The organism is Pseudooctadecabacter sp., from assembly GCF_965657175.1.
In the GTDB taxonomy this organism is placed as follows: Bacteria; Pseudomonadota; Alphaproteobacteria; order Rhodobacterales; family Rhodobacteraceae; genus Octadecabacter.
Genome location: NZ_CBFHNH010000006.1, coordinates 1 through 113,956, shown reverse-complemented (window position 1 = coordinate 113,956; position 113,956 = coordinate 1). Strand labels below are relative to the sequence as shown.

The window sequence follows — 113,956 nt, the reverse complement described above, 5'->3', positions numbered from 1 at the left end:
GGGTCGGACTCTACGCCGATAAGCGGCGCGGCGCGTTGGCCTTCCATTCGGACAGATAGGACTGGCGGATCATCTCATGCAGGGCAGCCTGCACGGGATCGTCTTTGGCCTGCATATACAGCACGATCTGGGTTTTGCCCGGATCAGGCAGGCCCGCATCGCCGGGCAGCAGATCGGTCTGTTCAGGCAATGATCCTTTGATGATCGCATTGACCGCCAGATCGGCACTGACGACGGCCTCGACCGCACTGTCGGCGGCCGATTCGAGGGTCATGGACCACTCAAAGTTCGCATCGTCCAGCCGTTTCAAAACCCCCGACCGGAAGATGCAATTCGAACAAAAGGCCACCGGAAGGGGCCGCTGTTTGTAGGCCACACCACCGCGGGCGCCGACCCAGACCAGAGGCAAGGTCACAAGCGCCTCGCCATCTTCGCCGGGGCTGCTTTCGGTAGTCAGGATCGCGTCCAATTCGCCGCGCGCGAACATCTCACGCAGGGTTTTGGTCGGCTGAGAGACCAGCTTGATCTGCATTCGCGGAAAATCGGCGGCGAACTGACGCAACACCGGCGGGATATAGGGGTAGATGATGTCATGGGGCACGCCCAGCGAAATCTCGCCCTCATAGTCTTGTGACGTCAGACGCTGCAGCGCCTCATCATTCAGTGCCAACATCCGGCGCGCATAACTGAGCAGTTGTTCGCCCTGCGGTGTGACCCCGATCTGGCGGCTGGAGCGGTCCAGCAAATCAAGCCCCAGCGCCTCTTCCAATCGTTTGAGCTGCATGGACACCGCTGATTGCGTCAGGTTCAGCACCCCCGCCGCCCGCGTGACGCCGCCTGAGTCCGCCACCGCCACAAAGGACCGAAGGGCAGTCACATCCAAATTTCTAGCCATATCACAAATCCTGATGATTAAGACGTCAAACATTCATTTCCATTATGTCACCGGATACTGGATATATCAACACATGGAATGATATTTGAAAATCGCATCACGAAAGGAAATGAAAATGGCTGTTTTCTCAACCTATATTTTGGCGACCGGATCCCGCAACGTCCAACGGGTCACGCTGCGCCGCCGTTTGGCTCTCAGTGTCACCGTCTGGATGGAACGTCGCGCACTGCGGGGTTTGGATGCCGGTCGCCTTGCAGATTTGGGCCTGACCCAAGCGCAAGCGGAGGCCGAGGCAGGTCGGCCGTTGTGGGATTTACCCTCGGATCGGGTATTTTCACACCGATCGTGACAATACTGACAATTTGACGCGGAAAACCGGATGCCTCGCGTCCGGTTTTCCTTGAATTGCAGTTCCGTCATGCCAATATCTAGCCCGAGGGGTTCGGAAGCCACCGCACCCGACGTAATTCACGTTCAACCTTGGAGGGAATTCATGGCTGACTACAGAAACCCGCAGATGACCGCCGGTCTCGGCGCGCGCACTGCGCAAATTGATGAGGGCCTGCGCGCCCATATGAACAAGGTCTATGGCCTGATGTCGGGCGGTTTGTTCCTGACGTTCATCGCCGCATGGGCCATCGGCACGATGACCGTGTCCGCGACCCCAACAGAATATGCCTTGGGGTCTGGCCGCTATCTGACCGATCTGGGTGCTACCCTGTACCTGAGCCCGCTGAAGTGGGTGATCATGTTCCTGCCGCTGGTGATGGTCTTTGCCTTTGGCGCAATGATCAACCGCATTTCGGCCGCAGGCGCGAACCTGTTTTTCTACGTGTTTGCCGCCGCGATGGGCGTGTCGATTTCGTGGATTTTCGTGGCCTTCACGGGCACATCCATCGCGCAGGTGTTCTTGATCACATCTATCGCCTTCGCCGGCCTGTCCCTGTGGGGCTACACCACGAAGCGTGACATCTCCGGTTGGGGCAGCTTCCTGATCATGGGTGTTATCGGCCTGATTGTGGCCTCTGTGGTGAACATCTGGTTGCAGTCCGATGCCTTGGGCTGGGCCGTGTCCGTCATCGGCCTGCTGATCTTTGCGGGTCTGACCGCCTACGACACCCAGCGCATCAAGAACGAATATGTGGCCCACGCGGCCCACGGTGATCAGGAGTGGTTGGACAAATCGGCGATCATGGGATCGTTGAGCCTCTACATCAACTTCATCAACATGTTCATGTTCCTGCTGCAGTTCTTGGGCAGCCGCGAATAGCGGACATCACAGTCGAACCAGATCAGGGTCGCCATCGGGCGGCCCTTTTCTTTGGCCGGTGCATTTGGGGATGGGATGATCGAATGGGCTGCGCCCATCCGATCCGAGCGCGCGCGATGCGCGCGCCCCTTTTTTAGGTATTTTTGAACCAGAGAAGCCTAGAGGAGGCGCTCCATCTCTACGGCGGGAAAGTCGATGCCGCGACCAAGGGGGACCGTTACGTCTTTGAGGGGTTCAAACCCCATGACGCGGTAAAAGGACACGGCGGTGCGGGTTGACAGGCAGCGCAGGGGGCGCAGGCCTAGGGTCTGGGCTGCGGCGATGATGTGATCCATCAGCGCCCGCCCCACGCCGCGCCGCGTGGCTGTCGCATCCGTGACCACATGGCGGATATGACCCACCCCGCGTGTGATCGCGCCGGAGCCGAGGGCTGCAAGCGTCCAGCCACCGGCCCCCAGCAGGGCGCCGTGCTGGTCTTCGACCAGATAGTAGGTTCCGCAGGTCACGAGCGCCGGCTGGGCGCGGCTGGTCTTGGGCAGGGCGAGCACCAGCACCGATGGCGCATAGTCGGGTTTGAGAAGTCGCGGATAGGACCGCGCCAGCAGTGCGTTCACCGACGTGATGTCAGCCGAAGTGGTTGGTCTGATCTGAAACATATCCCGTCCCCCAAACGAAAACGGGCCACCCGACAAGGTGACCCGTTTGAAATCCAAATGTCGGGCTGGCCGACGTGGCAGATGATCTTACTTGATCTTGCCTTCTTTGTATTCCACGTGCTTGCGCACAACGGGGTCGTACTTCCGTACAACCATCTTTTCCGTCATGGTACGTGCGTTTTTCTTGGTCACATAAAAGTGGCCTGTGCCTGCGGTGGAGTTCAGGCGGATTTTGATCGTGGTTGGCTTCGCCATGTCATCTCTCCGGTGTCGCGGGCGACGGTGCGCGCGCGTGTGAATTCATATGAAGTCCGCCTTCTACGGGGTTTCCGCCTCGAGTCAACCGCCCAAATGGTGATTTCCCGCCCAAGGTCCCTGCCTTGCCCGATCCCGCCTGTGCCCCATATCGCATCCCATGTTTATCCTGTCGGAATATTTCGGGCTGTCCACCCGGTCGATCTTTTATTTGATCCTTGGGCTCGCCCTTATGGCGTTGACCCTACAGCCGCTCTGGAACCGCTATCGCATCATCAACGTGCCGCTGTTGTTTGTGGGATTGGGCGCGATTTTGGGGGGTGTGGGCCTGCCGGTACTGAACCCGCTGAGCAACGATCTGTCCGCAAAAATTGTCGAACATATCTCTGAGTTGATTGTACTGATCTCACTGGCGGGTGCAGGTCTTGCGATTGATACCCGTGAGAGCTTTCGCAACTGGCAGGCCACGATCCGCCTTTTGGCCATCGCCATGCCGTTGACGATCCTTGGGGTGGCCTTGTTGGGGATCTGGGTTGCGGGGCTTCCGCTGGCCTCCGCCTTGTTGCTGGCCGCCGTATTGGCCCCCACGGACCCTGTTTTGGCGCGGTCTGTGCAGGTCAGCCCCCCGGGGCAGGACGCAAGCCCGTTGGAGGTATCGCTGACGGCAGAGGCGGGCTTGAACGACGGGCTGGCGTTCCCCTTTGTGTATCTGGCACTTGCCGTGGTTGCGGCTTCTGGTGCGGGCTGGTCGGAGTGGGGTTGGACATGGTTGGGGTATGATTTCATCTACCGAGTGGTGGCCGGTTACGCGGTGGGTTGGGGCTGCGGGATGGTGATTTCCAAGCTGCTGCACAGCCGGTACGGGGACGCCAGCCTAGGCGCATGGAACGCGCTGATTGTGGTTCTGGCATCGACCTTTACGGCCTATGGCGCCGCTGAAGCGGTGTCGGGGTACGGGTTTCTTGCTGTTTTCGCAGCGGCGCGTGCGGGGCGCTATTACGGGGACCGGCAAGACGGGCTTTATGCCAAGTTCGTGCACCGCGATGCCGATCAGCTTGAGAATGTACTATTGGTGATTTTGCTGGTCTGGTTCGGGATGTTTTTGACCAACGGGCTGATGGCAAATGTGGCGTGGACCGACATTGCGATAGCTGCTGCCATCTTGCTGGTGGTGCGCCCCTTGGGGGGACTGGTGGCGTTGGTCGGGTTGGAATGTGAGGACATGTCACGCTTCAAGGTCGCGTTTTTCGGGATTCGCGGCATGGGCACCGTGTTCTACATCGCCTACGCGCAAAACCACGCGGAATTCCAAGACATCGACGCGATCTGGCGCATCTGCGCGGTGACGATTTTGATGTCGATGCTGGTGCATGGCTTTGCCGCGAATTTCGTATTGCCCAAGGGGGGCCCCGACGAAGATGGCGATACGGACGATGCGGAGGTCCATCCCTATCACGAACGGGCGGAGGCTGAGGCGGGGCAGAACGACAGCGCTGCATGACCCTGCCCACCCGTCGCCACGAACATCGCATCGGGGCGACGTAAGCGCGCCTTAAGTCCTGAGTGGGCGTCACGTCGCTGCGCTGCATGACCCTGCCCACCCGTCGCTTCGAACCGACGTTAGGGACGACGCGGAGGATCTATAAGCCGGATTTTGTTCCTTGGGGGCCGTGACCCCCAATTCGATGACCATTCATCTCAAGCGACAGTTGCCTGCCGCCCTCTAGCTGCCAACCCGGACCTGCTCGGATCAAGGCGATCCTGGGTTGCCCCGCGCGGTCCCTATTTGGCATTGCTCCCAGTGGGGCTTGCCGTGCCAGCGATGTTGCCATCGCCGCGGTGGGCTCTTACCCCACCGTTTCACCCTTACCCTGCGGAGCAGGGCGGTCTGTTTTCTGTGGCGCTGTCCGTCAAACACAACGGAATTCTCCGCTGCAATTGCCCGGGAATTACCCGGCACCGTGCCCTGATGGAGTCCGGACTTTCCTATGGGTTGCCCCATCGGCCATCCAATCCTCCGCGTCAGGAATGGGCCTAAGAGGTCGGCGGGGCTTTCGCAATACCAAACCGCGCGGCCAGATCAGCGGCCAAGGCGCAATCGACAGCATCCAGCGGCCCGGTGTGCCCCGGTCTATGGCGCAGGCGGAACGCAGACAGCAGCGTGTCAAAATCCACCTGAGCCGTATATCCGGCCCGTGCCGCATCGGCGCGAAAGGCGTCCTCGGTTGGCGCGGCAGCGCCGGTCGGGGACGCAGCGATGGCGCACCCACGGCGCACCAGACGCGCCCAGTCAAACCGTGGGCCGGGGTCAATCTTGCGCCCCGGGGCCAGATCGGAATGGGCGATCACGCGGTGCGCGGGGATGTTCCAGCGCGCCATGATGCCCCCCATCAAATCCTCAAGCGCGTCCATCAAGGGGGCTGCAAAGGGCGATGCGCCGTCATTGGACAGCTCAATCCCGATGGAATGTGAATTGACGTCCGTGACATCCCCCCAGCGCCCAGCCCCTGCGTGCCACGCACGTTGGTCTTCATCGACCAGACCGACGACCTCACCTTGCGGAGAAATGATGTAATGGGCCGACACCTCGGCCTCAGGGTTACACAGCCAGTCCCGCGCGCGGGTCCAATCGGCCATGGCCGTGTAGTGCAAAACAATCAGATCAGGTACCGCGCCCCCGCGACGTGGCCCGAAGTTGGGCGACAGCGCCACGCGAAGCCCTAGTTGCCGGAGGCCAGCGTGCGGAACGGCTGTGGGTCCCACCCGCAGGCAAAGCCATCCCCATCGGGATCAAGCCCGCGCCGGTCACGCTGCGGTCCACCGCGCGCGATGAAATCGCGCTGCGCTTCGTCTGGCGTCCGGTACTTGGCACAGTTGCGCGCAAAGCGGCCAGCGGCGTTGAACCCTGCGCGGTCAAAGACGCTTTCACCCAGATTATTGGGCGCTTGGAGGGCATATTGCACGATATTGGGGCCGATGTTGCCGTTGCGGTCAGGCAGAGCTGTGGCCTCGATCAACTGATAGGCTGCGGCCTGACGCGCGCGGCGTTCCGCATCGCTTTCAATGCTTTCGCGCGATGCCACGGCCCCGAAATCCTGCTCATCCGAGATATCGGCGTTGGACGCCAGCGGCGTTTGCGATGTGGCAGCCACAGGCGCGCCGGATGCACTGCCAGACACACCGCCTGAGGCTCGCGCGCCAATCCCCGCCGCCGCCAGATCAGAGGAGTTCACCCCCGCTGCACCAGACACGGGCGTTGGCGCCCCCGGTGTCGCAATCGCGCCGTTGGGCTGCAAGGTGGGGCCCACCTCACCGCGCAACTGCGCTTCGCGGCGGGCGCGTTCCAGCTCAAATTCGGCAAAGTCATTGAACCCGACACCTTGTCCGCTGTCGGGCACTTCGGCTGCACATGCGGCCAGCACAAAGGCGCTGACGCCCAAAATCGCAAGTCTTTTCATGGCTTTGCTCTGCCTATCCGTCTGAAATATCGCTCGTTAAAGGCCTGTTTACCACCAACGCGCGGGTTTTGCTACAAAGCCTGCGGCCTGTTCCAGCGCATAGGCTGTATTCAGGAGATCGCCCTCTTCCCACGGGCGGCCAATCAGTTGCAGGCCCAGCGGCAGGCCTGCCGCATCCACACCCGCAGGCACCGCAATGCCCGGCAGTCCGGCGAGGTTCACTGTCACCGTAAACACGTCGTTAAGGTACATCTGGACCGGATCATCGAACTTTTGACCCAGCGCAAAGGCCGCAGACGGTGTGGCGGGCGTCAGGATCGCGTCGACCCCATCGGCGAACACAGCCTCAAAATCCTGCTTGATCAGCGTGCGGACCTTGCGGGCGCGGTTGTAATAGGCGTCATAGAAACCCGCGGACAGCACATAGGTGCCGATCATCACGCGGCGCTGGACCTCAGACCCGAAGCCTTCGGCGCGGGTCTTTTCATACATTTCGGTGATGCCATCGCCGGCGGCCAGACCTGCGCGGTGGCCAAAGCGCACGCCGTCATAGCGCGCCAAGTTGGACGACGCCTCAGCTGGGGCGATCACGTAATAGGCAGGCAGCGCGTATTTGGTGTGCGGCAGGGTGATATCGACGATTTTAGCGCCTGCATCGCGCAGCATGGCGGTGCCATCTTCCCAGAGCTTTTCAATCTCGGCAGGCATCCCCTCCATCCGGTATTCTTTCGGGATACCGATGGTTTTGCCGCGAATGTCACCGGTCAAGGCGGCTTCGAAATCGGGCACGGCCAGATCGGCGGAGGTGCTGTCTTTGGGGTCGTGGCCGCACATGGCGCGCAGCATGATCGCCGCGTCGCGCACGTCTTTGGTCATCGGCCCAGCCTGATCCAAGGACGACGCAAAGGCCACGATGCCCCAACGGGACACACGGCCATAGGTCGGTTTGATACCGGTAATGCCGGTGAAAGCCGCAGGCTGGCGGATCGACCCGCCTGTGTCGGTGCCCGTGGCGCCCAGACACAAATCAGCCGCCACAGCAGAGGCGGAGCCGCCCGACGACCCACCCGGTGTGAGCGCGGCATCGCCCGCTTTCCACGGGTTCACAGCGTTGCCGTAGACAGAGGTTTCGTTGGACGAGCCCATGGCGAATTCATCCATGTTGAGCTTGCCCAACATCACAGCGCCCTGATCAAACAGCTGTGTCGTCACGGTCGATTCGTATTCCGGTTTGAACCCGTCCAGAATGCGCGATGCGGCCTGCGATGCCACACCCTTGGTGCAGAACAAATCCTTGATGCCGAGTGGAATCCCGTTGAGGTCCCCGCCGTCTTTGCGTGCATCCGCCGACCTAGCCTGTTCCAACGCGACCTCGGGCGTTTTGTGCACGAAAGCCCCCAAAGCATCGGCGGCGTCGATTTCGGCCAGACAAGCCTCGGTCAGTTCCACGGACGTCACGTCGCCCTTTTTCAGGGCATCCCGCGCGGCGGCGATGGTCAGTTTGGAGAGTTCAGACATTATTCAACCACCTTCGGAACAGCAAAGAACCCTTCACGGGCATCGGGGGCGTTTTTGAGGACCGCCTGCGGCTGATCCCCATCGGTCACGACATCCTCACGCCGTTTCAGGCGCTGGGGCGTCACGGATGTCATCGGCTCCACCCCGTCAACATCGACTTCATTCAGCTGTTCGATGAACCCAAGGATCGCGCTGAATTCATTGGCCAATTCGGGCAGATCAGCCTCTTCGACCTTGATGCGGGCCAGTTTGGCCACGCGGCGGGCCGTTTCCGTGTCAATGGACATGGGATTCTCCGTTCAAACGTTTGGACAGGGCTTTACGCCGAAGCGGGGGGCGCTTCAACCGTGTGGCGACGGTAAACCTCGATCATCCAGGCCAGCATAATCCCGTTGAGGATATGCCAGAACATGTGGGTGCCCACGGGAAAGGCATCGCACAGCGGCATATCCAGACTGCGCAGGGTGATCGACAAAGACAGGATCGCGGCCCCGATGACAAAACCACGCGCCGTTAGTGGCATCTGGCGGCGATACAGCGCGGCATAGGCCAGCAGCAATATCGGCACCGCCCAGTAGAAGTTCGAAATCCCGAAAAACGGCAGCGGGTCCAACGCCAGCGTGACGCCTGCCGCGTAGGGCAGAAAGCCCAAAACCCCGACCAGCGACGCCCAAATCGGCCAGCCCACCATGTGCCGGTTGACCACAAACAGATAGACGAAGATGAAAATACCAATGGGGGCGACATCGGCCAAGGACGCCCATGCCGTGGCGTGGGTGTGAAACAGGTAACTGCCCACCCCGATGGCAAAGAGCACCGCACACAGAACACGGCCCCAGAACAGATGCGCCACACGGGTCCACATTAAGATCGCGGCAATGATGAAGGACGCATTTGTCAGCGCGTTCAAAGGCTCGGACCAATAGGTAAAATCCGTGCGTTCGCAGTAGCCGTCGAATTGTTCAAACCAGTTCATGGGCAGCCTTCCTTTGGGCGTGTGGCAATTGTCATCTGGGGGTCAGGCACGTTTGTCCGCAAAGAAACGGATCAAAAGGCCGCGCGCTTCCCCCTCAGCCAAGCCTTCGAAAATCTCCGGCTTATGGTGGCATTGGGGATGGGAAAAAACCCGCGCGCCCTGTTCGACGCCGCCGGATTTGGGGTCTGATGCGCCGTAGTAAAGCCGCCCGATGCGCGCGTTCGAAATTGCGGCGGCGCACATGGGGCACGGTTCCAGCGTGACATAAAGGTCGTGACCGGTCAGCCGTTCCTGCCCCAAGGCCGCGCAGGCGGCACGGATCGCCAGAACCTCGGCATGGGCGGTGGGATCGTTGAGTTCACGGGTCCGGTTGCCGGTGGCGGCGATGACCTCGCCTTGCGGCGAAACCACCACCGCACCCACGGGCACTTCGCCACGGGTGGCGGCGGCGCGGGCCTCGGACAGGGCGCGGTCCATGTGGGTTTTGAATGTCATGCGTCTTATTGGCGGGGGATCGTTCCGTTTGGCAAGGGCCGGAGCCTCCGGCGGGCATATTTTTGAACCAAAGAAGCGGGGCGCGTGGCCATTGCACGCAGCTCTGCAAGGCTTTAGGCGCTTGGGGATGAGTGATGATATGAAAAAGACGCCCCCCGGCGACCGGATTGCCAAGGTTCTGGCGCGCGCCGGTGTGGCCAGCCGCCGTGAGGCCGAAAAGATTGTTGAGGCCGGACGGGTCAGTGTGAACGGCAAGGTCGTGCTGACGCCCGCGCTGAACGTGATCCCCAAGGACCGTATTCTGGTCGATGGCGCACCCCTGGCCGAGGCCGAGCCGCCGCGCATGTGGCTGTACCACAAACCTGCCGGTCTGGTGACAACCGAACGGGATGAACAGGGCCGCGATACGGTCTTCAATGCGCTTCCCAAGGACATGCCGCGGGTGATGTCTGTGGGACGGCTGGATTTGAATTCCGAAGGCCTGTTGGTGCTGACCAACGATGGTGAACTGAAACGGAAGATGGAACTGCCCGCCACCGGCTGGCTGCGCCGCTACCGCGTGCGGATCAAGGGATCGCTGTCAGAGGCCAAGCTGGACACGTTGCGCAAAGGCATCGAAGTGGACGGCATCCGCTATGCCCCCATGGATGTGACCTTTGACCGCCAACAGGGCGCCAATGCTTGGCTGACTGTGGGCCTGCGTGAAGGCAAGAACCGCGAAATCCGCCGCGTGATGGACGCGCAGGGTGTGACCGTGAACCGGCTGATCCGCATTTCATACGGGCCGTTCCAGCTGGGCCAGCTGAAGCAGGGCGAGGTTGAAGAAGTCAAACAGCGGATCGTCAAAGACCAGATGGGACTGCGTGAGACACCCAAACCCCAACGTGTGCGCAAAGCGCCCCCAAAAGGGAAACCAAAGCCCCGCCCACGGGTTAGGGGGAAAGAACCGCGTCCTTGACCCTTGCCGCAGGGCCGCGGGTTCTGCATGGTGCTTTTGGCCAAATGGGGATGGAAATTTGATCTGGTTGGGGATTTTTGCGCTGAACTTGGCTGTTTTAGCCGCTTTGCGGGGGGTGAACCCTCGTATTCGGCGCAGGCGGCGCATATGTATTGTGACATATCCGGGGCCGAACAGGACAGCACATGGCGCGCATATTGATCTTTTTGATCGCCTTGGCGGTCGTGATTGCCGTGATTATCGCCCTGCGACGCGCCGTCCAATTCGCCCAATCCAGCACTGAGGACCAGCACTTGCCCAAATCCGTCCAAACCCTGTCTTACGTATTGCTGATTGCCCTGATGTTCGGGGTCGTCACCGGTTGGTTGGGGGGGCTTTAGACTACGGCCAAGAAATTTGGCGGCAGGTTCAGCCCCGATGGTGCCGCGACCGGTGTGCGCGAAGAGGTTATCGACCAGCGCCGCGTGGATGCGGCAGGGGCCAAGGCGAACGTTCTGTTTTTGCCCGGCGTGCTGTTGGCGTTCTTGTCGCTGAACGAAGGCGCTGTCGGGCTGGCCATGGGGTTGGTGGGTGCTGCACTCTTGTCGCTGGCCGCATGGCTGACACGGGACGGCATGCGCGCGCAGGCGGCGTTTGATGCGCGCAAAGTCGCCCGCAAGCCCGCCCTGCCCCGCAAGATCATCGGTGCGGTTCTAACCGGTTGCGGGATCGCGCTGGCGTCGTTGATGAATGACGGATCGACCTTGGCAGCCCTTCTGTATGGCATCGTGGCCGGTGGCCTGCACATCACCGCCTTTGGCCTTGATCCCCTGCGCGACAAACGCATGGAGGGGATCGACACCTTTCAACAAGACCGCGTGGCCCGCGTCGTGGATGAGGCCGAGGCCCATCTTGCCTCTATGCGCGACCACATCGCGTCGGTCAAAGACCGCCATCTGGACAACCGCGTGGAGCAGTTTCAGGCCGCCGCCCGCCGCATGATCCGCACCGTCGAAGAAGACCCGCGCGATCTGACCGGCGCACGCAAATTCTTGGGCGTCTATCTGATGGGCGCGCGGGATGCGGCTGTGAAATTCGCGGATCTTTACAAACGCAAACGCGACGAAGAGGCGCGCGCCGATTTTGAGGCGCTCCTGACCGATCTTGAGCAGAATTTCGCCGCACGGACCGAGAAAATGTTGCTCGATGATCGAAGTGACATGGATATTGAAATCAAAGTGTTGCGGGACAGACTGCAACGAGAGGGCCTGTAGCCCAGGCCAATGAAGGGGGACATAAATGTCTGAAACTGTTGTGAAAAATATGCAAGCGGCGCAAACGCAGCTGGCAGAAGTCGAAAAGGTGACAGCCGTGGTGCTGCCAGAACCCAAGGGCGAATTGGTCCCGTTGGAACAGGCCGATGCGCCCACCAGCGCGGAAATCACGCGCCGGATGGCCGAACTGGACATGACCGACACCAACTCGATCATCTCTTTCGGGTCCGCCGCACAGGCCGAATTGCAGGAAATTTCCCAATCCATGCTGCAAGGCGTGCGCAACAAGGATGTGGGCCCTGCGGGCGACAGCCTGCGCCAGATCGTGACCACCATTCGCGGCTTCAACGTCAGCGAATTGGACGTGCGTCGCAAACGGTCGTGGTGGGAAAAACTACTGGGCCGCGCAGCACCAGCCGCAAAATTCGCCGCCCGGTTCGAAACCGTACAGGGCCAGATCGACAAGGTCACCGATGATCTGTTGCGCCATGAACATGTGCTTCTCAAAGACATCGAAAGCCTTGATGTTCTTTATGACAAAACGCTGAGCTTCTATGACGAACTGGGCCTTTACATCACCGCCGGTGAAGAAAAGCTGCGTGAGATGGACGAACAGGTCATCCCCGCCAAAGAGGCCGAGGTCGCCGCCGCCCCTGAGGATCAGGGCGTCATGAAAGCGCAGGAATTGCGCGACATTCGTGCGGCCCGCGACGATCTGGAACGCCGTGTCCACGACCTGAAACTGACCCGTCAGGTGACGATGCAATCCTTGCCGTCGATCCGTCTGGTGCAAGAAAATGACAAAAGCCTTGTGACGAAGATCAATTCGACCCTGATCAACACGGTGCCTTTGTGGGAAACGCAGCTGGCACAGGCTGTCACGATCCAACGCTCCGCCGAGGCGGCAAATGCCGTGCGCGACGCCAATGATCTGACCAATGAACTGCTGACCGCCAATGCCGAAAACCTGCGTCAGGCCAACAAGACCATCCGCACCGAGATGGAGCGCGGCGTCTTCGACATCGAAGCCATCAAGGCTGCCAATGCGGACCTGATCGGCACCATCGAGGAAAGCCTGCAGATCGCAGACGAAGGCAAGCGCAAGCGCGCCGAGGCCGAGAAGGAGCTGAAAACGATGGAGGCGGAGCTGAAATCCACCCTCGCCGCCGCCAAAGCCCGCACAACGGGCACTGGCGACACCATCGGCACGGCAACAGGGGCATAAGGCCCGCATGACGTGGACAGGCGGCATTTGGCGACGTGGTTTGGGCTTGGACGCCCTGCTGTCTCTGGCCGCCTGTGACACTGTGGGCGTGGACGACGGGATGGCCACATCCCCCACCCCGCCCACACGCCCCGACAAAGTCGAAGTGCCCTTTCAGGCGCCTGTAGATCTGGCGCCGTCAGACGCAAGCCGCGCCTTGGCCGTGCATTACCGCCGCGTTGAAAATGACCTGCTGGCGCGCGGTCTGCTGCGTACCGACGGCGGCGGGCCGGACACCACATTCACCGACACAATGCTGGCGCGCAACTTTGTCCGCATCGCATTGTTCGATGAATTTGTCGCCACAGATCAAGGGCTTGAGGCACGGCCCACCCTCAGCCGCCTGCGCCGCTGGGAACAGCCCGTACGGTTCACCATCGACTACGGTGCTACGATCCCCGAAGCCCAGCGCACCAAAGACAGCGCCGACATCCGCAACTACGTCAGCCGCCTTGCGCGTGTCACTGGTCATCCGATGTCTGTCACCGACACCAATCCGAATTTCCACGTTCTGATGCTGAACGAAGACGACCGGCTCGGCTACGGCGACCGCCTGCGCGCCCTTGTGCCGGGCATCGATGACAGGTCCGTGCGCGCCTTTCTGGACGTGCCCCGCGATACGCTGTGTCTGGTGCTGGCATTTTCGCGCGATGGCAGTTCTGACTACGATCAGGCCGTGGCGGTGATCCGCGGCGAACACCCCGACCTGATGCGGCTGGCCTGTATTCACGAAGAACTCGCCCAAGGCCTTGGCCTTGCCAACGACAGCCCCCGTGCGCGTCCCAGCATCTTTAACGACGACGAAGAATTCGGCTTGCTGACGACGCATGACGAATTGCTGTTGCAAATGCTCTATGATGACCGCCTGCAAACAGGGATGCGTGCCGCCGAAGCCGCCCCCATCGCGCGGGTCATTGCCTCCGAAATTATGAACTCCGGTCCCAGCTGACCACAAATGCCACAACGAAAGGACCGCCCCCATGGGAATTCTTGATTTTCTCGCCGGCCAATTCATCGACGTCATCCACTGGACCGACGACACTCGCGACACCATGGTGTGGCGGTTCGAACGTGAGGGCCATGAGATCAAATACGGCGCCAAACTGACCGTCCGCGAAGGTCAGGCGGCGGTGTTTGTGCACGAAGGCCAGCTGGCCGATGTGTTTACACCGGGGCTGTATATGTTGGAAACCAACAACATGCCGATCATGACGACGTTGCAGCACTGGGATCACGGGTTCAAATCCCCCTTCAAATCCGAGATTTACTACGTCAACACCACACGGTTCACCGACCTCAAATGGGGCACCAAAAACCCCATCATGCTGCGCGACCCCGAATTCGGCCCCACCCGCATCCGCGCCTTTGGCACCTACACGGTTAAGGTCACGGACCCGCGTCTGTTCCTGACCGAAAACGTCGGCACCGACGGCGAATTCACCATGGATGAAATCAGCTTTCAGGTCCGCAACATCATCGTGCAGGAATTCAGCCGCGTGATTGCGGCCTCCGGTATTCCCGTGCTCGATATGGCCGCCAACACCCGCGATCTGGGCAAACTGGTGGCCGGTGCCATTGCCGACACCGTGGCGCAATACGGCATCACGATCCCTGAATTCTATATCGAAAACATCTCGCTCCCGCCCGAAGTGGAAAAAGCCCTCGACACGCGGACTTCCCGTGGGCTGACCGGTGATCTGGACGCCCATATGAAATACGCCGCCGCCGAAGCCCTTCGTCAGGGCGGTGAAGCATCTGGTGCTATGGGTGTCGGCATGGGCGCTGGCATGGGCATGGCAATGGCGCAACAAATGGCCAACCCATGGGCGCGCGCCGCAGCCCCTGCTGCCCCGCCCCCACCGCCTGTGGAACACGTCTGGCACATTGCAGAGAACGGCGAAACCAAGGGCCCGTTCTCCAAAGCGCGCATGGGCCAGATGGCCGCTGCCGGTGAATTGACGCGCCAAACGCTGGTCTGGACCCAAGGCCAAGACGGATGGATGACAGCGGATGAGGTGCAGGAACTCGCGCAACTCTTCACCGTGATGCCCCCGCCCCCGCCCCCCGGCGCGTAAATGACAAAGGTCGTGGCTTTGGGGGCCAAAACCGTGGTCCCCATGCTGGATTTGGCCGTTCGGGACGATCAGGATCATCTGGTCGCCCCGAACGCCGTCACCTTGCCGCAGGCCCTGTTCGAAGGCGGCAGCGAGGTTTACGGCATCTACGACGGCAGCACGCCTGCGGGCCTTTTGGCGCTGATCGATTTCGCCCATGACGCCGTCAAACTGCAAACTCGAGAAACCCGCGACACCCTTTATATCTGGCGGCTGATGATTGACGCCAACCACCAAGGTCGCGGCCACGGACGCGCCGCCTTGGCCTTTGCTGCCGACCTGGCCCAGACACGCCGCCGCCGGCAAATCGCCCTCAGCGTGGTGCCCGATGCCGCCTCAGCGCTCCCCTTTTACGAAGCATCAGGTTTTGCCAAAACAGGCCGCAAAACTGACGGGGAGCTGGAATTGACCCGCCGCGTCCGATCCCCCGAAGACCGCCCGATCGCCTCCCCCGTTGCGGCCCTCGGCTCCGCCCGTTCTCGGCTGAAACCCTCTGCTAGAGGCTTTCCAAGACGCCATTCTGCGCCTGAGACGCCCCACTGGGGCCTCTCCGAGACGGCTCTGGGCTCCGCCCGTTCTCGGCTGAAACCTTCTGCTAAGGGCTTTCCAAGACGCCTCGAACTCTCTGGTTCAAAAATACCTTACTTCGACGCCCGAACCACACACGCCACCCTGCTTGAAAACGCCCCATCTCTGCCAACCAGCGGTTTTTCGCAGAAAAACCGCCCCCCGCCCGCAGCATGCGCCGACCGTCAGGTCGTCCCTTGCTCACCCCACATGCGACGCTAGATGTCTTTTATGACCCGCCGCCGCCTTCATATTGTCCTTCACTGGACCGTCTTCATGCTCATCTTGGCGATGGTCAAAGGCGGGACCTCTGCTGATTGGGTCCGCTGGGCCTTCGTCGTCAGTGTGGCGCTTTGGGTCGGGATTGCAGTGACCAAAGGGCTGATCGGGAAGGCCGGCCCGAAACTGGGGCCAAAAACCCGCGGCATCTACCCTTGGATGCACCGTGCGCTTTATGGTGTCCTCGTGCTATCAGCGCTGCTGAACGCCGCTGAACTCACGGGCCTGTTGTCCCCCGGCCCCGCTTGGACGTCGCTGTTGGTTCTGCTGGGCCTTGGCGCATTCCACGGGCTGTTCCAGTTCTGGCGGCACACGGCACTCTACGACAACGCGCTCCGCCTGATCACGCCGCGGTTTATGCACGGCATCTTGTGAAACTATCTACGCCGCACCCCCGTTTCTTTGCCATGCGCATCTTCATGCCCCACCGCCGAACTTTGCTGAAATGGCTCCATTGGGGGATCGTGCCCTTCTTTATCTGGTTCCTGTTTGCCGACCCCGACGCCCTTCGGCGCATGGGGCCTGCTGTGTTCCAGTTCCATTCGACCATGGGCCTGATTTTCGTGACCTTGGCGCTGATCTGGACGGCGTGGATGCTACGCTCCGGTCTGCACAGCCGCCCCGGCCCCAAATTGCAGGGCTGGGCGCGCGCGCTTCACCGCCCGCTCCATTTGACGATCATCTGGGGGCTGTTTGCGGTGGCCTCTGGCGGGCTTTTGCTGGGTCTGACGGCGTCCTTTCAGATGAAAGCAGGCGGAATTATTCCCATCGGCGTCCCGCTGAACAAACCGCAGGCCCACCACTGGATCGGCCTGCTGCACACCTATCAGTTTTACGCACTGGCCGGAGTTGTCCTCTTTCACGCGGGTTTTCACACATGGCGGCACCTGAAATTGCGCGATAATGCGCTGCGGATTATGGCGCCCAAGGTCTTTCACCGCTATTTGTAATCCATGGATACTTTCTCTGCCCCCGCCCCCACCGATGAACACCGTTTTCCCTGCGACAACTGCGGCGCAGATATGCGGTTTGATCCGGGCGAAAACCGCCTGATCTGCGATCACTGCGGCAACACGCAAGAGATCACCGAAGGCCCGTGGCGCGGCGGCACGTTGCGCGAACTCGATTTTCGCACGGCGGTCTCCGGCGATCTGGCCGAAGAAGAGATCGAGGAAACCCGCGTGTCGTCCTGCCCCAATTGCGGTGCGCAGGTGGAATTCGACGCCGATCTACACGCCACCGAATGTCCCTTTTGTGCGACCCCCGTGGTCACCGACACGGGCACCCACCGCCATATCAAGCCCAAAGGCCTGCTGCCCTTCGCCCTTGATGAAGGATCGGCGCGGGGCAAGATGACCGACTGGCTGGGCTCGCTTTGGTTTGCGCCCAATGGCCTGCAGGACTACGCCCGAAAGGGTCGCACGATGTCAGGCATCTACGTGCCCTATTGGACCTTCGATGCGGACACCAAAAGCGCCTATACAGGCGCGCGGGGCAAACATTATTACGAAACCCGCACCGTCATGCGTGACGGCAAACGCCAACAGGTGCGCGTCCGCAAAACCCGCTGGCGCAATGTGTCAGGCCGTGTGGCACGGTTCTTTGACGATGTGCTGGTGCTGGGGTCGACCTCTTTGCCCAAGCAATACACCGACGCGCTGGAACCTTGGGACCTGTCTGAGATGGAACCCTATCAGCCGGAATACCTCGCTGGATTTCGCGCCGAAGGCTATCAGGTGCAGCTTGAAGACGCCTTCGTCGAAGCCCGCGCCTATATGGACCGGATCATCCACCGCGACGTCAAATTCGACATCGGCGGCGATGACCAGAGGGTGAAATCTGTGGATACCCAGATCGGCACGCTGACTTTCAAACACGTGCTGCTGCCCGTCTGGATGGCCGCCTACAAATACCGTGGCAAAACCTACCGCTTTGTGGTGAACGGCCGCACGGGCCGTGTACAGGGCGAACGTCCCTATTCCGCCATGAAGATCGCCATCGCCGTGCTGGCAGGCCTGATCGTGGCGGGGATCATCGGGTTTGTTTTGGCCACCACTCAATGATACACCGACCGAAACTTTACGCGCGTTAAATATTGGAGACGGCGATGATTCTGACCTGCGGCGAAGCCCTGATTGACATGCTCCCCCGTGAAACCACCGAAGGTGAGGCCGCCTTCGCGCCCTATCCCGGCGGCGCGGTGTTCAACACCGCCATCGGCCTTGGCCGGTTGGGCGTGGATACGCAGTTCTTTTGTGGCATGTCGTCGGATTTTCTGGGCGACGTTCTGCGCGACGCCCTTGAGGCGTCGAAGGTCGATCACAGCCCGTCGCCCGCCATGGACGCGCCCTGCACGGTGGCTTTCGTGAAACTGGTGGACGGTCAGGCGACCTATGCATTCTACGATGAAAACTCCGCCATGCGCACAGTGCCTGGTGCGCCGGATGTGACCGCTGACGCGCTGTTTTTCGGAGGCATTTCATTGGTGGGGGATGGCTGCGGCGACATCTACGAGGCGATGATGCTGGACCAGTCGGCGGCCCGTGTGACCATGATCGACCCCAACGTGCGCCCGTCATTCATTCGCGATGAGGCCGCCTACCGCGCCCGCATCACCCGCATGATGGGGGCCGCCGATGTCATCAAACTAAGCGATGAGGACCTTCATTGGCTCGAAGGGGACGGCGATCTTGCGGCCCTTGCCCGTGGTCTCGTGGCCAAGGGGGCCAAGCTGGTCTGCATCACCGAAGGGGCCAAGGGCGTCACCGGTTATACCGCCGATCACACGGTCTTTGTGGCGGCTGAAAAGGCGCAGGTCGTGGACACCGTGGGGGCTGGTGACACGTTCAACGCGGGCCTTTTGGCGGGCCTTGATAGGGCGGGGTGTCTGACCAAAGCGCGCATCGCATCGCTGGGCGACGGGGAAATCCGCGACGCCCTGACTTTGGGCGTCAAAGCCGCCGCCATCACTGTCAGCCGCGCGGGTGCCAACCCGCCATGGTCCCACGAAATGGAAGCTGACGAAGTATGAGGGCGCTGATCCAGCGGGTGACGTCCGCTCAGGTTCATGTAGACGGCGAATTGGTTGGGGACTGCGGCGCAGGCGTGTTGATCCTGATCTGCGCCATGCAAGGCGATACCGACGATCTGCCCGCAAAACTCGCCGCTAAAATCGGCAAGCTGCGGATTTTCAAAGACGAAGAGGGCCGCATGAACCGGTCCCTTTCTGACATTGGCGGGCAGGCCCTTGTTGTCAGCCAGTTCACCTTGGCCGCCGACACCTCACGCGGCAACAGACCCGGCTTTTCGCAGGCCGCCCCGCCCGCAGAGGGTGAACGGCTGTACGAAGCCTTCGCTGCCGAAATGGCCCAGATCGTGCCGACCCAAACCGGCCGCTTTGGCGCCGACATGGCGGTGAGCCTGACCAACGATGGCCCCGTGACCATCTGGATGGACACCGACGCCTAGACAGGCTTTGGGCTCCGCCCGTTCTCGCCTGAAACCCTCCAGTGGAGGCGTCCCAAGACGGCTTGAATTCTCTGGTTTAAAAATACCTAAAATCCGACGTCAGCCGCGCAAGCGACCGGCCAGAAAGGTCACGCAAAACAGCGCCGCCGCCGCACAAATGATGGACGGCCCCGCCGGTGTTCCCAACTCCCGCGCCGCATAAAGCCCACTGATAGCCGCAACCACACCAATGGCCGTGGCCCAGACCGCCATGCCTTCGGGGCCACGGGCCACCAAACGCGCCGCCGCCGCCGGAATGATCAACATCGCGGTGATCAACAACGCCCCGACGACCTTGATCGACACGGCCACCACCGTGGCCACCAGCAGGGTCAGCATCAGCCTGTCCCGTGCGGGGTTCAAGCCTGCGGCATAGGCCAGATCGTTTGACAAAACCTCAGCCAGCAGGGCCTGCCACCGCCAGATCAGCAGCCCCACAACAACGGCTGCCCCGCCCCAAATGACCATCAGATCCGCCTTCGACACCACCAGAATGTCCCCAAACAAATAGGCATCCAGATCAATCCGCGCCTCGGGCATCAGCGACACGGCCACAAGGCCCATGGCCAGCGCGCTGTGGGACAACACGCCCAACAAACTGTCCGGCGAAATCACCTCCCCCGACAGGGTTGAGATCAAGACGCCCATGGCCAAGGCCACCACCAGCACCCCCAAGGGCACAGAAATTGAAAACGCCAGCGCCAGCGCCACCCCGAGGATCGCCGCATGGGCCGTTGCATCCCCGAAATAGGCCATGCGCCGCCAGACAACAAAACACCCCAGCGCCCCGCAGGCCAGCGCCGTGCCCACCGCGGCCAGAAGGGCGCGGATCATAAAATCATCAAGCAGGGTCATTATTCGGCAGGCTCATGGCTGTGGGAATGGTCGTGGTCATGCCCGTGGTGGCTGTGATCATGGTCATGACGGTAGAGCGCCAGCGCCCCCCCTGTGCCCGTCCCAAACAATTCGCGATAGGCAGGGGCCGCTGTCACGACATCGGGCGTGCCTTCGCAACAGATATGACCGTTGAGGCAAATGACCCGGTCGGTGGCCGACATCACCACGTGCAATTCATGGCTGACCATCACAACACCGCAGCCCAGTTCATCGCGCAACGCCTCGATCAGTTTGTAAAACGCAGCCGAGGCCGGCTGGTCCAGCCCTTGGGTCGGCTCATCCAGCACCAGAACCTGCGGATCATTCAGGATCGCGCGGGCCAGCAAGACCCGCTGGAATTGCCCGCCAGACAGGCCCGCCAAGGGCCGCGTCGCCAGATGCTCCACGCCCGTGCGCGCCAACGCGGCCTGCGCCTTGGCCCAGGACACACGTTTGGGCAGGTTCAAAAAGCGACGCACGCTGAGCGGCAGGGTCGGATCAACATGGAGCTTTTGCGGCACATAGCCGATCCGCAACCCCGGCGCGCGGGTGATAGTGCCGGTGTCGATGGGCACAGCCCCCACCAAGGCACGCAGCAACGTCGATTTGCCGGACCCGTTGGGCCCCACAATGGTGACAATCTCACCCGCATCCAGCGACATGGACACGCCGTAGACCGCATGGGTGGCCCCATGATGGACATCAATACCGCTCGCCTCGATCAAGGCCATCTCAGACCTCCTGACAGGCGGGGCATGTGCCCGTGGCCTCAACCACGGTGCGCTCAATCTGGAAACCGGCCGCTACGGCGGACGGCTGCAACGCATCCTGCGCCTCGCCCTCGGCCACGGTGCCGCACCTGTTGCAAATCAAAAACGCGGGGTCATGTTCGGCTCCCGGCGTCGCACAGGCCACAAAGGCATTGAGCCTTTCAATCCGGTGCGCCAGCCCAGCCTCCACCAGAAACGTCAGCGCGCGGTAGGCCACGGGAGGCTTTGACCCGAACCCATCCGCATCCAACCGCGCCAAGACATCATAAGCGCCCAAGGCTTCGTGGGCCTCCAGCAAAATCTCCAACGTGCGCCGCCGCACGGGTGTCAGGCGCAAAGACTGCGCCGCACAAGCCGCCTCCGCTGCGCTGAGGGCAGAGCGCACGCAATGGGCATGGTCATGGGCTTCAAAACTGGATGGGCGGGATGTCATGGTTTGCTCTTGTTATGTTATAACATATCTATTATGCCCTCGCAAACCCGAAGATACAAGGACCCCTCCCCATGCGCCTGCCCCTTTTGACGAGCCTTGCCTGCCTACCCCTGTCCGCCACTGCCGAAGTGCCCCAAGTGGTGACCGACATAGCCCCCATCCATTCGCTTGTGTCGCAGGTGATGGAAGGCCTAGGCAAGCCAGACGTCCTTGTGTCAGGTGGGGCATCGCCCCATGACTTCCAGTTCAGCTTCGATCAGGCGGACGCCGTGCAATCAGCCGATCTGGTGATCTGGGTCGGCCCCGCGCTGACCCCATGGCTGGATGAGGCTTTGGACACATTGGGCGGCGATGTTGACCTACTGGTCCTGCTGGAGGCCGAGGGCTGGCCGGCCCTGCCGCTGCGTGAAGACGCGGCCTTCGAAGACCATGACGATCATGGCCATGCCGAACATGACGAACATGATGAGGACCACAAGGACGAAGATCACGAGGGACATGATCATGACGATCATGCAGACCACGACGAACACTCCGACGCGCGCCTTGACCCCCACGCATGGCTCGACCCGCAGGTGGCACAGGCTTGGGTCACGCTGATCGCCACGCAATTGTCCGACCTCGACCCCGACAATGCCGCGACCTACGCCGCAAACGCCACCGCCGCTGTGGCGGACCTCGCAGCGCTTGAGACCGAAATCACCGCCCGTTTGGCCGCAGCCCCCGCAGGCGACATCATCGTGCCCCACGATGCCTATCAATACTTCGGCACTCGGTTTGACCGCCTCGCCGTGGCGTCCATCACCCTCGACGACGCCGCAGCCCCCGCACCCGACAAAATCGCAGACCTGCAAGCACGGATCGCCGAAGACAATATCGCATGTGTTCTGACCGACCCCCAAGCCCGCGCCGAATGGTCCGACCTGATCCGCGAAGGATCAGACGCACGCACGGCACTGGCGGACCCCATCGGCGACACATTCGACCTTGGCCCGCAACACTACCGCCAGACCCTCACCGCATTGGGGGAGGCCTACGCCACCTGCTTGGGCGGATGACGCCGCGCTAAAGGGCTTTGCCAAAGATGTGCAGCCTGTGCATCGGCGACGCTCCTGACTTTTCTGCCTGTGCAAGGCTCATGGGATTCACATCGGCAATCCACGTGTTGCCGATGTGCGTGTATCCGGCCGTGCGCGCACGCCCCATCACATGATTCAGAATGACCGGATTGATCCCGCGCCCCTGAAGATGCGGCATGATCCCTGCAAAGATCACAATCGCACGGGTATTGGTCATTCGGTGCCGCAAAAAATGCCACGGCGCGGTGATCCCGATCCGTGACCGGACACGACGCAAAAACGGGTTCAGATCGGGCACGCAAATGACACAGCCTGCAGGCTCGCCCTTGTGGTGCAGGACCGCGGAAATCCGGCGGTCCATGACCCATTTCATGTCCTTGGCCTGAAAATGAAACTCCTCGGCGCTGATTGGCACAAACATCGGGTTCTCCGCAAACGATGCATTCAGAATCTCGCGGGCTTCCTCAAGGCGCTGCGGCAAGACCGCCCGCGTGATGGGCGCAAAGGCAAAGTCGGGATCCTCCATGACCGCGCGATGTCTCGCCCCCAGCCGAACCGGCGGCGCCGACGGCAGATCGCGCACCTCCATCGTCGCCATGGGGAAAGTCGGCACATAGCCGTTCTGCGTCAAAAGCCGCGCGATATGGGGCGGCGACCAAACCTGATCCAGATAGGGTGCGTGATCAAAACCGTTCGTCACGACGCCAATCTGCTGCATCGCCGTCAGATTGAAATTCCCCGCAATCTCGGTCATGCCCCGCGCGCGGCACCAGTCCTCAGCCGCCTGCAACAAAGCCGCCGCCGCTTGGGGCTCATCCGCACAGTCAAAATACCCGAAATAGCCGCGCGCCAGCCCGTGCATCCGGTTAGATGCCCCGTGAATATGCGCCGTGATGCGCCCGACAACTCGCCCGTCCCGATGGGCCGTGAAATAGGTCAACGCCCCCTCACCCGCGCCTGACATCAAAGGGTTCGCATCCGATACAAACCGCCTCAGATCAGCCTTCAGCGGCGACACATAGGGGCTGCCTGCCCCATAGGCTGCAAACGGCGCCTCGAAAAAGGCCTCAAACTCACCTGATCGTATGTCTATCGTCATGACGCGGCCCACCTTCGGGCCATCATGACCCGTCTGGCCCATTGCATACACCAGCTTGCATCAAGGCGCATCGCCCCCGTTTCTCTGGTTCAAAAATACCTATAACGCCGCGCCCACGACACGCCCCGACAGCGCAAACCAGACACTACCGTCGCCCCACACGGCAATTTTTAGACTAAAAATTGCGCCCCGCCCGCCGCAGGCGCATGGCCCTTAAAAATCAGTCGGCGCGCCGCCTTCGGATTTCCGACGGGCGACAAAATCCTCCAACTCGGACCGGATCGCCGCATCCATCGGGGGGGCCTCAAATGTGTTGATGATGTCTTTGAACATGTGATGGGCGCGCTCTGCGGTCCATGTGGCGCCCGCAACGTCCCAAGCTTCGAAATTGCGCCAATCGGACACGAAGGGCGAATAAAACGCGTTCTCATAGCGGTCTTGGGTGTGCTGGATGCCAAAGAAATGCCCGTTCGGCCCGACTTCTTTGACCGCCTCAAGGGCGATGTCGGCGGGGCTGGTCGCGGTCACCTCAGGTTCCATATAGCGCTGGATCATCTGGATCACTTCGCAATCCATGATGAACTTTTCGGGCGATGCGATCAGCCCGCCTTCTAGCCAACCGGCGGCGTGATAGACCATGTTCGTGCCCGACTGCACCGACGCCCAAAGAGAATTCGATGTCTCCCACATGGCCTGCCCGTCGGGCACATTGGCCGCACAGACCCCCGACGACCGCATGGGCAACCCGTAAAACCGCGCCATCTGGCCCGTCATCTGCGTGGCGCGCATGTATTCTGGCGTGCCAAAGGCCGGCGCGCCGGACTTCATGTCGACGTTGCTGGTAAAGGTGCCGACCACGCAGGGCGCGCCGGGGCGGACGTATTGAAACAGCGCGATAGCGGACAAGGCCTCGGCGATGGACAGCGCCACAGCGCCCGACATGGTCACCGGTGCCATGGCACCGGCCAAGGTAAAGGGCGTGACCACCACCGCCTGCCCCCGCCGCACGCAGCGCAGACAGCCATCGATCATAGGCACATCGTGTTTGAGCGGCGAGGTGGAGTTGATGTTGGTATACATTCGAGGTTTGGCCTCAAATTCCTCATCCGACCAACCGCCCGCGATGCGGACCATCTCCATCACGTCTTCGACCCGTTCGCGGCCCAGCGAATAGGCGTGGCCGACCTTGTCCGTCAGGGTCATCTTGTCAAACACCACATCCAGATGGCGCACGCTGGCGTGCACGTCGACCGGTTCCACCGGATAGCCGCCTGCAAAATGGATGCAGTTGAAATATTGCGTCAGCTTCAGCAGGTTGGCGCATTGCTCTCGGTTGCCGGAGACTTTCTTGCCGATCTCAAGATCGAAATAATTGGGCGGGGAGGACACGTTGCCAAACAGGATATGCCCGCCGCCCAAGGTGATTTTTCGGTCGGGGTTGCGCGGCGTGATGTCGAACTGCGCGGGCGCCTGGCCGATCATTTCCATCACCCAATCGCGGCCCATTTTGACGTTGGTGCCGTCGACTTTGCAGCCCGCCTGCTTGAACAGGGCAATGGCCTCTTCGTTCAGGAATTCGATCCCGACCTCTTCAAGGATGCGCATGGCGCCATCGTGCACGGCCTCAACACCGGCCTGATCCAAAGGCTCCGTCGGGCGGTCGGTGTTCACGGGCAGCCGCCATGGCATCTGCGCAATACCTGCGGTTTGACGTTTGGCGGTGTTGGCGGCACGGCCACCGGATCTGCGACGACGGGGAGTGGGATCAGACATGGGGCGACCTTTCGTGTTGCCCCCAGACTGGCACCAAACACACCCGCCGCCACGCAAGCTGCGACATCTGATGTCGCAAACCGCGTCTTTGGCCTAGGACGCGTGCCCCAACCACGCCGGAAGATCGGCAATCGACGGCAAAACCACATCCGCGAAGGGGGCCAGATCGGCGCGGGTGGCGCCCCCCGTCAGGACCGCGACACAGGTCATCCCCGCCGCGCGTCCTGCGTCCAGATCATGGGTGCTGTCGCCCACCATGGCGACCTCGGCCGGATCAAGACCGGTTTCCGCACAAAACGCCAACAGCTGCCCGGGGGCGGGTTTGCCGCCATGGCCGCTGTCAAACCCTGCGATGAAATCGAATTTTTCGACCACGCCTGCGGCGGACAAATGCGCCCGCGCAGGGGCTTGTGCGTCGTTGGTCGCCACGCCAAGGCGCAATCCCGCCGCACGAAGGTTATCCAAAAACGGGATCAGCGGCGTGGCCTCGACCTGTGGGGCCTGCGCGGCCATCGCGCTCCAGCGGTCAAGCAAGGCGTCCAGATCGGTTTCCGCCACAAACGGCAGCGCGATCTGGGCAATTTCGCGGGCGGTGCTGGCGATCACCGGGCTTTCGGGATGAAATCTGTCCGTGTCCAGATCGAACCCCATGGCCGCCGCCAAAGGGGTCAGGCGCGCGGGATCACCGGCTGTTTCCGCCTCAAGAACGCGGCGCGCCCAAGCGGCCCATGTGGCATTGAAATCGAACAAGGTGCCGTCCTTGTCGAAGACGATTCCGCGCAGTGTCATGTCCAATGAACAGCCTCGGCCCCAGGTAATGCATAACGCGCCATTAGGGGTTCTTCATACTTTATGGTTTCCGCGTCGCAAAATGCCATCACCCAAGCGTCATCCATGGTGATAAATTCCAGCACCGAAGCAAGGAATGCGGGGCTGTTTGCAAGCCCCCTCAAATCCTCTGCGGCAGCACCCGAAGCCCCTAAAAACAAAGGCAAAAGGTCTTCGTTGGTGGACAACCAGATCAGGGCGGATACGGCGATCTGTTCGGCGCGTTCTGGGGACATGATTTATAATTACCGATGCGGAAAGGGTTTCTTAACCATTTAAGGATCAAACTGAGGTCAGGAGAGATTGGGGTAAAGCTCGGAAGGAAGCAAGAATGGCCGGCGATATTCTTATCATAGACTGTGTGGCGACAAACCGGATCGTCCTGAAGGTCAAACTGCTTGCCGCCCAGTACCGCGTGCGGCCCCGCGCCTCGGTTGAGGATGCGCGGGCTGAAATCGCGGCTTCCCTCCCCGATTTGGTCATCATGGACACCTGCAACAATGCCAAAGCGGCGCTGGAGTTTTGCCGCGCCCTGAAGGCCGATGACATCACCGCCCTTGTCCCCATCGTGGCCACGGGCGGTTTCGCGACCCCGATGGACCGTGTCAACGCGCTTGAGGCGGGGGCCGATGACGTGCTGACCAAACCCTTTGACGACCGAATTTTACAAGCCCGCATCAGAAGCCTGCTGCGGGCCCGCGACGCAAGGCAGGAACTGCGGATGCGCGAAGGCACACGGACAGCCCTTGGCTTTGCCGAGGCCAGCTGCGGCTTTGCCGCGCCCTCACAGATTGTGCTGGCCTCACCCCATGTGGATGCGCTGGAACTTAGCGGGCTTCAGTCGATGATGGAAAATGTGCAGGCCAATCCGGCCAGCATTCACCAGATCATCAGCGGCCATGTGCATCAGGTGAAAACCGACCTATTTGTGCTGGATTTCCGCGCCGGTTTGATGGACGACAGCGTGCTTTACCGGCTGCTGGCCGAATTGCGCAGCCAATCGGCCACGCGGCATGCGGGCATTCTGGTGCTGCTTCCCGAAGATGAACGTCACGCAGCAGCCATGGCGCTGGATCTGGGCGCGAATGATGTGGTTTTGTCAGACATCCATTTGGGCGAAATCCGCCACCGCTGCGCGGTCCTGTTGCAAGCCAAACATGAAGCTGACGCCCTGCGCCGCACGGTCGAAACAGGGCTGAGGGCAGCGATTACCGACCCGCTGACGGGGCTGTTCAACCGCCGCTATGCCCTGCCCCATCTGGCGCGCCTGTCCGAGGAAAGCCGGTTAAGCGAACGTCAGTTCGCCATCATGGTGCTCGATGTGGATCACTTCAAAAAGGTCAACGACACCTATGGGCACAAGGCGGGCGATGAAATCCTCAAACAGGTGGCGCGCCGCCTGCAGGACAACCTGCGCGCGGTGGACTTACTGGCTCGGATCGGGGGGGAAGAATTCCTCGTGGCCATTCCCAACAGTGACCTTGTTCATGCCCGCACAGCGGCAGAACGGCTGTGTCAGCTGATCCGCGCGACCCCGTTCTACATCACCGAAGGGTCGACCGTTGATCTGACCGTCTCCGTGGGCGTCAGCCTGAGCGGCGGACGCGACGCCGCCGATGTGGTCGAAGACCTCGGCGATCTGGTGAGTGCGGCGGACGGCGCGCTTTATGCGGCCAAATCCGCGGGCCGCAACAAGGTCAGCCTGTCAGCCGCCTGACCGTTGATCCGACGTCTCGCCCCGGTCGGGGCGGCCCGCACCGGGCCCACGACGCAGCTGGTTTTCCAGACGGTCGGCAAAGGCCTCTCTCTCCTCACGTGACATATCCTGAATTTGGGCGGCCACGGCCTCGATCACGGCGGCTTGCCCGGCCTGAAGGCGATCGCGCTGACGCATCAGGGCCGCGCGAAAGGCGGCCTCGTCAAAGGTGTCGGACCGGACGGTTTCAATCAGCACGGTCATGTCGGCGCGGATGTTGCGGCGGTCGGACGCGCGGAACGCGCCGCTGTCGCGCAGCGCGTCGCGCAGGGCCTCACGTCTGGGGCCATCCATGGCGCGGGTCAGCGGGCCTGCGGTCAAATCGAACCGTTGCAGCCCGCCTTTCGGGCCACCCGACAAGACCGCACCAGCCAGCACGCCCGCCACCAACAGGTTCAGCGCAAGCGAGGCCACCAACAGACGTTTCGTCCAGTTGCGGGGTTTGGGGGGGGTGTCCGACATGGTCTATCCTTCCAGTGCGCTCAGCAAATCGCCATCCAGAACCGGCACCTCAAAGGTGCCGCCCCAAAGGACGTCTGTGACGTTGGTCACGGCGTCAGGCGGCGCCACACCGATCCAAAGACCCGCGACCGTGGCCGCTGCCAAGCCGCTGAACGACGGCCAGCCGCCAATGGCATCCAACAGGCTGTCCCACAAACCGGGCTGCGGGGCGTCGTTGCGGGCCATAGGCCCGCCTGCGGCCAGAACGCTGTCCGCATCCATCATGATACGGTCCATCAACCCGTCTGACAGCGGGACATCTTCGGCGCGAATCTGCGCAAAGGTGCGGTCCAAAGTCGTGTCGTCATCCGGTGTCATCATCATACCCCAGTTCTGATTTGCGCCCTGACAGCTTTGCGATCAAGGCGCGCTTGCCCCGTGCGATCAGACTTTCGACCGTTCGCACGTTGGTGTCCATAATCTCGGCGATCTGTGGATTGCCAAGTTCTTCGAGATGCCGCAGCGCCACAGCCTGTGCCTGCCTCTCCGGCAGATCCGCCAGTGCCCCCTGCAGGGCAGCCATGCGCGCTTGGCCTTGCAAACCGTCGGCCGCCGACGGCGCGCCATCTTCAGGCTCCGCGATGGCATCAAGCGACACACCGCGTCCGGATTTGCGCAGCCGGTCTGTGCACAGGTTGGCCACCACGCGGTACAACCACGTCGTCACCTGCGCCCGTTCCGCCTGCCAATCGGGCGCAATTTTCCACAGGCGCATCATCGCCTCTTGCGCGACGTCTTCGGCCTCGGTCCGGTTGCCCAACATCCGGTAGGCCTGCCCCATGACCCGTGGTGTCAGCCGCTGCGTCAGCACCAGCGCCGCCTGGCGGTCGCCGGCGGCAAAGGCGGCCAGAAGGGACGCGTCGTCTGCGGTGGGTTGGGCCTGTGCCATTGTAAGGTGCAGTTATCCATGTCGTCCGTCCCCTCGCAAGGGGGTGGCATCGGGGGGCACTGTGGCAGCCCCCCGACATCTTGTCTTAGTTGTTGTCGCGGGAACGACGGTCTTGCATGCGCTCTTGTGCGGCTGCGAATTCCTCCGCGTTCAATGTGCCGTCTTCGTTGGCGTCGACGCGTTCGAACATCCGCTCAGGGTTGGCACCGCGACGCTCACCACGGTCACCGCGCGCCTCTTGGATTTCTTCCATCTGCAACAGACCGTCGCCGTTCGCATCGGCCTTCTCGATCTGTTTGGCGATGCGGTTGGCCATACGTTCCGCGCGGTCGCTGTCGGCACGCGCCAGCATTTCTTCAGCGCTCAGCGCGCCGTCACCGTTGGTGTCGGCCTCAGCAAAGCGGGCATCGGCGCGGGCAGCCATGTGGGCTTCGATTTCCGCCATGGTCACGCCGCCGTCCGCATTGGCGTCCAACTCTTCAAAAGTGGGCAGAGACATGCCGCGGCCACCCTCGCGGGCTTCCGCAGTGGCAGCAAGGGTCATACCGGCGGCGATGGCCGCGATCAAAAGGGAGGTCTTCATCAGGTTTATCCTTTGTCTTACTCGATCAACGCGGCCCGTCTTGGGCCGTCGATGTGCATAAAACGGACGCGGCATCTTTTTCCGTCGCACCGTGCCGAAAAAAATTTGCCGCGCCCCCCGCGACACTTTCGCCTCTGTTCTTTTGCGCCCCGAAGGCGCACCACCCCCCTATTGAGAAATCGTGCTGCCGAGGTCCCGATGACCGACACCAAGACAAATCCGATAGACGACCGTCCCACCAAACCCGCCATGCTGCGCGGGTTCCGTCAGCGGTGCCCCAATTGCGGCGAAGGAATGTTGTTTAAGGGCTACCTTAAGGTTGTGGACAGCTGCCCGGTGTGTTCCGAAGACCTGCACCATCACCGTGCAGATGACGGCCCCGCCTATCTGACGATTTTGATCGTGGCGCATGTTCTTGGCTTTCTGATGCATTTTGTCTGGGTGTATTTGCGCCCCGATCCTTTTGTAATGGCCACGGTGCTGACCATCTTCAGTGTTGCGCTGTCTCTCTATTTGCTGCCACGGTTGAAAGGCATGATTGTGGGCATCCAATGGGCCCGCCGGATGCATGGTTTCGGGCAGGCCGACTGACGCCCGATTAAGAAGGGGCGGTATTTTGGACCAGATCGATAAATCGGCCCTGCGGGATGCTGCGACCATCATAATTCTGCGCGACCGCGACACCAACCCGGCCATCTTGATGGGCCAACGCGGTGCTGCGGCGGCCTTCATGCCCAACAAATTCGTCTTTCCCGGTGGGGCGGTGGACGCAGGTGATGCGCAGATCGAACTGGCCCGTCCGCTCCCCGCTGATGTGGCCGCCCAACTGGCCGAAGACAGCGCGCTGGCGCCCGCGACCCTCGCCGTGGCCGCCATTCGTGAGGTTTGGGAAGAAACCGGGCAAATCCTTGGCACCCGCACCCCATGGCCTGACCCACCCGCCGACTGGCGCGATTTCGCAGCCGCCGGATACCGGCCTGATGCCGCAGCGCTCGAATTTGTGTTTCGCGCAGTCACCCCCAAAGGCCGCCCCCGCCGCTTTGATGCGCGGTTCTTTTTGGCCGACGCCACCGATCTGGCCAGCGACCCCGATGATTTCAGCCGCGCCGAGGATGAGTTGAGCCATCTGCATTGGGTCCCGTTGGCTGAGGCCCGCAAACTGGACCTGCCTTTCATCACTGAGGTCGTTCTGGCCGAAATCGCAGTCCGTCTGCGCGCGCCAGACGCGCCGCGGTCCGTTCCGTTTTTCCGCAACGACGATGAGGCTCATCTGGTCACGCGGCTGGGCGGCAAACGCCCCTTGGACGGCTAGATCGCCAAGATCAAGACCAGCACAGAGGCCGTCACCAAGGCCCCGCCCAGAATTTCACGCGGCGCGATCCGTTCCTTGAAAACAAAGACAGACAGCGCCAGTGACAGCAGTAACTCCACCTGCCCCAGTGCGTTAACATAGGCCACGTTCTGCAAGGTGAAGGCCACGAACCAGCAGGTCGATCCGATCATGCTGGTGATCCCGACCAACCCCGCGATCCGCCAAGCCCGCAGCACACGGGTGATCTCTCCCGGCTCGCGCAGGCGCATGTACAGGGCCATGGCGATGCTTTGGGCCGCTGTCACGCAGGCCAGTGTCAGCGTAGCGCGCAAAAACACATCGCCCCCGTCCAACGACAGCGACGCGCCACGATACCCCACACCAGAGCAGGCAAACAACACCCCCGATGCCAGCCCCAGCCCCACGGCGCGGTTGAAAATACGCCGCCGCCACGGCTGATCCGACGGACCCGGCGGGTCCGACAGGATCAATGTGCCGATCAGACCGACCACAATGGCCACCAGCCCCGCAAGCGCCACGCGGTCCCCCAGAACCAGCATCCCAACGCCCACAGACATCAGGACTTCCGTCTTTTTGAACGTGATCCCGACCGCGAAATTGCGGTGGCTGAACAGCGCCACCACACACATGGTCGCCAATATCTGTGACGCCCCACCAGCCAGCGCATAGGCCCAGAATACAGGCGGAATCGCGGGCAGCGTCTGGCCGGTCATCTGGGCGTAGATCAGAACCCCCACCGCCACCAAGGGCGCCGAATAGACGAAACGCGCAAAGGTGGCGCCTGCCGTGCTCAACACGCTGGCGTTCAGTTGCTTTTGCAGACCAAATCGCGCGGTTTGGGCCGTGGCGGCCAGAAGGGTGACGGGGATCCATGCGTCCATCCCCGTGTGATCCCCTATTTAACGCGCGCGCGCCAGAGCGGATGGGCCACCGGATCTTTGGCGCGCCAGAAATAGCGGCCGAAGACCTCGGCATAGGATGCAAAACGATACCCGTCATTGCGGCGCAGATAGTGGTCACGGTTCGCGCGATACAGGGCAGGCAAATCGTACCACGGCACCTTGGGGTGCATGTGGTGCACGACGTGCAGGTTGTTGTTCAGGAACAAAAAGGCCAGCGGGCCACGGTCTTCGACGATGACCGTGCGGGCGCGTGCCGCCACATGGGCGCGGTGTTCCAGATAGGTGCGGATGCGCAGCAGGGCGTGGCCCCCATAAGCCGCCACCCCGTAGGCCCACAGCGGTAACGGCGCCACCCAAACCACCGCGAGCACCAGCCCCGCCGCTGGCAGATGCGCAAGCCATCCGGCCAGAACCGCACGGTCCCCGCCCCGTGCGGCGCGCCAATCGCTCATCATCCACATCGCCTGCCCCAAAAGCGGCCCGATCAACAACCGCCCCGCCAGCCGGTTGTTGAACCGCAACACCGCTTGCATGGGGCGCGACAGGGATGCCCAAACGTCGGGGTCCAGATAGTTGCTTTCGGGATCATCATAGGGATCGGTCAGGGCCTCATCACGGTGATGGGCCAAATGGGTGGCGCGAAACCGCGCGTAGGGCACCGTCAGCGTCAAGGCCGGAAAGACCAAGCTTGCGTTGAGGGTTTGATGCGCGAAGGGATGGCCATGGACCACTTCGTGGGTCAGTGACCCGTGCAACGCGATGGCGGGGATCAACACCAAGATCGCAGCCCAGACCGGCAGCCCCCAAAGCGCCAGGCCCACAGCACCGTAAATCGCCACGGCCAAGCCCAGCGTCGGCCATTCCACCCGTGTATCATCGCCCAGTTTCGCCGTGCGGCCTGTCCTCATGTCCATCGTTGGTCCCCTTTGCCCCATCTTTTCAGGGCGACGCGGGGGCTGGAATTCCGGAAATGGTTAGCAAAGCCTGCAAATGATGATATAATCAAACATATGTTGGAAATATTAGACAAACGGGATCGTGCCGCTGTGTTCCGGACGCGGCTTGCCACGGCCATGGACGGGGCCAATGCCACGCAATCGGGCCTTGCGCGGGCCATCGGGGTGGACCGATCGACCGTGTCACAGCTTTTGTCAGGGGACGGCGCACGTCTGCCCAATGCGCAGGTGGTGGCGTCTTGTGCGTCCACTTTGGGTGTTTCGGCGGATTGGCTTTTGGGGCTGACCGACCGCCCCGAAAGCGCAAGCGATCTGGTCGCGGCCTCGATGGAGGTCACAAAAGCCCCCCGCGCCTTGATTGATGAGCAGATATTCGACTGGCACCGTGAGGCCGCGGGCTACAAAATCCGGCACGTCCCCGCAGGTTTGCCCGACATGATGAAACGGCCCGATCTTTTGCGCTGGGAATACGGGCCGCAGTTGGGGCGGTCGACAGAACAGGCAATCGGCGCCTCCGCCGACCGTTTGGCGCTGATGGAGGCCGCGAAATCAGACTACGAAATCGCCTTGCCCCTTTATGAACTGGAAAGTTTCGCCGCCGGAACGGGGTATTATGCGGGCGTGCCTGCGGATCTGAGACATGAGCAGCTGGATCATATGGAACAGCTTCATGAGGATTTGTACCCGACATTGCGGCTGCATCTGTTTGATGCCCGCAGGCTATATTCTGCGCCGGTGACGGTGTTCGGCCCGCTGTTGGGTGTGATCTATCTGGGTCAGAATTATCTGGCCTTTCGCGACACGGACCGTGTGCAGTTGCTGACGCGGCATTTCGATTTGCTGGTGCGTGAGGCGACGATCACCCCCCGTGACCTTGCCACCCATTTGGGCAAACTGCGCAAACTGTGCCGTTAGATCACGGCTTGGGGTCCGGGTTTTCGGTGTGTCCGTCCACGTTGATCACCTGTCCTGAGACCCGCGCGGCCCCCTCAGACCCCAAAAACACAGCCATATTGGCAATGTCTTCGGCGCGCACAAAGGTCCGCATGGATGTGCCTGCGGCGTAGCCTGCATAGACATCATCGCGGGTCATGCCCTTGGCCACAGCCTCCCGCGCCAAAACGCCCTCCATCCGGGGGCCTTCGACCGCACCAGGGCAAATGGCGTTGGCGCGAATGCCGTAAGGGCCGAGTTCCATGGCCAGTGTTTTCATCAGGCCGATGACGCCCCATTTGGCCGCCGCATAGGGGGCACGGTTGGGGTAGCCAAAGACACCGGCTGTGGATGAGGTCAGGATCAACGCGCCCGACCCGCGCGCCTTCATCAAGGGGGTCGCATATTTCGCCGTCAGAAAGGCCCCGCCAAGGGTCACGTTCAGGCAGGTCTGCCAATCGTGCCACGCGACGTCCTCGACCAATGCGGTGGGGCCTGCGATACCGGCATTGGCGCAGACAACATCCACGCCACCAGCACTTGCGATCTGTTCAAAAAGCCCGCGCATCTGGTCGTCATCTGACACATCGACCTTCCGCGCGGTCCACGCAAGTGGGCAGGCGTCCAGTGCGGCCTGATCCACGTCCGTCACCCAGACATCGTAGCCCACAGCGGCAAAGGCTTGGCCCATGGCAAACCCGATGCCTGATGCGCCTGCCGTGACCAGAACGCGGTTCACCCGCGTTTGCCCACGGCGGCACCCGCCCCCTCGGGCAGATCAAGGGCGGCATGGGCTGTGGCCAGACGGGCCAACGGGTCGGCCACCTGAGGGGCTGGGTCGCTGGCGCGGCGGGTCTCGAGGCTCACGTGGATCAACATATGTTCGCCCGTGGCCAGCAGCCGGTCACCTTCGTACATGCGGTGAAAGAGGTGCATCTTCTTGCCTGCCCCAGCCAGCACCTGCGTTTCCACGCGGATGCGCGCCCCGGCGTGAACCTCATCCAGATGGCGAATGTGCGTCTCGGCGGTAAAGTAACTCCCCCCCGAGGCGATGTAGTCTGGCGTACAGCCCACGATCAGCATCAGCCGGTCGGTGGCGTCCCCGAAGGCCTGCAAATAGCGCGCCTCGTTCATGTGGCCGTTGTAATCGGTCCAATCAATCGGCACGGCGCGGTCCACGGTCAACACGGGCCGCGTGATATCGGCCACGTCCTGCAAACGGTCCGCGATCTGGCCGCGCTGGTTCAGCGTTTTGTCGTGCAGGTTCATCACCGCCCCTGCCCCCCAATCGCGCGCCTTAAGGGTCCGCATCATGCCCACAAGGTTCGCGTCGCGGTGACGTTCCAATTCGCGGATCGAATACTGCCCTGATTGCGCGTCCGACTGATCGGCGATCTGGTCAATCAGATCATCGGTCAGCTCCGGCACATCCATCAGCTTGGTCCAGGGCCAGGACAGACACGGCCCGAATTGCTCGATGAAATGGCGCATCCCGGCCTCCCCCCCCGCGATCCGGTAGGTTTCAAACAGGCCCATCTGCGCCCAGCGCAGGCCAAAGCCCATGCGGATCGCCTCATCGATCTCCTCGGTCGTGGCGATACCGTCGCGGATCAGCCACAAGGCTTCTCGCCAGACGGCTTCAAGAAACCGATCCGCGATATGGGCGTCGATTTCGCGGCGCACCATCAGGGGATACATGCCAAGACCGCGCAAGGTGGATTCGATTTCGGCCAGCCGGTCGGCATTGGCAGACGTGCCCACGACCTCAATCAGGGGCAAAAGGTAGACGGGGTTGAACGGGTGGCAGACGACGATCTGGTCTGGATGCGCGGCCCCCTCCTGCAGCTCAGACGGTTTGAACCCCGAGGTCGAGGACCCGATCACAGCCTCAGGCGCGCAATGGGCCTGCACGGTGGCGTAGGTCTTTAGCTTCAGGTCCAGCCGTTCCGGCACGCTTTCCTGAATCCAAATGGCCCCTTTAACAGCATCGGCCATATCGTCATGAAAACTCAACCGGCCTTCGGCAGGCAGGGCCATGTCATAGAGGCCGGGCAGCGACGCGCGGGCGTTGTCCAGCACCTCGGCAATCTTGCGTTCCGCCTGCGGGTCAGGGTCAAAGACCTGCACATTCCATCCGTTCAGCAAAAACCGCGCAGCCCAGCCGCCGCCAATGACCCCGCCGCCGATGATCGTTGCCGTCTGTGTCATATGCCTGTCCTCCCCCATTGGCCCTGCGCGCATGTCGCAGCCAACATGGGGGGCAAGTCAAGCCTATCCCGCCGCAGTCTGGTCCGTTTGCGGCACGGGCGATCCAGGATGGTCGAATTCATCGGCTGGCACTGGCGCGCGCCGCACGCGCGGATCGCAGGCAACCATGGGACTGCCCTGATCGCGGATGATGATCCCGCCCCGCGCGCGGCAGTCTTCAAACGACATGGAGGACCCAAGGACGAAGAATTCAGTAAAACCACCCCCCGCAGCCGGTCATACGGGCGCGCCCGCGGCGCCGCCCAGATTGAACCCGCCCATCTGTTCACGGGCCGTAAGGCCAAAGATCACGGTGCCCGTCAAAATGAACCGCTTCATGGCTCAACCCTCCTCAGTTTTGACAGATCATATCCGTACCAATCCAGAATGTCCCGTGCGGCGGTGATCCTGTCCGCGCCCCCAGTTGCGGCGCGATCCAGAATGGCCACAAAGCCACCGTTTGGGTTGCCGATGGCCATGGTGCGGTCGTCAAAATCCATCCAGTACACCCAGATTTCAGACGGCTGGGCGGCGGGCACCGCATCTTGCGCACGGAACCGTCCAGCGAGGGTCTGGACATAGGGCACTTGTACCGTCTCGGCCTCACACAGGTCTGCCGAGGCGCACACGACGCCCTGCGTGACCAAGATCAAATCCTGCCCATTGGCTGCGAAGGACACAGCCGTTTGCCCGTTGGGCCACGTCCCCAGGGCGGCCTGCCGGACAGTCCAGTCCCCCGCCAAATCCTGCGCCACCACATCCGCTTGCGATCCCAGATTGGCCGTAGGAGTGCGCAGCAAGGACACATCGGCGGCGGGCGGCGCCACCACCTGATCCGCCGCACAGCCCGCAAGCGCAAACAGCGCGCAGATCGCAAAACGCGTCATCCGTCCACCCCCTGACACGTCGCCCCGTCTGGACCCACAACGATGCGCCCGCCCAGCCCGATGCAGGTCGTTTCCTCGACCATGGTCACACCAAAAACCTCAGGTCCGGCAGGTGCGGCACATCCGGCCAAAACCGCCAATACGATAAGCCCCCTCACCCTTTGGGCGCGCGTTTGGTCAGGCCCAGCTTTTCACGAACCTCCGCCGGGCCAATGACCCGCGCGCCAAGGTTTTCGATGATGCCATGCGCGCGTTCAACCAGCTGCGCATTGGTCGCCAGCACGCCGCGATCCAGCATCAGATTGTCCTCCAACCCCACGCGCACATTGCCCCCCGCCAACACGGAGGCCGCCACATAAGGCATCTGCGACCGCCCCAGACCAAAGGCCGAAAACGTCCAATCGTCCGGCACATTGTTCACCATCGCCATGAAGGTATTAAGATCATCTGGCGCGCCCCAAGGCACCCCCATGCACAGCTGCACCAAGGCATCGGACTTCAAAATACCCTCGGCCACCAGCTGTTTTGCAAACCACAAATGACCGGTGTCAAAGGCCTCAATCTCGGGCTTTACGCCCAGATCGGTCATCATCTGCCCCATGGCGCGCAACATACCTGGCGTGTTGGTCATGACATAATCGGCCTCGGCAAAGTTCATCGTGCCGCAATCAAGGGTGCAAATCTCAGGCAGGCATTCGGCCACATGGGCCACACGTTCGGTGGCCCCGACCATGTCGGTGCCCTCCACCACAGGCAAAGGGGCCTCAACCCCGCCAAAGACGATATCGCCGCCCATGCCTGCGGTCAGGTTCAACACCACATCCACATCCGCCGACCGGATGCGGTCCGTCACCTCACGGTACAATTCCAATCGGCGAGATGGCACACCGGTCTCGGGATCACGCACATGGCAATGGACCACAGAAGCACCAGCCTTGGCCGCATCAATGGCGCTGTCCGCGATCTGTTGCGGTGAACGCGGCACATGCGGGCTGCGGTCTTGGGTGCTGCCCGACCCGGTCACGGCTGCGGTGATAAAGACGTCTCGGTTCATGGTCAGTGGCATGGTGGTTCTCCCTTGGTGCGGCGACCTTACTGCGCATCTGTTGACAGACAAGCCCACAAAGGCGACACCCGCCTTCATGAAAACCGACACACATCAGCTGTACTTTATCACCGCCCCCTAAATCCGGCGGCCGGTTTTCTTTTTCGCACCTTAACAAAACCAACCCGCCGCCTCGGCGTGGTTTGATATGCGCCGAGGTGGCCAAAGCACACGGGACCATGACCCTACCTGACCTGACAATCACTCCCGCCCGCCCGGCAGACCTGCCGGCCATTTTGACGATGATCAAAGCCCTCAGCGCCTTTCACGGGGATGACGCTGCGGCCAATCTGTCAGACCTGCAAGACATGTTCTTTGGCCCCACAGACCGCGCGACAGCGCTGATCGCCACATCAAAGGGCACACCCGTGGGCTACGCAGGCCTGACGCCGACAATGGTCATCCATGACGCGAAACTGCGGCTTGATATCCACCACCTCTATGTTGTGGAACCCTACCGCGCCAAAGGCGTGGGTTCCGCCCTGATTACCGCCGCCAAGTCCCACGCTCTCGCCATCGGGGCCACGCGCCTCACCATCGGCACAGACGCAGGAAACGCCACAGCCATCGCCAGCTATCGCGCCATGGATATTCTGGAGGAAATCACAGGCACCGGCCCAAGGTTCCGCGTCGATCTGACGGCCTGACGCCCCTGCTTCATCTGGCCCGAAAAACTCCCCCCGGAGGGTCGTTTTCAGTATAAGAAAACGGCCCTCCGTGATGGGCTCACCCCAGCCAAAGGCACCTATAAAAACAACGCGGCGCAGCCGCTCCTTTTGGTCAATACGGCATCGGATGGGCGCGGTGGGTCTGGTCGATGTCGTCCAAGACCTCAGCGGTCAGTTCAAGGTCCGAGGCTGCCAGCAGATGCTGCAACTGCTCCGACGTGGTGGCCCCGAAAATCGCGCTTACTTTGAACGGGCGCGACCGTTGAAACGCCATCGCCATATGCGCCAGGTCAAGCCCGTGTTTGTCTGCCACAGCCTTGTAGGCGGCCACGGCTTCGTGGGCGCGGGGCTGGTTGCGCCCGCCCAGGGTCGCCCCGATGGACATGCGCGATCCTTCGGGGATCGCCCCGTTGGCGTATTTGCCCGTCAACAGACCCGCCGCTAAGGGCGAGAAGGAAAAACACACGACGTCCTCGTTGTGGGACACCTCGGCCATGTCCGTGTCATACAGCCGGCACAGCAGCGAATATTCATTCTGCACCGACGCCACGCGCGGCGCGCCGATCTGCTCTGCGATGTCGATCCATTTCGTCGTGCCCCATGCGCTTTCGTTGCTCAGCCCAAAGGCGCGGATCTTGCCTGCCGCCTGCGCCTCCTTCAACTTTTCCAACACGCCTGCCATGTGATCCACCACCTGCGCGCGGTCTTGGCCGGATGGGTCAAATGTCCAGTTTTGGCGGAACATGTAGGATCCGCGCATGGGCCAATGAAGCTGGTAGAGGTCGATGTAATCCGTGCCCAATCGTTCCAGATTGCCGTCCAGAATATCCAGAATATTGTCCGGACCATAGCCTTCGCCCCCACGTGCCATCGCCATGTCACCGGCGGCCTTCGTGGCGATCACCACATCGTCGCGCCGCCCTGAGGCCTTTATCCACGCAGCGATACACCTCTCACTGTCGCCCACGGTCTCCTTCAGGATCGGGTTGACGGGGTACATCTCGGCGGTGTCCAGAAAATTGATGCCTGCGTCCAGCGACATATCGATCTGGCGGTGCGCGTCCTCTTGCGGGGTTTGCCGGCTGTATGTCATCGTGCCCAAGCACCAGTCGCTGACCATGATCCCCGTGCGCCCCAATTCGATCTGTTTCATGGTCTGTCCTTTCCGCCTGTGTCCAAGGCCTCGGACAATAGCCCCCACATTCGGGTTCACAAGGGGGGGGCTTCACAAGGGGGGCGGGCTGCCTATTGTGGTGCTATGCATGATGCCCCTGAAAGCACCCACGACCGTCTGAGCGGCGAATTGGCCCGCATGAGGCTGCGCGACGTCGGATTTTGGGGCGGTTGGGCCCTCTTGATCGGGATTGCCGCGATCTATGGCTTCTTGGCGCTCAACAACGTCACCAACGCACGTTACGTCACAGGCGTGGCGGGCGACGTCCTGCCCCTGACCTCCGAGACCGGCCAGCGGATCGTGCTGCGCGTCACGGTTGAGGGCCAGACACGCGACATCCCTCTGCCCAGCCAGTTGGTGCATCCCGCCAAGGGCGCGCTTGTGTGTTTGCGCGCGGGCGAACACCGCTTCACCGGCCACACCAGCTATGTGTCCGTCTCTGACAGTTTGTGTAGCGACACAGGGCAATAACCGCTGGTCATTTGACGCGACTCAATCGCTTATTGCGGTATGCGCCTGTTGATTTCCTTTGCGGCTTTGTTTTTGTCGGCCTTGCTGTTGCAGCTGTCGTCGGGCGGCGTGGGGCCACTGGATGCTTTGACCGGGCTTGAGGCCGGATTTTCACGCGGCGACGTGGGTTTTCTGGGCTCGATGCACTTTTTGGGCTTCTTTATCGGCTGCTGGTGGGCACCGCGTTTGATGGGCACCGTGGGTCACAGCCGCGCCTTTGCGGTGTTCACGGCCATGGGTGCAATCGGCATAGCGGGCCATATCCTGATCTTTGACGCGACCGTCTGGGCGTTTTTGCGCATCGGGTCGGGAATATGTATCGCCGGGTGCTACACCGTCATCGAAAGCTGGCTTCAGGCCAAAGTGACCAACGAGAACCGTGGCCGCGCCATGGGCACCTACCGCGTGGTGGATATGGGCGGATCGCTTGTGGCGCAGTTGATGATCGGGTCCTTGGCGTCGCTGGAAACCTATGTGGCCTACAACCTGCTGACGATCTTGTGCTGCGCATCTTTGCTGCCCCTCGCCCTGACCCGCGTGCCGCAGCCAGAAACGCCCGCTGCCCCACGCTTGCGGCCCAGACTTGCGTGGCAGATGTCACCGCTGGCCGTCGCTGCTGTGCTGGTCGCGGCCCTGTCCAGCGCGTCGTTCCGAATGGTCGGCCCGATCTATGGACAAGAAGTCGGCTTGGCTGCCAGCCAGATCGGTCTGTTTTTGGCGGCCTTCGTGGCAGGCGGGGCCATCGCGCAATATCCGGCAGGTTGGCTGGCCGACAAATACGACCGCCGCTGGGTTCTGGTCTGGCTGTCGGTGGCGTCTGTGGCGTCCTGTGCGATCACCGTGGCGTCGTCCGGCATCGGCACCGTCGGTATCATGGCGGCCGCTGCGTTCTTTGGGTTCACGACCTTCCCGATCTATTCGGTCGCCGCATCCCATGCCCATGATTTTGCGACATCGGACGAACGGGTGGAACTGTCCGCCGCGCTGATGTTTTTCTACGCCGCAGGCGCCATCGCAGCACCTTGGCTGACATCACGCCTGATCGACGGCTTCGGGCCCGAGGCGCTGTTCATCTTTATCTCCGCCGGACATCTCCTGCTGGTGGTCTTCGGCCTAGGCCGCATGAAAGTCCGTGAAACACGCGACGAGCGCACCCCCTACGTCTACGCCCCGCGCACGTCCTTCATCATCGGACGGCTGCTGGGCAAATCGCGCGAACGGTGAACGCGCACCCCCTAGCCCTCCCGCATCCTGTCGGCTAAACCGCGCTGTGAAGCAAAGGACGTATACCCCATGGCCCGCCACCTCATCACCTCCGCCATTCCCTACATCAACGGGATCAAGCACCTTGGCAATCTGATCGGCAGCCAGCTGCCCGCAGATTTATACGCCCGCTATCTGCGGGGCCGTGGTCACGAGGTGCTGTTTTTGTGCGCCACAGACGAACACGGCACCCCTGCGGAATTGGCAGCGGCGAAGGCGGGCAAGCCGGTGGATGAATACTGCGCTGAGATGTGGCAGGTGCAGGCCGATCTGGCGGATGGATTCGGGCTGTCGTTTGACCACTACGGCCGGTCCTCATCCGACCAAAACCGCAAGCTGACCCAACATTTCGCTGGCGTTCTGGCCGACAACGGCCTGATCGAAGAACGCTCCGAGGCGCAGATGTATTCCCATGCGGACGCACGGTTTCTGCCCGACCGCTATATCGAAGGCACCTGCCCCAACTGCGCCTTTGAAGACGCGCGCGGCGATCAATGCGACAACTGCGGCAAGCTGCTGGACCCTGTCGATCTGATCAATCCGCATTCCACCATCTCCGGTTCTACCGATCTGGAAATGCGTGAGACAAAGCACCTTTATCTGCTGCAATCGAAACTCAAAGACGACATTGACCAATGGATCGACAGCCAGACAGGCTGGCCGGTGCTGACCACGTCGATTGCCAAGAAATGGCTGCACGACGGCGACGGGTTGCAAGACCGCGGCATCACCCGTGACCTGAGCTGGGGTGTGCCTGTCAAACGCGGCGACGACGACTGGCCCGGCATGGAAGGCAAAGTCTTTTATGTCTGGTTTGATGCCCCCATCGAATACATCGCCTGCGCCCAAGAATGGGTCGATGCAGGCAAAGGCGACGATTGGGCGCGCTGGTGGCGTACGGACAAGGGCGCAGATGACGTGCGCTACACCCAGTTCATGGGCAAGGACAACGTGCCGTTTCACACCCTGTCCTTCCCCGCCACGATCATCGGATCGGGAGAGCCTTGGAAACGGGTCGATTACCTTAAATCCTTCAACTATCTCAACTATGACGGCGGCCAGTTCAGCACATCGCGCGGACGCGGCGTGTTCATGGATCAAGCGTTGGAGATTCTGCCCGCAGACTACTGGCGCTGGTGGCTTCTGAGCCGTGCGCCGGAAACCTCTGACAGTGAATTCACGTGGGACCAGTTCCAGACGGACTGCAACAAGGACCTCGCCGATGTGCTGGGCAATTTCGTCAGCCGCGTGACCAAATTCTGCCGGTCCAAATTCTCAGAGGAGGTGCCTGCAGGCGGCACCTTCGGTGAAGCTGAAACCGCTCTCATCGACGATTTGCAAACCCGTCTGGCAGCCTATGAAGCCGCGATGGACAACATCGAAATCCGCAAAGCTGCCGCCGAATTGCGCGCCATGTGGGCGGCTGGCAACGAATATTTGCAGGCCGCAGCCCCCTGGGCGGTGTTCAAGGAAGACCCCGATCAGGCCGCGGCGCAAATCCGCCTCGCCCTAAACCTGATCCGCATCTACGCGGTTCTGTCTGCGCCCTTCATTCCAACGGCTGCGGGCAAATTGCTGTCGGCGATGAATACGCTTGATACAGACTGGCCGTCAGACATGAAAAAGGCTGTCGTGGCGCTAAAGGAAGGGCATCCCTTCTCCGTACCGGACAACCTTTTTGGTAAAATCAGCGATGATCAGCGCGAGGAATGGGCTGAAAAATTCGCCGGACGCCGCGATTAATTAATTGTCGGCCTCTTGGGCTTCGTCCATCGCTTCGTCGATTTCACGGTCGGTCTCAATCGCGCCCGATGTGGCGTCCATATCGTCCGCCTGTTCGACAACGGCATCCGGTGTGCCGTCGGGATCGACCGCGTCGTTTTCAACTTCGTCCGCGCCGATAAAATAGACGGCGGCGACAACCGCCACGATCAAGGCCAATGTGATCCCCACAATGGGGCCCCAATGACGTTTCTCTTGTTTCTCAAGGTTTGTTTGCGGTGCGCTCATGGTAGGTCCTTTCTGTATTGCACATCCAACCCGCAGCACGCCCCATATGTTCCACCGGATCTGCGGAAGGTTCGCACGACGGGGTCCGCAAATCCTGACTTAACAGCGGGCGCAATCGTGCTAACCTCCGGTTAACCTTAATTCCTGGAGTATCTCATGCGTTCCCTTTTTGCCGCCGTAGCCCTTGCCCTGACGTCCACAACCGCCCTCGCAGCCCCTTGTGGCAACGACAGTTCGGGCTTTGCCGCTTGGAAACAAGCCTTCGCACAAGAGGCCGCCGCCGCAGGTGTCGGTGCTGCCGGCCTTCAGGCGCTGGCCAACGCGCAATATTCCCAATCCACCATCAACGCGGACCGGAACCAAACGGGCGTGCGTTATGAATTGAACGACTTTATCCGCATCCGCCTTGGATCACTGGACAGCTTTGCAGGCCAGATGCGCCGCCAACGCGACCAGAACGCCACCTTCTTTGCCAATCTGGAACGCGCCTACGGCGTGCCTGCGGGCATTTTGCTGGCCATCCATGGCATGGAAACGGGCTTTGGCCGCACCATGGGCAACACGCCCGTGGTCGACAGCATCACGACCGTCGCCTACGACTGCCGCCGGTCGGCATTCTTCACGCCCCACGCGATTGCAGCCCTTGTGCTGGTGGACCGTGGCGGGCTGGCCGCAAACCAGCGCGGCGCCGCCCACGGCGAGATGGGCCACACCCAGTTCCTACCTGGGAACGCCCTGCGCTACGGTGTGGACGCCGACGGCAATGGTCGTGTTGATCTCTATTCCGTGGCCGACAGCCTTGCGTCCACGGCCAACTTCCTGCGCCAGAAAGGCTGGCAGCCGGGGCAATCGTTTCAAGAAGGCACCACCAACTTCCGCGTTTTGAACGAATGGAATGCCGCAACGGTGTACCAGCAAGCCATCGCCTTGAGCGCCGCCCGCCTGCAATAAGGCGCAGCGCGGCTCTTCTTTGTCTCAAAAATATCCCCGCCGGAGGCTCCGACACAAGCCTCCGGTGGATGCGTATTTGGGATAGAAAAGCCGGAAGATAGGGTGACATGCGGCCAAGGACGCGGCTTATAGCCCGGCAAGCTCTCATCGTTCTTGCAGAACGACTGCCGCTTGCGGTGGTGCGATGCTGCCGTTGCTTTTGCTGTGCAAAAGCAACGTGGTACCCGCGGCCGGACTCGAACCGGCACGGCCCAAAGGCCAAGAGATTTTAAGTCTCCAGTGTCTACCATTCCACCACGCGGGCAACGCGCCCGACCATAGGGAATTCGCAGGCGGCGTCCAGTCAGATATCGCGGTCGAGGGGCCCGTCTAGCAACGCGCGCTCCGCCAGCCATGGATTGATCCGAAGCGCGGCGCGCAAGACCTCTTGCGCCTCCTCGTTTCGGTCCAATTCGATCAGCGTCAATGCCTTGCCGGTCAACGCGCCCAAATGCTGGGGTCATAACACGATCGCGCGGTCCAGATCGATCAAGGCCCCCTCAAAATCGCCCGACAAAAACGCTGCAAAGGCGCGCTGGTTGTAGCCTTCGGCGTACTCAGGGCAGTAATCGATCAATTCCGTTAAGGCCGCGCGGCTGGCGTTGGTATCGCCCATCCGCAACAGCGCGACACCCTCTTGCAGCATGCCTTGCGCCAAAGCATCCGGCGCATCAAGCCAGATTTCCCACATCTGGCCAGACAAAGCCCGTGCAGCACGCTCATCGGGGGCCACCTGCATTTGCGCCACAAGGGCCGCGATCTGTGCCGTGTAGTCCTGCCCCTCAGGGCAATCCGCCGCCACAGACCTGGCGGTTAATGTTATCAGGGTTGCATATCTCATGGGCCTAAGGATGGCCCACAGGCGGCTTCCGTCAACCTGTGCCCGGTTGCGGGGCCACGACATCCTCTTTCACCGCTTGCATCGCCACATAGGTCGATGTGTTCGCCACATGGGGCAGAGTGGAAATTCGTTCCGCCAAAACAAGCCTGTAGGACGTCATCCCGCTGGTCCGCACCTTTAACAGATAATCAAATGCGCCCGCAATCAGATGACATTGTTCAATCTCCGGAATGCGCGTGACCTCACGGTTAAAGGCGGCCAGTGCCGCCTCTCTTGTATCGCTCAACTTCACCTCGACAAAGGCCACATGGTCGCGGCCCAGCTGTATGGGATCAAACTGCGCGCGATAGCCACGCACCACGCCCGTCTCCTCCAACCGGCGCAACCGCGCCTGTGTTGGCGATTTGGACAGCCCGATGCGTTGCGCAAGCTCCGTCACCGTGATTCGACCATCGACCGCGATCACATCCAGTATTTTGCGATCAAATACGTCTAGCTCAGAAGTCAGATCGACCATGAAACACCCTCTAATTTAGTCAATATGACCGCGCCGCCTTCATCTGACGGAAAATCATCCATCATTACTTGCGATATACTGACCACACCTCCTGCCTACTCTGCAACCCTTTTGGAACCGGTGCCCCATGCCCAAAGACACTACATCCCCGCTGCGCCATGCCATCGACACCGCCTATTTGGCCGATGAGATGGACACCGTCCACGTCCTCGCGGATCGTGCGGCGCTGACCCAAACGGACCGACGCGACATTGCCGCCGCTGGTGCCGGTCTTGTGACCCGCATCCGCACCCAATCCGATCCCGGCCTGATGGAGGTCTTTTTGGCCGAATATGGCCTGAGCACCGACGAAGGCGTGGCCCTGATGTGTCTGGCGGAGGCCCTGTTGCGCGTGCCCGACGCCCCCACCATCGATGCGCTGATCGAAGACAAAATCGCCCCCTCCGATTGGGGCACGCACCTTGGCAAATCCTCGTCATCGCTGGTCAACGCCTCCACTTGGGCGCTGATGTTCACGGGCCGCGTTTTGGACGACGACCGCGGCCTCGCCCAGCCCCTGCGCCGTGCGGTCAAACGTCTGGGCGAGCCTGTCATCCGATCCGCCGTGGCCCGCGCCATGCGCGAAATGGGCCGTCAATTTGTACTGGGCGAAGACATCGACAAAGCCATGGCGCGGGCGGCGGGCATGGAAAAACTGGGCTTCACTTACAGCTACGACATGCTGGGCGAAGCCGCGCGCACAGACGCGGACGCGCGTGCCTATCACCTTGCCTATAGCCGCGCGATCTCGGCTATTGCGGCCAGCTGCACCCACGGCACGGTCGCGGAAAACCCCGGCATCTCGGTCAAACTCTCGGCGCTGCATCCCCGCTACGAAGAGGGCCAGCGCGCCGACGTTCTGGCCACCCTCGTGCCGCGCCTGCGGTCTCTGGCGATGCTGGCCAAATCCGCAGGCCAAGGGTTCAACATCGACGCAGAGGAGGCCGACCGCCTGTCCCTGTCCCTTGACGTGATCGAAGCCGTTGTCTCAGACCCTGCGTTGGACGGCTGGGACGGCTTTGGCGTGGTCGTTCAGGCCTTCGGGCCGCGCGCTGGAGCTGTCATCGACTGGCTGGCGGACCTTGCCCGCCGCACGGGCCGCCGCATCATGGTGCGTCTGGTGAAAGGCGCCTATTGGGACGCGGAAATCAAACGCGCACAGGTCTTGGGCTTGCCCGGCTTTCCCGTCTTCACCGCTAAGGCCCACACAGACGTCAGCTACATAGCCAATGCGCGCAAATTGCTTGGCCTCAGGGACGTCCTTTACCCGCAATTTGCCACCCACAACGCCCATACGGTCGCGGCCATCCTGCACATGGCGCGCGGCTGTCCCAAGGACAGCTTCGAATTCCAGCGCCTGCACGGCATGGGCGAAGCCCTCCATAAAATCGTGCTGAAAGACAACGGCACCCGCTGCCGCATCTACGCACCCGTGGGCGCGCACGAAGACCTTCTGGCCTACCTCGTGCGGCGGTTGTTGGAAAACGGCGCGAATTCCAGCTTCGTCAACCAGATCGTGGACGAAGACGTGCCCGCTGCGATCGTCGCCGCAGACCCCTTCGACCAGATCGGCACCCTGCCCGACCTGCCCAAGGGTCCTGATCTGTTCGCCCCCCACCGCGCCAATGCAAGGGGTTGGGATATCACGCACCGCCCGACGCTGGACGCGATTGACCAGACCCGCAACGTGTACCAAACCCATCAATGGCAGGCTGGTCCCCTGTCTTCATCTGGCCAAAAAAACTCAAATCCGACGGCACAACCGGTCAAAAACCCCAGCCAGCCGGGCGATATCGTGGGCCACGTGACCCCTGCCACGCCCCAAGACGTGGCCGCTGCACTGACAGCGGCCCGCCTGTGGAACACGGACGCCACGGGCCGCGCCGCTGTGCTGCGGCGCATCGCGCAAGCCTATGAAGACCACGCCGAAGAATTCTTCGCGATGCTCCATCGTGAGGCGGGCAAAACCATGCTCGATGCGGTGGGCGAAGTGCGTGAGGCGGTCGATTTCCTCCATTATTACGCGGCCGAGGCCGAGGCCCGCCACCCCACCCCGCGCGGCACATGGACCTGCATCAGCCCTTGGAATTTCCCACTGGCGATTTTCACGGGCCAGATCGCCGCGGCCCTTGCTGCGGGCAATGCGGTGCTGGCCAAACCGGCCGAACAAACGGGCCTCATCGCGCACCGCGCGGTGCAGTTGATGCACGCCGCAGGCGTGCCCGCCGAAACGCTGCAACTGTTGCCGGGCGGCGGCGATGTTGGTGCGGCGCTGACCCGTTCCGATCAGATCAACGGTGTGGCTTTCACCGGCTCCACCGCGACGGCCCTAAAAATCCGCGAAGCCATGGCCGCGCACTGTGCGCCCGGAACGCCTCTTATTGCGGAAACCGGCGGGCTGAATGCCATGATCGTGGACAGCACAGCCCTGCCCGAACACGCCGTCCGTGATATCGTGCAATCGGCGTTCCAGTCCGCAGGACAGCGCTGTTCGGCCCTGCGGTGTTTGTATTTGCAAGAGGACATCGCCGACACGGTCATCCCCATGCTCAAAGGGGCGATGGACGCGCTTTGTTTGGGCAATCCGTGGGATCTCAGCACCGATGTGGGCCCCGTGATTGATGAGGCCGCCCGCAAAACCATTCAGGACCATATCGACGCGGCCCGCGCCGAAGGCCGCGTGATCCACGCCCTCGACACGCCCGATGCGGGCACTTATGTGGCGCCAACGGCCCTTCAGGTGAACGGGATCGCGGACTTGAAACGGGAAATCTTCGGCCCTGTCTTGCACATCGCCACCTACAAGGCCACGCAACTTGATCAAGTGATCGAGGACATCAATGCCACGGGCTACGGGCTGACATTCGGGCTGCACACCCGCATTGACGACCGTGTACAGCATGTGATCGACCGGATTGATGCGGGCAACATCTACGTCAATCGCAACCAGATCGGGGCCGTTGTGGGCAGCCAGCCCTTCGGGGGCGAAGGCCTGTCCGGCACGGGCCCCAAGGCTGGCGGGCCGATGTATATGCCGCGCTTTGCGTGGACCTGCGACCGGCCCGCCGCGCAGCCGCAGCCCGCCGATCTGCCCGGCCCCACGGGCGAATCCAACCGTCTGGCCACCCACCCGCGTGGCCCCATCGCCTGCCTTGGCCCTGACGCACGCGCGCAGGCAGAGGCCGTGCGCGCCCTTGGCGGCATCGCCATCACACCCACGGTGGACACCCCCGATGCGCTTGAGGTCCTCACCTGTGCGGCGGTGGTCTTTGACGGCGACACAGCCACCGCGCGCAGCTATGAACAGGCGCTGGCCCGTCGCACGGGTCCGATCGTGCCGCTGATCACCGGCCCGCTGGATGCGGGGCATGTGCTGCAGGAACGTCACGTCTGCGTCGACACCACGGCCGCAGGCGGCAATGCCGCGCTTTTGGCGGACGTGGGCGGCAGCCGCGATTAACCACTTGACCGTCCGCCGCCCTTGGCGGACGGTTGCCCCATGTTTCCAATCCGCGACCACAATCCGTCCGCCCGCATTCCCTACGTCACCTACCTGTTGATCGCGATCAACGTGGCGGTGTTTGCGTGGCAATATGGCGCCCTGCAAGACGTGCGGGCCTCCAATCAATTCCTTTATGATTACGCCTTCTGGCCGATCCTGTTTGCCAACGGCGAAGGATTTACCGGCTTTTTCACCCATATGTTTTTGCACGGCGGCTTTATGCATCTGGCCGGTAACATGCTGTTTTTGTGGATTTTTGGCGATAACATGGAAGATGAGATGGGGCACATTCCCTTCGCCATTTTCTACGTTCTGTCCGGCTTTGCCGCAGCCTACATCCAGTATTTGCCAGACACGTTGTCGCAAATCCCCATGGTCGGCGCATCTGGGGCGATTGCGGGTGTTATGGGCGGCTATCTGTTGCTGTTTCCCAAAGCCAAGGTCGATATTTTTGTGTTTTTCATCATCTTCTTTCGCATCTTCCCGATCCCGTCGTTTATCGTGTTGGGTGTCTGGATGGCGCTGCAGGTGTTCAACGGATTGGGCAGTGACCTCAACGGGGGTGGCACCGCCTATTGGGCCCATGTAGGGGGCTTTATCGCTGGGTTCTTGATGACGATCCCGCTGTGGCTGCGGCGGGGGGCTGCGGCCTATTGGGACCGCACAGACGGGCATCCGCCCCACCCCGAAACACGCTATCCCACGTCGAACGTGCCCGTGATCCGGAGGCGAAAATGACCCGCGTCACCTGCCATTGTGGTGCGGTTGAACTGCGCGTGACCCTAAAGGAACCGGTGTCAAACGCGCGACGGTGCGATTGTTCGTTTTGTGCAAAAAGAGGCCCCGCTGTGGTCTTCGTGGGGGCCGGTGACCTTGAAATTGTGCAAGGCGAAAAAGACCTCACGCTTTATCAATGGAACACGGGGCAGGAGGAACATTTCTTTTGTTCGCACTGCGGCATCTACACCCACCACCAACACGCCGACCCGCGTGAAGGCTATGCCGTGAACCTTGGCGCGATTGAGGGCGTGAACCCCGCCGACCACGATCCGATGCCGTGGTTGGACGGGCGCAACTATCAGCCTGCCGATTTTTCCAAGGTGCGCTCATGACCCGCGTGACCTGCCACTGCGGCGCGGTTGAACTGCGCGTGACTTTGGCCGAACCCTTGTCGCATGCGCGGCGGTGCGACTGTTCCTTTTGCCGCCGTCGCGGTGTGCCTGCCGCCACCGTCATGCTGCCCGATCTTGAGGTCGTCAAAGGTGCCGACGCCCTGTCGGTCTACAGTTTTGGCACCCACACGGCCAAACACCACTTTTGCAAAATTTGCGGTGTTTATACCCACCATCAGCGGCGATCCAATCCCGATGAATACGGGGTCAACATGGCCGGAATTGAGGGCGTGCATCTGCCAGACCACGGCGATATCCCGTGGCATGACGGCGTGAACCACCCGTCAGACCAGTGATCAGCCCTTGCGCAGAACGCGGGCGAATTGTTCAAAGATCGGCTCAGCACCTGCGATGATGTGACCATCACCCAGCAAATCACCCTCAGGCATCAGTGGCTCGACAAAGGCCCCTGCCTCTTGTGCGATGATGATGCCAGCGGCAATGTCCCAGGATTTCAGGTTGTATTCCCAGAACCCTTCAAACCGGCCAGCGGCCACCCAGCACAGATCCAACGCGGCGGCACCGTTGCGTCGCATGCCGGAACACGCGGGCATCAGACGGCCCAGATCGCGCAGCATTTCGGGCAGGTAACGGCCACCATCCGGCGGCAGACCGGCCGCAAAAACCGCATCGGCCAAACGGTTGCGGCCTGACACGCGGATGCGCGTTTCATTCATCCAAGCGCCTTCGCCTTTTTCGGCAAAGAACAACTCGTCCTTGGCCGCGTCATAGACCACGCCAGTGACGATTTTACCCTTGTGTTCCAAGGCAATAGACACTGCCCAATGGGGCATGCCGTGCAGAAAATTCGTTGTGCCATCAAGGGGGTCCACGATCCAGCGGCGGGTCGGGTCCTCCCCCTCGATCGCGCCGCCCTCTTCGCCCAGAAACCCATAGGTCGGGCGGGCTTCCATCAGGGCTTCGCGGATGATGGTTTCGGCGTTGCGGTCGGCACGGGTCACAAAGTCACCAGGGCCCTTCTTGGACACCTGCAGGTTCTCGACCTCGGTAAAGTCCTTCAGCAACGCGCGGCCTGCACGACGGGCCGTTTTCATCATGACGTTAAGATTCGCGCTGGTCACCATTGTCGTCTCCTTCAGGCGGGGGCCGGATTGCCGCGCCCATTGTTCGTGGCGCGTATAGGCGAGGCGCGATTGACCGACAAGGGGCTGCTTTGTGCGCCAAACATGTCAATTGACACTTCAATATCCCTGGGGAGACGGGGCATAGTGGCGGCAACGAACACGCGAGCATAACGTTGGGGCCATGATGATCGACCGCATTGCCGTTGCAATCCGTCCCCATTTCGCAGCGATTGGCACCCTCAGCACGCGTGACATCCCTTTGCAATTGCTGTCCGGCTTTTGCGTTTGTGTGATTATCGCTTGGAAGGGCTATGTCCTGCCCGCCGTCCTGATCATGGGCTGGCTTGTGGCATCAGAACTGATGGTCATCCGGTTGTTTCACCGCAAAACGCCCTTTCGTCATTGGACAAAGGACCACCTTTTGCTGGCCGCTTTGGGGTTGGCGACGATCAACAACATCATGTATGTCCTGCCTGCACTTTACATGGCGACGGACCCGTCACTGGCGATCAAGATTGCGGCCCTTTTGTGGGTCTTGGGGATACAGGTCTATACCGTCAATATTTGGTCGCGCCATCCGGTATTCCTGTTCGCGTTGTTGGTGCCTTCCATGACCATGACGGTGATGACGGTTTTCGAATTTTCCCGCACACCGCCCACGGGATCGACCTTGACGGAATGGGGCATCACCTTTGGTTTCGTATTTCTGTTCATCTACGCCACGATCGACAGTCTGCGGCATCATCTGGCCACCGAACGGGCCCTTTTTGCCGCACAGGCCGAATCTGCGCGACGTTTAAACCAATTGGAAGAAAACCAGCGGCTGGACCCGCTGACCGGTCTGCTGAACCGTCCGGCCTTTGATGCGGCCTTGCATGTAATGCTGACGGATCGGAACCTGACAGGCGGCGAAATCGCGGTGGTCCTCATTGATCTCGACAATTTCAAACCCATCAATGACACCTACAGCCATGAGGCCGGTGACCGTTTGCTGATCGAGACCGCCACCCGCGTTCGCCGACGTGTCGCGGACCATGGGATCGTCGGGCGTCTGGGCGGGGATGAGTTTATTTGCGCGATACATGATTTGCCCGACGGCGACGCCGCAATTGATTTTGCATGGGATCTGGATGCGGCCATCAAAGGCCCGATCCAGTGGAACGAGCGCACCCTCAAGATCAATGCAAGTATCGGCGTCGCCATGACGTCAGAGGACCGGCCTGCGCTGGAAGACACCGTGCAATCACTGTGTTCTGCGGCCGATCAGGCGATGTTTGCGGCCAAATCCTCCCCCAACAGCAATCCGGTCCTGTTTGACGCCGCAAGCTTTGCCCCACGGATGTCCCCGCAAGACAAACAAGCCCTGATCGAGGCCCTGTCGACCAATGCGATCCAGCCGTTTTACCAACCCAAAATTCACCTTCCCAGCGGCAAGATCATCGGGTTTGAAGCCTTGGCCCGCTGGCGGCATCCCGACGGCACCCTGCGTCAGCCCGATGATTTCATTGCGCAAATTAACGAACTCGGCCTGCAAGGTGACTTCATGACCCTCATGGCCAGTCAGGTCGTTGATGACGTGCAGGCCCTGTTGGATCGTGGCCTTGATCCAGGGCATGTGTCGTTCAACGTGCCCGAAATTGCACTGGCGACCCTGACCGGTTGCCAAGACCTTGCGCGGATCGTCAAACGGCATCCGGACACGGCCAAACACCTGACGTTTGAGATTACGGAGGATGTCTTCATCGCCCGCGCGGCAGAGGCCATCCAATCCTCCATCGCGGCCTTCCGTGCCCTTGGGGTGCGCGTATCACTGGATGATTTCGGCACGGGATTTGCGTCGTTTCATCACCTCAGCCAGCTCGATTTTGATGAGTTGAAGATCGACACCAGTTTTGTGGCAGGCCTCGGCCAGGATCCGACATCGGATGTTCTGGTGCGTGGGTTCCTCAGCATCGCGTCGGGTCTGGGCGTCAGCGTCATCGCCGAAGGGGTCGAAACCGAAAGCCAAAGCCGCGATTTGATCAACATGGGCTGCGTGATGGCGCAAGGATATCTGTTCAGTCCGGCCATTCCGCTGGACGCCGCCGCCGCCCAGTTGGAACGCCAACAGGCCGCTTAGGTGCGCTGCAATTTCACGGCTTCTTGCCGCGCTTTGCGCACCAGATGGGACACATAGGGCAGATCAACTTCGTCATCGCGCACAGCCGCATAAAGACGCCGCGTGATGCCGGTTTCGGTCAGGGGCCGCGTCACATAATCGGACCCATAGGCTGTCTGCCGCACAACCCAATCAGGCAGCACCGCCACCCCGCGATTGGACGCCACAAGCAACAAGATCACCGCTGTCAGTTCGACCTTCCGCACCTCTTTGGGCTGCACTTTCGCAGGCATCAAAAGCTGTGAAAACACATCCAGCCGCGCCTGATCCACCGGATAGGTGATCAATGTCTCATCGCGGAAATCCTCTGCCGTAACGAACGGCTTTTGCGCCAGCGGATGTTGGGCCGAGGCCACAAAAACCGGTTCATAATCAAAAAGCGGGATGAAGGTGGTGCCGGGCACATCTTCGGGGTCAGACGACACGACCAGATCCACCGCCTCCTTGCGCAAGGCTGGCAGCGCATCGAAGGCCAGACCGGGGCGGATATCCACATCCACATCGGGCCATGTCTTGCGAAAATCCTCCAGCACGGGGAACAGCCATTCGAAACAGGCGTGACATTCAATGGCGATGTGCATGCGGCCCGCGCTGCCCTGAACCAGACCGTTGAATTCAGCCTCAAGGGCTGCGACCTCAGGCAGGATGCGGTTGGCTGCGGCCAACAAGCGCTGCCCCGCCGCCGACAGTTTGAGGGGTTTGGACCGGCGCACGAAAAGCTCAACCCCCGCCTGATCCTCGATCCCTTTGATCTGATGGCTCAGCGCGGATTGCGTGATCCCCAGCATGTCAGCCGCCCGGGCCAGACCGCCGGTGTCATGAATGGCCTTGATCGTGCGCAGGTGTCGAAACTCGATATGCATTTGAGGGGAACCTCATGATGATCGTGAAAGTTATGAATTTGCCTCATATATGCCGATCCTCGATAAAGGAGCAACCTTTTGGAGACCCCCATCATGCCCGCGCCATCCGTTTCGTTTGAATTCTTCCCGCCCAAATCCCTGCCCGCATCCTTTCGGCTGTGGGACTGTGTGCAAACCTTGGCGCCGCTGGACCCGTCTTTTGTGTCGGTGACCTATGGCGCGGGCGGCACCACCCGTAAACTGACCCACGAGGCCGTGGAAGCGATCACCAAAACCACCGACCTCAACGTGGCGGCCCATCTGACCTGCGTGGATGCCACACGGGCGCAAACCCTTGAGATTGCACAGACATACAAGGCCGCAGGTGTTTCGCACATCGTGGCCCTGCGCGGCGACCCCCCCAAAGGCGCGCACAGCTTTCAGCCCAACCCAGACGGATTTGACGGGTCCATCGACCTGACCCGCGCGCTGGCCGATCGTGGGTTTGTGGTGACCGTGGGCGCCTACCCCGAAACCCATCCGGACGCGACCAACGCGCAGGCCTGCATCGACCACCTCAAGGCGAAAATCGACGCAGGCGCCACCCGCGCCATCACCCAGTTTTTCTTTGAAGCCGATACATTTTTGCGCTTCCGCGATGCCTGCGCGGATGCGGGCATCACGGCCCCCATCCTGCCCGGCATCCTGCCCGTCGAAAGCTGGAGCGGCGTACAGCGGTTTGCCAAAGCCTGCGGTGCCCACATCCCCGCGTTGCTGCAAGACGCCTTTGACCGCGCAGAGGGCACCGACAGCGCGGATTTGCTGGCCACCGCCCACGCGACCGAGTTGTGCGATGATCTGTGCGCCGAAGGAGTCGACCACCTTCATTTCTATACATTGAACAAGCCGGAACTGACCCGCGACATTTGTCATGCGTTGGGGATCACCCCCAAAACAGCCCTGCAAAACGTGGCTTAGGGCTGATCAAAATTCCGGAATTTTGATCTCGGGTCTAAATTTCCGGAAATTTAGGCCCGCTCACCCGCAGGGACCGCACCTGACTTGGCGCGCCTTCGGAGGTCCACACTTTCGTGGACCCGTTCGGACGGGTCGCGCCCGACATTCCGAGCCCGCCGTGTCAGAAACAGCTTTGACCAGCCCCGCCATTTCCCTGTCGAGGGCGCGGTGGCATCCGTGTCAAAACGCCCGATGCATCCGTCCGGCAAGGGGAGCCCGCAGGCCGTGAGCCGTTCCAACATCCAGACCATCGACAGATTGGCGAAGGGACGTGCAGGTTCATATCCGTTCAGTTGCCCCCCCACATCCCCATGGGTTCCGGGAAACCAGACCTGTTCCATATGGCCCGACCAGCCGGGCGGGGATGACCAGAGCACCGGCGCATAGGCCTCCCGACTTTCGTCAATCGCCAACGCGTGAAAGCCGTTGCGCACAGACCTGCCGAGTGCGTGGTTGTGAAAGGCGTGTTCCACTTGGCTCCAGCGCCAGATCACGGGCAGGCGCAGGCCCAGCGCCTTGACGGTGTCCCAAACGGCGACGGCTTCAATTTCAACCGAGGGATGACAAAACTTACGTCGAAAGGCAGCAGCGGCAGGGCCACGTCCGCCCCGACGATAGTGGCGGTAGGCCAGTTGGACATTGCGTTCGGTCGCATGTTCGGGCTGCACCAGCCCGACCAGATCAATCACCCCCGCCAAAGACCGCACCGCATAGGCCCCGCGCGAATAGCCCGCCAGCACGATTTCATCACCGGCGCGATACCGCGAAGCCAGTGCCCCATAGGCCCGTTGAATTTGCCGATTGATCCCACGGCCTTGCATCACGTCCAACGTAGCGCCCCACGTGTGCCACTGAATGCCCGGTTCATAGTAGAGGGTCAGGTTTTCGCGCTGTCCTACTTCAAGCAACAGCTTGTAAAGCTGACCTGCATGGGTTTCGCATCCGTCCGCCAAGGTCGACATGGTGCCGTCCAGAATGACCACATGGGTCGCCGCCCCGCGTTTGCGGCCCGCCCCTCCTTCGGGGTGGGGCTGCCGCCCCAGCAGAGATCGCAGCCATCTAAGCAGCGGCGCCCCCTTTCGCAGCGTTGATCATCTGCCAAACTCGGTGCGGCGTAAACGGCATCTGTACGCCCCGCACCCCGACGTCCCACACCGCGTCCTGCACCGCATTGGTGATCGCGGCCAGCGCGCCAACGGTTCCGGCCTCCCCACAGCCCTTCATGCCCATAGGGTTATAAAGGCTCGGCGTGGCTTCTGTGTCAAAATACATCATAGGCACATCATCGGCACGCGGCATGGCATAGTCCATGAACGATGCAGTGAGCAGCTGGCCATCTTCGTCATACACAACCCGTTCCGTCAGCGCCTGACCGATGCCCTGGGCCACGCCGCCATGGACTTGCCCTTCGGCCAGCATCGGGTTGATAAGATTGCCAAAATCATCAATCACCGTATAGCGCTCGACGGTGACAACACCGGTCTGGGGGTCGATTTCCACCTCTGAAACATGGGCCCCATTCGGAAAGCTGCGTTGTTCCAGTTTGATCCGTTTTGAGATGCTCAACAGATCATCACGGCCCGCATCGCGGGCCATATCAGCGACCTCAAGCATGGTTGGGGTCAGGTTTGACCCTGCAATGCGGAACCGTTCATCATCAAAGGAGACCTTTGTGGCAGGCACGCCCTCGGCCTCTGCCAAGAATGCGGTGAAGCCTTCGATCATGACCTCAACAGCAGCCAAGGTCGCCGTGTTCTGCACCGTCACAGAGCGCGACCCGCCGGTGCCACCGCCTGTCGCAATCAGATCGCTGTCGCCTTGGATCACGGCAATCCGGTCGGCTGGAATACCCGTCTGATCTGCCAGAAACTGTGCGAAAACAGTCTCATGGCCCTGACCGTTGCTTTGGGTGCCCACAAATATCGACACAGTGCCATCCTTGTTGAAATCCACACGAGACGTTTCAGCAGGATTGCCCAAAATACTTTCGATATAGTAACACAGACCGATCCCACGCAACGCCCCCCGCGCAACACTGTCAGCCCGACGGGCGACAAATCCAGCCACGTCCGCCTGCCCCATCACACGGGTCAACACGCGGTCAAAATCGCCCACATCATAGGGTTGGCCCGTGGCGGACATATAGGGAAACTGGTCGGGACGAATGAAATTGCGCCGCCGCAATTCGAACGGATCAACCCCCATCTGGCGCGCAGCGGCATCCATTGCGCGCTCAAGCACATAGATTGCCTCAGGCCGGCCGGCCCCTCGATAGGCGTCGACCTGCGTGGTGTTTGTGTAGACGCCAAGGGTGCGCATATAGACGGTCTGGATGTCGTAGACGCCGGGCAGAACCTTGGAAAACAGCTCCGTCTGGATGGGCTGGGCGTATTCGGAATTATAGGCCCCCATATTGGCCACTGTATCCACGCGGTAGGCGACCAGCCTGTGATCGGCGTCAAACCCCAAGGTCGCGGTCGAGTTCAGATCACGGCCTGCATTGTCGCTTTGCATGGCCTCGGACCGGTCCGACATCCACGCGACGGGGCGGCCCAATCTGTGCGCGGCATAAGACACTAGAAATGTCTCGGGGTATTCCATGGCCTTCATGCCAAAGCCGCCGCCCACGTCTGGGTTCGTCGCGCGCACTTGCGTTTTGTCCAGTTTGAGAAACCGCGCCATGTTGTCCCGTGTGCCCCAGACGCCTTGACCATTGACCGACACATGCAGCCTGTTCTCGCCTTCGGGTTCGGCATAGCAGCCACGGGGCTCCATGGAATTGACGATGACGCGGTTGTCTTCGACAGGAACGGTCACCACATGGGCCGCGCCGTCCATGGCGGCGGCAACAGCCGCCTCATCGCCCAGTCCGAAATCAAAGGCGATGTTGTCGGGGGCCTCTGCGTGCAAAGACGCCCCGCCAGGGCTGAGCGCCACATGGGCCTCAAGGTCATCCACATCGAAAACGATCATCTCTGCCGCGTCGCGGGCCTGTGCCAACGTGTCAGCCACGATGAACGCCACAGGCTCCCCCACGAACCGCACACGGTCGCGCGCAAGGATTGGGCGTTCGGGGGCGGCCCCTTTGGTGCCATCGCGGTTGGTGACCACCGTGGCCCCCATGGCGACATCAAGCCCCTCAGCCTCCCGATCGGCGAGGGTCAGGACCAGATGAACACCCTCGGCCCCTCGCGCATCCGAGGCGTCCAATTCGGCAACAACACCATGGGCCACGGTCGATCGCAGCACATAACCCCGCAACGCCCCCTGCGGCGCGATGTCATCCACATAGCGCCCATGGCCGGTCAGAAACCGAAGATCCTCAACCCGTTTGACCGATTGTGATTTGCCGAATTTGTCCATGACGTGACCTCTGTTGATGTTGGCTTGGACCCTAGCGGGTCCGCCGTGCGCGTCCAGCCCCCAATCGCCCCCTTGCGCGCGCCAGCATCCCCTTTCAAACTGCACCAAACCAGCGTCAGGACAGCCCATGGACCACGTTAAATTCACCCAGATGAAAGACGGCGACGCCGAAGACTATGCGTTTTTGACCGATCATGAGGTCGCATACACCAAAGGCACGGCGGACCGTCTGCTCACCGCGCTGGTGTCGCTGGACGAAAGCCTGTCGGGGTATCAAATCACCCGTCTGGGACACTCATTGCAATCGGCCACACGGGCCGAGGCCGACGGGGCAGACATCGACTGGATTGTCGGGGCGTTGTTGCACGATATCGGGGATATCTTCGCCCCCTACAATCATGACGAATATGCCGCAACGATCCTGCGGCCCTTCGTGCGCGAACAAGTCACATGGGTCGTCGAAAAACACGGCGACTTTCAACTGGTCTACTATGGGGAACACGTGGGCGCGGACCCCGAAAAACGTCAGGCCTATGCGGGCCATGCCTATTTCGACGACTGCGTGACCTTTTGCGAACGCTGGGATCAGGCCTCCTTTAACCCCGCCTACCCCCACAAACCCATCGACCATTTCGCCCCCATGGTGCGCGACGTCTTTGCCCGCACGCCCTATGATCCGGCCGTCCTACGTCCCGGCCACCGCGCCCCACTTGCAACGGCGCGTTAAACAGCGCCCGTTGGCGTTTTGAGTATTTTTGGCAAAACGAAACCAAAGGTAACGCTCCCTTAACCCACGGCGCGTTAACGTTAATGCACGGTACAGGCTGGAGAGCCGATGGCCGTGCAAGACGAAGCCACCCCTCGTGTCACGCAAGCCTGAGCTTACGCGTGTCCGGGGGGTGTCTTTACCCGCCGCGCTTGGGCACCCTGTTTCGTTTTGCCCAAAATACTCAAATTCCGCCATTTCGTCTGTCCCTTATCCTCTGGCCCATATCCTCTGGCCCTTGGGCGCTTGTTTGGCTATCTCACAGGCAAACACGGATCAAAGGATCGCCCCATGGCACTGGAAAAGAAATTCGACGCGGCCGAGGCTGAGGCCCGGATCACAGATCGCTGGCTGTCTGCGGACGCCTTCAAAGCAGGTGCCAACGCATCGCGCGCCGACACCTACTGCGTCATGATCCCGCCCCCCAATGTCACGGGCGTGCTGCACATGGGCCATGCCTTCAACAACACGCTTCAGGATATTCTGGTCCGCTGGCACCGCATGCGTGGGTTTGACACGCTGTGGCAGCCGGGCACCGACCACGCAGGCATCGCCACACAAATGGTGGTGGAACGTCAACTGGCCGAAACCCAGCAGCCCAAGCGCACCGAACTGGGGTGGGAGGCGTTTTTGCAAAAAGTGTGGGACTGGAAAGAGACCTCAGGCGGTACAATCATCAACCAGCTCAAACGCCTCGGCGCGTCCTGTGATTGGTCCCGTGAGGCGTTCACCATGTCCGGCGCCCCCGGTGCGCCCACGGGCAACGACGGCAATTTCCACGACGCCGTCATCAAGGTCTTTGTTGAGATGTACAACAAGGGTCTGATCTACCGCGGCAAACGGCTGGTCAACTGGGACCCCCATTTTGAAACCGCGATCTCGGACCTCGAAGTCGAAAACATCGAAGTCGATGGTCACATGTGGCATTTCAAATACCCGCTGGAAGGCGGCGCGACCTACACCTACGTCGAAAAAGACGAGGACGGGAATACAACACTTAGCGAAGAGCGTAACTATATCTCCATTGCCACCACGCGGCCTGAAACCATGCTGGGTGACGGCGCGATTGCGGTTAATCCGAAAGATGAACGTTACGCGCCAATCATCGGAAAACTCTGTGAAATTCCGGTCGGGCCGAAAGACCAACGCCGTCTGATTCCGATTATTGTCGATGACTATCCGGACATGGATTTCGGCTCCGGCGCGGTGAAAATCACCGGTGCCCATGACTTCAACGACTACATGGTCGCCAAGCGCGCCAAGCTGCCGATGTATGCGCTGATGGACACCAAGGGGGCGATGCGCGCCGATGGCAAACCCTACGCCGAAGTAGCAGCCATCGCCCGGAAGATCGCCAATGGCGAACAGGACTTTGATGAGGCGATGATCGCCGCCATGAACCTTGTACCCGAAGCCTACCGCGGCCTCGACCGGTTCGAGGCCAGACGCGCCGTTGTCGCGGACATCACCGCTGAAGGCCTCGCCGTGATGGTCCCCGCCCACGATCCCCGTCTGGGCAAGAACGCCATCAAACCCGTGGCCCCCGAAGAAGGCGGCGAGGCGCGCGAGGATCAAGAAGTTCCGCTGGTTGAACCCAAAAAGATCATGCAGCCCTTTGGGGATCGCTCGAAAGTGGTGATTGAGCCGATGTTGACGGACCAATGGTTCGTGGACACCGACAAAATCGTCGGCCCCGCGCTGGATGCGGTGAAAGACGGGACGGTGAAGATTCTGCCAGAGAGTGGCGAGAAGACGTATTACCACTGGCTGGAGAATATTGAGCCCTGGTGCATCTCGCGCCAGCTGTGGTGGGGGCATCAGATTCCGGTTTGGTTCGATCAGAACGGAAACCAATTCTGTGCCACAACCGAGGCGCAGGCGCAGGCTGAGGCCGGTGACAATGCCGTTCTCACGCGTGATCCCGACGTCCTCGACACCTGGTTTTCCTCTGGCCTTTGGCCCATCGGCACCCTCGGCTGGCCTGAGGACACGCCGGAACTGAAGAAATACTTCCCCACGTCCGATCTGATCACCGGTCAGGACATCCTGTTTTTCTGGGTCGCGCGGATGATGATGATGCAGTTGGCCGTCGTCGATCAAATCCCCTTCGACACCATCTACCTCCATGGCCTCGTGCGCGACGCCAAGGGCAAGAAGATGTCGAAATCCACCGGCAACGTCATCGACCCGCTGGATATCATCGACGAATACGGCGCCGACGCGCTGCGGTTCACCAATGCGGCCATGGCCTCCCTTGGCGGTGCGCTGAAACTCGACACCTCGCGCATCGCGGGCTACCGCAATTTCGGCACCAAGCTGTGGAATGCCGCCCGTTTTGCCGAAATGAACGAAGGCTTCGGCCTGCGCGGTGATCGCCCCTCTCCTACCAAATCCGTCAACACATGGATCATCGGGGAAACCGCCAAAACGCTGGAGGACGTGAACGCCGCCCTCGCCACCTACCGCTTCAACGATGCCGCCGATGCGCTGTATAAATTCGTCTGGGGCAAGGTCTGCGATTGGTATCTGGAACTCAGCAAGCCGCTCTTGATGGATGGCACGGACGCGGAAAAGGCAGAAACGCGCGCGACCCTGTCGTGGGTCTTGGATCAATGCCTGATCCTGCTGCATCCGATCATGCCCTTCATCACCGAAGAACTATGGGCGCTGGCGGGTCACACGACCCTGCTGGCCCACGAAGACTGGCCCGATTATGGCACCGATCTGGTAGATGACGCGGCCGATCAGGAAATGTCATGGGTGATCCAGATCATTGAAAACATCCGCTCCACCCGCGCCCAAATGAACGTCCCTGCGGGCCTTTACGTGCCGCTGGTTCAGGTTGAGGCTGACGCCGCCGCCCAGACCGCGTGGACAGGCAGTGAGGCGCTAATCAAACGGCTCGCCCGTGTGGACAGCCTGACAGTGGGTGACGCCCCTAAGGGATCAATGATGGTCGGCACACGTGGCGCGACCTTTGCGTTGCCCTTGGCCGACATTATCGACGTGGACGCCGAAAAAGCCCGCATTTCCAAATCCTTGGCCAAAGTCGAAAAGGAAGCAGGCGGGTTGCGCGGACGGCTGAGCAACCCCAAATTCGCGGCCAACGCCTCGGAGGAGGTGGTCGAAGAGGCCAAATCCAACCTTGCCCTGCGGGAAGAAGAAATCGCGCAGTTGAGCGCCGCTTTGGCCCAACTGAACGAGATCTGATTTAACCCGACATCAAGGTTAACGCGCGCCCTCCAACCAGAAGCGCGCGCGTTTGCACAAAACCCTTGCGGAACGCGGCCCCATCTTCATCTGGCCCGAAAAACTCCCCCCGGAGGGTCGGTCCGCCTCAACCCGCACAGGGTCTTACGGCACGATCCGCTCAACCGCGCGCATCATGCCTAGCGATTTATCATAGACCAAGGTCAACACCCGTCGCCCACCGCCAGACCGCGCCAAAGGACCCGCCAGCCGCGCACCCGCTGCTGCTCCGGTTGTCGCCAAAAACCCACGTCGCGTAAATTTCATCGCAAAATCCTCCTCTAAAAGAGATGGGAGGCGCCTTCCCTCTTTTCAAAGGGGAAGGCGCGCCGCACACTCCCCTCCATGAGCCAAACACCCAAAACGTCACCGCATCTGACGCCCCTTGCCGCGTCCCTTCCCGCAACTGTGCCCTTTGTCGGCCCCGAAGCACAGGAACGCGCCAACGGCCAGCCGTTCAAAGCGCGTCTTGGCGCAAATGAAAGCGTGTTCGGCCCCTCCCCCAAGGCGATCAAAGCCATGAAGGCCGCCGCTGGGGACGTCTGGAAATACGGTGATCCGGAAAGCCACGACCTGCGACACGCCCTTGCCGCCAAACATGATGTACCGGCCGAAAATATCGTTGTAGGGTCCGGCATCGACGGGCTTTTGGACAGCATTGTCCGCCTGACGATCACGGCAGGCGATCACGTGGTGACCAGCGCAGGCGCCTATCCGACCTTTAACTACCACGTCACAGGCTATGGCGGCACGATCCACACAGTCCCCTACACCGCCGATCACGAAGACCCTGACCGTCTGATCGCCAAAGCGCGTGAGGTCGGCGCGAAGCTGATTTATCTGTCCAATCCCGACAACCCTATGGGCACCTGCCACGACGCGCAGACCATCCAGTTGATGATTCAGAACCTGCCCGAAGGCTGCCTTTTGGTCTTGGATGAGGCCTATGTGGAATTGGCGCCTGACGGCACGGGCCCTGCCTTCAACATCTTCGACGCCCGCGTCATCCGCACCCGCACCTTTTCCAAAGCATACGGCATGGCCGGGGCGCGGGTGGGATATGCCGTGGGGCATGTGGATTTCATCACCGCCTTCAACCGCGTGCGCAACCACTTCGGGATGAGCCGGATTTCACAGGCCGGTGCCTTGGCCGCCTTGGCGGACGACGCCTATATCGACGACATCCGCAGCCAGATTGGGACATCCCGCGAGGCACTTTATCAGATTGCCGAGGACAACGGATTGCGCGCCATTCCGTCCGCCACGAATTTCGTGGCGATCGATTGCGGGCAGGACGGCGATTTCGCCCGTGCGGTTCTGACCAACCTGACAGCGCAGGGGATTTTCGTGCGGATGCCCTTTGTTGCCCCCCAAGACCGCTGCATCCGGATTTCATGCGGGACTGCCCCCGATATGGTCCTAGTGGCCGAAGCCCTGCCAAAGGCGCTTGAGGCTGCACAAAAGCTTTAGGTGATTTTTCACGAAACCGCGTTAGGGTTAATGCGTTGAGAGAGAAAGGAGCACCTGATGAGACGATATCCCGGACGTGTCGAAAATTACACAAACGCCTTTCTCGCGACCGTGTTCGGCATTCTATTTATGGCGTTCTTCACCATCGCCGCCCTGTGGGGGACGGTTTGGGTCATCTTATCGGCGGCCTTGATTGACGGGCTGATCCGCCTGCGCGCGGCCCGCCTAGCCCCGACTGAGGTCGGCCAAGACGGCTGATGCCGCTTCCAGCGCACCGCGCCCGTGGGGGATATCCAACGCCTTGAGGCCCGCATCAATCGTGCCCAGAAACCCCAGCACCATGTGCCCGTTCACGTGTCCCATATGGCCCAGCCGGAAATAGGCGCTGGCCGGTGTGCGGCCCAGACCGATCCCCAGCGTTACGCCCATCTTCTCTTCACACCACGCCCGCAGGGCATCGCTCTGCCCTTCGTCCAGTTTCAGCGATGTGACAGCCCGCGACCGCGCGGCCTCATCTGCCACGTTAATCTCCATCGGCCCCGCCGACGACCAGACATCAATCGCCGCCCAAATGGCGCGCGCCAGCCCTGCGTGACGGGCCCAAACGGCCTCGAGCCCTTCTTCGGCGATCATATCCAATGCCTCGCGCAATCCATAAATGTGGTGCGTGGGGGCGGTGCCATCGAAAAACTTCCAGTATTCATCGGCATCCACACGGGGCCGCCAATCCCAATAGCGCGACACCTGCGAGATGGTCCCGCGCACGGCGTCTGCCGTGTCGTTGAACCAGACAAAACCGATCCCCGGCGGCGTCATCAGCCCCTTTTGGCTGGCCGCCACGGTAATATCGACGCCCCAGTCGTCCATCCGGTATTCATCGCACCCCAACGACGCGATGCAATCACACATCAACAGCGCGTCATGCCCTGCCGCATCCATCGCCGCACGCACGCCTTTGATGTCATTCAGAACGCCGGTCGATGTGTCGACCAAGACCGTCAGCACGGCCTTGATGCGCCCTTGGGTGTCGGCACGCAACGCGGCCTCAACCTGTGCGAGATCCACGGCATCGCTGTCACCGAAATCAATCGTCTCAACCGTGGCGCCAAGGCCCTCGGCCATCTCCCCCCAGCCCACACAGAACCGGCCCGTGGCGAGCACAAGCACGGTGTCGCCCGCGCCGATCACATTGGACAGCGCGGCCTCCCAGACCCCGTGTCCGTTGCCAATATAAATGGCCACATTGTGCGCGGTGCCTGCCACGGATTTCAAATCAGGGATCAGACTGCGCGTCACATCATGCAGCTCACCAGTGTAGATATTGGGTGCGGCGCGGTGCATGGCGCGCAAGACACGCTCTGGCATGACGGACGGGCCGGGAATAGCAAGGTACGACAGACCATTGGCAAACATGCGCAGATTCCTATGTTGGGGTAACGTCGCGCTGAACGTAACCGCCCTGTGCGGCGCGTCAACCAACACCGCCTTTCCCCTGCGACCATTCGGGCGTAGACGGAAGACGACCCTAAAGGACGGCCCCCGCATGACGGACCAAAACACAGGCGCTGAACGATCCTCCCGCCAGATGCTGGGATGGCTGTGGCGTGAATATCTGAGCCGTCACAAACTGCTACTGGCGGCGGCTCTGATCCTGATGATCCTCGAAGGATCCACCTTCGGCGTTCTCAGCTACATGATGAAGCCGATGTTCGACAACGTCTTCATTGGCGGGCAAAGCGGGGCGATCTGGGTCGTGGGCGGCATCATGTTTGGCCTGTTTGTCACCCGCGCGGTGACGTCCGTCGCCCAGCGCGTGATCCTCAAACGGGTGGCCGAACAATCTGCCGCCGATCTGCGCACAGACCTTTTGCGCCACCTGATGCTGCTCGACACGGCCTTTCACCAGCACCATTCACCGGGGACCTTGATTGAACGGGTACAAGGCGACGTACAGGCGCTGGGGCAGGTCTGGACAGGTATCATCACCGGCCTTGGGCGTGATCTGATTGCCGCCATATCCCTATTCGCGGTGGCACTTTATATCGACTGGCTGTGGACGGTGATCGCCCTCATCGGCATCCCCGTGATGATCCTGCCATCCCTGTTGATCCAGACCTTCGTACGCCGCAAAGCCCGCGCCGCACGTGAAGTGGCCGCCCAAATGTCCACCCGTCTGGATGAGGTCTTTCACGGCATCAACCCGATCAAACTCAACCGTCTCGAAGAATATCAAGCCCAGCGGTATGAGGCCCTGACAGGCCGCCGCGTCCGCACAGAGACCGAGGCCGCCTTCGGCCAAGCCCTGATCCCCAGTTTCGTCGATATCATGGCCGGTCTGGGCTTCCTCGCGGTGCTGACCTATGGCGGCAGCCAGATCATCGACGGGCAAAAGACCGTGGGCGAATTCATGGCCTTCTTCACCGCAATGGCCATCGCCTTTGACCCCCTGCGCCGTCTGGGCAACCTGTCGGGCTTGTGGCAGGCCGCTGCGGCGGCGGTCGACCGCTTGCTGGACCTCTTTGATGCGCAGCCCACGCTGCTGTCGCCCGCCTCTGCGCGCGACATCCCCACCGCCGCCCCGAACATCCGGTTCGAAGACGTCCACCTCAGCTATGATGACCTGCCCGTCCTGAACGGCACCACCTTCACAGCCGAAGCCGGTCAGACCACGGCCCTTGTCGGGGCCTCCGGTGCGGGCAAAAGCACGCTTTTCAATGTGCTCACACGTTTGGTTGAACCACAGGCAGGCACCGTCACCCTCAATGACACTGCCATTGCCGATCTGGACATTGCAGGCCTGCGCGGCCTGATTTCGACCGTCGCACAGGATGCAGCGCTCTTTGACGAAACCCTGCGCGACAACATCCTTTTGGGAACAACGGGGATCGACGAAGACACCTTGGCGCAAACATTGCAAAACGCCCATGTGACCGATTTTCTGGACAACCTGCCCGCAGGCCTCGACAGTTCTGCAGGCCCGCGCGGGTCCAACCTGTCGGGCGGCCAACGACAGCGCGTGGCCATTGCCCGCGCCCTGATCCGCGACACGCCAATCCTGCTGCTGGATGAGGCCACAAGCGCGCTGGACACCAAATCGGAGGCCATCGTGCAAAGCGCGCTGGACCGCCTCGCCAAGGGGCGGACCACGCTTGTGATCGCACACCGCCTGTCGACCATCCAGAACGCCCACAAGATTGTCGTCATGGACAAAGGCCGCGTGGTGGACGAAGGCACCCATGACGACTTGCTGGACCGTGGCGGGCTCTATGCCGATCTTTACCGACTGCAGTTCCGCGATGGCAAACAAGTGGTCGACAGCACCAACCGCCCCGCACGCAAAGGCCGCGTCACACCGGAACGTGCCGCCCCGATCAGTTGGCTCAGCCGTCTTTTCAGGCGGCAACCGCGTACCTAGATACACCCCATGACAGATCGCACCCTCATCCGCCTCACCGGCACCGACGCCCGCGACTTTCTGCAAGGGCTGGTGACCAATGACATCACCAAAGCCGCGCAAGGCCTCGTCTATGCGGCGCTACTGACCCCGCAGGGCAAATTCATCGCGGATTTCTTTGTCCATGACACGGGCGATGGCCTGCTGATCGACGTGGCGACCACCCACGCGCCCACCTTGGCCCAAAGGCTGACCATGTACCGTCTGCGCGCGGATGTGCAGATTGAGGAAAGCCCCCTCATCGTCTCACGCGGCACAGGCACCCCACCGGAGGGCGCGCTGCAAGACCCCCGTCACCCCGACATGGGATGGCGTCTATATGGGGACACAGACCTGTCCGATGACACCGATTGGGACGCCCTGCGCGTGGCCCATGTGATCCCCGAAACCGGGATTGAGCTGACCCCAGACACCTATATCCTCGAGGCCGGATTCGAACGCCTCAACGGTATCGACTTTCGCAAAGGCTGCTACGTCGGCCAAGAAATCGCCGCCCGGATGAAGCACAAAACCGAATTGAAAAAGGGCCTTGTGCAGGTCGCCATCACCGGCACCGCTTCTGTGGGCACTGACATCACGGCCAACGGCAAAGCAGCTGGCACACTCTACACCCAATCGGGCAACCACGCCCTCGCCCATCTGCGCTTTGACCGCGCCACGGACGACATGCAGGCAGACAGCGCGGTCCTGCGCCGGTCCTGACTTCATCTAGCCCCTTGGGGCTCCGCCCGTTCAAGGTGCAAACGATCCACTGGATCGTTTGTGTTCCACCTCTCACGCTCCCGCCGGAGGCGCATCTTTCACCACGATCAAATGCCCGCCGTGAGGGGCTCACACCCGCCACATACCCCCATCAAAACAACAAACGCCGCCCCGACAGGGGGCGGCGTTTTCAATGAGGTCAGCGCAGGAGATCAGGCGCGTTCGGAGTACTCCATCGTCTCGGTGTTCACGATGATGTCTTCGTCCTGCCCCACGAACGGCGGCACCATAACGCGCACGCCGTTGTCCAAAATCGCAGGTTTGAAGGAATTGGCCGCTGTTTGGCCTTTGACCACCGGCTCGGTCTCGACAATCTTGCAAGTGACCTTTTGTGGCAAGGACGCGTTCAGTGCCTCGCTTTCGTGATATTCGATCACCGCGATCATGCCGTCTTGCAGGAACGGGCGACGTTCGCCCAACAATTCCGCAGGCAGTTCGATCTGCTCATAGGTTTCGGTGTCCATGAACACCAACATTCCGTCGCTTTCGTAAAGGAATTGTTGATCTTTCTGCTCCAAACGGACCTTCTCAACTTTGTCAGCGGACCGGAAACGTTCGTTCAGTTTGGATCCGTTGCGCAGGTTGCGCATTTCAACTTGGGCAAATGCGCCCCCCTTACCGGGTTTCACATGATCGACTTTCACCGCAGCCCACAGGCCACCATTGTGTTCCAACACGTTGCCGATTCTGATCTCGTTGCCGTTGATTTTCGCCATGGGTCAATTGTGTCCAAATTTTGTCGAAAGGTTGAAGATTTGTTAACCGAGCCTATATCCGGTGGTGATACCCCGTGCAAGCCAACCAGAAGTTGTTGGTCGAATCGGGAAGGTATGCCATACACGCATGGCTGCCATTCCAAATGAAGCCCCCCGAATCGGGCGAATGCGTGCATATTGCACCGCACGCCAGGTACAAGACTAAAAACAACAACGACCCAAACTAAGGACCGAATATGCGAGATTTCGTCGACGGCACAGCGTTTAACAATGAACAAGGCAACCGCGCCCGCAAACTGTTTGCGGCTGTGGTATTGGCCGCCTTGGATGACGCCATCGCTGATGACAAGAAGTATGGCAACGGGCCTGAGCAGATTGCTCGCTGGGCACGTTCGCGCGACGGCCGTGAGGTTCTGTCTTGCGCGGGCATCGACCCGAATGAGCGTGTTGTTCAGGGCCTCATGGACTTCGTAGGCAAAGGTGTCCGCACCTCCGTGGCCCTCTCCCGCGAGGAGAGCGAGCGCCGCGCTGTGGCAGAAGCTGCAGAACTCGAAGCGCGCGCAGCTTAAGCGCCACTTCACCATCAAGACTGCCAAAAGAAAAACGCGGCCCTCTGCTCGGGGCCGCGTTTTTTAGTTGCAAACGTCTAAGGGCGCCTATTGGCCCCCATCGAACATGAACATCCACACAAAAACCGGCACGGCCTCCGCCACCGCCAAAAGCGCGATCAGCGCACGCATGATCCAGCCCTTGAACCGACGCCAAAGAGCCCCGCTCAAAATCAGGGTCAGACCGATCTCAATCGGCCCCACAATGCCCGCATAATGATCGCGGTCCCAATAGCTGACAGGGCTTTCGAACACCCAATTCGTGATGGGCCAGAAATGCGCCCGCCCGTCATCATGATGCAGCGGAAAATCCAGCCCGATGTGCAGCAAGGCCGCCCCGCACAGCGCAATCGCCCAAGCCGAACGGCAGGCCAGCGCCAGCCCCAGACCGATCCCCCACAGGATAAACGAATTATCGATGCGGAAAATCGTCTGCCAGAGGTCGGAGAAATACAGCTCTCCGAATACCACCTGCGGGTCCGTGCCCAGCACAAACAGATGAAACCCCGCCATCAGGTACAAGGACAAATCCGGGATCAACGCCCCCGCAATCGCCGCCGCCGTCACCTTGGCGGCGTCCGGTTTGGCAAAAGCCGCCATGCCGAAAATCAGATGTGCGGGTGTGTTCATCACTTTCCTCGCGCGTCGTGCCTGCTAGACATGCAGCGTGGAGGACAGCCATGACAAAGGCAATCATGATTCAGGGCGCGGGATCCAATGTGGGGAAATCCATGTTGGTCGCAGGCCTGTGCCGTGCGGCTGTCAAACGCGGGCTGTCGGTGGCTCCGTTCAAGCCCCAGAACATGTCGAACAATGCGGCCGTCACCGCCGATGGTGGCGAAATTGGCCGCGCCCAGGCCTTGCAGGCCCGCGCCTGTGGTCTTGACCCGCACACGGATATGAACCCTGTTTTGCTCAAACCCGAAACGGACGTGGGCGCGCAGGTTATCGTTCAGGGTAAACGGTTTGCCACCATGCGTGCCTGCGAATACGGCACCCGCAAGGCTGAACTGATCCCGCGCGTGTTGGACAGCTACCACCGTCTGGCCGCCGGTCACGACCTGATCGTGATCGAGGGCGCGGGCTCCCCCGCTGAGGTCAATCTGCGCGCCGGTGACATCGCCAACATGGGCTTTGCCGAGGCCGCCGATTGCCCCGTCATCCTTGTGGGTGACATCGACCGCGGCGGTGTGATTGCGCAGCTGGTGGGCACGGATGTGATCCTGCCCCCTGAAGATCGCGCGCGCATCAAGGCCTTTGCGATCAACAAATTCCGCGGCGACACGACCCTGTTTGCGGACGGAATGACCGCCATTTCGGATCATACTGGCTGGGTGCCACTGGGCATTGTGCCGTGGTTTGCCGATGCGTGGAAACTGCCTGCCGAGGACGTGATAGATGTGGCCAGCCGCAAAGGCGGCGCCATCAAGGTCGTCGTCCCACGCCTGAACCGGATCGCCAACTTTGATGACCTTGATCCACTGGCGGCCCAACCTGACGTGACAGTCGAAATCATCGAGGCCGGACGCCCTCTGCCCGGTGATGCCGATCTGGTGCTGATCCCGGGGTCAAAATCCACCATTGCCGATCTGGCCCACTTCCGCGCACAGGGCTGGGACACGGACCTCATGGCCCATGTGCGGCGCGGCGGACACGTATTGGGCATTTGCGGCGGCTACCAGATGCTGGGGCGTGAAATCGCAGATCCCGACGGGATCGAAGGCCCCGCCACGCGGGTGCGCGGGCTGGGCTTGCTGGACGTGACCACGACCATGGCCGCCCACAAACGTCTGGCGCTCAGCGAGGCGGTTTTTGACGCCACGGGTGACGCCGTTTCGGGCTATGAAATCCACATCGGGGAGACGGTCGGCCCCGACCGTCAAAACGGGTGGCTGACATTGGAAGGCCGCCGCGAGGGCGCCGCGTCCGCCGATGGCCGCATCAAAGGCTGCTATCTGCACGGGTTGTTCGCAGCTGACGGGTTCCGCCAATCCTATATGGCGCAAATCGGCGCGCCGATTAAGGCCATGAACTATGATGCGGGGGTGGATGCGACTTTGGACGCGCTGGCCGATCACCTCGAAGACTGCCTAGATGTCGATGCGATCCTGCGACTGGCCGAACCAGTGCGGCGTTAGTCGAATTCCTGACTGGACAGAATGCGGTAAATCTCACGGCGGACCAGTTTGCGGACGTTGCGCGTGATACGCTCCCCCAGAGGGCCGGACAGTTCTTCGCGCACCACTTGAGAGACCAGATCACGCAAAGCGTCTTCGTCTAAGGTCGTGCCCTGCGCCATCAGATCATCAAGGTTTTCGTCCAGATCGTCGTCGTCAAAATCGTCCTGCGCGTCGGATGTCGTGTCACGATGCGTGAACGTCACCGCAGCCTCGGGTGCTGCCGCCGCAGGGGTCGTATCGGGCGTATCGTCTGCCGGGTCTTCAATCGTTTCAGCCTCATCCGCGTCGGCAAACTGGCGGGCAATTGCGCCGGGCCACGCGATGGTTTGGCCCGCCATTTCGCTCCCATCGGGTTCGAAATCATGGGCGTCCTTGCTGACGGCGGCTTCAAGTTCGGCGATTGTGGCGACAAGTTCGGACCGATCCGTGGCCTCCATCCTGGAGTCTGAGGCGTCTGAGGCATCGTCCGGTGCATCGAACACCATGTTCGTCAACTCCAGCGGGGCCTCGTCGTTGGCGTCGTCGGTGTGGGCCGGTTGGCCTTCATTCGTAAAGGTATCAGCCTCCTCAACCTCCCACTGGGGCCCGCCTTCGTCGCGACCGGCGTCGTGATCAACGTCATCTTCCGCCATGTCGGACCATCGGTCATCATCTGCCTCGGCCATGTGATCAGAGGCATCATCCGCGTCTTGCGTCGCATCATCCTTGGGTGCAGCCGCCCAACCGTCGTTGTCGTCCTGATCCTCCTGCGGGTCCTCTTGGTGGCCGTCCTCATGGTGCGGGCCATCATCCGCCCCCTCTTCAGGGTCAGGTGCGGTGTTGTCATTGACCAGAAAGGCAGGTGTCAAAACGAAGCGATCAACGACGGGTGCTGCGTTTTCGGCCGGCGCGTGGGCGGACGCGTCATCGGCGCGATCTTCTGTGAACCACTCCGCAGACGACCGATCCGCATCAGCGGAGGTGTCATCGTCGGACGGCTGATCTGGCTGGGACACCGCAGGTGCTGCGGTGCGCGCCTTGTCACCGTCGCTCACAAGCCTGCGGATGGAGGACAAGACGTCCTCAATTTCTACGTTCGTGACCGGATCGGACATTGTTTATCCTGCTTTCGCCTCAGACCACCAGCATAACCGTCCGTCCGATTCCAAACAACCGATACTCGGCATTTGAACTACTATTGAAGAGATTCCAGCACCCGGTCGAGCGCCTGCCCCTGTTCGGACACCGCCGAAGGAGCCTCCCGTACAAGGTTATAATAGGCAGCAGGATCATAGCTTTGCACGCCGAGGTTCAACCGCTCAGCCGTCAAAAGCCCCATGGTTGCAAGCACCCGGTAGCTGGCGACGACTTCGTCCGCCTGGGCCGAGATCATGCTGGCCTGCGCATCGAGCAATTCCTGTTCCGCATTAAGAACATCAAGCGTCGTGCGGGCACCCAGCGTGGCCTCCTCGCGGACACCGCGGAACGCCGTTCGGGCGGCGCGGATTTGCAAATCAGACGCTTGCCGCCCCGCGCGGGCCACAGCCAGAATGGCATAGGCGTTGCCCACCTGCTGGTTGACCCCTTGAGACGTAATCAGCAACCCAGCGCGGGATGCGTCACGGTTGGCTTGGGCCTGACGGATGACAGATTGCAGCTGACCGCCTTGATAGATCGTGCCGCCATAGGTCAGGGACAAGGTCTGGGTGCTGTCGCCTTGGTCGTTAAAGCCCAGCGTCCCTTGCAGGTTCAGCCTTGGGTTCAGCGCGGCCTCGGCCCGCTGGATGTTCAGCTCTGCGGCGGTGACGCCATGTTGCGCGGCGCGCACATTCGGGTGGTTGCGCACGGCGTAGGCCCGTGCCGCTTCGATGTCATGTTGCAGCTGTGCGGGGCTCACGACGGCCAACCGGCCGGGTGCCCGCCCCACGGCGGCACGGAATTCTTCGTTCGACTGGACAAGCTGGCCCTCGGCGGCTGCCAAAAGGCTACGGGCGGAGGCAAGGCGCGCTTCGGCCAGTGACACATCCGTGCGCGTCACCTCACCCACCTCAAACCGGTCGCGCGCGGCGCGCAGTTCTTGTTGGATCAGGGCCACATTGCTGCGGCGCAACGCCAGAAACTCGGACGAGCGGCGCACATTCAAATAGGCTTCGACGGCGCGGAACAGAACCTGCTGTTCCACGTCGATCAACCCCTGTCGGGTCTGCAACACCAGCTCTTTTTGGGCTTCCGTCGCCAGCGCACTGGCCCCACCGTCCGCCAACAGCAAACTGGTGGTCACGGACACGGTCGCGGACAAATTGTCAGACAGGTTGCCGGTATCCCGAAACGCCGAAGAATTCTGGTAAACCGCCTGCGCCTGCCACGTCACAATGGGACGCAAAGCGGCAAGGGATTGCGCCACATTTTCATCAGCCGCCCGCAAAAGCGCGCGGTTCTGATCCAGAAGGCCAGAATTGTGGTAAGCATCGCGCAGCGCCGATGCCAGATTGTCGGCCTTGGCCGGTGCTGCCAGTGCCGAAGCCGCCACAAAGGCAAACGCAAAGATGTGTTTCAGTTTCACGGATCGGTCCCTTGCAATTGCTTTTGATACGGGCGGCTGCGGCCCGTGGATGTGACTAGAACGAAAAAGCGGCCTCTTTGGCGAAGCCGGACAGAACAGGTGCGCCTGCGTTGAAGGCCATGCGCCAGTTGACGGCGCCGTCGATCTTGCGACCGATCCGGACCTCACCCAACGCGCCTTCGGCGAAAATGGCGATCATCCGCCCGCCCTCTTTGATCTGATCCAGCAAGGCTGCGGGGATATCTTCGACCGCGCCCTGCACCATGATTACGTCATAGGGGCCGTTTTTGGCCGCACCTTCGGCCAGCGCGCCTTCGAACACGGCGGCATTGTCCACGCCCTGCGCGGTCAAAATGGATTGCGCATCCGCGACCCGTGCGGCGTCATCTTCGACAGCCACAACGAAATCCGCCATATGCGCCAGCACGGCTGTGGAATAGCCCAGCCCACACCCCAGATCGAGGACCACATCCGTTGGCTGCACATCCACCGCATCGAGCATCTTGGCAAAAGTGCGCGCCTCAAGGATCACTCGGTCCCCGTCAAGCACGAGGTTTTCACCCACATAGGCGGCATCACGCAGACGGTCGGGGACGTATTCCTCACGCGGGGTGTCCAAAAGGGCATCGATGATGGGGAATTTTGTGACATCGGACGGACGCACTTGCGTATCGACCATCAAAGTACGGCGGGATGTGTAGTCAACCACGAGCTAAACTCTTTCGTTCAGAATCTGTTGATCCTACATGCCACAGCCCCTGCCCTGTCGCAACGTCGAATGGGCCATTCTCGCCGTCACACCCCGCCAAGTTCGCGCAGGATCGGTGAAGTTGCGATTTTGGGCTATTGAACCACCCGACATTCACCGCTAAACGATCCCTCGCACCATAGGCGGCGAGTTGGCGGAGTGGTGACGCAGCGGATTGCAAATCCGTGTACACCGGTTCGATTCCGGTACTCGCCTCCATAAGCTTCCACTCAATTTGACGCTGATTGAACAGTCAGGTTGAACGTTTGGGTCGGTGGCAGGGCGGCCCCTCGCGGTGCGCGACACAGCCCATCAGGAAAACCTTGAGGCCAAACGCCAGCTGATCCATACGACGTGCGACGTCGCGACTGCCAAAGCAGACTGAAACGGGCACGGAGGAGCCGCCATGAAAACCGTCATCTTGATCCCCGCGCGGTACGCTTCGACGCGATACCCCGGAAAACCGCTGGTCTTGTTGGATCAGCCGGACGGCACGCGCAAAAGCCTCATCCAGATGACATGGGACGTGGCCCAACAGGTGCGCGGTGTGGATGCCGTTTATGTGGCCACCGATGACGATCGCATCGCCACTGCCGCACGCGCGTTCGGGGCGGATGTGGTGATGACCTCTGCGGCCTGTGAAAACGGAACGGCGCGTTGTGCCGATGCGCTGACCCGCACGGGGATCGAGGCTGATTTGATCGTCAACCTGCAAGGCGATGCACCGCTGACGCCTGCGTGGTTTCTCGAAGACCTGATCGACGCTATGGGCAATGACCCTGCTGCTCAGGTGGCAACACCGGTGTTGCAGTGCGACGCCCAGACCTATGGGATGTTTATCGAAGATCGCAAAGCAGGCCGCGTGGGCGGCACGACGGCAGTGTTCAACGCCAACAAGCATGCGCTTTATTTCTCAAAAGAGGTGCTTCCCTACATCGACCCTGCCAAAGTGCCGGACACCGACATTCCCGTTTTCCATCACGTGGGCGTTTATGCCTACAGACCCGCTGCTCTGGCGCAATACACCTCCTTTGCGGAAGGGGCGTTGGAACAGCGCGAGGGTCTGGAACAGCTGCGCTTTTTGGAGAACGGCGTGACGGTCGCCTGCGTTATAGTGGACGCCAAGGGCCGCGTGTTTTGGGAACTGAACAACCCCGAAGACAAGCCCCGCATCGAAACAGCCCTAAGGGACATCACATGACCGACCCCAAAATCGTCCACGTTGGTGACATCGCCATCGGTGCCGCCAATCCCATAGCCTTTATCACCGGCCCCTGCCAGCTTGAGGGGTTGGACCACGCCCGCATGATGGCAGAAAAAATCGCGGAGGCCTGCGCGCCCACAGGCACGCAATTCATCTTCAAGGCCAGCTATGACAAGGCAAACCGGTCGTCGATTACCACACAGCGAGGGCTGGGGATGGACGAAGGTCTGACGATCCTGTCCAAAATCCGTGATGAATTCGGATGCCCCATCCTGACGGATGTCCATGACACCGCCCAGTGCGCCCCCGCAGGTGAGGTGGTCGATGTGATCCAGATTCCCGCCTTCTTGTGTCGTCAGACCGATCTGTTGTTGGCCGCAGGCGAAACCGGTCGCGCCATCAACATCAAGAAAGGTCAGTTTCTGGCCCCTTGGGATATGGGCAACGTGGCCGAAAAAGTCGCGAGCACCGGCAACGAAAACATTATGTTGTGTGATCGGGGCACGTCCTTTGGCTACAACACGCTGGTCAGCGATTTTCGCGGCCTGCCGACCATGGCGGCCACGGGTTACCCTGTTGTGTTTGACGCCACCCATTCGGTGCAACAACCCGGGGGCCAAGGCACCACCTCTGGCGGCCAGCGACAGTTTGCGCCGGTTCTGGCACGGGCGGCCTGTGCGGTTGGCGTCTCTGCTTTGTTTATCGAAACCCATCAGGACCCCGATAACGCGCCCTCCGACGGGCCGAATATGATCCCCGTGGATCAGATGGGGGATTTGATCGCCAATCTGCGCGCCTTTGATGCGCTGCACAAAGGTCTTTAGCCGCCAAACGCCTCTGACAGCATTTTCACACCGCTGATCGCCAGAAATACGGCAAAGGCCAGCCGCAAGGCGCGGGCATTCAGACGGTGGGCGATGTTGGCCCCAAGGGGCGCAAAAATGAACGTCGCGATTGAGATGATGATCGCGGCGGGCAAGTTGATGAAGCCCACCGAGAACGGCAGCAGCCCTTCAATATTCTGACCTGCAAGGGCATAGCCAAGGATGCCAGGCACAGCGATCATCAGCCCGAACAAGGCGGCCGTCCCGACGGCGCGGTGGACCGGAAAAGACATCAACGTCATGGTCGGCACGGACAAAGTCCCGCCCCCGATCCCCATCATCGCAGAAAACGCGCCGATAGGCCCCGCGATAGCCGCACGCGCCACGGGATGGGTGGGTGGTGCATCAGCCAAGACAAAGGGTTTGGGATTCAGCATGTTCACCACCACAAGAATGGCGATGATTCCGAACACCGCTGACAAGGCAGCCGCGTTCACATTGGCGGCCAGAATGCCCCCGATAAAGGCACCGATGAAAATGTAGGGCGCCCATGCGCGGAACATCTCAAGGTCGATCGATCCTTTGCGATGATGTGCCCGCGCCGAGGAAATGGATGTCGGAATGATCGTCAGCAAAGACGTGGCCACCGCAAAATGAATGGCCACAGTGGGGTCAACGTCCAGCATCCCGATTTCGGTCAGCCAATACAGAACGGGGACAATCACGATGCCGCCGCCCACGCCCAAAAGCCCCGCCAGCGTGCCAGCGACCGCGCCCACCGCCAGAAGAATGGGCACCAAAATGGCCAATGTCGCAAAATCTGTCATGGTGATGCCCTGCCCCGGTTGCCGAATATTGGCACAGACAAACCCCCATCCGCCCCCGATTGCAACCAAATGGGCCGTGCCTGCCAAGCGGTTGCACGGCGCGGGGCCGCCTCACCTTTGACGTTTACCATAGACTGGCTTATGGTGTTGCGGTGGTGTGTGTTTGACCGGTTGGCCTAAATGACCCGCCCAATGAGTATTGTCGCCCAGGGATCACAATGAACGCAGTGTTAGAGTGGGTTACACGGTTTGCAACGGGTCTGCATCGCATTCAGAAAATGACGATCCTGTTGTTGGTGGACGTGGCCTTGGTACCGCTGTCCTTGTGGCTGACCCTGACCTTTGTTCAACATGAATCGGCCTCCGACATGTTTGCGATGACTGTGCCGTTCTGGGTGCTTGTCTTTGTGATGTCCGTCAGCGGGGGGATATTCTCTCTCTTTTTTGGGCTGCCACGGATCAAACTGAACGCCTTTGAACAAAGCGGAATTCAACGGACCGCCGGATATGCGACCCTAGTGGGGTTGGTGGGGATCGCGGCCAGTCAGGTGCTGTTCGGGCCGGTGAGCCAAGCCAGCGATATGGCCGTGTTTACCATGGTTTTGTTGATTATTTCGGTCAGTACCCGCCTGTTGCTGCGCAACCTGACGATCTGGCTCTACCACCGCGGACAGGTCCGCCAACGGGTGCTGATCTATGGTGCGGGCCAAACCGGCGTGCAGTTGGCGACGGCGCTGTACACAGATGACACTGTGGTGCCCATCGCCTACATTGATGACAACAAGACCTTGCAGAATATCACCGTGGCCGGCTTGCCGGTGCTGTCCCCACTGCGGATTGAGGCGCTGATCTCAGAACTGGCGATTGACCGCGTGGTTTTGGCAATGCCTTCCATCAGCCCGCCCAAACAGGCGCGGATTGCCCGCCGCTTTGAGGACCTTTCGGTTCAGGTGTCGACCCTGCCGTCTTTTGCATCGCTGGTGGGTGAAGGCGGTTTGCTGGACCGAATCCAGCCGGTGAACCCGTCGGACTATCTGGGACGCGACAATCTGGAATGTGATCTGCAAGGCCTGTGCGATATTTATACAGGTCAAACCGTCATGATCACCGGAGCCGGTGGATCGATCGGGTCTGAACTGACGCGCCAGATTTTATCCTGCCGCCCCGCCCGCCTGATCCTGTTTGAAAACAGCGAATACGCCCTGTATCAGTTGAACCATGAACTGGAAGACTTGGGGATCACTGAAAAGGGCGTCGAAATTTGCCCCGTGCTGGGGTCTGTCACAAACGATAAGGCCGTGCGCCGGACGATTGCGAACTATGATGTGGGTATCGTTCTTCATGCCGCCGCCTACAAACACGTCCCGCTGGTTGAGGAAAACCGCCTTGCAGGGCTGCACAACAATGTCATCGGCACCAAAATCGTGGCCGAGGCCGCGCGTGATCTTGGCGTCAGCCATTTTATCCTCGTCTCCACCGACAAGGCGGTGCAACCCACAAGCGTGATGGGGGCCTCGAAACGTCTGGCGGAACTCTTTGTGCAGGATTTGGCCTCGCGGGTTATTGATACCCGATTTGGCATCGTGCGGTTTGGCAATGTTCTGGGGTCGAGCGGGTCCGTCGTGCCGCTGTTTTCCGAACAGATCGCCCGTGGTGGTCCTGTGACCCTCACCCATCAGGAAGTCACTCGGTATTTCATGACCCTGTCCGAGGCCGCCCGTCTTGTTCTGATGGCAGGCAATTACACCGGCATGGATGAAGGACATGGTGATGTGTTCTTGCTGGACATGGGTGACCCCATCCCGATCAAACGGCTCGCCCGTCAGATGATCGAGGCCGCAGGCCACACGGTCTGCGATGCAGCCAACCCCAGCGGCGATATTGAAATCATCATCACCGGCCTGCGCCCCGGTGAAAAGCTGCACGAAGAATTGGTCATGCAAAAACACGCGCAATGGGCGACGCAGCATCCCAAAATCAACCGCGTCGAAGAAGAACGCCTGTCCGAGATCGAGGCCGCGACCGCCTTGCGCGACCTGAACCGCGCGATTGAGACAGACGATGAACAGCTCGCACTCGATGTGATTGACCGCTGGGTTTACCCCTCCTTCAAAGCCCGTGCCGCGCGCAAGATGGCGCAGCCCCGCCGCCCGCTTGAATCCGAGGCTCCATTCACCTGATGCACGTCCTGGTGTTCGGACAGACGGGCCAGGTGGCGCAAGCACTGCAAACCTGTGCCGCAAGCCGCACCGGCGTGACGATCACGGCCCTCTCACGGGCACAGGCGGACCTGTCTGATCCAGACGCATGTGCCGAGGTGATCAACGCCATACGGCCCGATGCCGTCATAAATGCTGCGGCCTACACAGGTGTCGATGCCGCCGAGGCAGACGCCGCCCGCGCCGAAGCAATCAACGCCGCCGCCCCCGGTGCGATGGCGCGCACCTGTGCAACACACGACATCCCCTTTGTCACACTGTCGACGGATTATGTCTTTGACGGGACCGGCAGCGCCCCATGGACGCCCGAGGCCCACCCAAATCCCGCAAATGTCTATGGCCGCACCAAGCGGATGGGCGAAACCGCCGTTCAACAGGCCGGAGGCCGATGGGCCATTGTGCGCACGTCGTGGGTGTTTTCCGAACACGGCCGAAACTTTGTCAAAACAATGCATCGTTTGGCCCAAACCCACGCATCGGTGCGGGTTGTCGATGATCAGGTGGGTGGTCCCACATATGCGGGCGACATTGCAGGCGCCTGCCTGACAATCGCAACCGCATTGGCCGACGATCCTTCAAAGTCAGGGATATATCACTACAGCGGCAGCCCCGATATCAGCTGGGCCGGTTTTGCCCGCACGATCTTTGATCAGGCGAACCTGACCTGCACCGTTGATCCGATCCCCACGTCAGACTATCCGACCCCCGCGGCCCGCCCTCTTAATTCGCGTTTGGAGTGTTCCAAAACCACTGCCATATTCGGCATAGAACGCCCCGCGTGGCGGAGGGCCCTGACGGGCGTTTTGACAGAATTGGAAAAGCCCAGAATATGACCCTTCCTTCTTCCAAACCACGCAAGGGCATTGTTTTGGCCGGCGGCACCGGATCGCGTCTTTATCCGATCACTTTGGGTGTCTCAAAACAGCTTTTGCCGATCTACGACAAACCGATGATCTACTATCCCCTCACGGTGCTGATGCTGGCGGGGATCCGTGACATCGCAATGATCACAACCCCGCAAGACCGCCCGCAGTTCGAACGCACATTGGGCGATGGCAGCCAGTGGGGCATCACGTTGACCTATATCGAACAGGCCAGCCCCGACGGGTTGGCGCAGGCCTATCTTTTGGCAGAGGATTTTCTGGACGGCGCCGCCAGTGCGATGGTTCTGGGCGACAACATCTTTTTTGGCCATGGACTGCGCGATCTGTTGCAGTCGGCCGATCAGGTCACGGAAGGCGGTACAGTCTTTGGCTATCACGTCGTCGATCCCGAACGGTACGGCGTCGTGGCATTTGATGCGCAGGGCCATGCCACGGCAATCGTGGAAAAACCGACGGTGCCGCCGTCGAACTATGCTGTGACGGGTCTCTATTTCCTTGACGGCACCGCATCGGAACGGGCGCGGTCCGTCACACCGTCCGCGCGGGGCGAGTTGGAAATCGCGACGCTTCTGGAAACCTATTTGCATGACGGGCAGCTTCAGGTTCAACAAATGGGCCGTGGATTTGCATGGCTTGATACCGGAACCCACACCAGCCTTCTGGATGCGGGCAATTTTGTGCGCACTCTAAGCAGCCGCCAAGGCCTGCAAACCGGAAGCCCTGATGAGGTCGCCTTTGAACAAGGCTGGATTGATCGCGCCATGTTGACAAAACGGGCCAAGACCTTCGCCAAAAGCACATATGGCGACTACCTTTTGCGGCTGGCAGCAGACTAGGTTCTATGACGTTCCTGTTTTGGTCTGTGTGGTGAGATCGGCACGTCCATAGGACGAGGAAAACAGGTCAGCCAAAACAGAATGTATCGATTTTGTCGCCATTCGGCGGAGGTCTGCCACAGGCTGGCAATGGTCGCGTGCCAAAGGCTTGCAAAACGGGAGCACGCAGGTTACGCGACGGCCAATAAATACAAAAGACCGCGCAGGATGCGCCAGAATATAGAAGGATACGTCGTCGCTATGAAGAAGGCATTCATCACTGGAATCACGGGTCAAGACGGCGCCTATCTCGCGCAATTGCTTCTGGAAAAAGGCTACGAAGTGCACGGTGGTGTCCGCCGAATTTCGCAACCTGAAACCACGCGGCTGGACATCTTGGGCGTCGCGAAAGACGTGCATCTGCATGAATTTGACCTGTCCGAGTCCTACTCGATTTTCCGCACGCTGCGCGACATCCAGCCGGATGAATTTTACAACCTTGCCGCACAATCGTTTGTCGGCGCGTCTTGGGAACTGCCGGTCTACACCGCCGACGTTGACGGCATGGCCGTTGTCCGCATCCTCGACACCCTGCGCACGGTCAGCCCGCACACACGGTTCTATCAGGCGTCCACGTCCGAGATGTTCGGCCTTGTTCAGGAAGTCCCGCAGTCCGAAACGACCCGCCTTTACCCGCGCTCCCCTTACGGGGTGGCCAAGGTCTACGGTCACTACATCACGATGAACTACCGTGAGAGCTTCGACATGCATGCAAGCTCCGGTATTTTGTTCAACCACGAAAGCCCCCTGCGCGGCAAAGAATTCGTGACCCGTAAAATCACCTTGGGTCTGGCGGCTTTGGCCAAAGGCGGCACCGACGCGATTGAACTTGGCAACATGGACGCCAAGCGTGACTGGGGCTTTGCAGGCGATTACGTCGAAGGTATGTGGCGGATGCTGCAGCAGGATGTGGCCGACGATTATGTGCTGGCCACCAACGAAACCACAACGATCCGCGACTTCTTTACCTTTGCGGCCGAAGCCATCGGCATGGATCTTGAATGGTCCGGCGAAGGCGAAGCAGAGACTGCGACCGACAAGAAATCTGGCAAGCTCGTCATGAAAGTGAACCCCAAGTTCTATCGCCCTGCTGAGGTCGATTTGCTGATCGGGGACGCAACAAAAGCCAAAGAAAAGCTCGGTTGGGAACCAACTGTGCGCGTGCGCGAACTGGCTGCAATGATGGCAAAGTCAGACTTTGATGCGTTGGGCTAAGACACCGCTCCGCCACAAGCTTCTGAATTTGAAGGCCCGAACGGCGGGAATTCGCGGAAATGTAGATGGCGAACAAGGCGATGCTTTGTTCGGGTGGGCTCAGCTCTCGGCTGAGCCCACTCGACGTTTGCGGATCGGGCTTTTCGCGCGCGGTGCGATGCTGGCCGAAACCGTTGCAAACATCCACCGTGAAGATCTCGAAGCGGCGGGCATCGGGGACGGACGGCATGCCTTCGCCATTCATCTCGGCGCCAGCATCAAAGAGCTGGTGATCGCAAACGGTGGCCGCGCCGACATCAAGGTTGTGGACCCGAAACCCGTCAAAATCGGCACATGGTCACCGGCTGGGGCGACGGTCGACCGGGACAACCCGCAAAACGGCTATGATGGCAAACGTGATGGCGCAAAACCTGCGCGCAACGATCTTGAAAATGTCCTGTATTCGGACATCGCACAGCTTAAGGCCGCGCTTGACCTGCCCGCATCCAACGTACCGACGCGCGCGCCGTTGCCGGCAACCCATGCCAAACTTTTCGCGCAAACCGATTATATCAATCCGGACCAAACGCTGCCGTCCAAAATGTACGGCTACACCGAATACATCCGCTACCGCGATCGTCTAGATGAAGTTTTCGACACCGCAAACACGCCTGTCGATATCGAACATTTCTACAAACGTTACCTGACGCTTTACAGCGCCATGCGCGGCGGCCTGCGCGTGCCCCTTTCCGCCGAGGTGATCGCGCATCTGAACGAACCCGTGATCTTTGGCGGTGCGGTTGGCCCCTTTAGCCGCATCATGTGGACCATTGCCCTTGAGACGCCGACCTTCACGCAAAACATCCATCTCAAGGACGAAGACTGGTACGATTGGGCGATCTTCTGGTGGGCGCATCTTCAGGTGAAATCACTGCATTGCGAAGACTGCCTTGTGCCCGATTATATGATTGAACGGCTAAAGGCCGTGCCGGAGGACGCTGCATCCGCCGACTTTCCGGTCAGCGAATATATGCGCCGTCTCACGATGGAAGTCCCCGCCTTCGCAACCTTTGACCAAAGCACCACAGCAGGCCGACGTGATCTGACCTGCGCATTTGCAGTGCGCGCCATTTCCCGCCCCGAAACTCTGCGCTATTTGCCGGACGGGACGCTTGACCGTTTGTTTGATGACGACAAGGCCTTCGCCAAATTCGCAGCAAAGCTTGATAATGATCTGTCGGGTTTCACCCGCGCGGACTTCGCCCATGCGATGCGGCATGCAAATTTCGACATTGATGCGATGGAGGGGCTGTTTTTCACCGCCGAAGGCCACCGTGTCGAATGCGCGGCCCTGCCCGCGATTGCTGCATCCGACGATCCGGTCGACGTGCAGGTGATTGGTCCGTTCAAAAAGGCCTCCGGTCTGGGGCAAGCGGTGCGTCTGTCCGCCGAGATGCTTGAGGCGCAAGGCATTTCCGTCAACAAGGTCGATTTCGGCTTGGACAACCCTGCCCCCGAAGGCTTTTCGCGCGCTGAGGCCGTGTCAAATTACCAAGATGCGAAGATCAACATCATCCACCTCAACGGTGAAGCGATCCCGCTGGCCTACGCCTATCAACCTGACGCATTCACCGACAGCTACAACATCGGCTATTTCTTCTGGGAATTGGACAGCCCCGGCGCCTGCCACTACCTGGGTATGGATATGCTCGATGAGATTTGGGTGAGCACCGAATTCGGGGTGAGCATCTTCCAGCCCCACGTGGACATTCCCGTCACCAACGTCGGGATGAGCTTTGAAGACATGCCCGAAATCCAACGCACCGACGCGCGGGCATTTCTGGAAAAGACGGCCAAGGTCGGGCCGGACAGTTTTGTCTTCATGGTCACGTTCGACAGCTTCTCATTCGTGCAACGCAAGAATCCTGTCGGCGTCCTGAAATCCTTCATGGCGGCCTTTCCATCGGACGATCCGGCCTATGCGTCGGTCCGGCTCATCATCAAAACCCAAAACCGCACGAAGGTGGCGGATACTGCACAGCTGAAAGTCTGGGGCGACATCGACCGTCTGATCAAGAAAGACAGCCGCATCGTGCTGATCAACGAAACCCTGCCCTATAAGGACCTGTTGCGTCTGAAAAAGGGGTCGGATGCCTATATCTCACTGCATCGGTCCGAAGGTTGGGGCTTTGGCCTGATTGAGGCCATGAACCTTGGCGTGCCCGTCGTTACAACGGCCTATTCCGGCAATATGGATTTCTGTTCGCCCGATACATGCTGGCTGGTTGACTACGATCTTGTTGAGTTGGGACCCCACGACTACATTTTCGTGCGCGAAGGCCAACACTGGGCCGAACCCGACCTAAAGGACACGGTGCGCGCCCTACGTGAGGTTTTTGCCGATCCGACAGAGCGTGCCCGCCGTGTCGCGGCGGCCCACGACAAGATCAACCGTGAGTTTTCGACGAACCCGATTGCCAAAAGATACGGCAACCGGATTAATGAGATCCAAAGCAAGATCGCAGCGTCAATGACGAACGCGCAAGGAGCATCATGATGGATGCGTCGAAGGTGGATATAGACGGCTCTGAACTCTCCCTTCAGCCGACCATAGGGATCAGCTGGCCGGGCTGCGGACAGGACCTTTTGCGCGCGCTTCTTGACCGCTACGTCCAACTGGCCAATGACGCGGCCGGTATCACGGACCATGCCCCCGTCCCGTTTGAAGTGTCGGACGCCATGGCCCCGCAAATCGACGGTGCCAGATACATCGTCCAAACGGGCCCCTATGCTGATACTGTTATTCCGCTGTTTGAAGAGGCCGTTCAACACGGCACGCCGGATACAGCCGCAGGCTTCCGCCAGATCGCCTCAACCTCCTACACGGGGTATCTTAAATTTCGGCGCAGATGGATCGATTCCCCATTTGCCCGTTCGGGCCTCGTTCTCAAGCTGCATTTGGCTGACCTCATGGATGCCCCCGCCCTGACATTGGGCCTTGCGATCAGGCACCTTGGCCCTTCCCATACCGTCAACGAAGCCCTGATCGACGAGACGATCAAGCAGGTCCCCGTCGACGGTGCCTTGCGTTCGAACGTCGGGCTGCCCCCCGCAAACGACGACGCGTTGAAGACATTCCGCCACTATGACGAAGAAATTTTCGGTGCAATTTCGCGCATAAAGCTGCGCCGCGAAGATGTGTTTCAGTGCTTCGACGATATTTTAGGACATCCCCCGATTGAGGAAAATGTCATCCACCTGCAGCGGTTCGCATCACCCGAATGGTTGATCGACCACCTGAAACAAAGTCGCGAATACAAGATGAAGTTTGGCGGTGCCAATGGGGCCAGCAGCCCAGCACCGTCCAAACCCGCAGCGCCAGCCCCCGTCGCCCAAAGCGCACCGGTAGAGCCTGCCAAAAAGGATGGTCCAACCGTCCTTGTGCATCTGCACATTCCCAAAACCGCAGGGACCAGCCTGAACGGCAAGTTGATGCAAGGCCATCCCGTCAGCACCCGCGTGACAGCCGTTGACGATATTCCGAACAACAAACTGAAAAACATGTCCGCCGAAGACCGGGCCAATGTCAGGGTCATCGCCGGCCATTGTGTTTACGGCCTGCATGACCTCCTCCCCAATCCGTGCCTGTACATCTGCGTCTTACGCAAACCGCAAGAACGTCTGTTCAGCTTTTACCGGTTCATTCAACGGTCCACGGATCATCCCAACCACGCTTGGGCGATTGCCAACGCACCGACCTTTGGCGCATTTTTGCGCAACATCGGTGAGATGAAGAACCTGCAAAGCGAAATGGACAACGGTCAGGTTCGGCGCATTTCAGGATTTATGGGCGTTGCGGAACTGAGCCAACCGGTCTTTGAACATGCCGTTCGACATCTTCTGGCCGAGAACATGGTCTTTGGCCTGACCGAACATTTTGGCGACTTCCTCCACGATCTGGCGACCCGTGACCTGATTGTCGACAGCACCGAAATTTTTGCCAATGTGGGTACCGGACCGTCCGACTTTCAGGCAGAGCTTGCCAAGCTGTCCGCCGATGAAACCGACGTTCTCAAACGCTACACGATGTGGGACCAACGGTTGTACAACATCGCGCAATCATGGATCGGGATCTGACCAAATTCTGACAAATCTGCAGGATCGAACTTCTGCTCAGAAGATGCTTTACTAGAGTTGGCCTGGATAATGCCCCAAACGAAGCGAAACGTTTAATACTAGGATATACGATATGATTTTTCCCGTTCTTCTTTGTGGTGGTTCAGGAACCCGTCTTTGGCCCCTGTCCCGCAAAAGTTATCCCAAGCAATTTACTGATTTAGTTGGCGACGAAAGCCTGTTTCAGACATCCGCACGTCGGTTCGTTGGTGAAGGTTTCGCAGACCCGCTTGTGGTGACCGGTGACCCGTTCCGCTTTATCGTCAGTGAACAGCTGGACGACATCAACGTAACCCCCGCAGGCATCATGATCGAACCGGACGGCCGCAACACCGCAGCGGCTGCGGCGGCCTCGGCGTTGTTTGTGATGGCGAAAGACCCCGACGCTTTGATGCTGCTGGTGCCCACAGATCACGCGGTCGCACACCCTGATATCTTCCGCGCCGCCGTAGAAGACGGTCAGGCGGCAGCCCTTGCAGGCGACATCGTGACCTTCGGTATCGTGCCGACCCGTGCCGAAACCGGCTACGGCTGGCTTGAAACCGGCGAAGAATCGGCAGACCGCGTCTTCAAACTCCAGCGGTTTTTGGAGAAACCGGACAAGGACCGCGCAGAGGAGCTTTTGGCCGACGGCCGCTACCTTTGGAATGCAGGTGTGTTTCTGGCGAAGGCCTCCGTGTTGATTGACGCGTTCAAACAGCATGCACCGGATATTTTGGCGGATGTGCAGGCGTCTCTCGAAAACGCAAAACCGGACCTTGGCTTCATCCGCATTGATCCGATCAAATGGGCCAACGTGCGCGAAGAGTCGATCGACTACGCTGTAATGGAACCGGCCACCAACCTGTCCGCCGTGCGCTTTGACGGCCATTGGACCGATCTGGGTGGCTGGGAGGCCGTCTGGCTTGAGACTGACAAAGACGACGCCGGCAACGCGCTGTCCACGAACACCACCGCCTTTGATTGTGAAAACTCTTTGCTGCGCTCCGAAAGCGATGGCATCGAATTGGTCGGTATCGGGCTGAAAAACACCGTCGCCGTCGCCATGCACGACGCTGTCATGGTCGCCGATATGTCAGACAGCCAAAACGTCAAAAAAGCGGTGACCGTTCTGCGCGAACGAGGCGCCAAACAGGCGGATCAACTGCCCGTCGACCACCGTCCGTGGGGATGGTTGGAAACTCTTGTTCTGGGGGAGCGGTTTCAGGTAAAACGTATCCACGTCAATCCAGGGGCCGCACTCTCACTGCAAAGCCACGTTCACCGCTCTGAACATTGGATCGTTGTACAAGGCACCGCGAAAGTGACCGTCGACGAAGAGGTCAAACTCGTGACGGAAAATCAGTCCGTCTATATCCCGCTGGGCGCTGTGCACCGGATGGAGAACCCAGGCAAGCTGCCGATGATCCTTATTGAGGTTCAGACCGGCAGCTATTTGGGCGAAGACGATATCATCCGCTACGAGGACGTATACGCCCGCAATTAACGGGTTTTTGACCCCATTATTCGGCAGGCTCCCTTCGGTCTTCCAAACCTTCGGGGCGGCTTTCAGGGCCGCTTCAACCGAGCTGACATCAGGGTGTCAGCCCGTTTTCGTTCAGAACCAACGGCCAATCGCCAGCAGGCTGATCAATCGCCCTGTGGTGGACTGATACGACATCGCGCAAGCGCTCGCGCTGTTCACTGCTGTCGACCCGGGTACGGTCCAATAGCTTACTGCATCGTCCTGCCGACCCTGTGACAAAGCAGGCGGCTGGTAAAAGGCTACCGGAAACGTCCAGTTGACCTCGGCAGACCGGAAAATCGCGCCAGCCGCAATTGTCACATCAACAGTGAACTCAGGGCTCCAGCAGATTTGGGTCCCATCAGCAAAGCGGACATATTGGCCATCGGCATTGGCGCCCCGTTCAATCGCCGCACCCGTCGGTGTTCCACCGGTTTGAGACACCGCGCCAAGAAGCGTGCCAGGCCCATAGGTGTTTTCCGCAAGGGCGAGTTTTCCGCCCGTCGTATCTGTTGGCCCCGACTGAACAGCGGCCCCGCTGATCGACCCCGTTGCTCCATCAAAGCTGACCGCAGTGGTCCAGTTGGACCCGTCGTCCGAAACCTTGATCGAAAACGCATCATTGCCCGATGTGCCCATCTCAGCGCGGCCCGAAAATCCTGTCTGGAACAGCAAACTGGCCGTGTCTGCGGGCAAGGCTTTGTTCACCTTCACCTGATGCCCTGCACCATCATGGGTCAACAAGGTGGCCGGTGCTGCAACGCTCAGGCGGTTGGTCGTATCTGCGGTGGCGTTCAGCCCCAGAACATCAGGCATCGCGTCTGCGGCGCTTTCCACCCATGTTGATCCGTCAAACCGAATGGTGACGTCCCCCTCAAGACTGAAGGCAGCCCATCCTTCCTGTGGGGTCACTCCGTGCCAGCCGGAGCCGTCCCACAAAACGATCTGGCCATCAGACCCCGACCAATCGCCCTGCGCGGCGTTCGGGACGACAAACCGTTCACCTCGGTTCGGCGCGGACGGCGGTGTCGACGCGGTATGACTTTGCACCGCCAGTTGGGTGACAATCTCCAACTTGGAAATTGCCTCGTTGTGGGTGACATGTTTCTGGGCTTGGGCGGGCTGGATATACGGCAAGCCCAAGACGGGCGAAGTTTCGGACATGGGGCGATCTCCTGACAATCTACGCCAGAAGATAGGAATCCATCCTTAACAAATCGAAAGACGGCCGTTCGCTCGCGGCGCAACACCCTAGCGGGTGGTGCCCCGCCCCAGCCGGACACCAACACCGTCACGCTCCAAAAGGGCTTCCCACCATGAACGGTGGTCCAGATACCATTGCACCGTCTGCCGGACCCCTTGAGTGATCTGCACTGATGGCCGCCAGCCAAGATCATCGCGAATCCGCGTCGGATCAATCGCATACCGCATATCGTGACCCGGCCTGTCCTCCACGAAGGTGATCAAATCACCATAGGGCGCATCGGAGGGATGCAAATCATCCAGCTGTCCGCAAATCATCCGGACCAAATCGATGTTCGCGACCTCATTCTCTCCGCCGATGTTATAACTCTGCCCGATCTGCCCCGTCTCCAGAACACACAGCAAGGCGTCGGCGTGGTCCTCCACATGCAGCCAATCCCGCACATTCGCACCGGTTCCGTAAACGGGGATCGGACGGCCCGCCAAGGCGTTCAGAATGACTGTCGGGATCAGCTTTTCGGGAAACTGATACGGCCCGTAGTTGTTTGAACAATTGGTCACGATCACGGGCAAATCATAGGTCGTGTGCCACGCCCGCGCCAAATGATCGGACGCCGCTTTTGATGCCGAATACGGGCTGCGCGGATCGTAAGGACTGGTTTCGGTGAACAGCCCCGTGGCCCCCAAAGATCCGAAAACCTCGTCGGTGGAAACATGCAAAACCGTGCACCCCTGCGTCCGTGCGGCCTCAAGCACGTTGAATGTGCCCAGAATATTCGTGGTCAAAAACGTCTCCGGCCCATCAATGGACCTGTCGACGTGGGATTCCGCGGCGAGATGCAGAACCGCATCGGGCTGGTGCCGTTTGAACACCGCCGCCAAGGCCGCCCCGTCGCGGATATCCATCTGTTCAAACCGGTAGGCCGCGCTGTCGGCAACACTTGATACATTGTCCAGACAGGCGGCGTAGGTCAGACAATCGACGTTCACAACCTCATGCCCGCGCGCAATTGCCAACCGCACGACAGCAGACCCGATAAAGCCTGCCCCCCCTGTCACCAACAGTTTCATAGCAGCCCCTCAAACGGGCTTGCTACGTCTGCAAAACGGGGAGCGTTAGCGTCCTTGTCTGACACCACAGGCCTGCGCCCCTCAAGCGGCCATTCGATGCCCAGACTGTCCCACGCCACGGCGCCATCTGCTTCGGGTGCATAGGCAGCCGAGCATTTATAAAGAACTTCGGTCATAGGCTCCAACGTGATGAAACCGTGCAAAAACCCTTCGGGCACATAAAGCTGGCGCCCGTTTTGCGCGGTCAATTCACATCCGAACCACGCGCCGTAGGTGCTGCTGCCTGCCCTGAAATCGACGACGACATCCCAAATGGCACCGCGTCCGCACCTGACCAACTTGGCCTGACCATGGGGCGGCGCCTGATAATGCATCCCGCGCACTGTGCCCACCTGTTCGGACAGCGAATGGTTGTCTTGGACAAAGATGTCCTCAATCCCTGCTGCGTGAAACACCGCCTGATTGTAGACTTCGCTGAAAAACCCGCGACCATCGGAAAACCGCTCAGGCTCAACCGTCAAAACGCCGTCCAGCTCGGTTGCCTCTACCCTGATTTTTGCCACGTCTTCGCCTGCCCGTTCCATTTCACGCGCGACACTGTGGCAAGACCACAAAATCAAGCGACCTGTTGGTAAAAACCCGCCCGCATGCGGGGCAGGCTCTTGTGATCAACCCTAGATGTCGATGTCAGCAATCTGGATCTGGCCGTCCCGAATGTCATTCAAATCCGTGTCCGCCAAAATGAATTCAAATCCATCGGTTGCGAAAACAACGTCATCCCCACGCTGCGACAAGGCAGACGCTACATCGGTCGCAAGGGCGGTATCGATCAAAATACTGTCCCACAGTTCGAAATCGAGGATCGTCGTCGACCCGTCCTGATCATCCTCGGTGAAGAGGAACACATCCGCAAAGCCGCCGCCGGCAACCAAATTCGTCCCGCTACCAGCCAAGATGTAATCATCTTGTCCGAAGGCGTTGATGAACTCGATCAACGCATCCGTTGTCCGGTTGACGAATTCACGGCTCTCGATGAAGCGTTCAACCACGGTTTCGCGCGGCATTCCGTTGTCCAAATTGTTCAGCCAGCCTGCAAGCCCACCTTCATCGGGCGCGCGCTGCAGCACGTTCAGATACAGCAGTTCAACAAAGTCTTCATTCGTCGTGTCCGAATACAGGTTCTGGAATTCGGGGCCCGCCATGAACCGGCCCGCAACTTCCACAAACGTCATGCCGTTGGCGAAATTGTCCATCCAGCCGAGGAAGCCACCCACATCGGGTTCCCGTCCGAAAATCCCCTCATAAAGACGATACAACCGACCGGCATAAACCGTCGCGTCAGAATCGTTCTCATAAGTCACAAGGTCAGCAGCCGTCAGATTGACATGTTCCTGACTTTCCGAGAACCGGCGCACAACTTCGGCGCGGCTCATGCCGGTGTTGATGTTGTTAACCCAACCATCCAGTCCCGTCTGATCAGGTTCGCGGCCAAGGACGTTTTCATACAGAAGGGTCACGAATTCGATGGTGGACGTCGATCCGTAGGTCACCTCGAATTCGCGGCTTCCGATGAACGCATTCGCCACATCGTCAATCTCGATCTCGCCCGTCAGCAGACGGTTCATCCAGACTTGGTGACCTTCCGTGTCCGGTGTCCGCCCGAAAACCGCATTGTAGATGCGGAAGACCTGCGCGGATACAAAGGTGCCATAGCCGCCGTTGGAATCGCCAAAAATGACATCATTGCCTTGCTGGCCGGACAAAAGATCGTTGCCACCCCCGCCGAACATCAGGTCATTGCCCCGCCCCGCCGCGAGGCCTTCATCTGCATCACGCCCGTTGATCCGGTCATCGCCGTCGCCCGTCACGGCATTCATAATCGAATCTGTATTCTGCAACGCCCAGAATTCAGTATCGACGCGCACCGCGCCATTCACACCCATATCGATGGTCACGTCACCCGTGACGGCAACCATGTTGATTGTGTCGTCGCTGTCGACGCGCTCTTCGCCGCCGATCCGGTTGCGTCCGGCTTCGACCGAGACCAGATCAAGAAAATCGTCCGTAAAATGCCAGACGTCCGATGCGTTTTCGTCGACCGTATCGCCGACAAAGGTCACGTTGACATCATAGACCGTCCCTTGGTCTGCGCCTGCGTCGTTGGCCACACGCACAATCCATTCACCTTCGGAATCCTGCCCGCGCAGCGAAGCAATCCCGTAGGTCCAAACGCCATCGATAATTGCACCTCCGCCATCATCCGTGCGCAACTCGATTTCATCGCCCCACGGCGTGATAAGATGAATATCCAAATCCGCGGCATAAGTGTGATAAAGATCGATCGTCACGTAGACATGTTGGATCAAGATACCATCTTCCACGTTCAGCGTGATATCCGTCGCCGCATTGTCCAAAATCGCGTAATTCGCGCTGTCGACGACTTCGACGAACTCTTGATCTACGGGGTTGGCGTAATTGATTGGCAGGGCGGACCAGATTTCGGCCATGCGCACTGCCGCATAGGCATCGACCGCACCAAAGCCGTAGCTCAGGTTGTAGGTCATCCCGCCACCGTTCCATGTGCCATCCCCGATGGTCACCCACTCACCGGCTTCAAACCCTTCGGCAGTGTCACCCAAAGCCGATCCCGTCATGCTTGCACTCAGCGCGAGGATCATCTGGATATCGGACAGGTTCAGATCGGGGTTTGCCTCAAGCATTAGCGCGATCACACCCGCCGTGACCGGCGTGGCCGCCGATGTTCCGCCAAAGGTGTTGGTGTAATTGTCCGAACTATAGCCCGCACTTCCGGTCAGGTCCGTCGTGACCGATCCCGCGCCCGCGCTGACCAGCAAATTGGCCCCGTAGCTGGAATAGCTGGCCACCGTGCCGTCGGGGTTCAATGCGCCCACACCGATCAGAAAGTGGGAGTTGTTAGACCCGTCACCTTGTGCGTTGCCATAGTTGCCGACTTGCTGTGCACCAGCATTGTTCGCGGAATTTCCGACCGCCTTCACCATGACGGTGCCGAGGCCCCCGCGGCCCGCGATCACCGCATCCCACATCTCTTCTGCTTCACGCCGGCCTTGGCTGAACGGATCACCCAAACTCAATCCCGGATTGAAATCCGTGTTGTACCCGTAGCTTTGGTTGATGATATCGAATTCACCCATGTGGGCGATTGCTTCGTAGGTGTAGCCGTCAAGAAACGCATCGTTCAGGAAATCCACCGACGTGAGGGACGCGTTAAAGGCGACCCCGACCCCGCCAATACCGTTGTTGGACCCCGCGATCAGCCCGCCGACCGACGTGCCGTGTCCGTCAGACGAAGAATTGTTCAACCCGTCATCGCCCGCCATCTGAAGCGACGCGTCATAATTGTCCACGAGGTCTTCGTGATCTGTGTCCATCCCGTCGTCATAAACCGCAACCGTCACGCCTTCGCCGGTGTAATCGGCCCAGATCGTTTCGATGTCGCCAAGCAGGTCAAAGTGCCATTGAGTGTCGTAGAGCGGATCGGTGATGTTTGGGTTAGACATTCAAATTCCTCAACAATTGGACAGATCGAAAAATGATGGATGACGGTCCGGGTATCCAGCCCACCGAACCACTTTTGGATATCGCATGGCATGACAATAACGCAAGAAATCAATCCAAAATACGTTATTTCTAGATTAAAAATGTGTCATTCTGAATATCGGCAATTTCCGTATTCAGCAGCATGATCGATCCACCGTCGTGGTCCAACACAACATCCTCGCCGCGTTGCTCCAAAGCGTCCAAGACATCCTCACTGCTTTGAAAGTCAGCGTTTATCAATTCGATCGAATCCCACATTTCGAAATCGACGATGACGTCATCGCCATGGCCATCCATATCAAACACAAAGACATCGCTGTTGGCGCCACCTTGAAGCAAATCGTCGCCTTCTCCGCCCTCAAGGATATCATCGACACCAAAGTCCTTCATAAAATCAATCAGATCCGGCGTGGTCTTCATAATGAACTCTGCACTGTCGACGAACCGCGACACCACATCGGCGCGGCCCATGCCGGTGTCGAGGTTGTTGATCCATGCCGTCAAACCCTCTGCGTCAGGCGCGCGCCCCAGCACATTTTCATACAGCAATTCGACGAAATCGGCATTTGTCGTGTCCCCGAAAACGAGCGTGAATTCACGGCTGCCGACAAATCGTGAAATGGCATCAAGATAGTCCATCCCATCCAACAGATTTCCGGTCCATGCCGCAAATCCTTCGGCATCAGGCTCCCGCCCCAAAACCGCTTGATAAATTCGAAAGACATTGTCGCCCCAGCTCACTTCGTAGGCCGAAAAGCTGTAGTCGAGAACGTCGAGGCTCATCGCATTCACAAATTCCCGGCTTTCCGAGAACCGCCAGACCACGTCGGCGCGGTCCATGCCATTTTCAAGGTTCCCCACCCAAGCGGCAAAGCCTTCCTCATCCGGCTCACGACCCAGAACGTTCTGGTATAACATCCGCACAAAATCTGCGTCGTTCAACCCGCCGTAGATATTGGAAAACTCGCGACTTCCAACAAATCTGTCTGCGATATCAATGCCGCTCAGCTCTTGATCCAGCAAACGCTGTGTCCAGCTAAAATGTCCCATCTCATCGGCGGCGCGGCCCAAAACCGCCTGATAAAGACGTGCAACGACGGACGCGGCCTCGTCAAAATCGTTGTTTTGCAAGCCCGCGAACACGACGTCGTCGCCCGCACCGCCCACAAGGAAATTGGCCCCGTTTTCGCCGAAAATCTGTTCCGGAAGGATCGGCAAAGGCTCCGTTGCCACATGGGTCACATCAAACAACATCTGATAGGTCAGATCGCTCTGTGAGATATCGTCGCCAGATTGGCTGAAGACCAGCAGGCTTTCGCCCTGAAAAGTAATTTCGATCCCGCCGTCTATGGTTTCAAATTGCAAGGCAGACAGATCATACGCCCGTCCAAGAAACGACAGGTTGATCTGGTCGACCCCCACCTCGAAATCCTCAATGGTGTCTGTCACGCCGTTGTCGTCATAAAAAACAAATGTGTCCGCACCCGTGCCACCAACCAACACATCGGCCCCCGCGCCGTCGATCAGGATGTCATCGCCAGCCCCCCCCTGCAGACGCCCCCCCGCCGAGGGACCTTGCACAAGGTCATCCCCATCGGTCTGTTCGTTTAGCATACCGCGGATATCGGTTTGCACCGTGATGACAGACAGCCCGTCCCATCCTTCGCCCGCCACCACCAACTGCAGGCCGCCGTCACGTTCGACAAATTCCATTGCCGTTATGTCATCAAGCCGCGCGTCCAGCCTGTCCTCCAAGGTGGCCACCGACATCAACCGACCGCTCGGCAGCAATGTGAAAACCGACAGCCCCGAATCCGCCCCTGAAACAGCAATAAACACGCGGCCATCCATTTCGACCGTTTCAAGCAGACCAACACTCTCAAAGCGTGTGTTCAGGTCATCAATGACCTGATCGCGCAACGTCATCTCCCCCCCGTTCAGCGACAGCACACTCAACGAGTTCGACCCCGTAGCCGCCACAATCGCATAGTCAGTGCCGCCAAAACTAACGATATCGATGGCCGTAGGCATCGATATGGCCAGACCATCGCTGGCATCCAGCCGGTCGGTTCTGTCCAGCTCGCCGTTCGATACTTCGAACAGCGTCACGGCGTTGCCCGTGACATCCAAGGTGGCCACATAGGTTTGGCCACCCTGTTCAAAAGACGTCATGCTTGACGTGCCGGAGAATGTCCCGCCTTCCCCCCTTATCTCGGACGACACGGCCACGACCTCCCCCGCACCATCCACGGTCCAAACGCTCAGCGCGCGGTCCCCGTTCGCGATCGACACAAGAAACCCGCCGCCGCCTTCATCTTCGATCCAAAGGGCGTCGCCCAGATCAGGGAAATCCGCCCCGATGGAGGTCAAAGCAGGCTGTCCGCTTCCGCCAATGGCAAAGATATCCACGCCGTCAACGGCCCCGCCCGTCACCGCAAGATAGCTTTCCCCCGCAAAGGTCCATATCGCCAAATCGGCAGACGATGACCGCGCGTCCTCGGTCAATAGACTTGCAAAGTCGCGTCCGGCCAGCCCACCGCCTGCCCATAACCATTCGGTCATGGCACCGAAAGCGCCACCGGACGTGTAAATCACATCATGATCAGGGCCACCCCACATGATATCTGTGATTGTGCCCGGCAGGCTGTCGGCGGATGTCGCCCAAACGCCTTCATACACAAGTTGCAAATCGTGCTCCGAAAATCCAGATACGGTTCGAAGCGGGAAGTGACGGGGGAGGATGCAATATTCTGGATGAGACGGTGACGCTCGTAGGGCAAACCTGTAAGTCTCGATTCAAGTTTGATGCGAATGTCTGAAATCACTAGAAAGTCGCCCTCCCCGTGCTGCCTCAGATCCACATCCTCATGGCCACCTACAACGGTGCCGCCCACCTGCACGAACAGCTTTTGTCGATTGCGTCTCAGGATCATGCAAACTGGGCGCTTTGGGTGTCGGATGATGGATCGACAGATGATACTGTCGCCATTGTGCGCGAATTTGCCGATGCGCACCCGTCCCGCGACATCCGTATCCTGACCGGTCCCGGCAAGGGCGCCGCTGCGAACTTTCTGTCGTTGTTGTGTCATCCGAATTTGCCCGAAGGGCATGTGGCGTTGAGTGATCAGGATGACATCTGGTATCCGCATAAGCTGAGCCATGCGCTGACGACGCTGAAGGGCCAGACGGGGCCCGCCATCTACAGCGCCCAAAGCCGCCATATCACGGCAAATGGCACGCCGATCCGGCACAGTCGCATTCACAAAGGCCAGCCGGATTTTGGCAACGCCTTGGTTCAAAACCGCATCGCCGGACATTGCGCCACGCTTAACCCCGCCGCGCTGACCCTTGTGCGCGCGGTCGGGCCGGTGGATGTGCCGTTTCACGATTGGTGGCTGTATCAGCTTCTGACGGGTGCGGGCGGCAACACCGTCGTGTGCCCGGATGTGGTGCTGGACTACCGCCAACACGACGGCAATGTCCTTGGTGGGAATCAGCGTCGTCTTGCAGGGGTCAAACGGGTCGTGGGCGTGTTGGGGTCCAAATTTTCAACGTGGCAGCGCCAGAACATCGCGGCGCTCGACCTCGCGCGCCCTGTCCTGCTGGCCCAGACACAACGTCGTCTCGATATCTGGAAAGCGGCCCCGCGCTGGGGCTTTGGCCGCGTGCGGGCCAGCCGTCAAATCGGCATGACTCGGGACACCGGTCCCGCCACGTTCCTGATCCGCCTCGCCGCCCTGTTGGGGCGGCTTTAGCCTGTTCAATTCACCTGCGCGGCCAGCCCGAATACGGATCCGAGGGCTGCGAAAATGCTACCAGCGGCGATCAGGGGGCTTTCGCTGACGTAGACCAGATCACCGGGCTGGATTTCAAACTGCCCTGCTGAAAACAAACCATCCGCCGTCGTCAGATCAAGCGTAAAGACCGTGCGCGGATGATCGGGGCCTCTGCGGTCGGCGGTCACTACGCTGGCTGGATATCGCCGCAGGATCAACATGCCTTGGGCATCTGCGCGGTTATCTGAGACGCCCCCGATGATCGACAAGGCCTCAAGTGCTGTTACCAAATCTTGCGGGAAGGGGTGAATTGCCTCGGACCCTGCGGCCCCCAGCGACAGGAACGACCGGTCGTCGGCCTCAATGAAAATCGTGTCGCCGCCATGCAGTGTTGTGTTCAGGGACGGACGGTTCAAAAGGCGGTCTGCCGACACACCATAAAGATCACCATGGCGCTGCAACCGGACCTGCGGGTTCAACAATCTCGCGTCAATCCCGCCCGCGTCCGAAATCACTTGCAGGATGGTCACGTCGTTGTCCGCCAATGTGTAACTTCCCGGAGACCGCACGCCACTCACCACACTCACCGTGCGCGCGCGCCCCTCCATCAAGTTCAACTGAACCTGCACCGAAGGCGACACATCAAGGTATTTCTCCTCAATGACCGCCCGCGCCCGTTCGGGGCTCATGCCACTGACCCGTTGTTCGCCGACATAGGGCAAAAACACACGTCCCGAAGACGACACGCGTTGTTCCGGCAGGGTCACCGACCGCTGTCCAGGGCTGATCAACAACCCGTTGTCTTCGGTGCTCCAGATGGTGATGGCCAAGGTATCGCCAGCTGCAATGATGCGGTTATTGGGCTGATCGACGCGGCTGATCCAGTTCAGATGTTGCGTGTTGATCGTGGGCCAATCGGCGAACACCGCCAGATTGTCGCGTGTGACTGTTTCAATAGCGAATTCCGGACGCCCAAGGTCATCGGCCTCATCGCTTGCGGCCAAGACTTCTGTTTGAAGGCCAGCGCCCCGCGGCACCAACGAACAGCCAGCCAAAAGCACAGCACACAAAAAAGCAGCAGCAAAACGACCCATGTTCCCCCCGGATGGCCACCAGCAGCGTTGGCCGTAGTCAGTTCTTATTGTCGCCGACACTAGACCATCCCCCACAGGTCAGGAAGATAAAAGATGTCCACAGTTACATGCAGGGCACAACGCACTGGGGACGGGGTTTGACCCTACCAGACAACCACGCTACCCCACCTGCACACCCTGCGATCCAACTCAGACCCAAAGGCGCACCAAAATGGCACCCAAGTTCGGAACAAGCGGCCTGCGCGGCCTCGTGACAGAATTGACCGATGAACTGGTGGCCGATCACATTCACGCCTTTATCGCGGCCTGCCCCACAGGCGGTGCGGTGCACATTGGCGAAGACCTGCGCCCCTCCTCACCGGCTATTGCCGACGCGGTGGCCTCGGCTGTGACAGATGCGGGGCTGACCGCAATCCGCCATGGGGCCCTGCCCACACCTGCGCTTGCACTTGCGTCAATGACCGCAGGTCAGGCGGCGGTGATGATCACCGGCAGCCATATCCCCGCCGACCGCCACGGCCTGAAATTCTACGTTCCGAGCGGCGAAATCAGCAAGGACGATGAACAGGCGATCACCGCAGCTTTGGGCCAACCCGCCCCCAGTAAAACCGCAACAGCGCAAACCGATGCCACGGCCCTGCCCGCCTACGTGGACCGCTATGTCAGCGCGTTCGGCGCAGGCGCCTTGTCCGGTCTGACGATCGGCGTCTATCAACACAGCTCCGTTGCGCGCGATGTCATGGTCGATGTGCTGACGGCCCTTGGCGCAACGCCCGTCCCCCTTGCGCGGTCCGACGTCTTTATCCCCGTCGACACCGAGGCCGTGGACCCAGACACCCAATTGATGCTGGCCGATTGGGCAAAAACCCACGCGCTGGACGCCATCGTGTCCACGGACGGGGACGGCGACCGGCCGATGGTCGCAGGCCCCGATGGGGCCATCATTCCCGGTGACATCCTTGGCCCGCTGACCGCGCAGTTCCTCGGCGCTGATGTGCTGATCACGCCCATTTCGTCCAACAGCCTGATTGATGATATGGCATGCTTCACCTCTTGCGACCGCACGCGTATCGGATCGCCCTTTGTCATTGCAGGCATGGAAAACGCGCTGGCCCAAAATCCTGCTGCCAACGTCGGAGGCTACGAAGCAAACGGCGGCTTTCTTCTGGGCTATACCGCCACGGCCCCCGCAGGCCCGTTGCCCCCGTTGATGACCCGCGACAGCCTGCTGCCCATGGTGGCCCCCCTTGTTGCTGCAAAGGCGCAACAGTTGACGCTGACCGCGCTTACGGCAACATTGCCGCCCTGCTTTACCGCCGCAGGTCGCGTCCAGGATATTCCAACAGACAAATCCTCCGCCCTGATTGCGGCGCTGACCGCAGACGGCGCTGCACGGGCTGCGTTCTTCGAAGGGGTGGACGCGGAAACAGCCGTAGACCTGACCGACGGGCTGCGCGTGACATTTGCTGACGGCGCGGTCATCCACCTGCGTCCGTCGGGCAACGCGCCGGAATGCCGCTGCTATGTGGAACACGCCAATCCCGACACCGCAAAATCACTTGTTGAGGCGCATTTGGCAAAGCTGGCCAGTCAGCTGGGCGGTGAGTAAGCACGCCTCAGGTAGTCCCCATCTGACGCCGCCTTGGTGAATGACGATTGCCACGCGCGTCAGGTCCGCTAAACGCAACGCCGTTGTCGCCGCCGGTGAATGATGAAATATCTGCACCACCGGATGTCATGTTAGGGTCAGGGGAAAGCGTGTTTAGCCTATTCTATCGCATTAAACGCTTGTTTTCCCTCTATGTGGCGTATCATGGGACACAGGATCAGCCGACCACATTGGATCGCGTCCGGCTTATCCCTGGGTTCGTTGTTGCGGGTGCTCAGGCTGTGCCATTTGCCTTGCGATGGATCAGATACCGCGACCCTGCAGCCCGTGCCCGTGTCAAACAGATATTGGATATGTCGGGGCCCGCGCCCGTCGCCCTTAACCCCGCCATGCTGGCCAAACCCGCCGCACTGCGCACCGATGCGGCCACTGGGGTGACTATCATCGTCCCCGTCTACAACAATCTGGCCATGACGATGGAGGCCCTCGGGCGCGTCATCGACCATACCGATGTGCCGTGGCGCCTGATTGTGATTGATGACGCCAGCCCTGATCCGGCGATCCGCCCCGCCCTGCAGGCCTTTGCCCAAACCCAAGGCGACCGGGTCCAGCTGGCGCTGCAAGACGTGAACCTTGGCTTTGTCGGCACGGTGAACAATGGGCTGACCAAAGCGCTGGCGTGGGACGACCCCGTCGTGCTGCTGAACACCGACGCCTTCGTGCCCCGTGGATGGGCCTCGCGGCTGTTGGCCCCGATCTGGTCTGATCCGAGCGTGGCGTCAGTGACGCCGATGTCCAATGACGCGGAGCTGGGCTGCGTGCCCGCGATCAGCCGCCCTAAAGACATCACCGCAAATCTAGCCGACAGGCTGGACGAATATGCCCAAACCCTGAATGGCGGGCCCGATTGGGTCACCGCACCGGCGGGCGTGGGGTTTTGCATGGCCATGGCACCTCAGTATGTGCGCGACATCCCCCAATTTGATGAGGTCTTTGCACCGGGCTACGGTGAGGAAGTCGATTGGTGCCAAAAAGCCCAGCGCCGCGGCGGGCGGCATGTCTACCTGCCCACTCTTTTTGTTGCGCACATGGGCGGACAAAGCTTCGGGTCAGAGGCAAAACAAAGGCTGATCGCCAAGAACTCTGAGGTCTTATCGCGTCGATACCCGCGTTTTGATGCGGAGGTTTTCGGGTTCTCCCGCAAGGACCCTTTGATCACAGCGCGGCTGTTTCTGGGGCTGGCTTGGGCTGTGGAAGAAAACAAAGGGGCGGTGCTTCCGGTCTATATCGCCCACTCAATGGGCGGCGGCGCCGAGATTGATCTGCGCCGACGCATCGCGCGGGATGTTGACACCTGCGGGGCCGCACTTGTGGTCCGTCTGGGTGGTGTCTTTCGGTTTAACGTAGAACTCTGGTGGCCCAACGACGACCCACCGACGGCGGCAGGGACGAACGACTGGGACGACGTTTTGGCGGTTCTGGCTCCGGCGACCGCAAGACGGGTCGTCTATTCCAACGCTGTGGGCGATATCGACCCCTACCAAGTGCCGGATTTCATCCTTGCTTTGGCCCCGGACGAGGCGACGCAGATCGAGGTTTTGGTCCACGACTACTTCATGGTCAGCCCCTCCATGACCCTATTGGGTCAAGATGGCGTCTACCACTGGCCGCTTGATGCAAGTGACGGCGCGCATCACAGCCGCCGTCGCGATGGTACCCGCGTGACTTTGGCCTCTTGGCAATCACAATGGTCGCGGGTCTTGCAGCGGGCCCAGCGCGTGACGTGTTTCTCGCACTCCAGCGTCGAAATCCTACAAACCGCCTACCCTGCGCTGACGTCGCTTGTTCTGGCCCCCCATGCCCTGCCCGTTGATGTTCCCAAGGTTTCAGTGCCCGAAGGGGGCATCACCCTAGGCGTGTTGGGGAATATGTCGCCTCAAAAAGGTGGTGAGGTCGTCAGACGGATCAGCCAGTCCCTTCAGACCAAACCGGAGGCCAAGCTGGTGGTCTTGGGCGCCATCGATCCCGTCTATACCATGGCAAAGGGCACCGTCTGTCATGGCCCCTACTCCGTGGGCGATCTGCCCGATTTGGTGGCGCGATACGGGATCACCTGCTGGGTCATTCCCTCAATCTGGCCCGAAACATTTTCATTCACCACCCACGAAGCAATCGCAACGGGCCTGCCCGTCATAACCTTCGATCTGGGTGCGCAGGCCGAGGCGGTGCGCCACGCCAGTGCGCAGGGCGCGACAGGCCGGATTCTTGAACTTACGTCAGACGTGCAAAGTGCCGCGCAAGACTGTATTGACGCGGCAATTGAAGTGGGCCGAAACCGGCCGGGATGGCATCAGGGCTGACATGGCGCGAACTAAACGGATCATCCTTCATGTCGGTGCGCCCAAATGCGGCTCGTCCGCATTGCAAACCGCGATGTCCCTACAGCCGCGCCTGAAGACCGCGACCAGAGAAACGCTCTCCTATCACGCCTTGCGTCCCCAAGGGGACAGCTGGAAACCCGTGTCGGGACGTATGGTCAAGCTCGGCCGGACAATGACGTCAGCGGGCTATGTCAGCTGCCCTGACTTTCCGGACACCGCCGACCATCACGCCATTGCAGCGGGGCTGGACCAAATCTACCGCTCGGCGCGCCCGAAATTCACGCCCGTGATGTCCCAAGAAGGATGGTACAACCGTGCAGGGCTGTTTCAAAAGCTGTTGCCGCACTGGTTTGAACCCTCGAACGACGCACCACAGATCGAAGTCATCGCCTACGTGCGTCCCCCAATTGATTGGCTGAACGCGGCCTATTGGCAATGGGGGGCATGGGGCGGTCAGGATGTCGAAACATGGATGGCACGGACCAACCTGAACTTTCGGATGGGGGCGGCCTTGGGTAAGTGGGCGGCACTGCCAAACGTCAACCTCAGCGTACAATTCGGCGGCGATGTCTTGACCCATTTTGAGAAGGCATTCGACGTCAGGATCAAACACCCCCAACAGGTCAATTCGGCACAAAGCCCAGCGATGATCGGGTTCATGCAGCGCAACCCTGAATTTCGGTCCTCGGGCCACGATGTTGAGGCGGAATTCATCGTCCAACGTTGGTGCCCCGCCGTCGACGCGCGGCGCCTTTGGGCGCTCTCGCCACGTCATTTCGCGCAACTGGATCGAATATTGGGGGACGATACGGACGCGCTGTTTGCCCTGTCGCCCGACAACGCCCGAAAGGCGCTGGGCGATCCGCGCTGGACGTCCCAGTTCTCCTATCTTGATGTTCTGGCGCTTGGCCCATCCGACCTTGCAAACAGGACAGAGCTTGCGGCCCTGTTCACATCCGTCTGCGCAGGGCTAAAGGCCGTGTCGTCACACAAAGGCCGCCACACCGTCGACCTTCCGCCCGCACCGGAAGCGGATGCTGCGATCGACGTCTGGGATGCCGCCATCGCCCATGTCTTGCGACAGATCATTCAAATGGACCGCGATTTGCGGCGCGTCGGGCTTCTCAACCGAATTGAAGTAATCGCGGCGCGTCTACCGTTCAAGCGTTGATTTATGATAGCGGCGCAGCATCAGCATCCCGATGGACAACGTGGTCAGGGACACCGTCAGGATGTACGCCTCACTGACATAATGCGCATCATATGACCCGTAAAACCCGCTGCGCACCAAACCGATCACGTGCACCAACGGATTGAACCATAGATAGTCCTGATAGGGCTGCGGGATCATTTCGAACAAAAAGAAGATGCTCGACAGGATGAACATGGGCCGCATCAGAACGCCCCAAAACCGCTTGTAAAGCGGAAAACGCACCATCATGAAGCAGTTGAACATTCCAACCCCCAAAGACAACAACGCCACATAAAGGTAGCCCTTGATAATGACCGCCGGATCGGGCGTCACCCGCGTTTCTGCGGTCAGCAGTATCCCCAGGATGATCAGGTAACTCACCATGATCTGGGTCACCAGATTGACCAAAAACCGCGCCAGAACAGCATCGAAAAATGTAACGCGCGGATAGCTCAGCAAGTTTTTTGAGAAATTGAGAGAGTGGCCAAGCTTGTTGGAAATATCCGTGAACATCATAAAAGGCAGCATGCCGGTTGCGTAAAACATCGCGAAACTGACACCCAGAGCGGGCGATCTAAACGCCAGCCCGAAGATTAAAGTCAAAAGTCCGATCCCTGCGATCGGTTCCAGAACGGCCCAAAGGTATCCCCCAGGGGACCGGCCATAGGTCGTCGACATTTCTCGCAACATCAAAGCGACGATCGTCCGCAGACTGGCGAACCGCGGCAGACGGTTTTGGACCGCAGGTTTCAAGGGGGCCGGGATGTCGGATTGCGGTGTCATATCTTTCCGATTTCACATTTGGCAGTATCAGCCAGACGGACGCTCTAGGTAGTTGGGCCTAGCACATTCGTTTCGAATTGGGTAGCTGTCCTATAGCGCGTTCATTTCGCTGAGTTGGAGTTAAAGTGTCAGATCAACCCAAACTGACCGCTGTCTCGCAAGACGTGACATCGCCCGCACAGTCCGGGGGCGCTCAAAACACCGCCCCCAGCGGCCCCGTGGCGGCCGTTCCGGATAAAGCACCAAACGGCCCGCCCGCACAAAAGGCTGCTGCACCGGCCAAAGAAGCACCCAAACCCGCCGCCCCACCGAATGACGGCGCAGGCCGGCCAGTATCAAAGCCCGCCTCAAGCGCCCGAATGAAACGTCGTCACTGGGGTGTCATCAGCAGCTTTTTCGTTTTCGTTATGCTGCCGATCGTCGCCGTCGGCTACTATCTTTGGGTCTATGCCAGTGACCAATACGCCTCGACGGTGGCGTTCTCTGTGCGCACCGAAGAGACAAGCTCAGCCCTTGAATTGCTGGGCGGCATCACGGAACTGTCTGGGTCCAGTTCATCAGACACTGATATTCTTTACGAATTCCTGCAAAGCCAAAAACTCGTCTCGGACATTGATCGTCTCATTGATCTGCGCGCCATGTGGTCGAAGCCAGACAATGATCCAATCTATGCGTTCAACACAGACGGGACGATCGAAGATCTGGTCGAACACTGGAACCGGTTTGTTCACATTTCTTATGACGATGCCGCAGGCCTGATTGAGGTGCGTGTCAACGCCTTCGACCCCATCGATGCAACGCTGATCTCGCAGACGTTGTATGACCAGTCGTCGGAGATGATCAACGGTCTGTCGGACATCGCACGCGAAGACGCGATCCGGTATGCACGACAGGAACTGGATGGCGCAGTCGAACTTCTTCGCGAAGCCAGACAGGATGTCACAACCTTCCGAAACGTGAACCAATTGGTCGACCCGTCGGTCGATCTGTCGACGCAGGCGGGGCTTTTGGGCAGTCTCGAAGCGCAATTGGCCGAAGCCCTGATTGAACTTGATATGCTGCCGGGGTCGGGTCCGACGGACCCGCGTGTGGCACAAGCCCAGTTGCGGATCGAAGTGATCCAGCGGCGCATCGAAGAAGAGCGCGCGAAACTTGGGGGCACCGGTGCCGATTCAAATGAGGCCTACGCCAACCTGCTTGGCGAATACGAACGCCTCGTCGTGAACCGTGAATTTGCCGAACAACGGTTTGCAAGCTCCCAACTGGCCTATGACGCAGCCCTCGCCGAAGCAGGTCGGCAAAGCCGGTATCTGGCCGCCTATGTTCTTCCCACCACCGCCGAAAGTTCACGCTATCCGCAACGGTTGAGCATTCTGTTCATCTGGTCGGTGTTTCTGGTCCTTGTCTGGTCCATCTGTGTCTTGGTTTTCTATGCGATCAAAGACCGCCGGTAAGGTGTAGCCATGATTGAATTTCGCAACGTGACAAAATCCTTTGTCACCGACAGCCGCACCAGAACCGTGATCTCCGATCTGACGTTGAAACTGGAAGGGCGCAGATCCTTGGGGCTTTTGGGCCGCAATGGTGCGGGCAAATCGACCCTGTTGAGCATGATTGCCGGCACATCGGAGCCCACAACAGGCCAAATCATCACGCAAGGGCGTGTCTCGTGGCCGGTTGGGTTCGCGGGGTCGTTTCACCCTGATTTGACGGGCCTGCAAAACTGTCGCTTCATCGCGCGGATTTACGGCGTGGACACCGATGCGCTGGTGGATTTCGTGGAGGAATTTGCCGATCTGGGAAGCCACTTTCGCCTGCCACTGCGGACATACTCCTCCGGTATGAAGTCACGTCTGGCGTTTTCGGTGTCTATGGGGATCGAATTCGACATCTACCTTGTGGACGAAATTACAGCGGTCGGTGATGCGGCCTTTCGCGCAAGTTCGGACCGTCTCTTCCGGGAGCGCACCAAATCCGCCAGCGCGGTCGTGTGCAGTCACTCCCTCGATCAGATCAAACTGCTGTGTGACTGCGCCTTGGTCTTTGGGCCCAACGATATCCGGTTCTTTGAAGACCTTGACGATGCGATCCGCACCCATCGGCAAAACATGGCGCAGATCCGCCGCTAGGGCGCGATGAGGGGTTCATCCGTCGATACGTGAATTGCTGAGGATGGCGAAAAAATCCTTGATTGCCTCGGGCAGCTGACGTCTTAGATCACCCAAAAAGCGGGACGTTTCGCCTGCCCCATCGGCGCTCAGCTAACGAGAAACATGATCTGTCGTGGAAAGCGACGCCCCGGCGGGTTCGCTAAACTCTTTCTTTAGTTTTCCTCAAGCGAGACCAGCTTGATCCCCAGTTTTCGAGTATCTTCGCTCATTCCTAAATCGTGAGGAGAAACACGTCCCACGGAAAGAACCTTAATCAATTGGTTCAATTCACTCACCAGATCGACACTTCGCGGCTCACGCCCCTTAGACGCAACAACACGATCCATTTGAAGGGACAGATTTCCCGAATTGGAAAATTCGCCAGACGCCTCCCCAAATTCTGGATGGCTCAATGTGACGGACAATGGATCAGCGGCAGAATTGATCACCATAAAGTTCAATGTGAGAGAGTCGACGTTTACCAGTTCTGTCGGCGATACTTGGATAGAAGCCGTATCCTCAATCTGCCAGACCCCATCCACATCCGGCAAAGCCCAACCAGACGCCGCGTGTTTGCTACAGACGGAAACATCGCCAAAGAAAAGGCTATCAAAGCTGTGATCGACACAATGGGTCACTGCGATCGGACGAATGCCAAGGAGCCGATCATCCAGTGATCCGTTTATCGCAAACGGACTTTCGAGCCATTCAGTCACGAACGACAAGGTGCCACGGCCGTTTACGAAGCGGGGACACTGAACTGATATCTGAACGGGTTCATTGAACGGAATGGTGAAGACCTGCGGGTCCAGCCCCTCTCCGTCCACGGTAAGACCTTGGGGTTTTGCGACCGTTGCGCCAAATGCCTGAAGTTGCAGATCAAGCATTTCAGCGCCTTTGAAATGATCTTCCAAAAGGATCAATTCTGTCTTTCGTCGCCTTGACCACGGACCTGTCGCATCACTTAGATGCCATCCTTCACCTAAATGGACGCCGTCTTGAAAGGCGGGGCCGTCATGCCGATTGGAAAATAGCCCCAGCATCATGATGTTATCTTTCATCATCTCAACTTCCTTTCGAGGTGGTTGCATGCGCGCTCTGCAATTCCATGCCAAACACACCGCATCCGATAATGATCTGATCATTGCTCATGCTTGAGAGCCCGATTTCGGGTGGTGTCATGCCTCCATCAGTTTCGATGGTCAGTAAGATAGGCGCAGAGGTTTGTGCTTTCTTAGTCTCCAAGGGAATTAAGAAGTCTTGCGGAGTAGAGCTATCGTATGTCTCGACGGCCTGAACTTGGCCGTTGATTTTTGCAGTGACTGTTACTGGATGGTCAGAAGAAGCCACCGGCCTAATCTCTAGTTTCAGTATTTTGTCATCCTTGGTGTTTGGCATCGTCCAATTCTGGGTCAGAATCGGGAGCAAAAACTGCATATGTCCCAGCGGGCTGCCCACCCCCCAACCAGCGGTTCTTGTGAGATTTTTGGCCAATGCCTCTGTGTGCGGAAGAAGAGCAAAATCGGCTTTGAACTCCTTTCCCGACCAAACTTGAGGGTTCTCAAGAGCGGCCAAAATATTGCCTTGATCCCGAGAAACCATTTCGATGCTGACCAACCCAACACCCAAGATTCTGGGGTTTTGAGCCTTGGTTTCGGCCGACGGTTTGAAGTGGAACTCGAGAGAGTTTCTCCCATCTTTCCGAACGGTTTCCGAAGGTAAGTCAATAATGACGTTCTTAAGCGAACCTTCGGCGACAGCTGGGATTTCGTAGACTGCTTTTCCGTTGAGACAAACCTTGAAAGGTTTGGATTTGCGACTTGGCGCAAAGAACTTCAACGAAATGACAAGACTTCGCGCCACATTTGACCGTTGCAATGGCGCAAGCGCGAATTCCACTGTCGAAGTCGTAGCTGCGCTCCAACGGCCAAAGGTTTCTGCAGGATGCCAGGCATCGTCAAAAGAAAGACTGAGGGCCGACGCATTGACACTAGCGCTTGCGGGCCGGCCTGAAATCAAGGGCGTCAATGCGACGGTTTTCGGACTTACGGCCACCTGCGACACAATTTGATCCACAGTCCGATCCCAAGAGACGGGTTCATATGTGTCCCTAATGAGCTGTTCTCTATCACTCCGGGCGACCGCGCTGCTGGCGTAAAAACCAATCTTGTGATTGCCACGTCGCGAAATCTTCCGGGTCAATATGCTCCACCAATTCCGGCGCAATCTCTGGTACGGAACTTGAATTCGTCGCAAGACACAGCTTCCCTGCAACAAGGCTCTCCGCGACGGGCAATCCCCATCCTTCGTAGTGCGAAGGAAAGACTGTAAACAAGCATTGCTCGTAAAGCTGTCCAAGCACAGAGTCGTCGATGTCGCTGAGAACATGGATACGACTGGCAACCCTGGGGTCACGTGCGATCATGTCTGAAAGCGCTTGCCCATTCCAGGCCACACCCCCAACGATCACCAAATGCAAATCCAGATGCGCCCTATCGTCTGCAAACCGCGACCAAACTCGGTACAGCATCTCGTAGTTCTTCCGAGCGTGCATCGCACCAACAGCAAGAATGAATCTCTTCGACGACAATTCAGCGACCGGGCCCTCTTTATCCCCGGGCCGTTCACGATCCTTTGAGGCGAAGACCGGGTCTGCCAAGCGCAAAACAAACGGTTCTGGCAGATCGATGCGTGACATCCCACCGATGTCTTTCAGATCGCTTGCGCAACTTTTGGAGTCCGTAAAGAATCCGTCGGATATCTGCAGCAGTCGTTCAAAGTTTCGCTGGAAAACCGGGGAATATTCCGGCTGAAACCAGTGTGGAAACTTCAGCGGAACCAGATCGTAAACAATAGAAAACAGTGTCGCATCATTGCGCAGCTTAAAGTCTTCAAGGCCCCGAATGTATCTTTCATTCTGCATCCAAGCGCTTCCGCCCATGACAATGCGGCTTCCTGGGTCCAGTTGAACGGCTGGGGTATCCGTCAAACCATCGAACCGTGAGCGATACCGGAACGCGGCACCAAATCGGACAAATTTCTTGGGCATTTCCAAGAAGCGACGAATACTATCTTGCCAAAACACGAACTGAACATCGTCAGACACTTTGGTGAAATGCTGTGCGAGTTCGCTTTCAACCCTGCTGATACCGGTCGTTCGTCCCGTGTGATGGGCAAGGGTCGTCACATCCAAGACAATACGACCTTCCGGCGTTCGTCTGCTGGGTGCAGGCGTTTTCGCGGCGGGGAAGGATCGTAGTTTCTGCGCCATTGTCTTTTCATAGACGTTCGCTGTGGCCCTGCCGTACTGTTCCCATGAATGGTTTTCCGCTACATGAGAGGCCAGCTTTTGCCCGTTGGCGTCTCGATCTGACCGGTTGAGGGCCCTTTCAATTGCAGCTTGAATGGATAGCGGATCGCCTGGCTCACAGTACTCGGCCATATCCTTAAAATACTCCATTTCGGATGACCGGTTTGACAGAACCATGTTTGAACCGGCGGCCGCCGCTTCGAGTGCGGCAAGCGATGCACCTTCGCTCCAACTTGGCAGTGAAAAAACGCTCGCCCCTTTTAGAACCGAGCGCATCATTGGACTTCCCGCATCGAGACGACCGGTCTCGATTAAGTGGGGACCCGCCGTTTCGCGGACCAGATCTAGATAATTCTGGTCACCTGCGTGCCCGACCAAGACGAGGGTCAGATCCATGTCGCGCAGGGCCCGCGCCAAGAGCAACTGGTTTTTCCGGGCCTCAATTCGTCCGACACAAACGACATAGTCTTTCGGGCCAACATAATTCCGCAAGTAGGTCTCATAGAACAATTCTGGGTCTCCGCCGCCCCAGAGGTCCCCGTCGACGGGATTCAACACAATGCTTGTGCGTTTGTCTTCCAATGTGACGCCAATCTGCGAAAGGGCTTTCCGCTCCGCATTGCTCAGAAGGATTGAATGATCGGCGAGGCTGATCATCTCCTCGATCATGGCGTTGTAACCCTGGACTGCTTCCATCAGGCGGCCCCGACCATCGTGCAGATGGTCTTTCCAATGCCCTGCTGTCTCGGCGACCGCCTCCATATCGGACAGGTCCATCGATGGAAGCACCGATTGCCAAAAAGGAAGCTCACTCAAGTCGAGGTAGATGGGCGAAAAAACGACACGTTTGTCGGCGGACTTGAGGTGACGTAGCGTGCGCATCGCGGTCTCGGGGTTCCAGACATTGAACAAATGCACAAAATCTTCCGACACGTCCTGTGCCGTGCTACGCCCACCAAATGTCGTTGATCTCGCCGATACGCCGAGAGTCCGCAATGTCTCTGCTGTGCGGGGCACGCGTAACCCTGGCCCGCCTTTGGTCGTCTGTTCATTACCATGCAGCAAAAGCGCGACCGAAGGAACGTCCGGAGTAGGTGCCACACGTTTCGGCAAAACCCTTTGCGCAATCTTGCCCGCAATGGACTTGTTGGACTTGGCTTTCAGGTCACGGAAAGCACGATCATGGGATTCTGCATAAGCGTCCCAAGTATATGCCAAGGTGCTCTCGCGAAGGTTGCGTTTCTGTTCAAGAAGTTCGCCAAGAACGCGGCGTAAATCAGCTGAGTCACCAGTTTTGAATGGGATGTGAGGAAACTGACTCACCCAGCCCACATCTGAGGCGATGACGGGCGTCCCCACAGCCAGCGCTTCGGGCACACACATGGGCCCCCCTTCATAAAGGGCGGGAACCAATACATAATCTAGAGAACGATAGAAATCCGGCAGGTCGTCATCTGCGATGAATTTCCCTGGTTTGGGCCATCCGGTTCCCGTGAAATGCCAATCGATACCGTCCATGTCCATCAGTTGGGACACCACGCCCTCACCTTTGCGACCGGTATGATAGGTCCGGCCCACCACCCCGATGCGAAGTTTTACCTTGAACCGGTCAAGATCGACGCCAGGCGAAATAAGCTTGGCGTTCTTGATACCTTCCTGTTTCATCAGGTCGACGTACTTCTGGCTCATGCATATGCTAAGATCCAAGTCTCGCGCCGTTTGAAAAAACAGGTCCTTGAGATGGGGCATCGGCTCCATATGGGTAAACATGCCAGCTTCCAAGGTTGGCATCGGCTTTTTCCGGCATGCGAAGGTGATATAATAATTCAGGTCAGCCGATGGATCGGCGGCATCGACTAAAGTCACGCCTTCCAGTCGCGTTTCTAACTCCCGCCCTAGTCGCTCAAGGATCCAATTCCGGTCAGACAGGACAACACTAATTTTCATCGGCATCGATATTTTACTCGTCTTTTGGCTGAAACCCGTCACTTCGGGGACGCGCTGGACTTGCGGATGATCAATTGCGGCGCGCAATGCAGG

The 113,956-nt window shown here is 59.9% G+C and carries 109 protein-coding genes, 2 tRNA genes and 1 other RNA gene; 55 read left to right on the top strand and 57 right to left on the bottom strand.

Annotation, left to right across the window (positions count from 1 at the left end):
- Window positions 1-10: 10 nt before the first annotated feature.
- Window positions 11-895: a LysR family transcriptional regulator gene (locus ACTG36_RS07510; RefSeq protein WP_375280404.1), complete on the bottom strand. Its 885-nt coding sequence runs from the start codon at window positions 893-895 to the stop codon at window positions 11-13.
- Between the two features lie 115 nt (window positions 896-1,010).
- On the opposite strand from ACTG36_RS07510, the gene ACTG36_RS07505 reads away from it, so the two are divergent.
- Together ACTG36_RS07505 and ACTG36_RS07500 are read left to right on the top strand one after the other, a co-directional pair.
- The gene (locus ACTG36_RS07505; RefSeq protein WP_375280403.1) at window positions 1,011-1,244 is read left to right on the top strand and encodes a DUF1127 domain-containing protein; all 234 of its coding nucleotides are present in this window, start codon (window positions 1,011-1,013) and stop codon (window positions 1,242-1,244) included.
- A gap of 144 nt (window positions 1,245-1,388) precedes the next feature.
- Window positions 1,389-2,165: a Bax inhibitor-1/YccA family protein gene (locus ACTG36_RS07500; RefSeq protein ID WP_375280402.1), complete on the top strand. Its 777-nt coding sequence runs from the start codon at window positions 1,389-1,391 to the stop codon at window positions 2,163-2,165.
- A 158-nt stretch (window positions 2,166-2,323) separates the two neighbouring features.
- Here the strand turns inward: ACTG36_RS07500 and ACTG36_RS07495 are convergent, their stop codons facing one another.
- Window positions 2,324-2,821: a GNAT family N-acetyltransferase gene (locus ACTG36_RS07495; RefSeq protein WP_375280401.1), complete on the bottom strand. Its 498-nt coding sequence runs from the start codon at window positions 2,819-2,821 to the stop codon at window positions 2,324-2,326.
- A gap of 87 nt (window positions 2,822-2,908) precedes the next feature.
- The gene (gene rpmG, locus ACTG36_RS07490) at window positions 2,909-3,076 is read right to left on the bottom strand and encodes a 50S ribosomal protein L33 (protein ID WP_007814563.1); all 168 of its coding nucleotides are present in this window, start codon (window positions 3,074-3,076) and stop codon (window positions 2,909-2,911) included.
- Window positions 3,077-3,236: 160 nt separating this feature from the next.
- Here rpmG and ACTG36_RS07485 point away from each other — a divergent pair, with 160 nt between their 5' ends.
- On the top strand, window positions 3,237-4,577 hold the full coding sequence (locus tag ACTG36_RS07485; protein WP_375280400.1) for a cation:proton antiporter: 1,341 nt from the start codon (window positions 3,237-3,239) through the stop codon (window positions 4,575-4,577).
- 126 nt (window positions 4,578-4,703) lie between these two features.
- Here the strand turns inward: ACTG36_RS07485 and rnpB are convergent.
- The 7 genes from rnpB to ACTG36_RS07450 form a co-directional block, all read right to left on the bottom strand.
- An RNA gene (gene rnpB / locus ACTG36_RS07480) (RNase P RNA component class A) lies at window positions 4,704-5,097 on the bottom strand.
- Between the two features lie 13 nt (window positions 5,098-5,110).
- Window positions 5,111-5,788: an N-acetylmuramoyl-L-alanine amidase gene (locus ACTG36_RS07475; RefSeq protein WP_375280399.1), complete on the bottom strand. Its 678-nt coding sequence runs from the start codon at window positions 5,786-5,788 to the stop codon at window positions 5,111-5,113.
- A gap of 8 nt (window positions 5,789-5,796) precedes the next feature.
- Window positions 5,797-6,534, bottom strand: a complete 738-nt coding sequence (locus ACTG36_RS07470; RefSeq protein ID WP_375280398.1) for a hypothetical protein — start codon at window positions 6,532-6,534, stop codon at window positions 5,797-5,799.
- A 48-nt stretch (window positions 6,535-6,582) separates the two neighbouring features.
- Window positions 6,583-8,052 (bottom strand): Asp-tRNA(Asn)/Glu-tRNA(Gln) amidotransferase subunit GatA, encoded by a 1,470-nt coding sequence (gene gatA / locus ACTG36_RS07465; RefSeq protein WP_375280397.1) that lies wholly within the window; start codon window positions 8,050-8,052, stop codon window positions 6,583-6,585.
- Window positions 8,052-8,339, bottom strand: coding sequence for an Asp-tRNA(Asn)/Glu-tRNA(Gln) amidotransferase subunit GatC (gatC, locus tag ACTG36_RS07460; protein WP_296420275.1), 288 nt, complete (start codon window positions 8,337-8,339; stop codon window positions 8,052-8,054). The genes gatA and gatC overlap by 1 nt, the downstream gene beginning before the upstream one ends.
- Window positions 8,340-8,371: 32 nt before the next feature.
- The gene (locus tag ACTG36_RS07455) at window positions 8,372-9,028 is read right to left on the bottom strand and encodes a hypothetical protein (RefSeq protein WP_375280396.1); all 657 of its coding nucleotides are present in this window, start codon (window positions 9,026-9,028) and stop codon (window positions 8,372-8,374) included.
- A gap of 42 nt (window positions 9,029-9,070) precedes the next feature.
- A complete protein-coding gene (locus ACTG36_RS07450; protein WP_375280395.1) occupies window positions 9,071-9,523 on the bottom strand; it encodes a nucleoside deaminase in 453 nt (150 codons plus the stop codon).
- Between the two features lie 127 nt (window positions 9,524-9,650).
- Between ACTG36_RS07450 and ACTG36_RS07445 the strand changes: the two genes are divergently transcribed.
- The 12 genes from ACTG36_RS07445 to dtd all read left to right on the top strand — a co-directional run bounded on the left by ACTG36_RS07445 (window position 9,651) and on the right by dtd (window position 19,426).
- Window positions 9,651-10,481, top strand: a complete 831-nt coding sequence (locus tag ACTG36_RS07445; RefSeq protein WP_375280394.1) for a pseudouridine synthase — start codon at window positions 9,651-9,653, stop codon at window positions 10,479-10,481.
- Window positions 10,482-10,666: 185 nt separating this feature from the next.
- Window positions 10,667-10,861 (top strand): hypothetical protein, encoded by a 195-nt coding sequence (locus ACTG36_RS07440; RefSeq protein ID WP_375280393.1) that lies wholly within the window; start codon window positions 10,667-10,669, stop codon window positions 10,859-10,861.
- A gap of 54 nt (window positions 10,862-10,915) precedes the next feature.
- Window positions 10,916-11,734, top strand: a complete 819-nt coding sequence (locus tag ACTG36_RS07435; RefSeq protein ID WP_439141885.1) for a 5-bromo-4-chloroindolyl phosphate hydrolysis family protein — start codon at window positions 10,916-10,918, stop codon at window positions 11,732-11,734.
- A gap of 25 nt (window positions 11,735-11,759) precedes the next feature.
- Window positions 11,760-12,959, top strand: coding sequence for a toxic anion resistance protein (locus ACTG36_RS07430; RefSeq protein ID WP_375280391.1), 1,200 nt, complete (start codon window positions 11,760-11,762; stop codon window positions 12,957-12,959).
- A gap of 7 nt (window positions 12,960-12,966) precedes the next feature.
- Complete coding sequence (locus tag ACTG36_RS07425; RefSeq protein WP_375280389.1) at window positions 12,967-13,947, top strand: DUF2927 domain-containing protein; 981 nt, start codon at window positions 12,967-12,969, stop codon at window positions 13,945-13,947.
- 31 nt (window positions 13,948-13,978) lie between these two features.
- Window positions 13,979-15,073 (top strand): SPFH domain-containing protein, encoded by a 1,095-nt coding sequence (locus ACTG36_RS07420; protein ID WP_439141882.1) that lies wholly within the window; start codon window positions 13,979-13,981, stop codon window positions 15,071-15,073.
- Window positions 15,074-15,901 (top strand): GNAT family N-acetyltransferase, encoded by an 828-nt coding sequence (locus ACTG36_RS07415; protein WP_375280387.1) that lies wholly within the window; start codon window positions 15,074-15,076, stop codon window positions 15,899-15,901.
- Between the two features lie 54 nt (window positions 15,902-15,955).
- Window positions 15,956-16,333, top strand: coding sequence for a hypothetical protein (locus tag ACTG36_RS07410; RefSeq protein ID WP_375280386.1), 378 nt, complete (start codon window positions 15,956-15,958; stop codon window positions 16,331-16,333).
- Window positions 16,334-16,377: 44 nt separating this feature from the next.
- Window positions 16,378-16,908 (top strand): cytochrome b/b6 domain-containing protein, encoded by a 531-nt coding sequence (locus ACTG36_RS07405; RefSeq protein ID WP_375280385.1) that lies wholly within the window; start codon window positions 16,378-16,380, stop codon window positions 16,906-16,908.
- Between the two features lie 3 nt (window positions 16,909-16,911).
- Entirely contained in the window at window positions 16,912-18,021 is a 1,110-nt protein-coding gene (locus tag ACTG36_RS07400) for a primosomal protein N' (replication factor Y) - superfamily II helicase (RefSeq protein WP_375280384.1), read from the top strand.
- Window positions 18,022-18,065: 44 nt separating this feature from the next.
- A complete protein-coding gene (locus ACTG36_RS07395; RefSeq protein ID WP_375280383.1) occupies window positions 18,066-18,989 on the top strand; it encodes a carbohydrate kinase family protein in 924 nt (307 codons plus the stop codon).
- Window positions 18,986-19,426, top strand: a complete 441-nt coding sequence (gene dtd / locus ACTG36_RS07390) for a D-aminoacyl-tRNA deacylase (RefSeq protein WP_375280382.1) — start codon at window positions 18,986-18,988, stop codon at window positions 19,424-19,426. The genes ACTG36_RS07395 and dtd overlap by 4 nt, the downstream gene beginning before the upstream one ends.
- 99 nt (window positions 19,427-19,525) lie before the next feature.
- Here dtd and ACTG36_RS07385 read toward each other — a convergent pair whose 3' ends face one another.
- The 3 genes from ACTG36_RS07385 to ACTG36_RS07375 are packed head-to-tail and all read right to left on the bottom strand — an operon-like array spanning window position 19,526 to window position 21,544.
- Window positions 19,526-20,314, bottom strand: coding sequence for a metal ABC transporter permease (locus ACTG36_RS07385; RefSeq protein ID WP_375280390.1), 789 nt, complete (start codon window positions 20,312-20,314; stop codon window positions 19,526-19,528).
- A 5-nt stretch (window positions 20,315-20,319) separates the two neighbouring features.
- Window positions 20,320-21,072, bottom strand: a complete 753-nt coding sequence (locus ACTG36_RS07380) for an ATP-binding cassette domain-containing protein (RefSeq protein WP_375280381.1) — start codon at window positions 21,070-21,072, stop codon at window positions 20,320-20,322.
- 1 nt (window position 21,073) lies between these two features.
- Entirely contained in the window at window positions 21,074-21,544 is a 471-nt protein-coding gene (locus tag ACTG36_RS07375) for a transcriptional repressor (RefSeq protein WP_375280380.1), read from the bottom strand.
- Window positions 21,545-21,615: 71 nt separating this feature from the next.
- On the opposite strand from ACTG36_RS07375, the gene ACTG36_RS07370 reads away from it, so the two are divergent.
- On the top strand, window positions 21,616-22,602 hold the full coding sequence (locus ACTG36_RS07370; RefSeq protein ID WP_439141878.1) for a zinc ABC transporter substrate-binding protein: 987 nt from the start codon (window positions 21,616-21,618) through the stop codon (window positions 22,600-22,602).
- 7 nt (window positions 22,603-22,609) lie between these two features.
- Here the strand turns inward: ACTG36_RS07370 and ACTG36_RS07365 are convergent, their stop codons facing one another.
- From ACTG36_RS07365 to ACTG36_RS07350, 4 genes are all read right to left on the bottom strand, one after another.
- Window positions 22,610-23,722: a hypothetical protein gene (locus ACTG36_RS07365; RefSeq protein ID WP_375281571.1), complete on the bottom strand. Its 1,113-nt coding sequence runs from the start codon at window positions 23,720-23,722 to the stop codon at window positions 22,610-22,612.
- A 213-nt stretch (window positions 23,723-23,935) separates the two neighbouring features.
- A complete protein-coding gene (locus tag ACTG36_RS07360) occupies window positions 23,936-25,495 on the bottom strand; it encodes a trimethylamine methyltransferase family protein (protein ID WP_375281572.1) in 1,560 nt (519 codons plus the stop codon).
- Window positions 25,496-25,588: 93 nt separating this feature from the next.
- Window positions 25,589-26,284: an HAD family hydrolase gene (locus ACTG36_RS07355; protein ID WP_375281573.1), complete on the bottom strand. Its 696-nt coding sequence runs from the start codon at window positions 26,282-26,284 to the stop codon at window positions 25,589-25,591.
- Window positions 26,281-26,559, bottom strand: a complete 279-nt coding sequence (locus tag ACTG36_RS07350; RefSeq protein WP_375281574.1) for a DUF3572 domain-containing protein — start codon at window positions 26,557-26,559, stop codon at window positions 26,281-26,283. Before ACTG36_RS07350 ends, ACTG36_RS07355 begins: the two co-directional genes overlap by 4 nt.
- Before the next feature lie 95 nt (window positions 26,560-26,654).
- Here ACTG36_RS07350 and ACTG36_RS07345 point away from each other — a divergent pair, with 95 nt between their 5' ends.
- Window positions 26,655-28,040, top strand: a complete 1,386-nt coding sequence (locus ACTG36_RS07345) for a diguanylate cyclase (RefSeq protein ID WP_439141875.1) — start codon at window positions 26,655-26,657, stop codon at window positions 28,038-28,040.
- Here ACTG36_RS07345 and ACTG36_RS07340 read toward each other — a convergent pair.
- The 4 genes from ACTG36_RS07340 to ACTG36_RS07325 form a co-directional block, all read right to left on the bottom strand.
- Window positions 28,029-28,541, bottom strand: coding sequence for a periplasmic heavy metal sensor (locus tag ACTG36_RS07340; RefSeq protein ID WP_439141873.1), 513 nt, complete (start codon window positions 28,539-28,541; stop codon window positions 28,029-28,031). The genes ACTG36_RS07345 and ACTG36_RS07340 overlap by 12 nt on opposite strands.
- A 3-nt stretch (window positions 28,542-28,544) precedes the next feature.
- Window positions 28,545-28,904, bottom strand: a complete 360-nt coding sequence (locus tag ACTG36_RS07335) for a hypothetical protein (RefSeq protein ID WP_375281577.1) — start codon at window positions 28,902-28,904, stop codon at window positions 28,545-28,547.
- Window positions 28,885-29,469 (bottom strand): RNA polymerase sigma factor, encoded by a 585-nt coding sequence (locus tag ACTG36_RS07330; RefSeq protein ID WP_375281578.1) that lies wholly within the window; start codon window positions 29,467-29,469, stop codon window positions 28,885-28,887. The genes ACTG36_RS07335 and ACTG36_RS07330 overlap by 20 nt, the downstream gene beginning before the upstream one ends.
- A gap of 85 nt (window positions 29,470-29,554) precedes the next feature.
- The gene (locus tag ACTG36_RS07325) at window positions 29,555-30,052 is read right to left on the bottom strand and encodes an EF-hand domain-containing protein (RefSeq protein ID WP_375281579.1); all 498 of its coding nucleotides are present in this window, start codon (window positions 30,050-30,052) and stop codon (window positions 29,555-29,557) included.
- Window positions 30,053-30,250: 198 nt separating this feature from the next.
- Between ACTG36_RS07325 and ACTG36_RS07320 the strand changes: the two genes are divergently transcribed.
- Window positions 30,251-30,643: a DUF983 domain-containing protein gene (locus ACTG36_RS07320; RefSeq protein WP_375281580.1), complete on the top strand. Its 393-nt coding sequence runs from the start codon at window positions 30,251-30,253 to the stop codon at window positions 30,641-30,643.
- Entirely contained in the window at window positions 30,621-31,364 is a 744-nt protein-coding gene (locus ACTG36_RS07315; protein WP_375281581.1) for an NUDIX hydrolase, read from the top strand. The genes ACTG36_RS07320 and ACTG36_RS07315 overlap by 23 nt, the downstream gene beginning before the upstream one ends.
- On the opposite strand, the gene ACTG36_RS07310 is transcribed toward ACTG36_RS07315, so the two are convergent.
- Both ACTG36_RS07310 and ACTG36_RS07305 read right to left on the bottom strand, forming a co-directional pair.
- The gene (locus ACTG36_RS07310) at window positions 31,361-32,266 is read right to left on the bottom strand and encodes an EamA family transporter (protein WP_375281582.1); all 906 of its coding nucleotides are present in this window, start codon (window positions 32,264-32,266) and stop codon (window positions 31,361-31,363) included. The genes ACTG36_RS07315 and ACTG36_RS07310 overlap by 4 nt on opposite strands.
- 14 nt (window positions 32,267-32,280) lie before the next feature.
- A complete protein-coding gene (locus ACTG36_RS07305; RefSeq protein WP_375281583.1) occupies window positions 32,281-33,201 on the bottom strand; it encodes a fatty acid desaturase in 921 nt (306 codons plus the stop codon).
- Between the two features lie 96 nt (window positions 33,202-33,297).
- Between ACTG36_RS07305 and ACTG36_RS07300 the strand changes: the two genes are divergently transcribed.
- A complete protein-coding gene (locus tag ACTG36_RS07300; protein ID WP_375281584.1) occupies window positions 33,298-34,158 on the top strand; it encodes a helix-turn-helix domain-containing protein in 861 nt (286 codons plus the stop codon).
- 1 nt (window position 34,159) lies between these two features.
- Here ACTG36_RS07300 and ACTG36_RS07295 read toward each other — a convergent pair whose 3' ends face one another.
- The 6 genes from ACTG36_RS07295 to ACTG36_RS07270 all read right to left on the bottom strand — a co-directional run bounded on the left by ACTG36_RS07295 (window position 34,160) and on the right by ACTG36_RS07270 (window position 38,376).
- Window positions 34,160-34,915, bottom strand: coding sequence for an SDR family oxidoreductase (locus ACTG36_RS07295; protein ID WP_375281585.1), 756 nt, complete (start codon window positions 34,913-34,915; stop codon window positions 34,160-34,162).
- The gene (locus tag ACTG36_RS07290; RefSeq protein ID WP_375281586.1) at window positions 34,912-36,384 is read right to left on the bottom strand and encodes a carnitine 3-dehydrogenase; all 1,473 of its coding nucleotides are present in this window, start codon (window positions 36,382-36,384) and stop codon (window positions 34,912-34,914) included. Before ACTG36_RS07290 ends, ACTG36_RS07295 begins: the two co-directional genes overlap by 4 nt.
- A gap of 63 nt (window positions 36,385-36,447) precedes the next feature.
- Window positions 36,448-36,612 carry a hypothetical protein gene (locus ACTG36_RS07285; protein ID WP_375281587.1) on the bottom strand — a complete coding sequence of 55 codons (165 nt, stop codon included), beginning with the start codon at window positions 36,610-36,612 and terminating at the stop codon, window positions 36,448-36,450.
- Window positions 36,613-36,758: 146 nt separating this feature from the next.
- Complete coding sequence (locus ACTG36_RS07280) at window positions 36,759-37,310, bottom strand: hypothetical protein (RefSeq protein ID WP_439141868.1); 552 nt, start codon at window positions 37,308-37,310, stop codon at window positions 36,759-36,761.
- A complete protein-coding gene (locus ACTG36_RS07275; RefSeq protein WP_375281589.1) occupies window positions 37,307-37,450 on the bottom strand; it encodes a hypothetical protein in 144 nt (47 codons plus the stop codon). Before ACTG36_RS07275 ends, ACTG36_RS07280 begins: the two co-directional genes overlap by 4 nt.
- Before the next feature lie 14 nt (window positions 37,451-37,464).
- Window positions 37,465-38,376 carry a 3-keto-5-aminohexanoate cleavage protein gene (locus ACTG36_RS07270; protein ID WP_375281590.1) on the bottom strand — a complete coding sequence of 304 codons (912 nt, stop codon included), beginning with the start codon at window positions 38,374-38,376 and terminating at the stop codon, window positions 37,465-37,467.
- A gap of 218 nt (window positions 38,377-38,594) precedes the next feature.
- Between ACTG36_RS07270 and ACTG36_RS07265 the strand changes: the two genes are divergently transcribed.
- On the top strand, window positions 38,595-39,062 hold the full coding sequence (locus ACTG36_RS07265) for a GNAT family N-acetyltransferase (protein ID WP_375281591.1): 468 nt from the start codon (window positions 38,595-38,597) through the stop codon (window positions 39,060-39,062).
- Between the two features lie 133 nt (window positions 39,063-39,195).
- On the opposite strand, the gene ACTG36_RS07260 is transcribed toward ACTG36_RS07265, so the two are convergent.
- Window positions 39,196-40,236, bottom strand: coding sequence for an aldo/keto reductase (locus ACTG36_RS07260; protein ID WP_375281592.1), 1,041 nt, complete (start codon window positions 40,234-40,236; stop codon window positions 39,196-39,198).
- 105 nt (window positions 40,237-40,341) lie between these two features.
- On the opposite strand from ACTG36_RS07260, the gene ACTG36_RS07255 reads away from it, so the two are divergent.
- The 3 genes from ACTG36_RS07255 (at window position 40,342) to metG (ending at window position 43,773) form a co-directional block, all read left to right on the top strand.
- Window positions 40,342-40,728 (top strand): hypothetical protein, encoded by a 387-nt coding sequence (locus tag ACTG36_RS07255; protein ID WP_375281593.1) that lies wholly within the window; start codon window positions 40,342-40,344, stop codon window positions 40,726-40,728.
- Window positions 40,729-40,767: 39 nt separating this feature from the next.
- Entirely contained in the window at window positions 40,768-41,991 is a 1,224-nt protein-coding gene (locus ACTG36_RS07250) for an MFS transporter (protein ID WP_375281594.1), read from the top strand.
- 69 nt (window positions 41,992-42,060) lie between these two features.
- Window positions 42,061-43,773 (top strand): methionine--tRNA ligase, encoded by a 1,713-nt coding sequence (gene metG / locus ACTG36_RS07245; RefSeq protein ID WP_375281595.1) that lies wholly within the window; start codon window positions 42,061-42,063, stop codon window positions 43,771-43,773.
- Here metG and ACTG36_RS07240 read toward each other — a convergent pair whose 3' ends face one another.
- A complete protein-coding gene (locus tag ACTG36_RS07240) occupies window positions 43,774-44,040 on the bottom strand; it encodes a hypothetical protein (protein WP_375281596.1) in 267 nt (88 codons plus the stop codon).
- 156 nt (window positions 44,041-44,196) lie between these two features.
- On the opposite strand from ACTG36_RS07240, the gene ACTG36_RS07235 reads away from it, so the two are divergent.
- Window positions 44,197-44,991 (top strand): lytic murein transglycosylase, encoded by a 795-nt coding sequence (locus ACTG36_RS07235; protein ID WP_375281597.1) that lies wholly within the window; start codon window positions 44,197-44,199, stop codon window positions 44,989-44,991.
- A gap of 218 nt (window positions 44,992-45,209) precedes the next feature.
- Here the strand turns inward: ACTG36_RS07235 and ACTG36_RS07230 are convergent.
- The 4 genes from ACTG36_RS07230 to ACTG36_RS07215 form a co-directional block, all read right to left on the bottom strand.
- Window positions 45,210-45,295 (bottom strand) — tRNA-Leu (locus ACTG36_RS07230).
- 39 nt (window positions 45,296-45,334) lie between these two features.
- Window positions 45,335-45,481 carry a tetratricopeptide repeat protein gene (locus tag ACTG36_RS07225; RefSeq protein WP_375281598.1) on the bottom strand — a complete coding sequence of 49 codons (147 nt, stop codon included), beginning with the start codon at window positions 45,479-45,481 and terminating at the stop codon, window positions 45,335-45,337.
- A gap of 9 nt (window positions 45,482-45,490) precedes the next feature.
- A complete protein-coding gene (locus ACTG36_RS07220) occupies window positions 45,491-45,871 on the bottom strand; it encodes a tetratricopeptide repeat protein (RefSeq protein ID WP_439141864.1) in 381 nt (126 codons plus the stop codon).
- Between the two features lie 31 nt (window positions 45,872-45,902).
- Window positions 45,903-46,388, bottom strand: coding sequence for an Lrp/AsnC family transcriptional regulator (locus ACTG36_RS07215; protein ID WP_375281600.1), 486 nt, complete (start codon window positions 46,386-46,388; stop codon window positions 45,903-45,905).
- 127 nt (window positions 46,389-46,515) lie between these two features.
- Between ACTG36_RS07215 and putA the strand changes: the two genes are divergently transcribed.
- From putA to ACTG36_RS07195, 4 genes are read left to right on the top strand one after another with little or no spacing between them, the layout of a single operon-like run.
- Window positions 46,516-49,887, top strand: coding sequence for a bifunctional proline dehydrogenase/L-glutamate gamma-semialdehyde dehydrogenase PutA (gene putA / locus ACTG36_RS07210; protein WP_375281601.1), 3,372 nt, complete (start codon window positions 46,516-46,518; stop codon window positions 49,885-49,887).
- Window positions 49,888-49,926: 39 nt separating this feature from the next.
- Complete coding sequence (locus ACTG36_RS07205; RefSeq protein ID WP_439141861.1) at window positions 49,927-50,667, top strand: rhomboid family intramembrane serine protease; 741 nt, start codon at window positions 49,927-49,929, stop codon at window positions 50,665-50,667.
- Window positions 50,664-51,041, top strand: a complete 378-nt coding sequence (locus ACTG36_RS07200) for a GFA family protein (RefSeq protein WP_375281603.1) — start codon at window positions 50,664-50,666, stop codon at window positions 51,039-51,041. Before ACTG36_RS07205 ends, ACTG36_RS07200 begins: the two co-directional genes overlap by 4 nt.
- Window positions 51,038-51,397, top strand: a complete 360-nt coding sequence (locus tag ACTG36_RS07195) for a GFA family protein (RefSeq protein WP_375281604.1) — start codon at window positions 51,038-51,040, stop codon at window positions 51,395-51,397. Before ACTG36_RS07200 ends, ACTG36_RS07195 begins: the two co-directional genes overlap by 4 nt.
- On the opposite strand, the gene ACTG36_RS07190 is transcribed toward ACTG36_RS07195, so the two are convergent.
- The gene (locus ACTG36_RS07190) at window positions 51,398-52,186 is read right to left on the bottom strand and encodes an inositol monophosphatase family protein (RefSeq protein WP_375281605.1); all 789 of its coding nucleotides are present in this window, start codon (window positions 52,184-52,186) and stop codon (window positions 51,398-51,400) included. It abuts the gene before it with no gap.
- Window positions 52,187-52,367: 181 nt separating this feature from the next.
- Between ACTG36_RS07190 and ACTG36_RS07185 the strand changes: the two genes are divergently transcribed.
- The gene (locus tag ACTG36_RS07185; RefSeq protein WP_375281606.1) at window positions 52,368-54,305 is read left to right on the top strand and encodes a putative bifunctional diguanylate cyclase/phosphodiesterase; all 1,938 of its coding nucleotides are present in this window, start codon (window positions 52,368-52,370) and stop codon (window positions 54,303-54,305) included.
- Here the strand turns inward: ACTG36_RS07185 and ACTG36_RS07180 are convergent.
- A complete protein-coding gene (locus ACTG36_RS07180; protein WP_375281607.1) occupies window positions 54,302-55,207 on the bottom strand; it encodes a LysR family transcriptional regulator in 906 nt (301 codons plus the stop codon). The two genes, ACTG36_RS07185 and ACTG36_RS07180, sit on opposite strands and share 4 nt — an antisense overlap.
- Window positions 55,208-55,300: 93 nt before the next feature.
- Here ACTG36_RS07180 and metF point away from each other — a divergent pair, with 93 nt between their 5' ends.
- The gene (gene metF / locus ACTG36_RS07175; protein ID WP_375281609.1) at window positions 55,301-56,164 is read left to right on the top strand and encodes a methylenetetrahydrofolate reductase [NAD(P)H]; all 864 of its coding nucleotides are present in this window, start codon (window positions 55,301-55,303) and stop codon (window positions 56,162-56,164) included.
- A gap of 50 nt (window positions 56,165-56,214) precedes the next feature.
- Here the strand turns inward: metF and ACTG36_RS07170 are convergent, their stop codons facing one another.
- Together ACTG36_RS07170 and ACTG36_RS07165 are read right to left on the bottom strand one after the other, a co-directional pair.
- Window positions 56,215-57,288 (bottom strand): DUF2235 domain-containing protein, encoded by a 1,074-nt coding sequence (locus tag ACTG36_RS07170; RefSeq protein WP_375281610.1) that lies wholly within the window; start codon window positions 57,286-57,288, stop codon window positions 56,215-56,217.
- Window positions 57,263-59,566: a xanthine dehydrogenase family protein molybdopterin-binding subunit gene (locus ACTG36_RS07165; RefSeq protein WP_439141858.1), complete on the bottom strand. Its 2,304-nt coding sequence runs from the start codon at window positions 59,564-59,566 to the stop codon at window positions 57,263-57,265. Before ACTG36_RS07165 ends, ACTG36_RS07170 begins: the two co-directional genes overlap by 26 nt.
- Window positions 59,567-59,693: 127 nt before the next feature.
- Between ACTG36_RS07165 and ACTG36_RS07160 the strand changes: the two genes are divergently transcribed.
- Window positions 59,694-60,293, top strand: coding sequence for an HD domain-containing protein (locus ACTG36_RS07160; RefSeq protein WP_375282139.1), 600 nt, complete (start codon window positions 59,694-59,696; stop codon window positions 60,291-60,293).
- Window positions 60,294-60,623: 330 nt separating this feature from the next.
- Window positions 60,624-63,542 carry a valine--tRNA ligase gene (locus ACTG36_RS07155; protein WP_375282131.1) on the top strand — a complete coding sequence of 973 codons (2,919 nt, stop codon included), beginning with the start codon at window positions 60,624-60,626 and terminating at the stop codon, window positions 63,540-63,542.
- A gap of 144 nt (window positions 63,543-63,686) precedes the next feature.
- On the opposite strand, the gene ACTG36_RS07150 is transcribed toward ACTG36_RS07155, so the two are convergent.
- On the bottom strand, window positions 63,687-63,848 hold the full coding sequence (locus ACTG36_RS07150) for a Tat pathway signal protein (protein ID WP_375282132.1): 162 nt from the start codon (window positions 63,846-63,848) through the stop codon (window positions 63,687-63,689).
- Between the two features lie 78 nt (window positions 63,849-63,926).
- Between ACTG36_RS07150 and ACTG36_RS07145 the strand changes: the two genes are divergently transcribed.
- Both ACTG36_RS07145 and ACTG36_RS07140 read left to right on the top strand, forming a co-directional pair.
- On the top strand, window positions 63,927-65,051 hold the full coding sequence (locus tag ACTG36_RS07145; protein WP_375282133.1) for a pyridoxal phosphate-dependent aminotransferase: 1,125 nt from the start codon (window positions 63,927-63,929) through the stop codon (window positions 65,049-65,051).
- Between the two features lie 57 nt (window positions 65,052-65,108).
- Window positions 65,109-65,309, top strand: coding sequence for a hypothetical protein (locus ACTG36_RS07140; protein WP_375282134.1), 201 nt, complete (start codon window positions 65,109-65,111; stop codon window positions 65,307-65,309).
- Here ACTG36_RS07140 and ACTG36_RS07135 read toward each other — a convergent pair.
- Window positions 65,277-66,464, bottom strand: a complete 1,188-nt coding sequence (locus tag ACTG36_RS07135) for a pyridoxal-phosphate-dependent aminotransferase family protein (protein WP_375282135.1) — start codon at window positions 66,462-66,464, stop codon at window positions 65,277-65,279. The two genes, ACTG36_RS07140 and ACTG36_RS07135, sit on opposite strands and share 33 nt — an antisense overlap.
- A gap of 130 nt (window positions 66,465-66,594) precedes the next feature.
- On the opposite strand from ACTG36_RS07135, the gene ACTG36_RS07130 reads away from it, so the two are divergent.
- Window positions 66,595-68,466: an ABC transporter ATP-binding protein gene (locus ACTG36_RS07130; RefSeq protein WP_375282136.1), complete on the top strand. Its 1,872-nt coding sequence runs from the start codon at window positions 66,595-66,597 to the stop codon at window positions 68,464-68,466.
- A 9-nt stretch (window positions 68,467-68,475) separates the two neighbouring features.
- The gene (ygfZ, locus tag ACTG36_RS07125; protein WP_439141854.1) at window positions 68,476-69,207 is read left to right on the top strand and encodes a CAF17-like 4Fe-4S cluster assembly/insertion protein YgfZ; all 732 of its coding nucleotides are present in this window, start codon (window positions 68,476-68,478) and stop codon (window positions 69,205-69,207) included.
- A 212-nt stretch (window positions 69,208-69,419) separates the two neighbouring features.
- Here the strand turns inward: ygfZ and efp are convergent, their stop codons facing one another.
- Entirely contained in the window at window positions 69,420-69,983 is a 564-nt protein-coding gene (gene efp / locus ACTG36_RS07120; protein ID WP_296420934.1) for an elongation factor P, read from the bottom strand.
- 236 nt (window positions 69,984-70,219) lie between these two features.
- Here efp and ACTG36_RS07115 point away from each other — a divergent pair, with 236 nt between their 5' ends.
- Complete coding sequence (locus tag ACTG36_RS07115) at window positions 70,220-70,552, top strand: DUF6280 family protein (RefSeq protein WP_296420936.1); 333 nt, start codon at window positions 70,220-70,222, stop codon at window positions 70,550-70,552.
- An 87-nt stretch (window positions 70,553-70,639) separates the two neighbouring features.
- On the opposite strand, the gene ACTG36_RS07110 is transcribed toward ACTG36_RS07115, so the two are convergent.
- Complete coding sequence (locus ACTG36_RS07110; protein ID WP_375282138.1) at window positions 70,640-71,221, bottom strand: cobalamin biosynthesis protein CobQ; 582 nt, start codon at window positions 71,219-71,221, stop codon at window positions 70,640-70,642.
- Window positions 71,222-71,271: 50 nt separating this feature from the next.
- Here ACTG36_RS07110 and ACTG36_RS07105 point away from each other — a divergent pair, with 50 nt between their 5' ends.
- Window positions 71,272-72,729 (top strand): cobyric acid synthase, encoded by a 1,458-nt coding sequence (locus tag ACTG36_RS07105; protein ID WP_439141851.1) that lies wholly within the window; start codon window positions 71,272-71,274, stop codon window positions 72,727-72,729.
- Here the strand turns inward: ACTG36_RS07105 and ACTG36_RS07100 are convergent.
- From ACTG36_RS07100 to ACTG36_RS07090, 3 genes are all read right to left on the bottom strand, one after another.
- Window positions 72,726-73,865, bottom strand: a complete 1,140-nt coding sequence (locus ACTG36_RS07100) for a hypothetical protein (protein ID WP_375282302.1) — start codon at window positions 73,863-73,865, stop codon at window positions 72,726-72,728. The genes ACTG36_RS07105 and ACTG36_RS07100 overlap by 4 nt on opposite strands.
- 80 nt (window positions 73,866-73,945) lie before the next feature.
- Window positions 73,946-75,313 carry a TolC family outer membrane protein gene (locus ACTG36_RS07095; RefSeq protein ID WP_375282301.1) on the bottom strand — a complete coding sequence of 456 codons (1,368 nt, stop codon included), beginning with the start codon at window positions 75,311-75,313 and terminating at the stop codon, window positions 73,946-73,948.
- Between the two features lie 55 nt (window positions 75,314-75,368).
- Entirely contained in the window at window positions 75,369-76,022 is a 654-nt protein-coding gene (locus ACTG36_RS07090; RefSeq protein WP_375282300.1) for a protein-L-isoaspartate O-methyltransferase family protein, read from the bottom strand.
- A 184-nt stretch (window positions 76,023-76,206) separates the two neighbouring features.
- On the opposite strand from ACTG36_RS07090, the gene ACTG36_RS07085 reads away from it, so the two are divergent.
- From ACTG36_RS07085 to kdsA, 3 genes are all read left to right on the top strand, one after another.
- Window positions 76,207-76,280 (top strand) — tRNA-Cys (locus tag ACTG36_RS07085).
- Between the two features lie 187 nt (window positions 76,281-76,467).
- Complete coding sequence (locus tag ACTG36_RS07080; RefSeq protein WP_375282368.1) at window positions 76,468-77,262, top strand: 3-deoxy-manno-octulosonate cytidylyltransferase; 795 nt, start codon at window positions 76,468-76,470, stop codon at window positions 77,260-77,262.
- On the top strand, window positions 77,259-78,089 hold the full coding sequence (gene kdsA / locus ACTG36_RS07075; protein ID WP_375282369.1) for a 3-deoxy-8-phosphooctulonate synthase: 831 nt from the start codon (window positions 77,259-77,261) through the stop codon (window positions 78,087-78,089). The genes ACTG36_RS07080 and kdsA overlap by 4 nt, the downstream gene beginning before the upstream one ends.
- Here the strand turns inward: kdsA and ACTG36_RS07070 are convergent.
- Window positions 78,086-78,916, bottom strand: a complete 831-nt coding sequence (locus ACTG36_RS07070) for a sulfite exporter TauE/SafE family protein (protein ID WP_375282370.1) — start codon at window positions 78,914-78,916, stop codon at window positions 78,086-78,088. The two genes, kdsA and ACTG36_RS07070, sit on opposite strands and share 4 nt — an antisense overlap.
- A 218-nt stretch (window positions 78,917-79,134) precedes the next feature.
- Here ACTG36_RS07070 and ACTG36_RS07065 point away from each other — a divergent pair, with 218 nt between their 5' ends.
- From ACTG36_RS07065 to ACTG36_RS07035, 7 genes are all read left to right on the top strand, one after another.
- Entirely contained in the window at window positions 79,135-81,096 is a 1,962-nt protein-coding gene (locus ACTG36_RS07065) for a polysaccharide biosynthesis protein (RefSeq protein WP_439141847.1), read from the top strand.
- Window positions 81,096-81,968: a dTDP-4-dehydrorhamnose reductase gene (gene rfbD, locus ACTG36_RS07060; protein WP_439141845.1), complete on the top strand. Its 873-nt coding sequence runs from the start codon at window positions 81,096-81,098 to the stop codon at window positions 81,966-81,968. Before ACTG36_RS07065 ends, rfbD begins: the two co-directional genes overlap by 1 nt.
- Window positions 81,965-82,855 carry a glucose-1-phosphate thymidylyltransferase RfbA gene (gene rfbA / locus ACTG36_RS07055; RefSeq protein WP_439141843.1) on the top strand — a complete coding sequence of 297 codons (891 nt, stop codon included), beginning with the start codon at window positions 81,965-81,967 and terminating at the stop codon, window positions 82,853-82,855. Before rfbD ends, rfbA begins: the two co-directional genes overlap by 4 nt.
- A 240-nt stretch (window positions 82,856-83,095) precedes the next feature.
- On the top strand, window positions 83,096-84,109 hold the full coding sequence (gene gmd, locus ACTG36_RS07050) for a GDP-mannose 4,6-dehydratase (RefSeq protein WP_439141842.1): 1,014 nt from the start codon (window positions 83,096-83,098) through the stop codon (window positions 84,107-84,109).
- Window positions 84,096-86,645: a glycosyltransferase gene (locus tag ACTG36_RS07045; RefSeq protein ID WP_439141840.1), complete on the top strand. Its 2,550-nt coding sequence runs from the start codon at window positions 84,096-84,098 to the stop codon at window positions 86,643-86,645. Before gmd ends, ACTG36_RS07045 begins: the two co-directional genes overlap by 14 nt.
- Entirely contained in the window at window positions 86,642-88,225 is a 1,584-nt protein-coding gene (locus ACTG36_RS07040; RefSeq protein WP_439141838.1) for a hypothetical protein, read from the top strand. The genes ACTG36_RS07045 and ACTG36_RS07040 overlap by 4 nt, the downstream gene beginning before the upstream one ends.
- Before the next feature lie 112 nt (window positions 88,226-88,337).
- On the top strand, window positions 88,338-89,750 hold the full coding sequence (locus tag ACTG36_RS07035; RefSeq protein WP_439141837.1) for a mannose-1-phosphate guanylyltransferase/mannose-6-phosphate isomerase: 1,413 nt from the start codon (window positions 88,338-88,340) through the stop codon (window positions 89,748-89,750).
- A 111-nt stretch (window positions 89,751-89,861) separates the two neighbouring features.
- On the opposite strand, the gene ACTG36_RS07030 is transcribed toward ACTG36_RS07035, so the two are convergent.
- The 5 genes from ACTG36_RS07030 to ACTG36_RS07010 form a co-directional block, all read right to left on the bottom strand.
- Window positions 89,862-90,932, bottom strand: coding sequence for a DUF2793 domain-containing protein (locus ACTG36_RS07030; RefSeq protein ID WP_439141835.1), 1,071 nt, complete (start codon window positions 90,930-90,932; stop codon window positions 89,862-89,864).
- An 87-nt stretch (window positions 90,933-91,019) separates the two neighbouring features.
- A complete protein-coding gene (gene rfbB / locus ACTG36_RS07025; RefSeq protein ID WP_439141833.1) occupies window positions 91,020-92,042 on the bottom strand; it encodes a dTDP-glucose 4,6-dehydratase in 1,023 nt (340 codons plus the stop codon).
- Window positions 92,039-92,596 (bottom strand): dTDP-4-dehydrorhamnose 3,5-epimerase, encoded by a 558-nt coding sequence (gene rfbC / locus ACTG36_RS07020; RefSeq protein ID WP_439141923.1) that lies wholly within the window; start codon window positions 92,594-92,596, stop codon window positions 92,039-92,041. The genes rfbB and rfbC overlap by 4 nt, the downstream gene beginning before the upstream one ends.
- Before the next feature lie 120 nt (window positions 92,597-92,716).
- Window positions 92,717-95,581, bottom strand: a complete 2,865-nt coding sequence (locus ACTG36_RS07015; protein WP_439141831.1) for a DUF4214 domain-containing protein — start codon at window positions 95,579-95,581, stop codon at window positions 92,717-92,719.
- 130 nt (window positions 95,582-95,711) lie between these two features.
- A complete protein-coding gene (locus ACTG36_RS07010) occupies window positions 95,712-98,300 on the bottom strand; it encodes a DUF4214 domain-containing protein (RefSeq protein WP_439141921.1) in 2,589 nt (862 codons plus the stop codon).
- A gap of 164 nt (window positions 98,301-98,464) precedes the next feature.
- Between ACTG36_RS07010 and ACTG36_RS07005 the strand changes: the two genes are divergently transcribed.
- Complete coding sequence (locus tag ACTG36_RS07005; RefSeq protein WP_439141829.1) at window positions 98,465-99,376, top strand: glycosyltransferase family 2 protein; 912 nt, start codon at window positions 98,465-98,467, stop codon at window positions 99,374-99,376.
- 5 nt (window positions 99,377-99,381) lie between these two features.
- Here ACTG36_RS07005 and ACTG36_RS07000 read toward each other — a convergent pair whose 3' ends face one another.
- On the bottom strand, window positions 99,382-100,491 hold the full coding sequence (locus ACTG36_RS07000) for a polysaccharide biosynthesis/export family protein (RefSeq protein WP_439141827.1): 1,110 nt from the start codon (window positions 100,489-100,491) through the stop codon (window positions 99,382-99,384).
- A 211-nt stretch (window positions 100,492-100,702) separates the two neighbouring features.
- Between ACTG36_RS07000 and ACTG36_RS06995 the strand changes: the two genes are divergently transcribed.
- The 3 genes from ACTG36_RS06995 to ACTG36_RS06985 all read left to right on the top strand — a co-directional run bounded on the left by ACTG36_RS06995 (window position 100,703) and on the right by ACTG36_RS06985 (window position 105,652).
- Window positions 100,703-102,100 (top strand): phosphomannomutase, encoded by a 1,398-nt coding sequence (locus tag ACTG36_RS06995; protein ID WP_439141825.1) that lies wholly within the window; start codon window positions 100,703-100,705, stop codon window positions 102,098-102,100.
- Between the two features lie 293 nt (window positions 102,101-102,393).
- Entirely contained in the window at window positions 102,394-104,460 is a 2,067-nt protein-coding gene (locus ACTG36_RS06990; RefSeq protein WP_439141823.1) for a glycosyltransferase, read from the top strand.
- A gap of 1 nt (window position 104,461) precedes the next feature.
- A complete protein-coding gene (locus ACTG36_RS06985; RefSeq protein WP_439141821.1) occupies window positions 104,462-105,652 on the top strand; it encodes a hypothetical protein in 1,191 nt (396 codons plus the stop codon).
- On the opposite strand, the gene ACTG36_RS06980 is transcribed toward ACTG36_RS06985, so the two are convergent.
- Window positions 105,635-106,456, bottom strand: coding sequence for an ABC transporter permease (locus ACTG36_RS06980; protein ID WP_439141819.1), 822 nt, complete (start codon window positions 106,454-106,456; stop codon window positions 105,635-105,637). The two genes, ACTG36_RS06985 and ACTG36_RS06980, sit on opposite strands and share 18 nt — an antisense overlap.
- A 359-nt stretch (window positions 106,457-106,815) precedes the next feature.
- Between ACTG36_RS06980 and ACTG36_RS06975 the strand changes: the two genes are divergently transcribed.
- A complete protein-coding gene (locus ACTG36_RS06975; RefSeq protein WP_439141817.1) occupies window positions 106,816-107,910 on the top strand; it encodes a hypothetical protein in 1,095 nt (364 codons plus the stop codon).
- A gap of 9 nt (window positions 107,911-107,919) precedes the next feature.
- Window positions 107,920-108,585: an ABC transporter ATP-binding protein gene (locus ACTG36_RS06970; protein WP_439141815.1), complete on the top strand. Its 666-nt coding sequence runs from the start codon at window positions 107,920-107,922 to the stop codon at window positions 108,583-108,585.
- 194 nt (window positions 108,586-108,779) lie between these two features.
- Here the strand turns inward: ACTG36_RS06970 and ACTG36_RS06965 are convergent, their stop codons facing one another.
- The 3 genes from ACTG36_RS06965 to ACTG36_RS06955 form a co-directional block, all read right to left on the bottom strand.
- The gene (locus ACTG36_RS06965; protein ID WP_439141813.1) at window positions 108,780-109,670 is read right to left on the bottom strand and encodes a hypothetical protein; all 891 of its coding nucleotides are present in this window, start codon (window positions 109,668-109,670) and stop codon (window positions 108,780-108,782) included.
- A 1-nt stretch (window position 109,671) separates the two neighbouring features.
- The gene (locus ACTG36_RS06960; RefSeq protein ID WP_439141811.1) at window positions 109,672-110,682 is read right to left on the bottom strand and encodes a hypothetical protein; all 1,011 of its coding nucleotides are present in this window, start codon (window positions 110,680-110,682) and stop codon (window positions 109,672-109,674) included.
- A 52-nt stretch (window positions 110,683-110,734) separates the two neighbouring features.
- The coding region (locus ACTG36_RS06955; protein ID WP_439141809.1) for a glycosyltransferase at window positions 110,735-113,956 on the bottom strand (3,222 nt) is incomplete at its 5' end.

Excerpts from the sequence above, each read along its gene's own strand:
- ACTG36_RS07375 (WP_375280380.1), bottom strand. The coding sequence starts at position 21,544 with ATGACATCCCGCCCATCCAGTTTTGAAGCCCATGACCATGCCCATTGC.
- ACTG36_RS07315 (WP_375281581.1), top strand. The coding sequence starts at position 30,621 with ATGGTTTCGGGCAGGCCGACTGACGCCCGATTAAGAAGGGGCGGTATT.
- ACTG36_RS07345 (WP_439141875.1), top strand. The coding sequence starts at position 26,655 with ATGGCCGGCGATATTCTTATCATAGACTGTGTGGCGACAAACCGGATC.
- ACTG36_RS07330 (WP_375281578.1), bottom strand. The coding sequence starts at position 29,469 with ATGGCACAGGCCCAACCCACCGCAGACGACGCGTCCCTTCTGGCCGCC.
- ACTG36_RS07045 (WP_439141840.1), top strand. The coding sequence starts at position 84,096 with ATGCGTTGGGCTAAGACACCGCTCCGCCACAAGCTTCTGAATTTGAAG.
- ACTG36_RS07410 (WP_375280386.1), top strand. The coding sequence starts at position 15,956 with ATGCTCATCTTGGCGATGGTCAAAGGCGGGACCTCTGCTGATTGGGTC.
- ACTG36_RS07115 (WP_296420936.1), top strand. The coding sequence starts at position 70,220 with ATGCGAGATTTCGTCGACGGCACAGCGTTTAACAATGAACAAGGCAAC.
- ACTG36_RS07105 (WP_439141851.1), top strand. The coding sequence starts at position 71,272 with ATGACAAAGGCAATCATGATTCAGGGCGCGGGATCCAATGTGGGGAAA.
- ACTG36_RS07150 (WP_375282132.1), bottom strand. The coding sequence starts at position 63,848 with ATGAAATTTACGCGACGTGGGTTTTTGGCGACAACCGGAGCAGCAGCG.
- ACTG36_RS07080 (WP_375282368.1), top strand. The coding sequence starts at position 76,468 with ATGAAAACCGTCATCTTGATCCCCGCGCGGTACGCTTCGACGCGATAC.
- ACTG36_RS07165 (WP_439141858.1), bottom strand. The coding sequence starts at position 59,566 with ATGGACAAATTCGGCAAATCACAATCGGTCAAACGGGTTGAGGATCTT.
- ACTG36_RS07485 (WP_375280400.1), top strand. The coding sequence starts at position 3,237 with ATGTTTATCCTGTCGGAATATTTCGGGCTGTCCACCCGGTCGATCTTT.
- ACTG36_RS07495 (WP_375280401.1), bottom strand. The coding sequence starts at position 2,821 with ATGTTTCAGATCAGACCAACCACTTCGGCTGACATCACGTCGGTGAAC.
- ACTG36_RS07135 (WP_375282135.1), bottom strand. The coding sequence starts at position 66,464 with ATGTTTGCCAATGGTCTGTCGTACCTTGCTATTCCCGGCCCGTCCGTC.
- gatC (WP_296420275.1), bottom strand. The coding sequence starts at position 8,339 with ATGTCCATTGACACGGAAACGGCCCGCCGCGTGGCCAAACTGGCCCGC.
- ACTG36_RS07355 (WP_375281573.1), bottom strand. The coding sequence starts at position 26,284 with ATGACACTGCGCGGAATCGTCTTCGACAAGGACGGCACCTTGTTCGAT.
- ygfZ (WP_439141854.1), top strand. The coding sequence starts at position 68,476 with ATGACAGATCGCACCCTCATCCGCCTCACCGGCACCGACGCCCGCGAC.
- ACTG36_RS07430 (WP_375280391.1), top strand. The coding sequence starts at position 11,760 with ATGTCTGAAACTGTTGTGAAAAATATGCAAGCGGCGCAAACGCAGCTG.
- gatA (WP_375280397.1), bottom strand. The coding sequence starts at position 8,052 with ATGTCTGAACTCTCCAAACTGACCATCGCCGCCGCGCGGGATGCCCTG.
- ACTG36_RS07155 (WP_375282131.1), top strand. The coding sequence starts at position 60,624 with ATGGCACTGGAAAAGAAATTCGACGCGGCCGAGGCTGAGGCCCGGATC.
- ACTG36_RS07440 (WP_375280393.1), top strand. The coding sequence starts at position 10,667 with ATGGCGCGCATATTGATCTTTTTGATCGCCTTGGCGGTCGTGATTGCC.
- ACTG36_RS07070 (WP_375282370.1), bottom strand. The coding sequence starts at position 78,916 with ATGACAGATTTTGCGACATTGGCCATTTTGGTGCCCATTCTTCTGGCG.
- ACTG36_RS07350 (WP_375281574.1), bottom strand. The coding sequence starts at position 26,559 with ATGTCCCCAGAACGCGCCGAACAGATCGCCGTATCCGCCCTGATCTGG.
- ACTG36_RS07310 (WP_375281582.1), bottom strand. The coding sequence starts at position 32,266 with ATGGACGCATGGATCCCCGTCACCCTTCTGGCCGCCACGGCCCAAACC.
- ACTG36_RS07500 (WP_375280402.1), top strand. The coding sequence starts at position 1,389 with ATGGCTGACTACAGAAACCCGCAGATGACCGCCGGTCTCGGCGCGCGC.
- ACTG36_RS07145 (WP_375282133.1), top strand. The coding sequence starts at position 63,927 with ATGAGCCAAACACCCAAAACGTCACCGCATCTGACGCCCCTTGCCGCG.
- rfbB (WP_439141833.1), bottom strand. The coding sequence starts at position 92,042 with ATGAAACTGTTGGTGACAGGGGGGGCAGGCTTTATCGGGTCTGCTGTC.
- ACTG36_RS07320 (WP_375281580.1), top strand. The coding sequence starts at position 30,251 with ATGACCGACACCAAGACAAATCCGATAGACGACCGTCCCACCAAACCC.
- gmd (WP_439141842.1), top strand. The coding sequence starts at position 83,096 with ATGAAGAAGGCATTCATCACTGGAATCACGGGTCAAGACGGCGCCTAT.
- ACTG36_RS06980 (WP_439141819.1), bottom strand. The coding sequence starts at position 106,456 with ATGACACCGCAATCCGACATCCCGGCCCCCTTGAAACCTGCGGTCCAA.
- ACTG36_RS07235 (WP_375281597.1), top strand. The coding sequence starts at position 44,197 with ATGCGTTCCCTTTTTGCCGCCGTAGCCCTTGCCCTGACGTCCACAACC.
- ACTG36_RS07290 (WP_375281586.1), bottom strand. The coding sequence starts at position 36,384 with ATGACACAGACGGCAACGATCATCGGCGGCGGGGTCATTGGCGGCGGC.
- ACTG36_RS07300 (WP_375281584.1), top strand. The coding sequence starts at position 33,298 with ATGTTGGAAATATTAGACAAACGGGATCGTGCCGCTGTGTTCCGGACG.
- ACTG36_RS07280 (WP_439141868.1), bottom strand. The coding sequence starts at position 37,310 with ATGACGCGTTTTGCGATCTGCGCGCTGTTTGCGCTTGCGGGCTGTGCG.
- ACTG36_RS07015 (WP_439141831.1), bottom strand. The coding sequence starts at position 95,581 with ATGTCTAACCCAAACATCACCGATCCGCTCTACGACACTCAATGGCAC.
- ACTG36_RS07215 (WP_375281600.1), bottom strand. The coding sequence starts at position 46,388 with ATGGTCGATCTGACTTCTGAGCTAGACGTATTTGATCGCAAAATACTG.
- rfbD (WP_439141845.1), top strand. The coding sequence starts at position 81,096 with ATGCACGTCCTGGTGTTCGGACAGACGGGCCAGGTGGCGCAAGCACTG.
- ACTG36_RS07205 (WP_439141861.1), top strand. The coding sequence starts at position 49,927 with ATGTTTCCAATCCGCGACCACAATCCGTCCGCCCGCATTCCCTACGTC.
- ACTG36_RS07240 (WP_375281596.1), bottom strand. The coding sequence starts at position 44,040 with ATGAGCGCACCGCAAACAAACCTTGAGAAACAAGAGAAACGTCATTGG.
- ACTG36_RS07505 (WP_375280403.1), top strand. The coding sequence starts at position 1,011 with ATGGCTGTTTTCTCAACCTATATTTTGGCGACCGGATCCCGCAACGTC.
- ACTG36_RS07455 (WP_375280396.1), bottom strand. The coding sequence starts at position 9,028 with ATGAACTGGTTTGAACAATTCGACGGCTACTGCGAACGCACGGATTTT.
- metF (WP_375281609.1), top strand. The coding sequence starts at position 55,301 with ATGCCCGCGCCATCCGTTTCGTTTGAATTCTTCCCGCCCAAATCCCTG.
- dtd (WP_375280382.1), top strand. The coding sequence starts at position 18,986 with ATGAGGGCGCTGATCCAGCGGGTGACGTCCGCTCAGGTTCATGTAGAC.
- ACTG36_RS07370 (WP_439141878.1), top strand. The coding sequence starts at position 21,616 with ATGCGCCTGCCCCTTTTGACGAGCCTTGCCTGCCTACCCCTGTCCGCC.
- ACTG36_RS07360 (WP_375281572.1), bottom strand. The coding sequence starts at position 25,495 with ATGTCTGATCCCACTCCCCGTCGTCGCAGATCCGGTGGCCGTGCCGCC.
- rpmG (WP_007814563.1), bottom strand. The coding sequence starts at position 3,076 with ATGGCGAAGCCAACCACGATCAAAATCCGCCTGAACTCCACCGCAGGC.
- ACTG36_RS07450 (WP_375280395.1), bottom strand. The coding sequence starts at position 9,523 with ATGACATTCAAAACCCACATGGACCGCGCCCTGTCCGAGGCCCGCGCC.
- ACTG36_RS07325 (WP_375281579.1), bottom strand. The coding sequence starts at position 30,052 with ATGAAGACCTCCCTTTTGATCGCGGCCATCGCCGCCGGTATGACCCTT.
- ACTG36_RS07510 (WP_375280404.1), bottom strand. The coding sequence starts at position 895 with ATGGCTAGAAATTTGGATGTGACTGCCCTTCGGTCCTTTGTGGCGGTG.
- ACTG36_RS06970 (WP_439141815.1), top strand. The coding sequence starts at position 107,920 with ATGATTGAATTTCGCAACGTGACAAAATCCTTTGTCACCGACAGCCGC.
- ACTG36_RS07140 (WP_375282134.1), top strand. The coding sequence starts at position 65,109 with ATGAGACGATATCCCGGACGTGTCGAAAATTACACAAACGCCTTTCTC.
- ACTG36_RS07415 (WP_375280387.1), top strand. The coding sequence starts at position 15,074 with ATGACAAAGGTCGTGGCTTTGGGGGCCAAAACCGTGGTCCCCATGCTG.
- ACTG36_RS07420 (WP_439141882.1), top strand. The coding sequence starts at position 13,979 with ATGGGAATTCTTGATTTTCTCGCCGGCCAATTCATCGACGTCATCCAC.
- ACTG36_RS07065 (WP_439141847.1), top strand. The coding sequence starts at position 79,135 with ATGAACGCAGTGTTAGAGTGGGTTACACGGTTTGCAACGGGTCTGCAT.
- metG (WP_375281595.1), top strand. The coding sequence starts at position 42,061 with ATGGCCCGCCACCTCATCACCTCCGCCATTCCCTACATCAACGGGATC.
- kdsA (WP_375282369.1), top strand. The coding sequence starts at position 77,259 with ATGACCGACCCCAAAATCGTCCACGTTGGTGACATCGCCATCGGTGCC.
- rfbA (WP_439141843.1), top strand. The coding sequence starts at position 81,965 with ATGACCCTTCCTTCTTCCAAACCACGCAAGGGCATTGTTTTGGCCGGC.
- ACTG36_RS07190 (WP_375281605.1), bottom strand. The coding sequence starts at position 52,186 with ATGGTGACCAGCGCGAATCTTAACGTCATGATGAAAACGGCCCGTCGT.
- ACTG36_RS07425 (WP_375280389.1), top strand. The coding sequence starts at position 12,967 with ATGACGTGGACAGGCGGCATTTGGCGACGTGGTTTGGGCTTGGACGCC.
- ACTG36_RS06985 (WP_439141821.1), top strand. The coding sequence starts at position 104,462 with ATGGCGCGAACTAAACGGATCATCCTTCATGTCGGTGCGCCCAAATGC.
- ACTG36_RS07200 (WP_375281603.1), top strand. The coding sequence starts at position 50,664 with ATGACCCGCGTCACCTGCCATTGTGGTGCGGTTGAACTGCGCGTGACC.
- ACTG36_RS07335 (WP_375281577.1), bottom strand. The coding sequence starts at position 28,904 with ATGATGATGACACCGGATGACGACACGACTTTGGACCGCACCTTTGCG.
- ACTG36_RS07030 (WP_439141835.1), bottom strand. The coding sequence starts at position 90,932 with ATGTCCGAAACTTCGCCCGTCTTGGGCTTGCCGTATATCCAGCCCGCC.
- ACTG36_RS07395 (WP_375280383.1), top strand. The coding sequence starts at position 18,066 with ATGATTCTGACCTGCGGCGAAGCCCTGATTGACATGCTCCCCCGTGAA.
- ACTG36_RS07180 (WP_375281607.1), bottom strand. The coding sequence starts at position 55,207 with ATGCATATCGAGTTTCGACACCTGCGCACGATCAAGGCCATTCATGAC.
- ACTG36_RS07185 (WP_375281606.1), top strand. The coding sequence starts at position 52,368 with ATGATGATCGACCGCATTGCCGTTGCAATCCGTCCCCATTTCGCAGCG.
- ACTG36_RS07000 (WP_439141827.1), bottom strand. The coding sequence starts at position 100,491 with ATGGGTCGTTTTGCTGCTGCTTTTTTGTGTGCTGTGCTTTTGGCTGGC.
- efp (WP_296420934.1), bottom strand. The coding sequence starts at position 69,983 with ATGGCGAAAATCAACGGCAACGAGATCAGAATCGGCAACGTGTTGGAA.
- ACTG36_RS07250 (WP_375281594.1), top strand. The coding sequence starts at position 40,768 with ATGCGCCTGTTGATTTCCTTTGCGGCTTTGTTTTTGTCGGCCTTGCTG.
- ACTG36_RS07260 (WP_375281592.1), bottom strand. The coding sequence starts at position 40,236 with ATGAAACAGATCGAATTGGGGCGCACGGGGATCATGGTCAGCGACTGG.
- ACTG36_RS07130 (WP_375282136.1), top strand. The coding sequence starts at position 66,595 with ATGACGGACCAAAACACAGGCGCTGAACGATCCTCCCGCCAGATGCTG.
- ACTG36_RS07305 (WP_375281583.1), bottom strand. The coding sequence starts at position 33,201 with ATGGACATGAGGACAGGCCGCACGGCGAAACTGGGCGATGATACACGG.
- ACTG36_RS07040 (WP_439141838.1), top strand. The coding sequence starts at position 86,642 with ATGATGGATGCGTCGAAGGTGGATATAGACGGCTCTGAACTCTCCCTT.
- ACTG36_RS07405 (WP_375280385.1), top strand. The coding sequence starts at position 16,378 with ATGCCCCACCGCCGAACTTTGCTGAAATGGCTCCATTGGGGGATCGTG.
- ACTG36_RS07265 (WP_375281591.1), top strand. The coding sequence starts at position 38,595 with ATGACCCTACCTGACCTGACAATCACTCCCGCCCGCCCGGCAGACCTG.
- ACTG36_RS07110 (WP_375282138.1), bottom strand. The coding sequence starts at position 71,221 with ATGAACACACCCGCACATCTGATTTTCGGCATGGCGGCTTTTGCCAAA.
- ACTG36_RS07220 (WP_439141864.1), bottom strand. The coding sequence starts at position 45,871 with ATGAGATATGCAACCCTGATAACATTAACCGCCAGGTCTGTGGCGGCG.
- ACTG36_RS06975 (WP_439141817.1), top strand. The coding sequence starts at position 106,816 with ATGAAACGTCGTCACTGGGGTGTCATCAGCAGCTTTTTCGTTTTCGTT.
- putA (WP_375281601.1), top strand. The coding sequence starts at position 46,516 with ATGCCCAAAGACACTACATCCCCGCTGCGCCATGCCATCGACACCGCC.
- ACTG36_RS07035 (WP_439141837.1), top strand. The coding sequence starts at position 88,338 with ATGATTTTTCCCGTTCTTCTTTGTGGTGGTTCAGGAACCCGTCTTTGG.
- ACTG36_RS07270 (WP_375281590.1), bottom strand. The coding sequence starts at position 38,376 with ATGCCACTGACCATGAACCGAGACGTCTTTATCACCGCAGCCGTGACC.
- ACTG36_RS07380 (WP_375280381.1), bottom strand. The coding sequence starts at position 21,072 with ATGGCCTTGATCGAGGCGAGCGGTATTGATGTCCATCATGGGGCCACC.
- ACTG36_RS07285 (WP_375281587.1), bottom strand. The coding sequence starts at position 36,612 with ATGTCGTTTGAAGACTGCCGCGCGCGGGGCGGGATCATCATCCGCGAT.
- ACTG36_RS07195 (WP_375281604.1), top strand. The coding sequence starts at position 51,038 with ATGACCCGCGTGACCTGCCACTGCGGCGCGGTTGAACTGCGCGTGACT.
- ACTG36_RS07340 (WP_439141873.1), bottom strand. The coding sequence starts at position 28,541 with ATGTCGGACACCCCCCCCAAACCCCGCAACTGGACGAAACGTCTGTTG.
- ACTG36_RS06995 (WP_439141825.1), top strand. The coding sequence starts at position 100,703 with ATGGCACCCAAGTTCGGAACAAGCGGCCTGCGCGGCCTCGTGACAGAA.
- ACTG36_RS07470 (WP_375280398.1), bottom strand. The coding sequence starts at position 6,534 with ATGAAAAGACTTGCGATTTTGGGCGTCAGCGCCTTTGTGCTGGCCGCA.
- ACTG36_RS07400 (WP_375280384.1), top strand. The coding sequence starts at position 16,912 with ATGGATACTTTCTCTGCCCCCGCCCCCACCGATGAACACCGTTTTCCC.
- ACTG36_RS07445 (WP_375280394.1), top strand. The coding sequence starts at position 9,651 with ATGAGTGATGATATGAAAAAGACGCCCCCCGGCGACCGGATTGCCAAG.
- ACTG36_RS07255 (WP_375281593.1), top strand. The coding sequence starts at position 40,342 with ATGCATGATGCCCCTGAAAGCACCCACGACCGTCTGAGCGGCGAATTG.
- ACTG36_RS07100 (WP_375282302.1), bottom strand. The coding sequence starts at position 73,865 with ATGTCCGATCCGGTCACGAACGTAGAAATTGAGGACGTCTTGTCCTCC.
- ACTG36_RS07160 (WP_375282139.1), top strand. The coding sequence starts at position 59,694 with ATGGACCACGTTAAATTCACCCAGATGAAAGACGGCGACGCCGAAGAC.
- ACTG36_RS06965 (WP_439141813.1), bottom strand. The coding sequence starts at position 109,670 with ATGATGAAAGATAACATCATGATGCTGGGGCTATTTTCCAATCGGCAT.
- ACTG36_RS07365 (WP_375281571.1), bottom strand. The coding sequence starts at position 23,722 with ATGACGATAGACATACGATCAGGTGAGTTTGAGGCCTTTTTCGAGGCG.